Genomic DNA, 115,343 nt, shown 5'->3' on the forward strand with positions numbered 1-115,343 from the left:
GGAAAGTAATAGATTCTAAGTAAGTAATAAACTAGGCGGGATATATGCTTTTTCTGTGTTGTTTCAGGCAGTGCGCGAGGTAAACTCCCGCCTACGGCCGTGGTTAAATCATAGCAGTTTAAATTTGTGTAGGCGGGGCTTTATGCCGCGCGAATTTTTTTAAAGATATTTGGTTCCAGGAAAGTAATAGATTCTAGGTAAGTAATAAACTAGGCAGGATATATGCTTTTTCTGTGTTGTTTCAGGCAGTGCGCGAGGTAAACTCTCGCCTACGGCCATGGTTAAATCATAGCAGTTTAAATTTGTGTAGGCGGGGCTTTATGCCGCGCGAATTTTTTGGAAAAGATATTTGGTTCTAGGAAAGTAATAAATTCTAGGTAAGTAATAAACTAGGCGGGATATATGCTTTTTCTGTGTTGTTTCAGGCAGTGCGCGAGGTAAACTCTCGCCTACAGGCGTGGTTAAAATCACTGTTTAAATTTGTGTAGGTACGCTCTTAGACGAGCAGCCAGGTTGCGGTTCCTAAGAATGCGAATATGCCGACAATGTCTGTAACTGTTGTCAGTACTACGCTACCAGCAAGGGCGGGATCTATTTTCATTCTTTTCAAGATCAGTGGGATACTTGCACCTGCGATGCCCGCAGCAACTAGATTCATAAACATTGCAAATGCGAGTACGCCACCAAGTTTAAAGTCCCACTGCCAAATTGCGACTACACCTGCTATCAGAATTGACCAAACAATACCGTTAATCGCGCCAATAGCGAGTTCTTTCATAAGTAAAAAACGTTGGTTAGTTTGGTTTATATGACCAACGGCAATACCACGTATTACAAGTGTTAATGTTTGGCTACCCGCAACGCCACCCATTGAAGGCACTATGCCATTCAATACTGCAAGGATAGGTAGGATTGCTAAGGTGTTTTCAAAAAAGCTGGCAACAATAGCTGCCATAAGTGCTGTTAATAAGTTAACTCCCAGCCAAATAGAGCGTTTTTTAGAGCTTTTTAATACGGGAGCAAAGGTGTCTTCTTCATCATCAAGACCCGCCAAGCTTAACAGGCTATGCTCGGCGTCTTCGCGGATAACGTCAACGATATCATCGATTGTAATACGACCAAGTAGATGGTCGTTATCATCAACAACAGGTGCTGATATCCAGTTATGGCGCTCAAATAGTTGGGCTACTTCCGTTTCATCCATTGAAATAGGAATGGACTCACAATCTTCATCCATAAAATCACGAATGATCTTATCCGGCGAATTAGTCAATAATGTGGTTAGTGACATGGCACCTATAAAGCAGTTGTTTTTATCAACGACATAAAGGTCATCGGTGCCCTCTGGTAGTTCACCTCTTAAGCGTAAATAACGAAGTACCACGTCGATAGTGACATCTGGACGAATGGTCACGGTATCTGTATTCATCAGCGCACCAGCAGAGCGCTCTTGATATGAAAGAGCTTGCGTTGCGCGTTCTCTGTCTTGGCTATCCATTGCGCTAACAACGTCTTGATAAACTGTGTCAGGCAGGCTTCTTAGCACTTCACCTAAATCATCATGCCCCATGTCTTCAGTGGCCGCAGCAATATGCTCCGGTTCCATTTGGGCGATAATACCTAAACGAACATCTTCTGAGAGTTCTTCGAGTACGTCACCTTGAACATCAGGGTCAACTAGTTGCCATAGTTGGGTACGAGTTTTATGGGGGGATGACTCAAGCAGTAATGCGGTGTCACATGGAGCTGTTTTTGCCAACATACGCCTAACTTGAACAAACTGACCACTGTTAAGTGACTTAGTCACTTGTTTTAGTTGTTGTAGTGGGTAATCTTGTTCAAAAGCTTCAGGCATTGGCGTCCTTAAATAATTAATACACTTTTAGGGTAGGGTAGACTTCGATAATTAAGCAGGCTGATTGTTATAACCAACATGCTTATTCAGTTTATCGCAATTTGTAAAGCGATACTACGAGCTATTCTTGCTCGTTAAATTTCTGTGCAATAAGTTGCCCTATTGCCGCTAGTGCGGGTTCTGCATCGGGGCCTTCGCACACTACTTTTACTTCTTTTCCTTGGCTACTTTCAAGTAACATTAAGCCTAATACGCTATCTCCAGCGGCTTCTTTGTTATCTTGATGAAGCGTAATACTGGCATCGAACTGCACGGCTAGTTGCGCTAATACACTGGCTGCACGGGCGTGTAAACCAAGCTTATTTTCTATTAAAAATGTATCTTCTAAACGCATTGGTTTCTCTTCGTTTATTCTTGTTCGCGATGGCGAATTTTTACATTACTATGGCTCATTGCAAAGCTTTCGCCAATGGTTTGTGCTAAATACACTGAACGATGTTGTCCACCGGTACAGCCGATTGCAATTGTTAAGTAGCTACGATTATTGCGTTCAAGGTGTGGTAACCATGTTTGCATAAAAGTTTGAATTTGCCATGTGAATTTTTGCACTATGCTGTGACTCGCTAAATAATCTTTTACCGGTTGATCAAGCCCTGTTAGTGGCTTTAATTCAGGTTCCCAGTGTGGGTTTGGTAAAAAGCGCGCATCAAATACATAATCAGCTCCCTTAGGAATGCCATGCTTAAAACCAAATGACTCAAATGTAATGATCAGTTTTTTATCTTTTTTGCCTAAGATTTTTTCGCGAATTGATTCAGCCAGCTGGTGGACACTTAAATCGGTTGTATCAAGAATAAAGTCGGCGCGAGTGATAAGTACATCTAAGAGCACTTTTTCTTGTTTAATGGCTAAATCAAGTGGCAGTGAATCTAAAGAAAGTGGGTGTAAACGGCGTGTTTCAGAAAAGCGCTTAATGAGCGTTTGGTCGTCACTGTCTAGATAAAATAGAGTTGGGTTTGCAAACCCCGGAAGATACTCAAGAATATCATTAAACTCTTGCTGTTCTTTGGGTAAGTTACGCACATCAATACTGACGGCAATCTTATCGTAGTTATCAGATACACTACGTACTAACGACGGTAATAAGTTTACAGGGATATTATCAACACAATAATAGCCAAGGTCTTCTAATACACGCAAAGCGACAGATTTACCTGACCCTGAGCGCCCACTGATGATAATTAATTCCATGTAAACTCTCCTTCTTTTAACTACGACTGTTCAACAATGACTTGATATAGATCTTGGTCTGTTTTTGCGCTACGTATTTGTTTACAAAACTCTTTGTCGTTGAGTTTATCAGCAATTGTAGCCAACGTCTTTAAATGAAGTTCACTGTCACCATCAGGTACGATGAGTGCAACAAAAATATCGACGGGGCGATTATCAATGGCATCAAAATTGATTGGTTGTTCGCTTACTAAAATTAAAGCGAGTGGTTCTTGTGCGCCACTCATACGACCATGCGGGATCGCGATACCACGGCCAATACCTGTACTACCTAATTTTTCTCTATTTAATAGAGCACTCAATATGTCTTGTTGTGATAAGTGAGGAAGCCGTTCATGAGCCAATTGGCTGATAAATTCGAGGATACGTTTTTTGCTATTAAAAAGGACCGCAGCTTTACTGCAGTCCTGACAAGTAAGTGAACTTAGTTTCATAGTGTTAGTGTCGAGCGTGCTTCTCTTTGTGTTTGATAACTTGACGGTCGAGTTTATCGATGAGCCCGTCAATCGCGGCATACATGTCCTGGTGCTGCGTTGAGGCAAATAGCTCTGCGCCACTGACATGTAATGTTGCTTCTGCTTTTTGGTTGAGCTTTTCTACGTCAAGAATAACATGGACATTGTTGATGTGATCAAAATGCCTCTCAAGCTTCGCAAACTTATTGTTTACATAGTCTCTTAATGAATCAGTAATTTCTACGTGACGACCAGTTAAATTTAGTTGCATAAGCATTTTCCTTCTTGTGGTTTTACGCCTTAAATCAAGCTTTTACGTTGATTTGACGGTGGAATAGCTAGCGATTCACGGTACTTTGCTATTGTTCGTCTAGCTACTTTGATACCTTGCTCTGCCAATATATCTGCAATTTTACTATCACTCAATGGTTTAGCTGAGTTTTCTGCTGCAATCAATTTTTTTATGAGTGCACGAATTGCTGTCGATGAGCATTCTCCGCCATTTTCGGTACTGACATGGCTTGAGAAAAAATACTTTAACTCAAAAATACCACGTGGTGTATGCATGTACTTCTGGGTTGTTACCCGGGAGATTGTTGATTCATGCATTTCAACCATTTCAGCAACATCGTTTAATACCATAGGTCGCATAGCCTCGGGGCCATGCTCAAAAAAACCTTGCTGCTGTTTAACAATGCAGTTAGTTACTTTGAGTAATGTGTCATTACGACTTTCTAGGCTTTTTATAAACCATTTAGCTTCTTGTAAATGAGAGCGAATAAATTGGCTGTCAGTGCTCGATTTTACTGAGCGCGACATCGCCGCATATTGGCTGTTAACTCTAATTTTTGGCATGCTATCTGGGTTGAGCTCTACCACCCAGCGGCCTTTAATTTTTTTCACTGACACGTCGGGAATAACGTACTCTGACTCTTCTCGAACTATGGTATCCGCAGGCTTTGGATTAAGGCTGTGGATGAGTGTCATTACTTCTTTTAGTTCATCTTCCTTTAGCTTAGTCTTTTTCATCAAAGTACGATAGTCGCGACTAGCTAATAAATCGATATGATCAGTTAAAATCATTTTTGTTTCGGCAATCCAAGGCGTTGCAGGATCAAATTGATTTAGCTGAATACATAAACATTCAGGTAGGCTGCGTGCAGCAATACCGACCGGATCAAATAACTGAATACGCTTTAATACCGCTTGAACTTCATCAAGTTCAATTTCTTCTTCGTTATTACCTTTGTTTAGGCTTTCAGCAATGTCTTCACAGCTTAGTGTAAGAATACCTGAGTCATCAACCGCTTCGACAATGGCTATCGCGATAGCTTCGTCAGTCGGACTAAAATGAGTCAGCTGTAGTTGCCACATAAGGTGATCGTGGAGGGTTTCAGATGAAGCGCCTTGATAAATAGATTCATCTTCAGGCATTGGCCCTGATGAAGAGCTTGGTGCGGCGCTCATGTATTCATCCCATGTAACATCCATCGCCATTTCGTCGCTTACGGTATCTTTTGCTAGCGCTTCACTGCTTTCTTGTTCGTATTCACTTGGCGTGTCATCAGCTGAGGCACTGACAGTTTGATCATCAGTATCTTGTTTTTGTTCGTTCTTACCACCTGATTCATCACCAAAGTCATTTTCATCGACCTCAAGTAATGGATTGCTATCTAGTGCTTCTTGGATCTCTTGTTGAAGATCTAATGTGCTCAACTGTAACAAACGAATAGCTTGTTGTAGCTGTGGTGTCATTGTAAGTTGCTGGCCCATGCGCAGCTGGAGTGATTGCCTCATGTATCTCTAACAATCCTTTTATTGTTGTCATAATTAAGTCTAGCAGAACCTTAGCCGGGCGTGGCTTTATAGCCTAAATTGCTCACCCAAATAAACGTCGCGGACTGTTTGGTCGGCAAGTACATGCTCAGGAGTGCCTGATGCAATTAACTCCCCATGAGAAACTATGTAGGCTTTTTCACAAACATCAAGGGTTTCTCGTACATTGTGGTCGGTAATAAGTACGCCTATCCCACGGTTTTTAAGATGTTCAATAATCTTCTTTATATCTAACACCGAAATAGGATCAACGCCAGCAAAAGGCTCATCTAATAGGATAAATTTAGGGTTTGCGGCTAAAGCGCGAGCAATTTCAACGCGACGGCGTTCACCACCAGATAATGCCATACCTTGACTATCGCGGATGTGCTGAATGCTAAATTCATCAAGTAAGCCATCAAGCGCTTCTTCACGAGCTTGTTTATTTAGCTCTTTACGGGTTTCGAGTATCGCCATCAGGTTTTGGTAAACGGTCAGTTTGCGAAATATCGAAGATTCTTGCGGTAAATAGCCAATCCCTAAACGTGCACGGCTGTGCATTGGTAATAAGGTGATGTCGTTATCATCTATGCTTATTTTACCTTTGTCGCTTGGCACTAATCCTACAATCATGTAAAAAGTGGTGGTTTTGCCTGCGCCATTAGGGCCAAGTAAGCCAACAATGCTACCAGCGCTGACTTCTAAGCCTACATTTTTTACGACTTGGCGGCCTTTATAACTTTTTGCTAAAAACTCAGCTTTTAATGTGCTCATGGCTGACCTTTTTCGTTATCTTTTTTAGTGTTTACTGGGACTAATATTGTATGCACTCGTTCGTCTGAATTTTCATCTTTTTCAGCGCTAATTAATTGTTGGTCCATGTCGTATGTAATACTTTTGGCATTAATCTTTTGACCTGCTTGAGTGACTTGGGCGTTACCGATTAAAGTTAAATAGCGTTTATCAACATCGTAACGAACCTCATTGGCGCTGGCGCTCATAATTGTGCCATCTGTTTGTTTTTCTTCAAAGTATGCAGGGCTTCCAGTGGCAACAAGCAGCTGCTTATTATCACCTAAATCTTCACGTTTGTGCACTTCTAGGTGATCAGCTGTGATACGACGATTACCATGGATTATCTCTACGTTTTTTTCAAAAATACCGACATTTTTTTTCAGCTGTGCAAGCTGTTTATCAGCGCTTATCGATACTTGGTCTGCAAGTGGAAGAGTACCTTCAGCAAAGCTTGAAAGGGCAATGAACAAGCTAGGTATTACAAGTAAGTGAGCAAATTTATTGGTCATAATATATGGTTCGCGTATGGTTAATAAGTTCTACGACTTCGGCTTTTAAGTCGGCTCTAAGGCCGCGTCCGGTGGTCTTTAAATTTGGTCCGATTAATTCAACAGGCTGTTCTGAACTCATGGTTTGTTGTTCAATATCAACCAAGATGTTATCGGCATTAATATGCTTAATCATTGCGTTGTTTGTGAGATTTTTAGCAACAACATTGCCTTCTAAAATCAACTGGTTATTTTCATATAATGTGGCTTCTTGCGCATTGATTTGCCACGTTTGCTGTTGATTATATAAAGTAAAAATAGGCTTTTCAAAGTAAGTAAATCCTAACTGCTGATAAAGTTCCATTTTTGCTGCGGTTACTTTGTGGCTAATTTTACCTTGTTCATCAAATGCGGTTTGCTTTAATTCGACCGCGGTATAATCAGGTTTTGCTATCACATCTTCTTGATTTTTTACCGTGGTCGTTGTTTGGCTAAAGTACGGGAGCCACAACCACGCCATAAAACCTATAAATAATACGCTTAATATTAAACGCGCACTATTCATGAGCTAGTCCCTTCACTGGTCAATGATTTTCCATTAACTAGCATTAATAAGTCGGTTAGCTCGCGTACTGCACCAAAGCCACCGGGTAGCATTGTTGTGTAATGTGATAGTCGCTTAATTAGCGGGTGTGCGTCATTTACAGCAACTGCAAAGCCAACCAGTTCCATGACCGGTAAATCAGGACCGTCATCGCCGATATAGGCAATTTGTTCGTCACTTAACTGGAGTTTATCTTTTAGCTCTTGATAAGCGTGCAACTTGTTTTCTTGGCCTTGGTAGATATGCGGTACAGTTAGGCTAGTCATTCGTTGCTGAACTATCTGTGAATGACGGCCTGTGATCACGGCTACTTCAAAACCACTATTGATAAGCGCTTTGATACCAAAACCGTCTTTAGTATTGAAGGCTTTTAGCTCTTCACCTTGGTTACCAAGATAAATACGGCCATCAGAGAATACCCCGTCAATATCACAAATAAGTAATTTAACTTTTTTGGCGCGGGTTTGCGCATCGTCTGAAAGTGGTTGGTATAAGTCTGCAAATTGCATTATAAAACTCCTGCTTTTAGCAAATCTTGCATGTTAAGTGCGCCAATAGGGTGGTGATTTTCATCAATGACAATTAAGCCATTAATGCGTTTATTCTCCATGATATTAAGCGCCTCGGCTGCTAGCATATCGGCTGTAGCTGTTGTGCAAGAACGGGTCATTACGTGACTAATTAAAGTACTGTGAATATCAATTCGTTGCTCTAAAATTCGGCGCAAATCACCATCTGTGAACAAGCCAGCAAGTTGACCCGAATTATCAACTATAGCGGTCATGCCCAAGCCTTTAGCCGACATTTCAATTAACGCGTCTTTAATACATTGCGTGTCTTTGATGATAGGCGTTGTATTGCCAGAATGCATAATATCTTTTAAGCACAGCAATAAGCGTTTGCCTAAACTTCCACCAGGGTGTGATAGTGCAAAGTCGTCAGCAGTAAAGCCTCGCGTTTCAAGTAGGGCAACTGCCATTGCATCCCCCATAGCAAGCGTGGCTGTTGTGCTTGCTGTTGGGGCAAGGCCAAGCGGGCATGCTTCTTGGCTTACTTTAACGCATACGTGAACATCAGCCCATGTAGCCATTGATGAGTCAGGATTGCCGGTCATTGCGATCATTTTTGCACCAAGGCGCTTTATGACCGGGATAATGTTTAATACTTCACTGGTTTCACCTGAATTAGAGATAAGAATAACCACGTCATCACGTGTGATCATACCTAAATCGCCGTGGCTTGCCTCTCCTGGATGCACAAAAAAAGCAGGGGTACCTGTGCTGGCTAACGTTGCCGCTATTTTATTACCAATATGGCCAGATTTACCCATGCCTACGACAATAATCCGACCGCTGCATTGATACATTAGTTGGCAGGCTTGATTAAAATTATGATCAAGGTATTGAGCAATATCAGCAAGGGCTTGACGTTCTATTTCAAGGACTCGTTTACCTTGTTCAATAAAATTTAACTGCGTCATTGTGTTATCCATTTTATGAGGTGTATTAAGCAACTTGGCTGAAAATATAACCTTGGTATACTAAAAATGAGACCAGTAATATGCCACCTTCTACTCGAGTAATACGTCGTGACCCTCTAAAACTCAAGGACATGGCAATTAATGCGATGGTTGCACCAATCATTATTAATGCATCGCGGTTTGCTGCCGAAGGGTCAATGATCGATGGGTTTATAATACCAGCCAGTGGCAATACGGCTAATATGTTAAATAAGTTTGAACCAACGATATTACCTAAAGCTAAGTCATCTTCTTTTTTAAGGACACCAGCAATACATGCTGCAAGTTCTGGCAAGCTTGTACCAATGGCAATAATTGTTAGACCGATAACTAAGTCACTCAAACCAAAGTACTGTGCTATGTCAACGGCTGAACCAACTAAAAAATGCGAACTGATTGGCAGTAATATCATGCCAATGACTAACCAAAAAAGCGCCGACTTAGTTGTTACATTGTCTGGCACATCTTCACATGCTTCGCTTACAAACGGGTCATCTGCTTCGTTTTTTGCTCGAATAGATACAAGGATAAGACCGGCAATAAAAACAACAAAGCCAATAACTAGCGCAATACCTTCAAAAAATGAAAAATAGTTATCAGAAAAAATGTACCAAGCGGCAATTGATACTAACAACACAAGGGGCATTTCACGTTTTAAAGTCGTTGAAGAAACAGATAAAGGTCTGAATAATGCTGTAATACCAAGTACTAAAAGAATATTGGTGATATTTGACCCTACAGCATTACCCACTGCAGTGTCAGTTTTACCCGCGAGTGCAGCAGAGGCCGACACCATCATTTCAGGTGCGGATGAGCCCATTGCAACAACCGTTAAACCGATAATTAAAGTAGGGATCCCTAAGTTTTTAGCTAATGCAGCAGCACCGTAAACAAAGCGATCAGCACTCCAAACCAGAGCTGCAAAACCAAGAATTAAAATGACAAATGAAGTCACCATTATATTACGCCAATTATTCAAAATGAGATGGCTGCAAATAGTAACAAAAGCCAACCTGAAAGTATAAATAAAAGAATCAGGTCAACTTGTTAGATTTGCCTTTAAAAGTAACGTAGTAAGGAGGTATTTAGAGGTGAATATGTAAGCGAGGTTACTTTTACATTAAATATTACAAAATTTTACGATTTGTTTTTTCCATCTTGGTGGAAAAACCCTTAAAATAGCAAAACTAGGAAAATAGTAATGGAGAGCGACTTGTCGCAACCAATAGTAGAAATCAAGGATGTGAGCTTTTCACGGGGCAACAGAAGCATATATAAAAATATGAGTTTCAGTGTTCCAAAAGGCAAAATAACGGCGATTATGGGCCCTAGCGGCATTGGTAAAACGACGATGCTACGTTTGATTGGCGGTCAGTTGAAACCAGATAATGGCACTATTTTGTTTGAAGGCGATAATATCCCGACCATGTCGCGTAAAGAGCTTTATGCTGCGCGAACCAAAATGAGCATGTTATTTCAAAGTGGAGCATTGTTTACCGATATGTCCGTGTTTGACAATATCGCGTTTCCACTACGAGAACATACCCGCTTAAGTGAAGATTTAATTCGCCTTGTTGTATTAATGAAGTTGCAAGCTGTGGGCTTGCGTGGCGCACAAGATCTTATGCCTTCAGAATTATCAGGTGGTATGGCACGCCGAGCAGCGCTGGCACGTTCAATTGCGCTTGATCCTGAGTTGATAATGTATGACGAGCCATTTGCAGGGCAAGATCCAATCTCAATGGGAGTATTGGTGAAATTGATTAAGTCGTTAAACCAGGTGTTAGGTTTGTCATCGTTGATAGTGACTCATGACGTTACTGAAGTGATGAGCATTGCTGACCACGTGATCATTATCGCTGATCAAGGCGTAATAGGGTGTGGCACGCCTGATGAAATGCGTAATCATGAATCACCGTTAGTGCAACAGTTTTTAAAAGGCTTGTCAGATGGTCCAGTGCCATTTCATTTTCCTGCTCAACCATACGATGAAGAGTTACTCGGAGTGCATAGCTGATGTTTGATTTACTTCAAAAGCTAGGCCATAAAGCTTTAGGTCGTTTTGCGGCGTTAGGGCGTTCAACGCAAATGTTAGTTGGTGCCTTGTGGAATATACCTAACTTTAGAAAAGGTACCCCGCTATTAATTCGTCAGTTATACATGATAGGTTCGCAGTCACTGCTGATTATTATGGTGTCAGGGCTGTTTATAGGTATGGTGCTTGCGCTGCAAGGTTATACGGTTTTGGTGGGCTACGGTGCAGAAGATAGCTTGGGCCCGTTAGTGGCATTGAGCTTATTACGAGAATTAGGCCCGGTAGTGACCGCATTATTATTTGCTGGGCGCGCAGGTAGTGCATTAACCGCCGAAATAGGGTTGATGAAAGCGACAGAGCAATTATCGAGCCTTGAAATGATGGCAATTGATCCGCTTAAACGTATTATTGCGCCGCGTTTTTGGGCTGGCTTTATCAGCATGCCATTACTGGCATTAATTTTCTCTGCGGTAGCAATAATTGGTGCGCATCTTGTTGGTGTTGATTGGCTAGGCGTAGATACCGGTAGCTTTTGGTCAATTATGCAATCTCAAGTGTCGTTCCAACAAGATATTTTAAATGGCATGATAAAAAGTTTTGTATTTGCCATCGTCGTTACTTGGATAGCACTTTATAAAGGATATGACTGCACACCGACTTCAGAGGGGATCAGTAAAGCAACGACAGAAACGGTTGTGCACTCATCTTTGGCTGTTTTAGGGTTTGATTTTATTTTGACTGCGGTAATGTTTACCAACTAATAAAGGTATAAATAATGAATTCACGGAAATTAGAAATTTTAGTTGGCTTTTTTGTAGCGTTAGGAATTGCTGCATTTGCCATGTTGGCATTAAAGGTCGCAAACGCAGGGATCAGCGGTAGCGGTGAAACCTATCAGTTAAAAGCTAAATTTGAAAATATTGGCTCATTAAAAGCACGTGCGCCAATCAAGGTCGGTGGTGTTGTTATTGGCCGTGTTGAAGCTATCTCGGTTCATCCTCAGGAGTTTTTACCTGTGGTAGATATGACAATAGATGCCCTATATCAGTGTCGCTTTTCAGATACCAGTTCGGTTTCTATTTTAACGTCAGGTATTTTAGGCGAGCAGTATTTAGGTATTAACCCAGTGATAGCGCCTAAATCTGCAGAGCAGCGCTGTATGGGTCAGGAAGTAACCAGTAACGATCAAGATTTAGGATTAGATGAATTATTTGGTGTGGAAAGTAAGGCACTAAATGATGGTGATTACATCACTGATACTAAGTCTGCATTAGTGCTTGAAGAGTTAATTGGGCAGTTTTTATTCAATCAAGGTGGCGAGTAATTTATTATGTTTAAAAAGTTTTTAATGGTTTTAGCGTTGACCGTCAGCGCCGTTAGTGTAGCCAGTGATGCAGTTGATTTGAAAGACCCATATAAAATGGTCCGCCAAGTATCTGATAACACTTTTCAGCGTATTACGCGCGATCAGGCTTTAATTAAACAAGACAACGAGCACCTGCGTGTGATTGTTAGTGAAGAGCTTATGCCTTATATAGATTACAAGTATGCGGCATTACGTGTACTAGGCAGTCATGTATCAAAAGTGCGTGCAATTAAAGATCCAGCAGAGCAAAAGCAAGCAGTTGAAGACATTAAACGTTTTATTGATGTTTTTCAGCAGTATTTAGTAGCGACTTATGCGGGGGTTTTTACTCAATACACTAATCAGCAAGTTGAGTTTGGCCAAAGTAAGGCGTTTGCAGGACAAGACGTCGTATTAGTTAAAACTAAAATTGTTGAGCCGGGTAAGCCAGAAATCAAAATAGATTTCAAAGTACGTGAAGATCGAAGTGGTGAATGGCGTGCTTATGATATGGTTGCTGAAGGTATTAGCTTACTAGATGCCAAGCAAAGCGAATTTCAAGGTATCTTGCGCCAGCAAGGTATTGAGCATGTAAGTAACTTACTAGAGCAAAAAAGCACATTACCAGTGCAGTTTAGAGGTGAAGGTGGTGATGAGTAAAGTCACCGTCACTAAACTCAGTGATGCGCAGTTTCGGGTCAGTGGAGAATTGACCCGAAATTCAATTTCAGCTGAACCACTTGTTAATAAACACTCACAAAGTAACCATAAAACATGGTATTTTGACCTTTCTGAGGTATCTAGGGTTGACACGGCGGGCTTAGCTTGGTTAATTCACTCTTTCGCAGAATTAAAGCAACAAGGCATACGCCTTGAATTGCAAAATATCCCTGAACAATTGCAAAAATTAATGCAGTTGGGGCAGGTCACAAACCTATTTGAGTGAGAGTTATGGAAACTAGCCAAGTTGAAACTTTATTGCGCGACGAACTGCAATTAGCCGAAGTACATGTTAAAGCCAACGGTAGTCATTATGAAGTGATTGCTGTAGGTGAATGTTTTGACGGGTTAAGCCGTGTAAAAAAACAACAGCTAGTTTATGGCCCGTTAATGAATACGATTTCTGACGGCACGATCCATGCGGTATCGATTCGGGCTTTTACCCCGACAGAGTGGAAGCGCGAACAAAAATTCATTTTACCTCAATAAAAAGGTTTCCTCATGGATCAATTTGTAATTCAGGGTGGAACCGGGCTTGCCGGTGAAGTCACTATTTCAGGCGCTAAAAATGCAGCTTTACCTATTTTATTTGCTGCATTGTTAGCACAGGGTAAAAGCACATTTAACAATGTCCCTCGCTTACGTGATATCGGCACTACTGAAGCACTATTAAAAACGCTTGGCGCAGAAATACAATGGCATGGCGATCAGCTTATAATTGATGGTGGCAAAGTTGATAAAACACTTGCCCCTTATGAGCTTGTTAAACAAATGCGTGCATCAGTGCTTGCACTTGGACCTTTGGTTGCTCGTTTTGGTCAAGCGCAAGTATCATTGCCTGGTGGTTGCGCTATTGGTGCGCGCCCAGTTGATATTCATATTCAAGGTTTAGAGCGCATGGGCGCGACGATTAACGTTGAAAATGGTTATATCAATGCCACCGTTGATGGGCGACTCAAAGGCGCTGAAATTTATATGGAAATGGTTAGCGTCGGAGCCACTGAAAACTTATTAATGGCGGCAACGCTTGCTGATGGTAAAACAGTATTAGAGAATGCGGCTCGTGAACCTGAGATTGTTGATTTAGCTACTTGCTTAACTGCAATGGGTGCAAAAATCACCGGAGCAGGCACTAGTCGTATAGAAGTTGAAGGTGTCGAAAAGCTAAGTGGGTGTGAGCACCGCATTTTACCTGATCGCATTGAAACCGGTACGTTTTTGGTTGCCGCAGCGATGGCTGGCGGCGAAGTGTTATGTAAGTTAACAGATTTTCATAGCCTTGAGCCAGTCATTGAAAAATTACGCGCCGCTAATGCATTAGTTGAAGTTCATAGCGATAGCATTTATTTAGATATGCGTGGCCGCGAGTTAAAAGCAGTTAATATCAAAACCATGCCTCATCCGGGTTTTCCAACTGATATGCAAGCCCAGTTTACCGCGTTAAATGTGGTTGCAAATGGCAGCGCAACAATCACAGAAACGATTTTTGAAAACCGCTTTATGCATGTCCCTGAACTGCAACGTATGGGCGCTAATATTCGCTTAGAAGGTAACACTGCAATTTGTGGCGACACTAAAAGCTTGAGCGGCGCACAGGTAATGGCAACTGACTTACGTGCATCTGCAAGCTTAATTTTGACCGGTATTGTTGCGCAAGGTGAAACGGTTGTTGACCGTATTTATCATGTAGATCGTGGTTATCAGCGTATCGAAGATAAGCTGAGTGCGTTGGGTGCAAATATTAAACGTAGAAGTAGTTAAATGGTTCTAGGTCCTAGGGTCCTAGGACCCTAGGTTTTTATAACTTGGTTTCTAGCTCTGCAACTGTCAGCATTACTTTTTGAATTTTTCCGTCACGATAAAGCTCAAACTCAATTTTTTCACCGGGTTCTGAGTTTCCTATGGTACTCAATGTTTGTTGTGGGTTAGATACGCTCACCCCCGCAATTTTAATAACAATATCTTGCTCTTTGATGCCCGCTTGCCATGCTGGACCTAACGGGTCTAAATTAGTAATACGCAGCCCTGAAACCGGTGTAAAGTTATCACTTACTTCTTTGCCAGTCGTATCTACGGCAGTACCCGTAAAGCCTAAGTAACCTCTAACAACACGACCATGGCGGATCAGTTTATCCATAACTTCTTTCGCCAATGAATAAGGCACAGCAAAGAAAATACCCTGAATATCTAAATTCTCACGGGTTTTAAATTGTGCGGAAGTAATGCCTACCAAGTCGCCATTAGAATTAACCAGTGCACCACCTGAATTACCGACATTAATCGCAGCATCCATTTGTAGCAGGTTATTATAGGGACTATCGGTGATTTTTTGCTTACCTGTAGCACTTATAATCCCTTGGGTAATTGTTTGGCCAAGGTTTAATGGGTTACCTATTGCGAGCACTACATCACCAACGCGGGGCGAGAATCGCTCACTGATTGGAATAACAGGCAAATGCTCTACATTAATTTTTAATAGCGCTAAATCAGTAATGGTATCAAAGCCAATTAACTGCACATCAAAAAAGCGTCGGCCATCGGTTAAAATTACAATAATTTGATCAGCATTATTAATGACATGATAGTTCGTTAAAATGTACCCGTCACTAGACATTATTACCCCTGAACCTAACTCCCTTACGGTATTTTGGCGCTTATAACGAGGTTGGCTAGAAATGCTTTCTGAAAAGATAGTGACAACAGAAGGTGCAGCACGTTGCACTGCATCAGCAAAGCTAAGATGTTGTGCACTCATTGCGCTGGGCAAGGGGACGTTAGGTAGTAGTGACGCTCGCATGTTAGGGCTAAAAAACACCACTAAAAACGCAATCCCAAGGCCTGCAAAAAGTGGTGGAAGGACAAACTTAAAGAATTTCAGCACGGTTTTCTTATTATTAGTGGGCATTCCCTTTATGATGGCACAAAAAAAATAACAGCGGCAAGTGCCACTGTTATTTTTTATGTTATTAAATGTGTTTATTGCTTACTGAATGAGTACAAATACAGATTCGCGGCCTCGTTTTACGCCAAGCACAATATTTCCCTTGGTGTTTTCGATGATTTTGTTCATATCACGAATCGATTCGACGCGTTGACGATTCACTTGCATAATAATGTCGCCTTCCTCAAGTCCCACTCTTGCTGATGGAGAACGAGGATCGACAGATGTTAATTCAATTCCTTTAGCGCCATTTTTCTGTACGCTTTCGAGAGTTGCACCTTGGAATGCAGGATGTAGTTCATCACCAGCGGCTGTTAGACCTGCTGCACCATCAAGAGTTACTTTTATCGTTTTGATTTTACCATCGCGATAAATTCCCAATTTAACTTTTTTACCTTCGCCCAGAGTCGCAATTTTACTGCGTAGCTCATGGAAGCCACTTATATCTGTGCCATCTATACTAACAATTACATCACCTGCTTGGATCCCTGCTTTACTTGCAGCTGAATCATCAGTGACCTTCATAACATAAGCACCTTGTTTTACATCTAGCTTTTGCGCTTTGGCAAGGCCTGCATCGAGAGGGCGGCCAGATATACCTAATGAGCCTCTACGTACTTCGCCATGTTCAACAATTTGATCGACGAGGTTTTTCATCATATTGGAAGGAATTGCAAAGCCAATCCCTACATTACCACCAGATGCGCCTAAAATAGCGGTATTAATACCAATCAACTCGCCATTTAAGTTAACCAATGCGCCACCGGAATTACCTTGGTTTATAGCTGCATCAGTTTGAATGAAGTCTTCGTAACCTTCTATATTTAAGCCGCTGCGGCCAAGAGCGCTAACGATTCCTGATGTTACCGTATGACTCAAGCCAAATGGGTTACCAATCGCCACCGCAAAGTCACCAACGCGAAGTTGATCAGAGTTAGCAAGTTTCACTTCGATTAAGTCTTCAGCGTCTATTTGTAAAAGGGCGATATCGGATTCTTTATCGCTGCCAATTTTCTTCGCTTCATATTCGCGGCCATCTTCAAGCGTAACAAGCATGGTTTGCGCATCTTGTACTACATGGTTGTTTGTAACAACGTAACCTTCTTTGGCGTCAATAATTACACCGGAGCCTAAACCGCTAAATTGGCGCTTTTGGCTGCGCGGTTGTGGATTGCCAAAAAAGAAGTCGAGCGGGTCACCGCGACGGCGCACTTCTTTTGAACCAGAAACTTGGATACTGACAACACCAGGCGTTATTTGTTCTAGCATGGGCGCTAAAGTTGGTAATTGTTGACCATTTACTGCGATAGGCATTTTAGCCACTGAGATTGCAGGGGTTAATAACAAGCTGGCAGATACCATAGCTGCACTGATTAACGATAATTTCATTTTCATAGTCAGGGTTTACTCCACTTTACAGAAAAAGCACACACAAAAAAGGCTGCAAATGCAGCCTTTTATCAATGTTGTATCTAATGCACTGGAAAATATATTTCAGTGTCTTTAGGTATGCATATAAAACATAAGCTGCTCTATCTACAGACTATGGGGTCAAATAAAAGTTCATCAAGACACTTTAGAATATTTGAAATTACTAGGGCGTGTTGACCTTTGTGGATTGAAATTTGTTCAATCTAGGGGCGATTTAATCGCGGCGCGAGGTTTGTAACCTAGCGGGCTAAGTAAAAACCGAGCAACAAAGAGTCAATCGCCCCTAGGAAGAACCCTTTGGGCAGCGCATGTTTGGCATTTATACTGCGTTATCGCTTATTTATGGGGAACAACCACACTGCATAGGCGCTGCCTTGTCTAAATACCAAACATACTGCTGCAAAATCAATCACGAAAGGTCAACGCGCCCTAAGACGCTTTCGCTGATTCAGGCTCTTTATTCTCGCCTGCAAATAACCCTGACTCACCTGATACATAGTCAGCTGGTTGTGCATGAGCAGATGAGCGATCGCTCTGACGCTCTTTTAATGAGCGTTGTAATTGTTCTGTGGTTTCTTTAGAGAAAAATGGTTCAGCAGGGTGCTGCTTTTTATCATTAACGAGTAATTTGTTTGTTTCTTCAACGTGATCAAGTAGCTGATCATAATTGTCTTTCATCTTATTAACGAGCTTACCTGTACTTGCTAAATGATCGGCAACATCTTGACGATATTGCTCTAGTGCATTTTTTGCCTGTTCAGCCTGTTGTTCTAGCTCATCTTGTTTAAATTGCTTTTTAGTTACAAATGCGCCGAGGAAAAACGCCGCAACTGCCACAATAATAATAATGCCGATCCAAGTAACTGTACCCATAAATTCTACCCCTTTGGGAAAATAACTAAAATTACGCATAAAGCGTATATTCAAAAATAATTTCTGCTGCGGATAATATACCCCGAGTTACGATGCGTGTTAATATATTGCGCAAATTAAACCGTGTTTTATTGTAATAATCTATGACTCCTTGGCAAAAATACCAACAAGATCTACAGCGTGATGACTTTGTTTATGATGCCGCACAAGAAAATGCAGTGCGTCACCTACAAAGGTTATACGATGATTTAACGACTCAAAAACCTGCGACTCAAGGTTGGTTTGCGAAGCTATTTAGTAAAGATAGCACGGCTCCTATAAAAGGTTTGTACTTTTGGGGTGGTGTGGGTCGCGGTAAAACCTATTTAGTCGACACCTTTTATGAGGCGCTACCGGGAACACGGAAAATGCGCGTGCATTTCCATCGCTTTATGCACCGTGTTCACGATGAGCTTAAAAAGCTCAATAAAACGGCTGATCCACTTGAAGTGGTGGCTGATATTCTCAAAGCTGAAACTGACATTATCTGCTTTGACGAATTTTTTGTACAAGACATCACAGATGCCATGCTACTTGGCGGTTTAATGGAAGCATTATTTGCTCGTGGTATCGTTTTAGTGGCAACGTCCAATATTGTGCCTGACGAATTATATCGCAATGGCCTGCAGCGAACTCGTTTTTTACCAGCAATAGCACTCGTAAATGCAAACACTGAAATTGTGAATGTGGATTCGGGTATTGATTACCGATTACGTACTTTGGAGCAGGCTGAGATATTTCATAGCCCGTTGGATGAGCAAGCTGATAAAAACTTGTTTGAGTATTTTGATAAGCTATCGCCAGAGCCTGGCAAGCTCGATACTTCTATACAAATAGAAGGGCGAATGATCAAAACCCGCAAAGTATCCGATTGTATTGTGATGTTTGATTTTGCTGAGCTGTGTGAAAGCGCACGTAGCCAAGTTGATTACATGGAAATAAGCCGATTATATAATACGGTGATTTTATCGAACGTAAAACAACTCGGGCAAAGTAATGATGATGCAGCACGTCGCTTTATTGCATTGGTCGATGAGTTTTACGAGCGCCACGTAACATTGATCATCTCAGCAGAAAAACCAATCACTGAGTTATACACGCAAGGAAATCTTAATTTTGAGTTCAAGCGTTGTATTAGTCGATTGCAAGAAATGCAGTCGTTAGAGTATTTAGCAAGAGAGCATTTGGCGTAGTCTGAGCCGTCAGCCGTCAGCCGTCAGCCGTCAGCCGTCAGCTGTCAGTTAAGGCAAGCTTTTCTTGACACGTAAGTTAATACGAACAAAATTTATAGCTTATAGCTTATAGCTTATAGCTTATAGAACAAATTTCTTGCGGAAAAAACAACCGTTGAGTAGCAATGTGGTAAAAGTGCTGGTATACTCCCGCGTCTGCCACGTTGCGTTCTATTGCCTTCATTAGATTAGCCTCTTTTGAATGGCGCACAAGTCTTAAACTCGAAGGGGTTGGAGCAAACATTTAGAGCGGTAATTAATAATAATTACCTGTGGTTTTAATTGAAAAACATTGGATTTTTATAAATGAAAACGTTTGTTGCTAAACCGGAAACAGTAAAACGTGACTGGTATGTAGTTGACGCTGAAGGTAAAACTTTAGGTCGTATCGCTACTGAAATCGCTCATCGCCTACGCGGTAAGCATAAAGTTGAATATACACCGCACGTAGATACTGGTGATTATATCATCGTTATCAACGCTGAAAAAGTTACTGTAACTGGTAACAAATTCAAAAACAAAGTGTACTATTCACACTCTGGTTTTCCAGGTGGTCTTAAGTCTACTACTTTTGATAAACTTCAAGCTGCAAAGCCTGAAATGATCATCGAGAAGGCTGTTAAGGGCATGTTGCCACGTGGTCCTTTAGGCCGCGCAATGTACCGTAAACTTAAGGTTTACACTGGTACTGAGCACAACCATGCTGCACAACAGCCTCAGGTTCTAGACATTTAAGGAGCACTAACATGGCAAATCAATACTACGGTACAGGTCGTCGTAAAAGTTCAAGTGCTCGCGTATTCTTACGCCCAGGCACTGGTAACATCGTAATCAACAATCGCTCTTTAGAAGAGTATTTTGGTCGCGATACAGCACGCATGGTTGTTCATCAAGCTCTTGGGCTTGTTGATATGACTGAAAAGTTTGATCTTTACATCACCGTTTCTGGTGGTGGTACTACTGGTCAAGCTGGTGCTATCCGTCACGGTATCACTCGTGCACTTATGGAGTTTGACGAGTCATTACGTCCACAACTTCGTAAAGCAGGTTTCGTTACACGTGATGCACGTAAAGTTGAGCGTAAGAAAGTGGGTCTTAAGAAAGCGCGTAAGCGTCCACAGTTCTCAAAACGTTAATATTTACGTTATCAAGAATTCAAAAACCCAGCTTATGCTGGGTTTTTTGTTTTTTGAGCTATAAAAGCTAGCGAGAGTAAAGTTAGCGAGTAGTACAGTGTCAACCAATACACCGTAGCGTGGGTTGGGTATCACGAAACCCATGGGTAAAAGAACGCCACGAATACTTTAAAGCTCAGTGTACCCTTTGAAACAGAAATCTACAGTATTAGAAAACTCGCACTTTTTATAAGTAACCAGCAAACTCGTATTAAATATACGCCTAATAATTAACCTACTACTGCCTTTCCTGCGTATAACTCTAAAAAAAGTTCAATAATTATCATAATTAGTGTAAATCCGTCAGTTAATTGATGAATTTTTTTGCTACAATTGTCTGGCAAGTAATGTGAGTGAGTTCAACAGCACCATGTGCAGTTTTTCTGCTTCCTCTTAGTGAGGTTGATCTTGGTCAGTATATTGTTTTTGTAAAAGTCATATCATAGAGACGGCTCTATGCTCGAGCTAACTTAGTCAATTAGTTGATAAAGTCGGGATTATTCGAGCATGAGGCTGTTAATAACCTTGTTTTAGTCAGGGGTTTTAATTATGATCGCTTCTATTTTAAAATTTCGAAAAATTAACCTGCTGTAACTGATGTTCTCAATATGGCAAGTGTTGAGAATCATAGTGGAGATAAGTGGATGAGCAATGCGCCTGTAGACAATGGCCGACGTCGCTTTTTAACCATAGCTACCTCTGTTGTAGGTGGTGTTGGTGCGGCTGGGGCTGCTGTTCCTTTTATTGCGTCTTGGAATCCAAGTGAGCGAGCTAAATCTGCGGGTGCGCCTGTAGAAGTAGATATCAGCAAACTTGAGCCTGGACAATTAATACGTGTCGAGTGGCGTGGTAAACCTGTATGGGTTGTATCACGTACCCCAAAAATGCTTGAGCAGATGAAAGAACATGAAGGTCAACTTCGTGATCCGCAATCGCAAGAGCCACAACAATTAGAATCATCAACAAATGATTACCGTTCATTACGTCCAGAGATATTTCTCGCTGTAGGTATTTGTACGCATTTAGGATGTTCACCGCAGTTTTTAAGTGGTGGATTTGGTGAAAAGGTAGAAGGAACTGATGACGGTTTCTACTGCCCATGTCATGGTTCTAAATTTGATATGGCTGGCCGTGTATTCCAATCGGTACCTGCTCCATTGAACTTAGAAATACCACCTTATACTTTTCTAGATGAGACCACTATTTTAGTGGGTGAAGAAAGAGGGGTAGCCTAATGTTTGGTAAAATTATTGGTTGGATCGACGATCGTATCCCAATGACACGTGTTTGGAACATGCATATAGCACAGTATCCTGCACCTAAAAACTTTAATTTCTGGTATTTCTTTGGCTCGTTAGCCATGTTAATGCTAGTAAACCAAATCCTTACAGGTATTTGGTTAACCATGAACTATGTTCCGTCTGCTGAGGGCGCGTTTGCGTCAGTAGAATACATCATGCGTGATGTAGAATACGGCTGGTTATTACGCTATTTGCACTCAACGGGTGCGTCAGCGTTCTTCATCGTTATTTATCTGCATATGTTCCGTGGTATGATCTATGGTTCTTATCAAAAACCACGTGAATTACTGTGGTTGTTTGGTATGTTTATTTTCTTAGCACTTATGGCTGAAGCTTTCATGGGGTATTTATTACCTTGGGGGCAAATGTCGTTTTGGGGTGCACAGGTAATCATTTCACTATTCGGTGCTATTCCGGTTATTGGTGATGACTTAACGCTTTGGATCCGTGGTGATTATGTAATATCTGGTGCGACGCTTAACCGCTTCTTTGCACTGCATGTAATTGCATTGCCATTGGTTATCGTGATCTTAGTATTCTTACATATTGTGGCACTTCACGAAGTGGGTTCAAATAACCCTGACGGTGTTGAAATCAAGCGTAAGAAAGGCTCTGTAGCTGAAGAAGATAAGCCTAAATTTAAATTCCATGAGTATTACACTGACAAGAAAGACATTGTTGATGCGATACCGTTCCATCCTTACTACACAGTAAAAGATATTGTGGGTGTGGTTGGTTTCTTAATTTTCTTTTGTTGGGTTGTGTTCTTTATGCCAGCGATGGGTGGGTTCTTTTTAGAAGCGCCAAACTTTGAGCCAGCAAATCCACTTAAGACTCCTGAGCATATTTTCCCAGTGTGGTACTTTACGCCATTCTATGCAATCTTACGTGCAATCCCTGATAAACTTATGGGTGTTGCTGCGATGGGCGCATCGATTGTAGTACTTGCGTTATTACCTTGGCTTGACCGTGGTACAGTTAAATCTGTTCGTTATCGTTGTGGCTTCCATAAATGGAATATTGCAGGTTTTGTGGTTACTTTCGTTCTATTAGGTTGGGTGGGTGCAACTCCTCAAACTGATATGAAAACGATTATCTCGCAAGTCTGTACTGTGACTTACTTTATGTTCTTCGTGCTGTTGTTTGTATACAGTAAGAATGAAAAAACTAAGCCATTGCCAGAGAGGTTGACGAAATGATGAAAAAGCTAATTATCGGTTTATTTGCTTTATCAATAAACGTATTGCCGGCAATGGCGGCGGGTCCTTCGGTTCCATTAATGGAAGCTGGAAATGACCTAACTGATCAGCCTTCGTTGCAACGTGGTGCTAAGTTGTTCATGAACTACTGCCTTGGTTGTCACCAAATGGAGTATCAGCGTTATGAACGTACTTTTCGTGATATCGGTATTCCTACAGAAGTAGGTCTTGAACAATTAATTTTTGATGGTTCAAAAGTCGGTAGTCACATTACCAATGCAATGGAAAAAGATGATGCAGCAAAATGGTTTGGTGCGGCTCCGCCGGATCTAACTCTAATTGCACGTGTAAAATCTCCGGATTATATTTATACGTATTTAAAATCATTTTATAAAGATGAATCTCGTCCGTTTGGCGTAAACAATATTGTTTTCCCATCGGTAGGTATGCCTCACGTTCTTCAAGAATTGCAAGGCTTACCAACACCTATTACTGAACAGGTTGAAGAACATGGTCACACTGTGACTAAAGTTATTGGCACTGAAACAGATGGGTCGGGCGAAATGAGTGTGGATGAATACGACCAAGCGGCTCGTGATTTAACTAACTTCCTCGAATACGTGGGTGAACCTTCACGTCTTGATTCAGAAGCGTTAGGTCTTAAGGTAATCGGATTTTTAATTATCCTGTTTATCTTGGCATTCATGCTTAAGAAAGAATACTGGAGAGATGTTCATTAAGTTTGAACATATTTAAAGGTAATTTTGCAATAGGGGCTTAAGCCCCTATTGCTGTTTTTGTTATTTAATGGAGGTAGGCATGGCCGTAGCTGCCAATAAGCGCCCTGTAATGACCCTTTTTTCTGGTGCTAACTGTATGTATAGCCATCAAGTACGTATTGTACTTGCTGAAAAAGGCGTAAGTGTAGATATTCATCTGGCTGAAAAGGACAACCTGCCAGAAGCACTTCATGAAATTAACCCTTACGGTACAGTGCCAACACTGATTGACCGTGAGTTAGGTTTATATCAGGCAAACATCATCATGGAATACCTTGATGAACGTTTTCCTCATCCTCCACTAATGCCTGTATATCCGGTAATGCGTGGCCGTAGCCGTCTAATGATGCATCGTATCGATACGGACTGGTATAGCCTTGCTGCAAAAGTTTATGGCAATGGCGCAGATGCTGCTCAAGCACGTAAAGAGCTGACAGAAGCATTACTAGCTGTTGCAGCAATCTTTACTGAAGCTCCTTACTTTATGAGTGAAGAATTCAGTTTAGTTGATTGCTACTTAGCACCACTACTATGGCGTTTACCTGAACTTGGTATTGAGCTTAATGGTGCTGGTTCTAAAGAAATGAAAGAATACATGATCCGTTTATTTGAGCGTGAATCATTCCAAGCTTCTTTGACTGAAGCTGAGCGTGAGATCCGTTTGTAATGACGTCTAATCGTCCTTATTTACTCCGCGCTTTTTTTGATTGGATTGTTGATAATCAGTGTACGCCACATTTAGTGGTAAACGCTGATTTTCCTGCAGTGCAAATACCAACACAGTTTATCCAAGATGGTCAAATTGTGCTTAATATTAGCCCTTCAGCTGTCACGCAGTTTTCGATGGATAATCAGCAATTAAGCTTTAGCGCCCGATTTGGTGGTCAGCCAATGCAAGTATATGTGCCAATTGGTGCAGTGCTTGCTATTTATGCCCGCGAAAACGGAGAAGGCACAGTGTTTACCGCAGATGAGTTTTTAGAGGACGAAGACGATTTTGTAGGTGAGCTAGAAAGTGTTGATTTAGACGATGGGTTCACCCCTGATGATGAACCTACACCGCCTAAGCCAGATAATAAAAAAGGCTCGCATTTACGTGTTGTAAAATAATATGTAAATTGACAAAAAAACCGCTAAGTAGCGGTTTTTTTATGTCTGTATAAAAGCGCATTAAAGGTAAAAATCAAAGGTGCTAGGGAAGTAACTAGGTGCAAGGTAAACTCCCGGCTGCGGGCGCATAGGGATTTATGTTTGCGTAGGCGGGGGTTTATACCGCGCAGGTGGTGTTAAAGTTCATAGGCGACGAGCTGCTAGAAGCCGGGTTAAGGTTGATTGTTTACCCCGCGTTTTTTAGTGAAGATGCGCGAGGTAAACTCCCGCCTACAGGGATTAAAAAACCTTGCGATATTAACTGCAAGGCTTTTAAACTCCTCGAACCTGATACCTTTACAAATACTCAAACACTTTAATTACACGTTCAACACCAGATACGTTACGGGCAACGCTTACAGCCGTGTTAGCCTCGGAGTTGGAGACTAAACCCATTAAGAAAACTTCGCCATTTTCAGTAATTACTTTGATGTTATTACTACTAATATTATCGGTAGTAAGTAGCTTTGTTTTTACTTTTGATGTTAACCACGAATCGTGTGTTTTTGTGCTAATGCTAATATTAGAACCGATACGAATCTGATTATGGATCTTACGTATGCCTATTACTGTCTCAATCGCACGATGGGCTTCATTTTTCATTTCTTGATTGGCAACTTGCCCTATCAATAAAACAATGCCATTAACGCTTACAGCGCTTATATTGGCATGATCTGCTAAGCGTGGTATCTCATTTATAGATAAGTTAGCTTTGATCTCGATGTTGTTATCATCTATTTGCGAACCCAAAGTTCGGCGATCATTCGCTGCAGTTACTGCGCCAGCAGTTCCTGCAACAACGGCAACGGCGCAACCTTGTAAAAATAAAACTGTACTGATAATAATAAGTGAGTGCTTGAGCATTAACTTTCATCCTGTGGAAATAGGGTTAAATCGATTAGCTCACTTAGGCAATGAAGGTTAACTAAGTGTGACTCTATAATGCGACTAGGGCGCTTTGATGGTACGCGGATCTCAACATCATTTGCGCCAAGCAAGCCTGCTAATTCACCACCATCATCACCAACTAAAACGATCACTTTCATATCTTTAGTTAACGCAGCCTCAACCGCAGAAATAATATTCTTTTCATTACCATTAATGGCCAGTACCAGCAATAAATCACCTTGTTGTGCAAACGCACGCACTTGGCGAGCAAATGTATCTTGTTCGTCACTTTGGCTCGTTTGACCTAAGTTAATATGCTCTTGCGATAACGCAATTGCAGGTAGGCACGGGCGTTCTGTTTCATAAAAATTAATCAACACACCAGCCATGTGTTGAGCCAGCATATGACAGCTTGCTGTGCCGCAAAAAATCAATTTATTACCATTGATTAAGCTTTGCGCAATTGTGAATGCGGCGCTTTCTAACGCACTAGGCAAAACTTCACCTGCAGCAATCTGCACTTGAATACTTTCTGTAAAAATTTCTTTTATTGTATCTTGCATATTAAAATACGTTTTTTATCCAATTAAGTTGTTGCGGCACTTCGCCGGTTATTGCGACAAAGTCAATTCTGAGCGCTTGATTACTCAGTTTTTTAAATGCTAAATAATGATAAATTGTACGTTTTAAACGTTGCTGTTTTTGTTTACCAAGTGCATGCAGCGCGCCGCCTTTTATGTGGCTACTGCGAAACTTCACTTCAACAAATACTAATGTATCACCATCACGCATTATCACATCTAGTTCGCCGTAGGGGCAGTTATAGTTGCGCTCAATGGCTATTAAACCTTGTTCTTCTAAATACTTTTGCGCTTGTAACTCGTAATACTGACCTTTTTCACGGCTATTTTGCCATAGTTGTTTAAACCAAGACATCACAACATCCTTATTTTGCTGGCCTCAAATCAGGATTATAGCTACTCACTCCCCATTTGGTCACTTGCTGTTTGCATAAATAATGGGATCGGTGCATGTGTTTTAAGTTGCACGGCGCTAATTTGCTTGTTTTTGTATTGAGCCCAATTCAAATGACGGTTAATTTGGCCATCGCTAGTAATGCTTAATTGGCCTGTTAAACCACTGAACTGCTTACCAGGGATCATACTCAACTGTGTAATATCACTAAGCATTGCTACGGAGTCATAGGCCATCGCAAATAATCGTTGGCTTATATCAGCTTGATCAGGCCATAAAGTATTATATTGCTGACGTAAGGCTTGCTTTGATATCTGGTCACTTAGCATCCACGGTAACTCAGTAAAGTACAAACCATCTAAGTCACCTTTATCAGTTTTATCAATTTGTTTACTATGACTTTTTGAACTTGCGTAAAGTGGGATCCGTTCAGCAAAGGTACTTACATTTACATCTAAATAAGGTTTGAGCAAACGGGTTTCCATGGCATCACCTAGGATATAAATAACATCAATATCACGACGAGATCGAGTTTCGCTTTCAACTTCTTGTTTAAATAATGATTTTACTGTGCTGATTCGCTCCTTCGATTTATCCACTTCGAGTAAGCTGGTTATCGTTGTAGGCATGTCCTTTTTATCATCGTATAAACCGACTTCTGGTTTTGTTTCACTATAGCGTTGCCACTGAACATTAAAGTACTCAACTAACCGTTGACCAGCACCGTTATTTGGCGCAAGCAACATCGGTTTTTGGTAACCCATTGCTAAAAAGTGTTCCAGCGCTTGCTGAACTTCATGCTCAGGATTAAGTGCAAAGAAATAATGCTGAGTTGATGTGCGTTCGCCATCAAATGAATTTAAATGTAAAGTTGGATAGCTTTGCAGAGCTTGATTAGCCACAAGTTTATCAATGTTACCTTTGAGTAATGGGCCAATCACAAAGTTTGGTTTAATCTCGCTAAGCTTAGCTGTTATTTCTGAGGGACTAAGCATTTCATCAATAAAAATGGTCTCTTGAATCGGTGAGCTATCTAGCGCACCTAAAATACCTGCTTTTAATGCATCACCTAATCGTTCATTTGCACCTGACTGAGGAATTAGCACTACTAAACGTTCAATATCTAAGGGGGCAATAGCTATAAGTGCGGCCGCTTTCTTAGGCAATACATCTATCGCAGGGTGAGTTGGATAGCGTCGCTGCCAATTATTAATTGCCTGATCCAATTCAACAGGTGCGCCTAAATACACTAAATGATATAAAGCTAAATTAACCCAACCTTGTTGAACAACAGAGCCGCGGTTAAAGCGTTCAAGCGCGTAAGATGAAAGCTGTTTTAAGTTTTCCCATAACCCTTTGTTTAACTGCGGTATGGTTAAGTTATTTTTACTTGCAGTCTCTGACGCCCTAAAAAAGTAAGGCATCGCGTCTTTAGGTAAATTTTGTGATGCGTAAATACTGGCTGTTAGATACTGGTGCCATGCAAAGTGTTCGGGCTGCGTTAGTTGTGAATCTAAACTGGCGAGGATTTCAAGCGCCAAAGTGTTCTTGTTTTGCTGCTTTTGTGCAAATGCGATGTAAAGCTTGTTTTGTACCTGATCAACACTCGGAGTACGCTCAAGTTCGATACACACTTGTTCCAATAGTGGCCAGCTTTGTTCAGTTATTGCTGCGTCACGAGCACTGTACAGTAGCTGAATTTTATCAGCACCTTGGCGATTCAAAGCAATTTGGTACATAGATTGTGCATCAGTCGCTTGAATTTGTGTGGTGCTATTAGCTGAACTGAGGTTTTCAGTGGTTTTAGTCGGTTTTTCGGTTGTACTACAGGCCGATAACCCTGACAATATGATTAATAGACTAACAAGTTTAAGTCGCACAATGATTTCCCAATACGTTAACGCGATTTGCTTATATTACTGACTGACGCAGGAGACCTCAATGTTAAATGAGGAGAATTCACAGAAAATCGGCACTCTTTACATTGTAGCCACCCCAATCGGCAATTTTGACGATTTAAGTCAGCGCGCAATCGCGACATTATCGCAAGTTGACTTAATCGCTGCTGAAGACACTCGCCACACCGGCAAGTTGCTCAGTCATTTTGGGATTAAAGCAAAAACGTTTGCTTTGCATGACCATAACGAAAAGCAAAAAGCGCAACAAATTATTGATCAACTTAATCAAGGTTTAAATATTGCGTTGGTATCGGATGCCGGCACACCGCTGATTAGTGATCCAGGGTATGCCGTGGTTAACTTATGCCGAGAGCAAGGTGCGCATGTTACGCCAATTCCAGGTGCGTGTGCTGCAATTACGGCCGTATGTTGTTCAGGCTTACCAACTGATCGTTTTCAGTTTATTGGCTTTACACCCGCTAAAAGTAAAGCGCGACAAGATTTTTTCATTGATGCGGTTAATTCCAACATCACCAGCATCATGTACGAAAGCACGCATCGTATAATGGCCAGCCTTGACGATTTAGAAGCTGCGCTTGGCAGCGATCAGCAGGTTGTATTTGCTAAAGAGCTAACCAAAACATTTGAAACCTTTTTTAATGGCACAGTAAGCGAGCTTAAACAATTTTTAACTGACGATCCAACCAAGCAGCGCGGTGAAATAGTACTCATGTTGCCTGGTAAAGCAAAGCTTGTTGATGATGTACCACCTGAGGCGCGTAAAATGCTGGCGCTCCTTGAGAATGAAATGCCAATGAAAAAAGCCTGCGGTATTGTGGCTGATTACTTCGGCATGAAGAAAAATGCCTTATATAAAACAATTATCGACGAAAAAGAATAAATCTTACTGCACATACCGCTTAGCTCAGGTATAATGCGCGCCGAGTCAGCCAAGATGATCGCTGCCTGTGACGAAAATGATCAGGGGGAGGAAAGTCCGGGCTCCATAGGGCAGGGTGCCAGCTAACGGCTGGGGGGCGCGAGCCCACGACAAGTGCAGCAGAGAGGAGACCGCCAATCTTCGGATTGGTAAGGGTGAAAGGGTGCGGTAAGAGCGCACCGGGCCACTAGTAATAGTTGGTTGCAAGGTAAACTCCACCCGGAGCAAGACCAAATAGGGTTCTATCATTTTAAATAATGAACGCGTGGCCCACGTGAGAACCGGGTAGGTTGCTTGAGCCATAGAGCGATTTATGGCCTAGACGAATGATTATCACTTTCTTCGGAAAGGACAAAACCCGGCTTATAGGCTGACTCACTCATTCAATAAAAAGCCCGCAGTTAACGCTGCGGGCTTTTTTGTGCTTGAAATTTGCTATCAGATTTTAGCCATAAGCCATAAGAGTGAAAGTGAGTTTCTAGGCAGGTTACAAAAGAAGTGAGCTTTAAAAGGCAATTTGGTCACGCGGCTAACGTTAATACATATTAACGTTAATTTACTTTCTGCACATGACTTAAGTTTTTTTACTATTGATAGCTTTAAACACTGAGTAGCTGAGGGCTAATACTAGGCAGATGGTTGCGGGGATAAAGAGTGCGTTAAATTTATAAAAATGGAATGAATAGGCTCCTAACGTGCCGCCGAAAATAAACCCTGAGATGATCAGTAGGAATAATCGTGCTTTTCGGCTATCAAATGATTCGCCTCTTAATTTTGCACCAAGCATTAACCCTAGATCAGTAAAGATGCCGGTAACATGAGTGGTACGAATAACTGCGCCGCTATAAGTTGTGGCTAATGCATTTTGTAACCCACATGCTGCGGATGCTAGGTAGTGGCCGATCATTGAACTATCAGATAGAAAATACACTGAACCGGCCAGTAATAGTGCTTCAAATAATAGTAAGCCGCTGTAGTTATGGCTGAGTTTAAGTGCGCCACTTGGTAAAAATGCGCCTGATAGTGCTGCACCGATAATAAAGCTAAGCAAAATAAAAATTAAATGTAAGGTGTCAGCCACATTAGTGATAATAAAGCTGGTGCCAAGTTGAGTTGCGGTGCCAGATAGGTGCGAAATTGATTGATGTTTGAAGCCTAATAACCCAATCGAATTGACAAGCCCTGCAACCAGAGCAAGTAAAAAAGATCCAGCCTCTACCCAACGAGGTAATTTTGAAATCACAGTTAATAGTTATATTAAAATGAGTATATAAATAACCTATCAGTTAGTTATTTATTACACAACCTGAATCTAATTTTTGCGTCCATTCAATTCGTATTCAACGGCTTTTTATTCAAGGATTGCGCGCTTTTTGCAAGTGCCAAAAACGCCTGTTCCGCTATTGGTTTTGAAAGTAAATAATCTACGTCCATTTTTGTGTCTGCTGTTTTATAGTGAAGTACCGCTATTTTTTAACCCTTTAAAATTTAAATAATATTATTACCTTGTTCGGGATCACGAGATTCATCGGCTTGTTCGCGAATATCATCAGTATCACTGCTTACATCGTCAATACCGTGTTCATGCTGTGTTGTTGCACGTTTTTTAATGTGGGGTTTCGTGTTTGTGGTTTCTGTTGCCGCTGTTTTAGGTGCTATTGCTGGGGGGTAAATATCTTCACCTTGGCTATTAAGCAGTACGCGTTCTCTGGCATCGTCAGGCATGCTTATTTGATGTTGAGTAAAGTTATTGATTAATTCTCGCATGAGTTGTGAAGCTACTTTTACAACACTATGTTGTTCGCTATTGACCCAAAAGTACACGGTAAAGTTGATGGTGGCTGAGCCTAAGTTATCAACTAATACTTGAGGGGGTGGATCGCTAAGCACTGCGGTTTGCTCTGATATTGTGCTAATAGCAAGGCTTTGTGCGGTGCGAATATCATTATCGTAGCCAATTCCTATTGAGAAATGACCTCGCATTTTGGGGTTTGCTGTTAAGTTTTTAATAACATTTTTATAAACGCTCGCGTTAGGTATTTGTATATGGTTACCATCAAAATCAACAAGGGTTGTTGCACGCGCAGTTACTTTTTTTACAACACCTAGGCGACCGTCTACCTCAATAACGTCGTCTATTTTAAAAGGGCGTTGTACGCTTAGTAACATGCTTGAAATAAAGTTTTCGGCGATATCCCTAAATGCAAACCCTAAAATTAAACCGAGAAGGCCTGTTCCGCTCATTACCGCGACGGCAAATTGAGTTAAACCAGCGAGCCTTAAAAATAAATAAATGCCAAATAATATGATTAAAGTACTAATGAACCGTCTTGTGACTACATGCAACAAGCGGCTTTCACTTACGTACCCTAAAGGCTTAAGTAATAAGTAAGATAAGGGCTTTGCTAAAAAATAACAGCTTACGATCGCAAGTATACCCAATATGAGTGCGGGTAACATTTGCGCCGTAGTCTGTAAAAAGTACGTTATTTGCTCGCTGAACCCTTGGGCTGTGAACTGCCAAGGCTGCTCTACTTTCAGCTTGGTTGAGTCCTTCTCTATTAACTTAACAAACTGATTTATAAATATAAAAAAATTATTCATTGATACAAATCCCTTGCGGTGGCAGGTCTGATTGTTGATGTGTAAGTGCAAATAATAGACCATAATTTAATGGCAAGTTTGTTGCAGGTTAAACGTATTAACTTTAACCACAGTTTAAAATGTGATGAGGTATAAAATGCATACTGCGAAAAATAAAAGAGGTCATCAAGCTCGTACGCCTACCTCTATACCTATACTTGGTTGGTGGGACATTACTAAGCGAGTTTATGTTAGTTTGTCACAAGATAATTTATCGTTTGTGGCTGCGGGGGTCGCATTTTATGCGTTGTTGGCTATTTTTCCTGCGATTGCTGCGTTGGTATCTGTTTATGCTTACTTTTCATCACCAGCTGAAATATCAGCACATTTAAGCCAATTTATCACATTGTTACCGCCTAGTAGTCGTGACATTGTGCTTGAACAAGTGACTGCTGTGAGTCAAAAGTCGCATACCACTTTAAGTATAAGCGCCATAGGTACTTTGTTGCTTGCTATATGGAGTAGCAGTAAAGGCTGCCAAGCATTAATTACGGCATGTAATATTACTTACCATGAGCATAATAAACGGGCGTTTTTTCAAGCATTGATTGTACGGTTTATATTTTCGGTGGGTGCGATTATGGTTGCAGTCATCGCGCTGCTCATTATCGGTATTTTACCTATAGCACTTAATTTGGTTGGGTTAACTCAACAGGTCGATATTGTCATTCAATTAGTCTCATGGCCATTATTGGCGCTTGTTTTTAATTTTGCATTGGCATGCTTGTATCGTTATGCGCCCCATAGAAAAGCGGCTAAATGGCGCTGGGTAACACCGGGTTCTTTAATTGCGATGGTGTTGTGGATAGTGGCTTCGTTGGGATTTTCGTTTTATGTTGCTAAATTTGCTTCGTATAACGAAACTTATGGTTCATTGGGGGGCGTTGTGATCATGCTAATGTGGTTGTACATCAGTGCTTATATTATCATTTTTGGTGCAGCTATCAATGCATGCGCAGAGCAGCAAACAATGTTTGATAGCACTATTGGCCCCGCTAAAGATGTGGGTGAACGGGGCGCTTTTGTGGCTGACAGACTAACCACCTTACAAAAGAAAAATAGGGTTGATTAGGGCGTGTTGACCTTTGTGGATTGAAATTTGTTCAACCTAGGGGCGATTTAATCGCGGCGCGAGGTTTGTAACCTAGCGGGCTAAGTAAAAACCGAGTAACAAAGAGTCAATCGCCCCTAGGAAGAACCCTTTGGGCAGCGCATGTTTGGTATTTATACTGCGTTATCACCTATTTATGGGGAACAACCACACGACATAGGCTCTGCCTTGCCTAAATACCAAACATACTGCTGCAAAATCAATCACGAAAGGTCAACACGCCCTAATCATTTGTTTTTGAATTATTGAGTAGGGCGATAAATTCTTGCTCAGGTAATGGTTTTGAAAATAAGTATCCTTGGCCATAGTCGCAGCCAAGTTCCATTAATAGGTGGCGTTGTTCGGTTGTTTCAATCCCTTCGGCGATCACTTTTAAACCAAACTGGTGCGCCATCGTTATTATGGCCTTACATAGCGCGAGTTCTTGGTTATTAGCATGAATGTTATCAACAAAGCATTTGTCTATTTTTAGGTAATCGGCGTCCATTTGCTGTAAATAAGCAAGGGATGAGTAACCAGTACCAAAATCATCTAAGGCAAGCTCCATACCTGAACGCACTAGCGATTTGAGCCTTTGTTGGGTTAAATGCTCTGGCGTGATCATTAGTCCTTCGGTGATCTCTGCCACAATGGCGCTAGGTGGTAAATTGGCTGCTTCAAGTAGCGCAGGCCATTGATCAATACCACTATCAAGGCAGCTAAATTGTACGGGTGAGACGTTAATACTTAGCTGAAAATTAGGGTCTATTTTTTCGCGTAATATATTAAGTGTTTGTAATGCTCTAGTGAAAACAAATTGTCCCAGAGGATTAATATAGCGAGACTCTTCAGCAAGAGGTATAAATTGTGCGGGGCTAATAATTCCTTGTCTTGGGTGTAACCAGCGGATCAAGGCTTCAGCTTTGTGGATCGTCCCAGAATCAAGATCAACAATAGGTTGATAATAAAGATCAAATTGTTGCTTCTCAATGCCTCTGCGAATGTTTTTTAGTAAATTCATTCTAGCTTGTGCTTGCTCACGTAAATTTAAGTTAAAAAACGCAAAGCAGTTTCGGCCATTTTGCTTGGCTTGATACATAGCTTGATCGGCTGCTTTTAACAGCAGTTCAGAAGTGTCACCATCAGTTGGAGCAATTGCAATACCGATACTGGCTGCTATATACACTTCTTCATTCTCTAAATGGAATGGTTTTGACATCGCTTTGAGCACATCATTGGCGACCTTTTTAATATGAGCATCGCTTACTAATTTGGTATGCACCATAACAAACTCATCACCACCAATGCGGGCAATAAAGTCAAGATCAGCTATCGCATATTGTAGCCGAGTAGCAATGAGCTTAAGTAACTCATCACCATAGTAATGGCCTAAAGTATCATTTATATCTTTAAAGTGATCGAGATCTAGTAACATTAACACTAGCGGCTCTGTGGGATTGCAATGTGTACTGAGGCGTAAATTTAGTCGTTCTTTTAACTCAATTCTATTTGGCAGGTTGGTTAAATGATCAAAGTGAGTTTGGTGCCAAATTAAATCATCCGCAGCTTTTTTCTCGGTAAGATCAGTAAAAATAGCAACACGGCGCTGGGGTTGGTGATATTCATCGTATACGGTATCGATAGTAAGCCATTCGGTGAACAGTTCGCCATGTTTACGTCGATTAATTACTTCACCTTGCCAGCGTCCTGTTTCTTGTATTTCCTGCCACATTGCATAATAAAACGCTTTTGTGTGTTTTCCTGAGCTTAAGATTGCGGTGGTTTTGCCCAGTACTTCTTCTTTACGGTACTCGGTTACCTTACAAAAAGCGGGATTTACATCTAAAATCATGCCGTTTGGATCAGTGATCGCCATGCCTTCACTGCTGTTTGAATAAACAAGTGAGGCGAGGTGAGAGGCTTTTGCAGCTTGTTTTTGTTCACTAATATCTTGTAAAACTATAGTGTATTCATTGCTGTTTTGTTTTGCGCTAATACGCACCGCAAAAATATGCTCGGCAGTGGTGTTATTTTCGGTTAACTCAAAATAGGTGGTTTCATTTTTTGCAGGTAAATTTTTAAGTAATTGCTTACTTTTTTCTTCGTCTAAAATATCGCGTAAATGTAGTTTAGAACGAGTAAAAACTGGGGTGTTGAGCTGTGATATTTGGCCACCTAAATTAAGTACTTCACCATGAACGTTTACCCTAATATAAATGTCGGGTAAAGCGTTTAATAAGCTACTTAGTTCATCATGCTGGCGTTTTACATTAGCTTCTGCGTTTAGGCGCGTTTGTGCCATTTCTTCAAAGTGTGTGTATAACGTGTTTAGCTCAGGGCTGTTTAGGCTAAATTGCTTTGGTAATTGTCCAGATGCCAGTTCTTTAATCGCCGTAGTTAGGCGGGCAATGGGTGTTAATACTGATTGCTTTAATCGTATATGGGCAAATATGCACAATATAAAAATCATGAAAATAAAAGCAAAAATAGTATTTAAAAATAGATGATTGGCTTCTTTTATTGCATTGTTAAAGGGGATCGCAACATACACATTTAAGGTGTTTTTCACTTCATCTTGGTACATTACTTGACTATGTAAAACATGGTTTACACCTTTAAAATCAACAATGTTGTTTACTGCTGGTTGCTCAATACTAAAACCATAATGACTAACATTTGCGCCAAATAAACTAGGATCATTGGGATAATTGGCAATAATTCGGCCATGGCTATCCGTGATGACTGCAATTGCATTGGGTGGTAAGTGGAAGTTTGCGAGTTTTTGGCTCCACCAATCTAATGTTATTACTGTAACAACAGCGCCATATGGTGTTTGTTTATCATCTAAAAGTGGGTAAGCAAAGTTTACAGTTAATGTATCTAAGCTACGATCTTTTTGAAAAAAACCAATCGCAAAATTTTTAGTTTCTAGCGCATTTTGAAAGTATTCACGATCAGCAATGTTGATCTCTTCCTTAACGCCTTTTAATAAACATTGTGGATCACCTTTTAAGTTAGTAATACCAATATTCGCAATTTCAGGCTTAAGTGCTTGGACTTTTGTTAAGTAATACGGGCATTCGGATATAAGCGGTGAGCTAAAATCTTTTAAGCTGGCTAATTGTGTTGTGAATATTTCAATTTCGTTAAGTATCTCAGTCTGTTGGGTGGCAAGTTGTTCAGCAATAGCTAATGCCTGAAAGCGACTCTCCTGTAGTGCAGTTTCCTTTGCATGCCAAAGGCTAAACAGCATCACGACAATACCAGGCAAGCTTAACAATATAAACAAACGGTAAAGGCGATGTTTTAATGACGACGAAAAAATGATGATACTCTTCTAACTTTGCACTCAATTCAAAATTGTAGCCAATAATGTAAAAAATAACCACGTATTATATAAGGTTAAGTGAATATTCATTTAAAACGAATGATTGATGTTACTTTATATAATACAATGTTACTAATTTTGGTGCATCAAAGCCCTTTAAATAATGATAAGTTATTGTTGAATTTAAATAATCGTATAGTTGATGTGTTATTACCCATTTTATAATTAAGTAATATCATTGATTGAAATTCAATAAGGTATTTTGATGGCGCGTACTTTATTATAGTAAACGCAGTAGCCACGTTAGTTTACTTATTTTGCTAGCGGTACTTTTGTGCTTCTCACTAGATTTAAGGGCTTGATACCCAGCACCTGCTGTAAATGCACTTCCAATACCTACATTACTTACTAAAAATCGCTTTAGTCGGTAGTTAAATGCTTGCTGATGTTGCTTTTTTAAGCCATCGAGAGCATCCATTTTTTGACTTAAATGGGTGACTTTACGGTTCGGCTTTTGAATGAAGTAATCAATGATCATAACAAGCTCCAAGAAATTTATTACTTATTGATGTTAAGCAGCTGTTTGATACTACGTGCTGTTTTGTCAAATCCAATTTTTTCACTAATGTAGCCAATATTTTTCCACAGCCATGCTAAACACAGTAACTGTAAAACAATTAAACAAGCCGCGCTGAGCCAAATAGATTGACTGAATGCAAAAATAGCGAGCCCGATTGTTGCCAATAAACCAGCCCACAGTAATACTAAGCCTCCAGCAAAGCTAACCAATAAAATAATGGTCAACGCTAATGAGCGTGTAGATAGTCGCCATTCTGCACTTGCTAGCTCTTTGCACGTACCAGCTTGTTGGCGATAGTCCTGATAAATTTGCTCACCATACTGCGAAAGTTTAACAAGGTGATCTTGCCACTGATCAGCGCTTTTAGCGGCTGGATCAGTGGCACGATGCTGCTTATTTACCGTATCGGTATCTTGGTCCATAACGGCTACTTACGACGAATTAGCGCGGTTACTAACATACCAGCAGCAAATGCAATACCTGCTGTCGCTAACGGGTTTTCAGACGCTAACTTGCGTGTTTTACCACTGTATTCAGTGATCTTATCTTGCGCTAGTTTTTGCTTTTCAGATAAAGTTTCTGCTGAAGTAGATGCGCCTTTGCGAATGTTTAATTCTGCAGCAGCTGCTTTTGAAGACAATGTATCAACAGCTTGATGAGCTGCTGACGTTGCTTTCTCTGTTAATGGTGCTTCAGGCACTGCTGAGTTTACAGTTGCTTTACTATTGGTTGCCGTTGTTGAGTTAGTTGCTGATGTAGTCATCATTATTCCTTAATAAATTAATCGTGCTTTAGAATAAGCAAGCTTTAGACCAGCCATATTATTTTTATATTATTATTTAAAATCAGTGTATTACGGTTTTCGTTCAGACAAATACATAATATTTAAAATTATGAGTGAGTAACAGTTTCACTGTAATGGTAAATTTTACAAAGTGATTACAAATGCAGACATTCACAACTTCAGTGAGAGAATAATGTTGATTTGTTTAAACTTTAATCGAAACAATTAAAGCATGAGGGATTAAGAAGGGAAATATTTGTAATTATTCATAGATTATTCAGTCTACATCAGCGGTGAAAAGTTTACTGAATTTGATGATCAAATTTATTTTTTTATTGTTCTCCACATTTTCCCACGTAATTCAGTAGCTTTGCGCGAGCCCTTATTTTTTCTGGCTTTAACAGTCAATTATAGGATTTTGCTGACTTGACAAAACTCCTTGTCAAGCCCTAAACTGGAGCACTGTGGTAAAAAGTGGTTTTTAGTGGATCAAATTGGATCAAAGTAATCGAAATCGGTTAATTATAAATTATTAGAATAGGTTTTATATGTTTCGCGGTGCGAGTTCACTGAGTTTGGATGACAAAGGGCGATTTGCGGTACCTACTAAATACCGAGACTCGTTATTGTCTGAAGATCAGGGGACTGTGATCTGTACTGTGGCATTGAATGAGCCCTGCTTATGGTTGTATCCATTAGCACAGTGGCAACATATCGAAGATCGATTAGCTAAAATTTCCAATATGAATCCACGTGCACGACGCATGCAACGAATGTTGTTAGGTAATGCAACTGAGTACCAACTAGATAAAAATGGCCGAATACTATTGGCACCGTCGTTACGGTCTCATGCAGATTTAGGCAAAAAAATCATGTTGGTCGGTTTGATGAATAAATTTGAGATCTGGGATGAAGAGCGTTGGCATGAGCAAATGCGACAAGACACCGAAATAGAGCGACTCGGTGATTTTGAATCAACCCCTGATTTAGATAATTTCTCGCTCTGATCACACAATAAAAAAGGCAAAAAATAGCTAATGACAGCGCAATTTGAACACATTTCCGTATTAATGGACGAAACCATCGAGGGTCTAGCAATTAAGCCAGACGGTATTTATATGGATGGTACATTTGGCCGCGGCGGACATTCTGGACAAATCTTGGCGCGCCTTGGTGAGACTGGCCGACTGCAGGCAATTGATCAAGATCCACAAGCGATCAAATCAGCAGAAAAATTTGCAGATGATAAGCGCTTTGCCATTGCTCACACCCGATTCTCTAAGTTATACGAAGTAGCGGAGCAAAACGATCTCATTGGTAAAGTTGATGGTATTTTATTAGACATCGGCGTGTCATCTCCGCAACTTGATGATGCTGAGCGTGGCTTTAGCTTTATGAAAGATGGACCTTTAGATATGCGAATGGATCCTACCTCAGGTCGCAGCGCAGCACAGTGGTTAGCTGAGGCTGAATTAGACGACATTACTCATGTGATAAAAAAGCTGGGCGAAGAGAAATTTGGTAAACGCATAGCACACAAAATACTTGAAACACGTGAACACACACCGATTACGACGACTAAGCAGTTAGCTGATTTAGTTGATGAGGCAGTGCCTGTAAAAGATAAGTTTAAACATCCCGCTACGCGTACTTTCCAAGCAATTCGAATTTACATCAATAGTGAATTGGAAGAAATTCAAACAGCATTACAGTCTGCGGTTAAAGTGCTTAAACCGGGTGGACGTTTAGTGGTTATTTCATTTCATTCTTTAGAAGATCGTATTGTAAAACAATTTATTAGAAAACAGAGTAAGGGAGAAGCATTACCTAGAGGTCTGCCTTTAACAGACGCACAAATAAATAAAAACCTGACGTTAAAAGCAGTAGGTAAGGCGATAAAACCAAGTGCCGCTGAAGTTGAACGTAATACACGCTCACGCAGCTCAGTACTTAGGGTGGCACAGAGATTGGGATGAAGGCTAAAGCGAATCATCGACAACCCAACTTATTTTTAGAAATAATCAAAGGCCTAGGAGCGAATAAGCTAACCTCGGCCTTGTTGGTTTTGATATTCGCTTCAAGTTTGAGCGTCGTACAAAGCACTTATTTAGCACGCCAAGAACTGATTAAACAAGATCAGCTCTTGCAGGAACGAGATGAGCTTGATTTAGAGTGGCGTTATCTATTAGTTGAAGAAGAGTTTTATTCACAGCATGTGCGCATTGAAGAAATTGCCACAATGCAATTAGAAATGAAACGGCCAACCAGCCAAGATGAACAGGTGATTATACTGCCATGAGAAATAGAGGAAAAAAACCAGCGAATACATTGAGCACATGGCGTTTTATGCTGGTGTGCTCTGTGGTGCTGTTGGTATTTGTAACCTTAGTTTCTCGTGCTGCGTATCTACAAGTTATTGAGCCAGACAAAGCTCGCTCTGAGAGCAACAAACGAACTGTGCGTGTTGAGAAGTTACATGTACAGCGAGGCATGATTTTTGACCGCCATGGTAAAGAACTTGCTGTGAGTGTACCTGTTGTGAGTGTATACGCAGATCCTAAAGCATTACATAAATCTTTGGTTGCAAAAGTACTTAAACAAGCTAAAAAAGAGGGTGAAGATCACAAAGCCCTTGCTAAGAACAAACCGTTACTACAACAGCGAGTCGCGCTTTATTATAAAAACGATTTACGATGGCGTGAGCTTGCAGATGTTTTACGTATTGAGCCGAAAAAAATAACAAGCCGATTACGTGATGATGCAACTCGGCGTTTTGTTTATTTAAAACGCCAAGTAACGCCAGCGGTTGCAAATTACATTGGTGACTTACGCTTGCCAGGTATTCATTTATTAGATGAATCAAAACGCTATTACCCTGCAGGTGAAGTAACCGCCCATGTTTTAGGCTTTACTAACATTGATGGTAAAGGCATTGAAGGTATTGAAAAACTTTATGAAAATGCGCTGACTGGCGAAGAAGGCCGCCGGACTATTCGTAAAGATGCTCAAGGACGTGAAGTAGAAGTGCTTGATGAGCGTGAGCGCGTTGAGCCTGAAAATATCCAATTAAGTATTGATCAGCGTATTCAAGCTATTGCCTACAAAGCCCTTAAGTCAGCGGTATTGACATACAAAGCGAGCTCAGGCTCAGCGATGGTGGTAGATGTTAAAACCGGCGAAGTATTAGCGATGGTTAACAGCCCGTCTTTTAACCCAAACAACCTTAATGATGCCGCCCCTCATAAACGCCGTAATCGTGCTATTACAGATTTGTTCGAACCAGGCTCAACCGTTAAGCCTCTAGCCATTTTGGCTGGATTAGACTACGGCACAATTCAAGCTGGTGATAAAGTTGATACTTTTCCAGGTTGGATGCGATTGGGAGGTAGCTTAGTTACAGATACCCGTAATCATGGCGAAATGAGCCTGCGAGAGGTCTTAAAGTACTCCAGTAATATGGGCGTGACAAAAATTAGCCAAGAACTACCGAAAGACTACTTTGTTGGTTTATATCAAAAAGTGGGTTTTGGGACTGATTCGGGCACTGGGATGGTTGGTGAAAGCAGCGGTTTATTTTATCCAAATCGTCGCTGGTCTGATCATGAAATTGCAGCATTATCATTTGGTTATAATATTGCTGTTAGTACGGCTCAAATGGCACGCTTTTATGCAATGTTAGGTGCTGGTGGTGTGAATCGACCGCTCACCGTTTTAAAGCAAGACTCAGTTCCTGAGGGTGAGCGTGTATTTCAACAACAAGATGTTGAAGCCGTTGTGAATATGATGGAAAGCGTTTTTGAAGAGGGCGGAACCGCCAGCCGTATTAAAGTAGATGGTTATCGTGCAGCGGGTAAAACGGGTACTTCTAAAAAAGCCGCTGCAGGTGGTTATGGTGACGAATATGTTGGCTATTTTGCAGGCATAGCACCGGCGAGTAATCCGCGTTTAGCTGTGGTGGTAATGATCAATGAGCCCGGTGGAGATGTTTATTATGGTGGTGCGACAGCAGGCCCTGCATTTGCAGAAATTATCTCTAACGCGTTAAGAATTTTAAACGTGGCTCCCGATAAAGGCTCGGTTGCTTACGTCAAAGGCAAAGATGATGATGCGTGATTTACAAACAATTTTAAAGCACTTAGAGATAGCGGCCAGTAGCTTATTAGTGAACGAGTTACGCTTGGACAGCCGAGATGTAAAGCCAGGTGATGTATTTGTTGCAATTAAAGGCCATGAATTAGATGGTGGTCAGTTTATACAAAAAGCAATTGAAAATGGTGCGGCAGCAGTTATAGCGGATCGCTTGTGTGAATTTGAGAGTGACTTTGAGCCGTTGTACTTGGTCTCTGATTTAGATAAAAAATTACCAGCATTAGCGAGTCATTTTTACCAGCGGCCAAGTAAGCAGCTTGAGTTAATTGGTGTAACAGGTACAAACGGGAAGTCGACGACTACAGCAATGATTGCTCACTTAGCTAATTATTGCGATACCGCGTCGGCGATTATTGGCACTTTGGGTTATGGCCAACCTGAACAGCTAACGCCACTGATTAATACCACGCCATCGTGTGTTGATTTACAGAGAATTTTATCTGAACTTATTACACAGAAAAACACGTTAGTTGCCATGGAAGTATCATCGCATGGTTTAGTACAGCAGCGTGTTGCAAAAACAACATTTAAAGCTGCGGTATTTACTAATTTGTCACGTGATCACTTAGATTACCATGGTGATATGGCAAGCTACGCTGCTGCAAAGCTAATGCTTTTACGTGATTTTAACGCGCAGTTAGTGGTACTCAATCAAGATGATAGTCAGGTTCAACATTGGCTAAAGGAATACGATTTTACCAACCTAGTATGTTATGGGCGAAAAGGGCTTGTTCCTACAGGTGCTAAATATGTGTACTTTACTGATGTTAGTTACCATAAAGAAGGTATTTCAGCTAAATTAACAACAAGTTGGGGGGATATCTCAATTAATAGCCCGCTCTTTGGTGAATTTAACTTATATAATTTAGCGGCCGCGATTGCGACGCTGCTAGGTTTAGGGTATCCGCTGGATAGACTTGCTGCTGGGTGTGTAAGTTTACAGCCTGTTGCTGGGCGTATGCAGGCGTTTAGTGCACCTAACCAACCAACCTGTATTGTTGATTATGCACATACACCAGATGCATTAGCTCTTGCACTACAAGCATTACAACAACATGTTCCGGGTGGTGTGAGCTGTGTTTTTGGTTGTGGTGGTGACCGAGATAAAGGTAAGCGCCCTATGATGGCCCACGCGGCAGAGCAACATGCTAATAAGGTTATTGTGACCAGTGATAACCCACGCAGCGAAGATCCGTGGCAGATCATTAACGATGTAGCAGTAGGGTTTACACAGGGCAAGGCTATTCATTTAGAAGCTGATCGCGCGGCAGCTATTGCTTATGCGATTGATAATGCACAGCCAAGTGAAGTGATCTTGATTGCAGGTAAGGGGCATGAAGACTATCAAATTGTCGGTACTCAGCGCCTTGATTTTTGTGATCGTAAGTTTGTACAACAACATCTAAAAGAACAACAACGAAGAGGATCGCAGTTATGATCCCTATGGATTTTGATTGGCTAGCAAATGTGCTGGCAACCGATTACCAAGGTGGTAATCAAACGATTATAAATATTAACACGGATACCCGCACAGTATGTGATGGTGAGGTGTTTTTAGCATTAAAAGGGCCTAATTTCGATGGCCATAAATTTATTCAGCAAGCAAAAGAAAAAGGCGCTATCGCAGCTATTGTCGATCATGCTATTGAATGTGATTTGCCTCAGTTTGTAGTGGCAGATACACGAATTGCTTTGGGTGAAATTGGCTCAGCGGTAATGGCTAGCGTTGCACCAAAAACAATTGCAATTACAGGCAGTGTTGGCAAAACTACTGTAAAAGAAATGTGTGCTGCTATTTTAGCCTCTCATGGTGACGTGCTTGCAACAAAAGGTAATTTTAACAACGATATTGGCGTACCTCTGACTTTATTACGTTTGGAGCCTCATCATCAATACGCCGTTATTGAGCTTGGCGCCAATCACATCGGTGAGATTGCCTATACTGCGGCGATGACTAAACCGGATGTGGCTGTGGTGTGCAATGTGGCTGCTGCACATATTGAAGGGTTTGGTTCATTGGAGGGCGTTGCCACTGCTAAAGGTGAAATTTACGATGGTTTGAAAGAGCACGGCGTAGCCATTGTTAATTGCGACAGTGAATTTAGTGACCGTTGGCTTAATAAATTACAAGGACGCAATATTAAGTGCTTTTCAAGTAGTGAAAAGCTGGATATCTGGGCTGAGGATATCAGCTTAGATGAGCAGGCTCACGCCTCTTTCTTTATTTGCACTAAAGAAAAACGAGTACCAGTAAAGCTTGCTTTACCTGGGCGACATAACGTTGCAAACGCATTGATTGCTACAGCACTTACCAGTGAGTTTGGAGTTAGCTTTGAAAATATTGCAGCTGCGCTTGGCTCAATGGGAGAAGTTAAAGGGCGTGTCAATATCATAAAAGTTAGCGATACATTAACCGTCATTGATGACACGTACAATGCGAATGTGCAATCGGTAAAAGCAGCAATCGATTTATTGAGCGATATACAAGGTCAACGTATTTTAGCATTTGGTGATATGGGTGAGCTTGGTGAAGACGCTCGTATGTATCATCAACAAGTCGGCGAGTATGCTAAGCAAAAAGGTATTGATGAACTCTATACTCTTGGTGTACTGAGCAAATATGCGAGTGATGAATTTGAAAAACCGAATCGTCATTTTTCAAGCCGTGATCAACTCCTACTACAATTGCAAGCTGGCTTAGCTAACACATCACAAAAAACCACCATAGTCGTAAAAGGATCGCGCAGTTCTCGAATGGAATTACTTGTACAAGATTTAGTTAATAGCCAGCAAAGTGGCCACAATGGAGTATCTGAATGTTAGTTTGGCTGGCAGAGTATTTAACCCAATATTACAGTGCATTTAATGTATTTTCATACCTTACTGTACGCGCTGTATTTGGTATTTTAACGGCGTTATTAATCTCATTATATTTTGGTCCTAAACTGATCCGCGCTTTGCAAAGAATGCAAATAGGCCAAGTTGTCAGAAATGACGGCCCAGAGTCGCATTTATCTAAAAAGGGCACACCTACAATGGGTGGCCTATTAATTTTAGCGTCTATTTTTACCAGTACATTATTATGGGCAGATTTATCCAATAAGTATGTGTGGGCTACATTATTTGTGATTGGTTCGTTGGGTCTGGTGGGTTTTGTTGATGATTATCGTAAAGTGATCCGCAAAGATCCAAAAGGCTTGATTGCCAGATGGAAATACTTTTGGCAGTCAGTAATTGCATTGGTTGTTGCTTGCGCTTTGTTTTTTACAGCAAATCATGCAAATGAAACATCGTTAGTTGTGCCATTTTTTAAAGATGTATTACCGCAACTGGGTTTGTTTTACATCGTAATGACGTATTTTGTCGTTGTTGGAACATCTAATGCGGTAAACCTTACCGATGGTTTAGATGGTTTAGCGATTGTACCAACAATTTTAGTGGCTGCGGCATTGGCAATCATTGCTTATTTAACCGGTAACGTAAACTTCTCAGCTTATTTACACATTCCACACTTACCATTAGCCAGTGAGTTAGTTGTGGTATGTACTGCGATCGTCGGGGCAGGGCTTGGTTTTTTATGGTTTAACACTTATCCAGCGCAAGTATTTATGGGTGATGTAGGATCTCTTGCTTTAGGTGGAGCGCTGGGAATTATTGCGGTATTAGTCCGTCAAGAATTGGTATTAGTGATAATGGGCGGAGTATTTGTAATGGAAGCCTTGTCGGTTATTTTGCAAGTTGGTTCCTATAAGTTACGTGGCCAGCGGATTTTTAGAATGGCGCCAATCCATCATCACTATGAATTAAAAGGGTGGCCAGAGCCTCGTGTTATCGTACGTTTTTGGATTATTTCGATCGTGCTCGTGTTAGCGGGTCTAGTTACATTAAAGATTAGGTAAATGACGTATTTAAACGAGATAAAAAACAAACATATAACAGTGCTCGGACTCGGTGTTACCGGTCTGGGCATTGTGCGTTTTTTAATGTCTCATGCTTTTACTCCTTATATTGTTGATAGTCGCAGTTGTCCACCTGGCGCTGATTGGCTTAAACAGCATGCGCCTAATTTAGAAACTCACTTTGGTGACTTGGCAACTGCAAATCTAAATAGCACTGATATAATCATCATTAGCCCTGGTTTGAGTTTGACGACACCCGCAGTTGTCGCCGCAATGGCTGCGGGCGTAGAAGTGATTGGTGATGTTGAACTGTTTGCCCGCTTAAATACAAAACCCGTTGTAGCGGTGACAGGCTCTAATGGTAAATCAACCGTTGTTACCTTGGCTTATGAAGTACTTAAAGCTGCAGGGTACAAAGTTGGTTTAGGTGGAAATATTGGAACTGCCGTACTGGATTTACTCAGTGCTGACTTTGATGTGTATGTATTAGAGCTCTCGAGTTTTCAACTAGACACTACGCACAGTTTAAAATCAACGAGTGCAACAGTACTGAATATATCTGAAGATCACCTAGATCGTTATGCTGATTATCACGCTTATATTGACTCAAAACTAACAATTTACCGACATACAGAACTTGCAGTGGTAAATGCCGCTGATAGTGCAACACATACCACACAGCAACCACTGTTGAGTTTTGGTATTAGTGATGCTGATTACTCGATTACCTACAAAGACGGTTGCGCCCAGTTTAGTGCAATGCAGCAAGCGTTATTACCTGTAGATAGTTTAAAGGTAGTTGGGCGTCATAATCACTTAAATGCTTTATCAGTAATGGCATTATTAAGCCCATTTTCGATTAGTAAAACTGCCTACCATGAAGCTTTTAGCCAATTTAATGGCTTGGCTCATCGCTGCCAATTTGTAGCAGAACTTGCAGGAGTTAAATATTTTAATGACTCTAAAGCAACGAACGTCGGTGCAACTATCGCAGCAATAGATAGTTTATCAGATCAAGCTAAGCAGCTAATTGTGATTGCTGGAGGGGATGCTAAAGGCGCAGATCTCAATAGCTTAAAACCGTATTTACAAGCGCAAGTAAAAGCGCTTATTTGTTTTGGTAAAGATGCCAATGCACTAGCAGCGCTAACAAACAAAAGCCATTTAACGCAAAATATGGAACAAGCAGTTGAGCTTGCTAAGCAACTTGCTGTTGCCCAAGACATTGTGTTACTTGCCCCAGCCTGTGCCAGCATTGATATGTACAATAATTACATGCAACGCGGCGATCATTTTAGCGAATGTGTAAAGCGGGTGTCGCTATGACAACATTTGCTGATATTCGTGATGCATTAACTCCCAAGCAATCAGCACAGTTGTATGATGCTCCACTGTTGTATTGTGTGATTATGTTAATTGGTTTGGGCTTTGTCATGGTTACAAGTGCTTCAATGCCTGCCGCTGAGCGACTATTTGACAATCCGTATCATATTATTATTCGCCATAGTATGTTTTTAGCTATGGGTCTAGCGCTCTTTTGGATTACGTGTTGTGTGCCTATGACATGGTGGAAACGCTCTAACCCATACTTACTATTATTGGGTATGGTGTTATTGATTGTGGTGCTGATTGTTGGGCGAGAAGTAAATGGCGCCAAACGATGGATCCCTATTGGGCCAGTGGGTTTTCAAGTTGCTGAAGCTGCAAAGTTGTACTTTTTTAGCTATATAGCGGGTTATTTAGTGCGTAAACGCGCTGAAGTACAAGAGAACATCAAAGGTTTTGCTAAACCTATTGCAGTGTTTGCTGTGTATGCCGCATTAATTTTATTACAGCCAGATCTCGGGACTGTGGTGGTGATGTTTGTTACCACCGTTGGCTTATTATTTTTAGCTGGCGCTAAGTTATGGCAGTTTTTCGCACTGATTTTAACTGGTATTGGTTTAGTCGTGCTGTTGATCATTGTAGAGCCATATAGGATGGCGCGAGTGGTTGGCTTTTTAGAACCATGGGACGATCCGTTTGGTAAAGGCTATCAGTTGGTGCAATCGCTAATGGCATATGGTCAAGGTGGTTGGTTTGGTCAAGGGTTAGGTAATAGCGTTCAAAAGTTGCAGTATTTACCTGAGGCACATAATGACTTTATTTTTGCAGTGATTGGCGAAGAGCTCGGTTTTGTTGGTGTATTAAGTATTTTATTGGTGTTCGGCACCTTGGTATTTAGAGCATTATTAATTGGTCAACAAGCATTAAAATGTGGCAAAGAATACGAAGGCTACTTTGCGTTTGCGATTGGTATTTGGTTTGCGTTTCAAACCATGGTTAATGTCGGCGCAAGTGCGGGTATTTTACCAACCAAAGGACTCACCTTACCGTTTGTTTCTTATGGCGGCTCTAGTTTATTAATTATGACAATCGCAGCGGGAATTTTATTGCGAGTAGATTTTGAAACAAAAATGGCAACCAAACAAGCAACATCCCGAGGAGGTAAACGATGAGTAAAAAATTAGTAGTCGTTGCTGGTGGTACGGGAGGGCATATATTCCCAGGGATTGCTGTGGCTGATTACCTTAAACAGCAAGGCTGGCAAGTAAGCTGGATTGGTACCGCTGATCGTATGGAAGCGCAAGTAGTCCCTAAGCACAATATTGATATTGATTTTATAAATGTCAAAGGCGTACGTGGCAATGGCTTCGTACGGTTAATTAAAGCGCCTTTTATGGTTATTAATGCCATTTTACAAGCGCGCAAAGTGCTGAAAAAACAGCGCCCTGATGTTGTGTTAGCAATGGGGGGGTATGTAACAGGACCGACCGGCATTGCGGCAAAAAGTTTAGGTATTCCGCTGGTGATCCATGAGCAAAATGCGGTGGCCGGAATGAGTAATAAGTGGCTAGCAAAATTTGCGAATAAGGTGTTGGCTGCCTTTCCGAGCGCGTTTGCTAAAGGTGCATGTGAAGTGGTGGGTAACCCAGTACGCGAAAGCGTTGCTCATGTACCAGTTCGCAATGCTAGCAGCCCAATAAATATGCTGGTGGTAGGAGGGTCATTAGGTGCTCAGGTACTTAACATCACACTACCAACAACGTTTGCGCAGCTTACTAGTGTATGTGAAATAAATGTTTGGCATCAAACTGGGAAAGGGCATTTAGGCGCTGTAAGTGAAGCATACACAGAGCAAAAAATGAGTACCGAGCAAGTTAAAGTAGCTGAATTTATAGATGATATGGATGCTGCTTATAGTTGGGCTGATATTGTTATTTGTCGTGCTGGTGCGTTAACTGTAAGCGAGATAGCTGCCGCAGGTAAAATGGCGGTGTTTGTGCCTTATCCTCATGCGGTGGATGATCACCAAACCGCAAATGCAAAATTTTTAGTTGAAGGCAATGCGGCATTACTCATGCCGCAGGGGCAGTTTAATCAACAGGCACTTGCCTTGTTATTGAGCCCGTATTTAAATGAGCCTGAGTTAATTAATGAAATGGCAAGCCGCGCTAAAGGTCTTGCTGTGCTAAATGCGACGGCGCAGGTTGCCAAACATTGTGAGCAAGTAACAAATAAAAAGAGAACTGTGTGAACGAATTTAATAAATCGACAAACGTCGCTCAAAAAACTAATCGTCCAGCCATGAGACGAATCGATACTATTCACTTTATAGGTATTGGTGGCGCGGGCATGGGTGGTATTGCTGAAGTGCTTGCATTTGAAGGGTACCGAATTACGGGCTCTGATATTGCGCACAGTGCGATGACTGAGCGCTTAATTAAAGTTGGCGCCGAAGTATTTATAGGTCATCACGAGAATAATATAAAAGATGCCAATGTGGTTGTTGTTTCAAGTGCGATTGACGAAACAAACCCAGAAATAATAGCGGCCAAAGCGGCGCGTATACCTGTTGTACGTCGCGCTGAAATGCTTGCTGAGCTTATGCGTTTTCGCCATGGTATTGCCATCGCTGGTACGCATGGTAAAACGACAACAACGAGTTTAATCGCCAGTATATATGGCCAAGCAGGGCTTGATCCAACGTTTATTATTGGTGGCTTGCTTAACAGTGCTGGTAGCAATGCTAAAGTGGGGAAAAGTGATTTTTTAATCGCTGAAGCGGATGAAAGTGACGCATCATTTTTACATTTACAGCCAATGGTTTCAGTGATCACAAATATAGAAGAAGATCACATGGATACCTACGGTGGTAGTTTGGAAAAAATGAAAGACACCTATGTCGATTTCATTCATAACTTACCATTTTATGGTCTTGCCGTTGTCTGTATTGATTCTGAAGTGGCTGCTGAGCTGATACCGCGCTTTGGTCGCCCTGTGATCACCTATGGTGAGGCTGCTGATGCTGATTACCGTATGACTGACTTTAGCCAAACAGCAAATACAAGTCAGTTTAAAGTGCGTAATAAGCAAGGCGATGAGCTGAGCGTGAAGTTAAATATGCCAGGCAAACATAACGCACTTAATGCAACGGCCGCTATTGCAGTATCAAAAGATCAAAAGATAGCCGATCACGCAATTTTAGAAGCTTTACAACAGTTTGAAGGCATCGGACGTCGTTTTCAGCACTATGGCGAGTTTGAAAATGAGCGTGGTAATGTGATGCTGGTAGACGATTATGGTCATCATCCATCTGAAGTGGCCGCCACTATTGCCGCAGTACGAGAAGGTTGGCCTGATAAACGCCTAGTCATGATTTATCAGCCACATCGCTTTTCGCGTACGCGTGATTTGTATGAAGACTTTGTAAAAGTATTGGCTGATGTTGATCAGCTTCTACTCTTAGATGTATATAGCGCTGGCGAAGAGGCGATTATAGGTGCTGACAGTAAAAGCCTTTGTCGTAGTTTGCGCCAAAGAGGCAAAGAGCCATTGCATATTGCTAGCAGCTCGGAGTTAGCGGGTGTATTAGCAAACATATTACAAGATAATGACTTAGTATTGACGCAAGGCGCTGGTAATATTGGCCAATTAGTAAAAACACTCGCAGCAACATCGTTGTCGATAGAGCAATTGAAACAGGTAAAAGTATGACGCAATTAAATACGCAATTTGGCAAAGTTGCCGTGTTGTTAGGTGGTCACTCAGCAGAGCGCGAAGTATCACTAAAATCAGGGCAGGCTGTATTGAATGCATTACAAAATGCGGGCGTTGATGCTATTGCGTTTGACCCAAAAGAGCAGCCTTTGTGGCAATTAAAAGAATTAGGTATTGAACGTGTATTTATTGCTCTACATGGCCGCGGTGGTGAAGACGGCACTATTCAAGGCGCGCTTGAATTTATGGGGTTGCCATATACAGGCAGTAACGTATTAGGATCAGCGTTGGCAATGGATAAAATCCGCTGTAAGCACTTATTTAAATCAGCGGGCTTAAGCACAGCACCTTACGCGGTGGTTGATAGCAAACATGGCTTTGATACAACCGCGATAATGAATGAGCTAAAAAAAGTAATGGTTAAACCATCACATGAAGGTTCTAGTATTGGTATGGCGCAAGCAAACAATGCACAAGAACTGGATGCTGCTTTAGCTGAGGCATTTAAATTCGATAGCCAAGTATTAGTAGAGCAATGGATAACAGGGCGTGAATTTACCATTACAGTCTTGGGTGATGACGTACAGCCGGTAATTGAAATGACCACACCAAATGGCTTTTATGATTATCAAGCAAAGTATCAATCAAATACGACGCAATATCACTGTCCGGCAGATTTATCTGCTAGTGATACTGAGCATTTACAGGCAATGGCACTTGCTGCATTTGAATTAGTGGGCGCCAGTGGCTGGGGGCGTGTTGATGCCATGCAAGATGCGGATGGTAATTTTTACCTATTAGAAGTGAATACAGTGCCCGGAATGACTGAGAAATCATTGGTGCCAATGGCGGCTAAAGCAAACGGCGCAAGCTTTGAGCAATTAGTTGTTCGCATTTTGGAGCAAACGCTTTAATATGCATGCCTTTTTAGAAAAAGCGCAACAATTAAAACAGCAACTAAATTGGTCGCTAATTTTTGGTGTTAGCTTTTTTTTAATCGTTGTATTTGGCTTAGTGCAAATAACGAGTGGCGTAAGGCAGTGGCTGGTAGAAAATAAAGATGCGCAAATAAAGCACTTAACGGTATTAGGCGAACCCGAATATACCGATGAAAAAGCTATTATTGGCGCAATAAAAAAAGCTGACTTATCGAGTTTTTTTGATTTAGATGTTAAGCATGTACAGTATTTGGTGCAAGAGTTACCTTGGGTCGCAACCGCATCAGTACGTAAGCAATGGCCAGATACACTACAAGTATATGTAGTTGAGCATCAAGCCGTGGCTATTTGGAATAGTGATTTACTCATTAACCAAAAAGGTGAAGTATTTCAGGCTGCAAGTTCAAAGCTCAGTGTTGAGTTACCGCAACTGTATGGCCCCGAAGGTAGTGAGTTTGAAGCATGGGTTGCCTTTAAACAGTTTGATGAAATGCTCACATTAAATAATTTTAAGTTAACAAGTTTAGCTTTGTCAGAGCGTTTTTCATGGCAGTTATGGCTTGAAAACGGTATCCGTCTTAATTTAGGGCGCAAAGAAAAAGCTAAACGGGTACAACGGTTTATAGATATTTACCCACGCATGGAAAAACGTGCAGATGCACAAGTAGATGTTGTGGATTTACGGTATGATACCGGTCTTGCTGTGAGCTGGAAGCTCCTGGAAGAAGAGCAAATACAAAATAAGAGTAAGGCATGACTAAGTCAGCAGAAAGAAACCTCGTGATAGGATTAGACGTTGGCACCTCAAAAGTGGTGGCCACGGTTGGTGAAATCACCGCAGATAACAAACTCAGCATTGTTGGGGTTGGCAGCCAAGTATCTCATGGTATGGATAAAGGCGGTGTTAACGATCTCAATTTAGTGTCTGAATCAATACGTCGGGCTATCGATGAAGCAGAATTAATGGCTGATTGCCGTATTAGTTCAGTTTACTTGGGGATTTCAGGAAAGCATATTCAGTGTCAAAATGAAAATGGTGTTGTTGCAATTAATAATACCGAAGTGACAGACGAAGACATTGATAATGTTATTCATATTGCACGTTCAGTACCAATTTCAGCTGAACGCAAAATGTTGCATGCATTACCACAAGAATACAGTATTGATATGCAAGAAGGGATAAAAAATCCTTTAGGTATGAGCGGCGTACGAATGGAAGCTCGTGCTCACATCATTACCTGCTCTAATGACATGGCAAAGAATATTGAGAAATGTGTAGAGCGTTGTGGGCTTGAAGTTGATCAACTCATTTTTACTGCTTTAGCGTCATGTTACTCAGTATTAACCGATGACGAAAAAGAGCTAGGCGTTGCTGTATTGGATATTGGTGGTGGCACAATGGACATCACTATTTATATTAATGGTGCGCTGCGTCACTCTGCAGTTATCCCCGTTGCGGGAAATCAAGTAACGGGTGATATTGCAAAAATATTTCGTACACCGATTTCGCATGCTGAATCACTCAAGGTACAATATGCGTGTGCGAGCAGCCAAATGGCCAGCAGTGAAGATACGATTGAAGTACCGAGTGTAGGTGGTCGGCCAGCGCGTTTAATGTCGCGTCACACCTTATCTGAGGTTGTAGAGCCACGTTTTAGAGAATTATTTGAACTGGCGATGGAAGAAATCCGTCGTTCAGGGTTAGAAGACCAAATTGCAGCAGGACTCGTCATTACAGGCGGTAGTGCTAAAATGGCGGGCGCGATGGAAGTAGCTGAAGATATCTTCCAAATGCCAGTAAGAGTAGGAAAGCCAATCGGGATAGTTGGCTTGACTGATTATGTAGATGACCCTTCATATGCAACCGCGGTTGGTTTATTGCAGTACGGCCGCACAATGCAATCGATGAATGCACAAAAGTCGAAACCTGAAGGTGATAACAATTTGTGGAGCCGCATAACTAAGTGGTTTCAAGGCGAGTTTTAATGCTCAAGTCGGAGAGTAAACATGTTTGATATTATGGAACAACACAGCGAAGAAGCTGTCATAAAAGTAATAGGCGTGGGCGGTGGCGGCGGTAACGCGGTTGAGCACATGGTTAAACAGCAAATTGAAGGTGTGCGTTTTATCGCTGCAAATACGGATGCGCAAGCATTACGTAATTCATCAGCTGATATTACGGTGCAACTTGGTACTCAGATCACATCTGGGCTAGGTGCTGGGGCAAATCCTGATGTTGGCCGTCAATCTGCGGAGGAAGATGCAGATACAATTCGTGCCAGCCTTGAAGGTGCAGATATGGTATTTATTGCAGCTGGTATGGGTGGCGGTACAGGTACTGGCGCAGCACCCGTGGTTGCAAAAATAGCGAAAGAACTGGGTATTTTAACAGTGGCAGTTGTAACGCGTCCGTTTGATTTTGAAGGCAAGAAACGTGCAGCAGCCGCTGATCAAGGTATTAACGAATTGTCAGAAATTGTAGATTCACTTATTACAATTCCTAACAATAAATTGCTTAAAGTTTTAGGTAAAGGGACTACACTTCTAGATGCGTTCGCTAAAGCAAATGACGTATTATTTGGTGCGGTTCAAGGTATTGCGGAGTTAATTACACGCTCTGGTTTGATTAACGTGGATTTCGCCGACGTACGTACAGTTATGTCTGCTATGGGTACTGCGATGATGGGCACAGCGTCTGCATCGGGTCCTGATCGTGCACAAGAAGCAGCTGAAGCCGCTATTTCTAGCCCATTACTTGAAGATGTTGATTTAACGGGTGCTAAAGGTATCTTGGTTAATATCACCGCAGGTATGGACATTGCGATTGAAGAGTTTGAAATTGTCGGTAATCACGTTAAAGCATTAGCATCTGAAAACGCAACGGTGGTTGTGGGTGCGGTAATCGACCCTGAAATGACAGACGAACTACGTGTTACAGTTGTTGCTACGGGTTTAGGCGGCGATCGTCGTCCACAGTTTGGTATTGTTGATAATGGCTTTAAGAAAGCGTCAGGTTCTGATGTTAGTGGTTCAAGCAGTCAAACAAGTGGCATGTATGTGCCAAGCTTTGCAAGTCAAGGCAGCAGTGAAGAAACAAGCTCTGTAGCTAAAGCTGAAAAGCATGATTCGACGATGAATCCACAAACAAGCGCAAGTAAAACTGTTGAGAATGGTAGTAAAAAATCAGACAAATCGGATGGTGGTGATTATTTTGACATTCCTGCTTTTTTAAGAAAACAAGCAGACTAATCAAAATGTAAAAGTACTGATTAAAAAACAAACGAATTTGGCAGCTGGTCGTATCTGTGATATAATCCGCCGTCTAACTGTAACTATAAGTGAGCGAACCTATGATTAAACAGCGTACGATTGCAGAAATAGTCAAAGCCATAGGAATTGGACTTCATAAAGGTGAGAAGGTCACAATAACTCTCCGACCTGCGAGCGCAAATACTGGGATTGTATTTCGTCGTGTCGACCTTGATCCGGTTGTTGATTTTGAAACAACACCTGAAGCCGTTGGTGATACGCAATTGTGTACCTGTTTAACAAATAAAGATGGTGTTCGCTTATCAACGACTGAGCACTTAATTGCAGCAGTAGCGGCAATGGGTATCGATAATCTAATTGTTGAATTAGATAGCTCAGAAGTACCAATAATGGATGGTAGTGCATTACCATTCATTTACTTGTTACAAAAAGGCGGCATAGCAGAGCAAAATGCCGCTAAGCGCTTTATTCGTATTAAAGAAAAAGTACGCATTGAAGAAGGTGATAAATGGGCTGAGATAGAACCATATGATGGTTTTCATATCGACTTTGAAATCGCTTTTGATCATCCGGCAATCAATGAAAGCCGCCAACGTATCGGTTTAGATATTACTACGCAAAGCTTCACTGAAGAAATTAGCCGTGCACGTACATTTGGCTTTATGAAAGATATAGAATACATGCATGCAAATAACCTAGCACTAGGTGGTAGCATGGATAACGCCGTAGTTTTGGATGAGTTTAAAGTACTTAATCCTAACGGTCTGCGTTATAGCGATGAGTTTGTTAAGCATAAAATTTTAGACTGTGTTGGTGACATGTTTATGACAGGCCACAACATCTTAGGCAAAATTACCGCTTATAAGTCAGGTCATGACTTAAACAACAAGTTACTTCGTAAAATTATGGCGACTGAGTCAGCATGGGAATGGGCTACGTTTGAAAACCCAGTTACTATGCCAGCACCAGGCTTAGAAGTAGCTACAGCTTAATAGTAGCGCTTAAAAAACAGTTATAAAAATGACGCTATTTAGCGTCATTTTTTTGCCTAGCCTTTAATACTAAGTTTTTACAAGCCTAAAATATTTTGCAGCTGTACAAGCTTGGTAACGTGATAAGTTGGTTTTATTCCTTCAGGCAACACAACCCCTGGATGCTGCAACCAGCAGCTATCAATCCCCGCATTTTGTGCACCCAAAATATCACTGTTTGCAGTATCGCCGACCATTAAAATATGTTCTTTGTTAGGATTACCCATTAGGTTAAAGGTGTGATCAAAAATTGCAACGGCCGGCTTTGCAATGCCTACTTGTTCTGATATAACCAACCAGTCAAACATGTCTTTTAGGCCTGTGTGTTCTAAGCGACGGGCTTGTAATTGTGTAAAACCATTGGTGATAATGCCAAGTTTGGCATGAGGCTTTAATCTATTAAGTAATTCGACAGCACCTGGAAGTGGTTGGCAGATCTCGGCCATCGCGGTTAAAAAATTATCATTAAGTTGCTGCGCTGGCACGTTGAGTTTTGTTGCCCACTCACTAAAGCGTGTTACTTGTAAATGACTGGCAGTAATTTTATTGTCTTGGTAGGCAAGCCATAATGATTTATTGGTCACTTGATAATGCTGGTAGTCGGCCTCATTAAAATCCACGCCATAAGTGGCGAGCATTCTTTTTAAACCTGCAAAGGCATTAAAGCTGAATAGGGTTTCATCTGCATCAAATAAAACGTGGGTATACTTCATTAAACTTCCTTACTGTATAGATCCGGGTGTAAAAAAGGTGCCATAACGAGGGTCAGGGCTTGTGTGTATGTGCTTTCACGTGTGGCATGATGGTTAGTAAGTAGGCCAATAGCCCCACCTTGTTGTTTTATATTGGTTGTATTAAACGCATTGTCCATAACATCACCTAGCTCTTTACCTTGCAGTAATGCGTTATAAAGACTCTGCGGAAGTGGTAAATTACTGCTGCGGCCTATTGCACGTTGTTGGTTATCAGCAATAACAACATAAGCAAAGGTCGCAGGCCCGTAGCTGAATTGCTCTGCACCACCTTCCATTGCTACGTAAAAATCGGCTTGATAGTGCTGTTGGCAATGTAATACGCGATTTTGTGCGCCAATTCGGGTTTCATCTTCACCTATAGGTTGATCCGGTACGTCTGATGGAGCGTTAACACCTTGGCAATCTATAGCTATGTTAGGGTAAAAGAGATGAAAGATACTGCGTGCCGCACTTATCTTCACTGGATTTTTTGATCCCACAATAATGCGAAGTGACTCTGTCATACTGACTTCTCCTTTTATGATGAAGTCAGTAGTGTATACCCAAGCCACCTCAAGATGCGAGCGTCGTTGGAATTAAAAGCGATTTAGACAAGGCATTGATTGCAAATAATGGTTGTTCCCTTGTTAAAATCAATAACGCAGTATAAATCGCTTTTAAACCAACCCTTTGGGCGTTTCACAGGAACTTACTCTCACCGTTGTTCCTTCTTAAAGGGGATTGCCATTGCTGCAAAGTAACGCCTTGATATTAAGCCCCTGTGAAACGCTGAATTCTGTATCTTGAGGTGGTTTGGGCATACATAAGCTATTTATTTCAGCAAGCGGGTTTTTTAAATAGGTAAGTCAACAGGAGCTAATTCGGCAAGGGCGCGTTTTTTTAAGATAATATCTTTAATGAGTGGGGTTAAAACTAACTCCATCGCAAGACCCATTTTACCGCCGGGCACTACAAGTGTGTTGATACGTGACATAAAGCTGCCTTCAATCATGCGTAAGTAATAAGGAAAATCAACATCGTCAATACCTCTAAAGCGAATAACAACAAAGCTTTCATCAAGGGATGGAATATCTTTTGCACTAAAAGGATTTGAGGTATCAACCGTTGGTACGCGTTGAAAGTTGATATGGGTACGCGAGAACTGCGGTGTAATGTGATTAATATAATCATCCATACTGCGAACTATTGAGCCCATCACAGCTTCACGAGAGTGACCTCGTTCAGATGTGTCGCGAATTAATTTCTGGATCCACTCAAGGTTGATGATTGGCACCATGCCAATCAATAAATCGACGTGTTTAGCAACATCATGATCTTGATCGACTACGCCACCATGAAGCCCTTCGTAAAATAAAATATCAGTTTTATTTTCAAGCTCTTGCCATGGAGTAAACGTACCGGGTAGTTGGTTATATGGCACAGCTTCATCAAATGTGTGTAAGTAGCGACGTAACTTGCCGGCGCCAGTATCCCCATAATTACTAAATAACCCTTCCAGTGCCGCAAAGTCATTTGCCTCACGGCCAAAGTAGCTAATGTGTTTACCTTCTTGTTGCGCTTCGCGTACTTTTTTATCCATTTCTGGGCGTGTATAGCGGTGAAAGCTATCACCTTCTATAAACGCGGCCTCGATATTAAGACTGCGAAATATATGCTTAATAGCATTTGTAGTGGTGGTAGTACCCGCACCCGATGAACCCGTGATCGCAATAATAGGATGTTTAGCTGACATAGTTGTTCTCATTTTAAGTAGCACCCTAGTTATAAGGGTTAGTTAGGGGCTAGGTCAAGTGACAGGCGCACTTAATTAGCGCTATTATAGAGGAAGAATAATAATGAGAGATTCATATGAAATTGATTTCACCTTTGCTGGGCTTAATGGCCACTTTAGCAATAACGTCGTATTCGAGTTTAGCGGCTATGCCAAAAAGCGAAATCTTACTCGCTGATGTTAATACTGAGTATGGTTTACAGGTTAGTCGTATTACTGATGGCGATGTTTACAATAATCAGCCCCTACTTACCAAAAGTGGTATTTATTTCACTAAAGAAGTGCAAAATAATGAGCAAAGCCAAACAGAGCTCGTTTTTTATAATTTCGCCGATCAGCAAACAACTAATTTAACGAATACTGCTGTGAGTGAGTATTCGCCTACCTTAACACCTGACGGCAGCGCTCTTTCTGCAATTGTTGTTGAAGCTAATGGTAAGCAAAAGTTATGGCAATACCCGTTTGATAAAAATGTTGCGCCAAGGCGTATTTTTGAGTGGGTAGAACCCGTTGGTTATCATGCGTGGGGTATTAATAATGACGTGGTGATGTTTATTCTAGGTAAACCTCATACACTGCAGTACACCCATGTAGCTGCTGCGAAACCAGAAGTAGTTGCGAGTGACATTGGCCGCACGCTTACGTTCAATAAACAGCTTGGTGCTTATACTTTTAACTATACAAAGCAGCAACAGCAGTGGCTGGCAAGTTTTGATGCAAAACAAAACCAAGTAACGGATTTATTTAGGTTACCGAAATCTGTGCAAGACTATGCATTTAAAGGTGCAGACACTGTAATTTATGCTGTGGATAATCGCGTTTATCAACGCAACCTGAGTGAACCTGAGATTGTATCCCTATGGCTAGATTTAACACCTTACTGCGAGACGAAAATTACTCGTATGAGCTACTTAAATAATCAACTTGCTTTTGTCTGTACAAAGTAAAGGCTGGTTTAATTAATCATAACAGTGGTTAATTAAACCTATTTAAATGGTTTTACTGTAGTGTAAGCCATCACGTTATTGTAATGAATTAACAAGGATCATTATGCCAGTCAGCGCAGAGCAAGTAACAGAGCAGTTAATAGCACTTAAGTGTCGTAGCAATTTTAAAATAAAGAATATTACCGAGTTTATGCTACCAAGTTCAAAAGAAGCCATTTATTTACATATTGAAGGCGGCCAACCTAAAATTGTCATTCGCCCAGCTTTTGAAGTGTTTAGTGATGATTTTTCTGCACTTGATGGGGTTTCACGGATCAGCGATGTTTTTCATAATAATGAGATGACCCGCTTTCCTACTCGAATTTATAAAAGTGCGAATCCAATACATTATGGTGTTGCGTTTAAAATAGGCACTGAAAAATCGGCAAAAGAGTTTATTGAATTATTGCTAAAAATTATGAATGGTTAGGTAGTTCACTTTGTTGTCAGGTAACCGCAGGTATGATTATTTAGTAAGAATTAATGGATTGGGTTATGCAAAAATTAATATTCACTTTAATTACAACATTTAGCTTAGTGGGCTGCGGCTTGCAGGTTAAAAGTGATATACCAGAGCCTGATTATGCAATAAAGCACAACCAGTTTGTTAGTAACAATGAACCGATACCTGCAGGTTGCTTTGCACAATTAATGACAAACCTAAATGGTGATAATACAACCGCAGCGGTATTTATTGAGTCTGCAAATTTACGTGGCTGTAATGCAGCTAACTACCCTTACCCTGGTGGAGATGAAACACTGATCACATATAGTATTGAAAAAATACTCCCCGCTCATAGTTATCAATTGAAGGTATGTGAAAGAAGCACTGAAGGTAGTATGTCGGGCAGTTGTGATAACGTTTTAGTTAAATTTACTCATCTAGATTATCAGCTGCCAAATAGTACTAAGCAGGTGTTATCGGTTATTAAACTCGGTGAATGGTAGTTTTAGGTTGTTTATCTTCAGACCCATGAAAAAACGGCAAACTACTGGCTTGCCGTTTTTTAGTTTACAGCGAAGGTTAACGCTTTAAGAAGCTATTAACGGATGCTAACTCACGTTCTTTTAATGCAATACACGTGTTAATGCCTTCTGCTAGTTTGCTTAATGAGCGGGCATAACCTGGCACTTCAGATATTTTATCAGTGAAGAAAGCTTGAGTGGTTTTTAAACTGCTGGCATCACAACCGGCAGTTGTATAATACGGTAAGTTCGGCAGTGCGAATGGCGGTAAATTAGCGGCCACACTATCGTAATTGGTATAAACCCATTTGATCAATCGCGCTTCACGTTCTGGTGTATATTTTTGACCAGATAAAATAGTTCGCATATCTGACGCGGTCACATCATCCGTAAGGCTGTAATCTAGTACTGCTTTTTGTAGCTCAGGTTTTCCAAAATAACTCATAGCAGCGAGCATTTTAGTGCGAACTTGTGGGTCTTTAGTGGTTTTAAATGTATTCATGTAAGCGTCAAGTAAGTTCTTGTCGCCATGAAATGCAGCTAAATTTAAGTAGGTAGATGCTAAATATGGGTCTACTTTACTTGGATTATTTAAATAAACACGTGCTTGGGCTTTCGCTGTATTGATCACACTTTGATCTTCGCCATCAAACCCTAAACGAGAAACAACCTGTGTGCGTAATTGCGAAATTGCGGCATCTTCTCCTATTTTTGCTGTTAAACCATATTGCTTAGCTGCAGGTGTGATGCTCTTTCGGATAAATTCAGGCCAAAGGTGCTGATTGCTTGCATCTTCAAAGGTACGCTTTTGCGAAGCTAGATAAGCCAAAGCGGTATTTGCTACACGTGGGTGCTTGTCACTTATAAAGGTCTCTAGTGTTTGCATTAAATGCGCAGCTGAAATAACACCGGCATCTAGCAGTGCATCAGCGGCAGATAATAGCGCTAAACGTTCGCGTACAGTCAATGTATCGGCGGCTTTATTGATCAGTGCTGCAAACTGTTTATCGTCTAATACCCAGCGGTAGTAACCCAGAGCGCCTTGATCTGGATAAATCCATTCAGGTTCAAACTCAAGCTCAATGGTTTGATTTTCTTTGGTTAGAAGTATGCTAGCAGTTTTTACTTGGTCGCCAGCACCATATTTTATTGCAACAGGTACATTCCAAAGCTGTGCGGGGGCATCAACACCTGCGTTAGTGAAGCGGCTTTGGTTAATAGTAACCATTTTACCTTGCTGGCTTACTTTTACGAGTGGGAAAGAAGATTGCTCTATAAACGATTTTAAAACCCCTGCAACGTCTTTATTCGAGGCTTTACCAAGGGCTTGCCATAAGTCAGCCGCTTCTGCATTTTTATAGGAAAACTCTTTCAGGTAAGCACGAATGCCCTGTTGGAATGCTTCTTCACCAATCCAATTCTCGACCATAGCTAAAACAGCGCTACCTTTGCTGTAAGCTAGGCCTAAACCATCCATTATATCGGCTTCGGTTTTAATTGGTTTGCGGATTGGTTTAGTGCTTAAACGAGCGTCTAATGCCATTACATTATTTTGCGGTAGATCTAGGTGTGATTCAAATTCTGGGTTTAGCTGTGTTGTAATTTTAGCCGCCATCCAGCTTGCAAATGCTTCGTTTAGCCATAAATCATTCCACCACTTCATGGTCACTAAATTACCGTACCATTGGTGTGCAAGCTCGTGCGCTATGATAGAGATGTTACGTTGTTTTTTACTACGAGTAGCGGTTGCTAAATCAAGTAGCAAGATATCTTCACGGTATGTTACTAAGCCTGAATTTTCCATTGCGCCGAATGGAAACTCTGGAACAGCTACTGAATCAAGTTTTTTATAAACGTAAGGAATACCAAAGTAATCTTCAAGAGCCGCTAGCACTTTAGGCATCGCTTGTGCTGCATATTCACCTAAATGAATTTTACCTTGAGGAGTAATAATACGCCCAGGTATTGGCATGTCTTTGACTTCACGCTCTTCAAATGGTCCAACAGCCATTGCCACTAAATAGGAAGGGATTGGTGGTGTTTTATCAAAGAAGTGGGTCGTCATATCACCATTTACAGTGGTTTTTAACTCAGGTGTATTGGCATAGACTTTTTGTGAGCTCGGGGCTGTAATCGTTAATTGAAATGGGATCTTATAACTTGGCTCATCAAAAACAGGGAAGGCGCGGCGAGCATCGCTCATTTCAAATTGTGTAAATAGATAAGGTACCCCTTGATCTAATGTTTTATATAAGCCGACACTTTGACGATTATAAGGGGCAGTAAAGTCTATTTTTAAGGTGTATTTACCAGGTTGAATTTGCTCGTCACAGCTAAATTTAACTTTACCTGTTTTTAGCATTTCAGTGCTTAAATCACAGTTTTTTGTGCCGAGCAGCTTGACCATTTGAGTTGCATAATCAACTCCATTAAGCTCAATATATTTTGTTGGCTTAAGAACTTCAAGACTAATTTCAGTCATACCACTGAAAGTATCTTGAGCTGGATCAAGGGTTAAAGATACGTGTTGAGAGCTTGGTTTTGCCAGCTTTTCAATAACATATTCATTAGCGTGAGCTGAGCTCACTGCAATAGCGACACTGAGCGTCAGTAGGCTTTTAATAAACATAAGGGGATCCTGATTTTTCTTGTTAGAAGTTATGTACTAAAAATATAGAAAAAGAATTTTAGTAGCGTACAAATCATCCTAACAGCTTTTTCTCGGTGAGTAATGAAGTAGTTGGTAACAAGGTTTATCAAATAGTGTGACGCTGCAAGAACCGTTGCCAGTGAGCTTGGGGGTTGATTACGCGTATTTGTTGGATGATATTACTAAGGGTTGCTACATCTGCAAAATCAGTAGGCTCATATTCATTAAAGCCGAGCAGATAATTAAATGCAGCTTTGTTATCTGCTTGGATAGCGTAAATGCGAATTTGCTGCTCAAAATTGAGGCGTAGGCTACTAATTGCTGTTTTCATACCGAGTTGGTCGATACTGGGAATATCACACTTTTGTAAGTAGCCAGCGCGATCTCCTTCACCAGAGAACCAGATACGTACTTTTTCGCTATATCGGCCTGACTTTGCTGGTAAGTCAAATAGTAAGCGAGTATGCCCCTGCTGTTTAACCAAGGTGATATAGTCGTCTAAACCGGCATCAAATAGTGCTTGGTGTACGGGAACAATACGGGCTTTTATTTTTCCATGAGTGTGGAAATGAAAACATAGAATATGCTGATGAACAATAATATCACTTAGCTGCAAATGGCCAATTTCATCGCTATAGGCGCCGCTGTAATATGCAATCAAAGGTAACCAAAAGTGCCAATGCTTAGCTTGCTCTCGAGGTAAGCGAATATCCCCATAAATATAGCCATGGGAAAGGGTGTGTAACTCCATAGTGGAAAAGGGGCGGCGACCAAGATGGGATTTCAACGTAAGTACCTTGAAAGTAAAGACTTGCGCTAGTTTATACCCAAGTGTTTAGGAAATAAACCAGCACAGTAACGCAATGCTAAATAATGCTTATTCGCTTAATGCGCGGGCAAGACCTACGGGCTCTATTTCAACGCAAACTTGGTCATCATTCCAGTTTAGGCCAACTAGTGCATCATCGCTTTTTAGATCTTCAACCCATTCGTCTAAAAATTCATCAAGGTTGATTTCAACAGGGCTATAGTCTGCCCACTCTTCTTTACATTGGGCTTTTGCTGCAGCTTCACTTTCCCACAGGAGTAATACATCGGCGTTTTCAAATTGGTTTGAATCACAAACAACAAAACCACCGTCGTCAGCGCCTAGCGCCCATAATTGCTCACTTTGGCGTACTTTCTCTACAAAACTGATTAGTTCCGATTCAATCTCGATATCACTCATGTGTTTACCCTTAATGTTAAATTCGTGGATCGGTTTGCTTTGCTACTTCTTGCAGGTTATATGCCTGATGAAACTCAATTAACTTATTAAAAGGAGTTAGGTCAATCAGTTCGCGAAAGTAAATCCAATCAAGTAAGCAGTATAAACTGATGCTGAGGTATTCACAGCTATTAAATTCATTATCAGTTAAATGGTTATTTAAATAGCTTAATGTTTCAACAATGCGTTCATTTTGCAGATTAAAAAATAATTTATCAGAATGAGTATCAAAACCTGAGCGCTGGCATAGCAAAACCTCTACGAGAGAATCATTACATGCGTTGATGGTGGTGAGCAAGTTTTCATGCTGCCAGCTTAGGCTCGGCAATTTATTTTTATTAAGCAAGTACCGAATAATCGTGTTGGAGTCAGTGATTGTGTGTTGGTTATCAACCAAAATAGGAATTTTACGAGCCGGGTTATTATTAATCATAACTTGTCGGTCTGCTGGAGAAAAAATATCTAAGTTTTCAAACTGGATATCGGCATTATTTTTAAGTGCCCAAATGCGAATACGTCGAGCAAATGGAGAGGTGGTCGAACCGATTAGCTTCATGATAATCTTCCATAAAAATAAATAAAGCCGCAAAAGCGGCTTTATTTATTGTTAACTTTGCAGGTTACTTTATTCCGTACGGCTAGTAACTTCAAGAAGGTGGTAACCAAATTGAGTCTGTACAGGGCCTTGTACTTGATTAATAGGTGCAGAAAAAACCACCTTATCAAACTCTGGTACCATCATACCAGGACCAAACTCACCCAATGCACCGCCATCTTGACCTGATGGACAGTTTGAATGTGCTTTAGCTAATTCTGCAAAATCTTCACCTTGCTCAATTTTGCTTTTTAAATCTAAGCACTGAGCTTCGCTATCTACTAATATGTGTCGTGCACTTGCCACTGCCATAAAATCTCCCGTTTAAAGTTGGTGTTTTTTTAATCAATTTTGATAGTATTCTAGCCTACTACCAACGGATTATACCAGCATAAATTTAAATATCTGAAATTGCTTTTTCTACTGCTTTAATTAGCTTGTCAGAATTAGGCTTGGTTTTACTGTTAAAACGCTCTACATGCTTACGATCTGCAGAAACAAGGTATTTATAAAAGTTCCAGTTTGGTGAGCTTGTTTGTGCATTTAAATGTTTAAAAATTGGGTTCGCGTCACTTCCGCGTACTTCGCTGGTGGCAAGCATGGTAAAAGTTACGCCATAATTTATAAAACATACTTTGGCTGTTTCTTTTTCGTCATCTTCTTCTTGAAAGAAATCATCTGAAGGGAATCCAATAATAACTAAGCCTTGATCTTTATACTTTTGGTTTAGCGCTTCAAGGCCTTCAAATTGTGAAGTAAACCCGCAATTACTGGCTGTATTAACGATGAGCATAGGTTTGTTTTTAAATTGACATAAATTGATGCTGTCTTTAGAGCGAAGCTTTCGTAAGCTTACGTTTGTGAAGTCATCACAATCTTGTGTTACTAGCGCATTAACAGCTGCTGGAGCTTTAACTTGTGCATATACGTTGCTACTGAATATCATCGCACATAACATAATTTTTTTTAACATACCTAGATTTCCTCTCTGGTGATTTCCTTAGCTCATACGTTACTATGCTATTAATTGATCAACAACAGTTAAAAATATTATGACGACACGTTTAGCAAACATTGATGATTTACCAGCCATTGTCGCAATTTATAATGAAACCATAGCGAGCAGAATGGTCACCGCGGATACCGAGACCGTCAGTGTTGAACAAAAGCGTACTTGGTTTGAAAGTCATACGCAGCAGCGACCACTTTATGTATATGAGCAAGCCGGAAAAGTACTTGCTTGGCTGAGCTATAAATCGTTTTATGGCCGCCCCGCTTATGATGGAACTGTTGAAATTAGCATTTATATAACGTCGTTATCGCAAGGGCAGGGGTTGGGTAAAAAATTATTGCACTTTGCACAGCAGCAAGCAAAATTTTTAAACATTGAAGTGTTACTCGCTTTTATTTTTAGCCATAACATACCAAGCATAAAGCTATTTAATAAATTTGGTTATCAAAAATGGGGAGAATTACCAAACGTAGCGGTCATGGACAGCAAGTACTATAGCTTGACCATTTTAGGTAAGCATTTAGGTTAATGCTATTTAAGTTTGAGGAAAGTTCTTTAGCTTGTTACTAATGCTAAAAATTTGAACTACTCTTTTAAAACGCTAACGTTTTTAAGGGAGTGCTAGGCACAGTGCGCAAAATATTAATCGTAGATAGTAGTAGTGTGCTAGCAATGCGCGTAAAAGTATTGTTGGAGCTCATAGGTTGTGAAATAGAATTAATTCATTTCTCGATGTTAAGTGAAGAGGTCGCTTACAATCAATATGATTTGGTCACGATAGCCCATGGGGTACCTATAGCAACGGCTCAATCATTGGTTAAAGAGTTCCATCAAGATAAAGTTGTATTATTAGCGCCCAAAGCGGAGTATGGGGAACAACTTAATGCTTTTAGCGAGCTCAATAATTTAGTACCAAATGCGATCGTAATTTATCCTTTTTTTGCAAACAAAGAGATCAGCACTTTACTTGAAAGTGTTTTAGATCTCGGTTCCGACAACATATTGCTATTGCCCACTGTTTTATTAGTTGATCATGACCCTGAACGGTTAGCTAAAATTGAAAAAAGTCTTATTGGTGCTCATATTACAACGATCACTGCGGATAGTTTACACAGTGCCGCTTTAAAAATTAAACAGCAGGAAGTTGATATTTTATTAAGTGATTTCAGCTTGCTTGATGGAACCGGTCTAGAGGTGTTCTCTAATTTAAAATTAATTCAACCTCAATGCCGTTGTTTATTATTTACTTCAAAACCCAATCAAGTATCGATGATTGAAGCAATTCGAGGTGGGGTGGAAGATGTACTTGTAAAACCAATAAATGAAAATGTGTTACTTCAATCACTGCATAAATTATGGCAAACAGAGCTATTAAAGCGCCATAACACTGAATTAGTTGAGCGTTTGCAGGACACTGTTGATGCATTGATCGAAAAAGATAGTTTATTACGAGTGATTTATAAACACACTCCTGACGCGATTATGTTGTTTGAGCGTGATGGGAGCGTGATAGAAGCGAACGATGCATGCTCTAAGTTATTTAAAATGCAGTTAAAAGACTTTCAAGGCCGTTCGTTATTTGAAATGCTTGGCGAGTCATCAAGTAAAAGTATTAAAACTAAAATAGCTACCTTAAATCAAAATCGTCAGTTTAGTTGTGACTTGAGTTTGCCGCAAAAAGAAGGAGGAAAAATTCCTTTAGTAGGTTCGTTCAATGAAATTGATCATCATGGTGAAATCGCGCTTGCTGTGATCTTTAAAAATGTTACTCACCTTAAAGAGAAAGAAGACTTATTACTTGAAGCTAAAGATACGCTAGAGCAAGAAGTGCGAGCACGAACCTCACAATTAGAACATGCAAAAAATGTCGCAGAAGCAGCCAATCATAGTAAATCAGAGTTTCTTGCTAATATGTCGCATGAATTACGTACTCCGATGCATTCTATTTTAAGTTTTTCGCGCTTTGGACTAGATAAACTCACCTCTGGGGATTTCGCTAAAGAGAAGCTGCAAAAATATTTATCGCGTATAGAGCGCAGTGGTGAAAGGCTGTTGTCATTACTAAATAATTTACTCGATTTATCTAAATTAGATGTTGGTAAATTTCCCTTTAATCCCCGACCTCATAATTTGAGTAATATTATTAAAACCAGTATCGATGATGTCTCAGGTACAGCCTTAGAAAAAGATATTGAAATCTTATTTTACCCGCAAAAAACACCTGTAATTGCACAGTGTGACGAAGAACAAATAAATCAGCTATTGCGAAATATATTAGGCAATGCATTAAAGTTTAGTGAGCCTCTAAGTAGTATTGAAGTAACATTAATTAATCAAGATGATCAGGCTATTATTAATGTTGTGGATAGCGGTATAGGCATACCTGAAGATGAATTGGAGCATGTTTTTGCAAAATTTGTACAAAGTAGTAAGACGAATCATGGCGCTGGAGGAACAGGGCTAGGACTTGCTTTGTGCCGTGAGTTTGTGTCGTTGCATCAAGGTACTATATCTGCTCATTCAAATAAGCAGGATGGAACAACAATTCGAATCGCGCTGCCTTTAAATATTAGTATTCCTGAGATGCAGAATAAATAAATTACTTTTACTTACTGGTAAGTGTTTTTTTTGCGACTAAACTATTAATATCAGTTTTGAGAAGGATGACACACTATGCCATTAACAAGAATTTTGGCTGTTGATGATGAGCCATTTAATCTAGAGATTATTGAGGAGTTGTTGGAAAATGACTTTGATTTAAAGATGGCAAGCAGCGGCCCAGAGTGCTTGAGTGTGGTCGAAGATTATGACCCTCAAGTGATCTTACTCGATGTTAGCATGCCAAAAATGAATGGCTATGAAGTATGTACTAAGCTAAAGGAGAATCCGAATACTGCACATATAATTGTCATGTTTGTCTCGGCTAGAGGCACCGTAGAGGAGCGAATGGAAGGTTACTCTGTCGGGGCTGAAGATTATATAGTTAAGCCTTTTGGGCATGAGGAACTGCGGTTAAAGTTAAAAAATCTAAACCAAATAATTATTGATAAAGAAAACTTAGAACAACAAGTCGAAGAGGCCACTTCAACAGCTTTTAATGCCATGGCTAATAGCAGTGAAATGGGCCAGATAGTTAACTATATCGAGAATATTGCGCTGATCAATGAGGTTGATATACTCGCCCAGGCTTTGGTTAGTTGCTTAAGCTCATTTGACTTACAGAGTAATATTGAATTTAGATTTATAAATGATGACCCTCAGCACTTTGCTTTAAGAGGTGTTTGCTCCCCTATTGTTATTGAACTATTCGATATGCTTAAAAGTAAAGGGCGCTTACATGAGTTCTCCCACAGGATATTAGTTAATTACGAATTTATAAGCTTATTAATATTAAACATGCCGGATCATGATCAAGATAAGCATGGGCGTATTCGAGATCATGTTTGCTTTTTAGTAAGTGTTACTGAGCAACAACTAAAAGCGATTCTTACACGTAAGAAATTAGAGCAACAAGAAACCAAACTAAATGAAGTTGTGGATATGGTACATAGTAAATTTCATGGTTTAATGGATTTACTGAACGAAAACCGCTTAAGTAATGAAGCGGTATTTAAACGCTTGCAAGAAGAGCTTGAAGAGCGTATCCCGACAATGGGGTTGGATGAGGATCAAGAGATCTTTATTTATCAAAAAGTAGATCGCACGATTCAGAACTCAGTTGCACGAGAAGACTCAGTAAAAAATGTTAAAGCTGCATTTCAAGAAATAGAGCAGGATTTAGCACAGTTACTCGATAATACAAACAGAACTTAAATCTAATGTGGCTAATTTATGAGTGTCACGTTGCTTTTTTGATATTGGCCTAGGCATCTCTTGGTAGGCCTTTTTCTACAATACGTATAAGGCGTGCTGTTTTTCTTAATAGCTTATCTTGTTTTGATTTTTGTTGTGTAAGCGCCCAATCAATATGCTCTTTGACCAAGTCACTGGACGTTTCGCGAGTTATTAAGAGTATGTCGATTATCGCTTGGTTAAACTGTGCATTACCTAACCCTACGGCAATATTACGACGCCAACGTTCATGCCCAATACGACGAATTGGGCTGCCTTCTGTGTTTTTTAGAAAAGTTACTTCGTCCCAGCTAAATAGGCTAACTAAGTCTTGGTCTTTAAGTTGTGTGCGAGGATGAAAGTCGGCCTCATCGGTAATTTGGCCATAGCGATTCCATGGACACACCAGCTGACAGTCATCACACCCATAGATACGATTACCTAACAGTGGACGATATTGCTCAGGGATAGGCCCTTGTAGCTCAATTGTTAAATACGATATGCATTTACGTGCATCAACAACATACGGCTCTACAATGGCGCCTGTTGGGCATAATGTGATACATGCCACGCATTTTCCGCAGCCTTCGATCTCGTTCGGTTTGTCTATGGGTAAAGGAATATCAACAAATAGCTCCCCTAAAAAAAACCACGAACCAGCTTCCTTGTTGATCAACAAACTGTGCTTTCCTTGCCAACCTAACCCTGCTTTTTCAGCTAGTTGGCGCTCCAATACTGGAGCTGAATCAACAAAAGGGCGGTAACCAAATTGACCAATATGCTGCTCTATTTTCTGACCCAATTTTTTAATGCGGTTGCGCATTAACTTATGATAATCACGGCCAAGTGCATAGCGGCTAATATATGCTTTATCGGTATTTTTAAGGTTTTTTGCAAAACTGGCATCGGGAGGTAAATAATTCATTTTTACTGAAATGACTCGCTGTGTACCAGGAACAAGCTCGGCAGGACGCGCGCGCTTCATGCCATGGGCAGCCATATACTCCATATCGCCGTGATAACCCAAGTCAAGCCAGCGTTGCAGTTGTGCCTCATGCTTGCTTAGGTCTACATCGGTAATGCCGACCTCGCTAAAACCAAGTTCTTGGCCCCAAAGCTTAATCTGCTGTGCAAGTTCATTGTAATCTGGAGATTGGCTCGTCACGTGAGTATAGTCATGGTTGTAAAATGGCCGCGTAATTTAGCACATTTGTGTGAGAACATCACGACAGATTAAACAAAGCGCTTTAGCTGGTGTTGAGTTTGTTCGCTCAGTTGTTGTGATAATTTGCAATCACCTAAAGCTACATCAATTTGCGCTTTAGCTTGAGAGCCTAATTCAACAATTTGCTCAACTGACTGGTGTGTTTCGTTTTGTGTTTGCTCCAGTGAGTGCACGGCGCTGACAATTTGCTGCAATTGTTGCTGGTTGTGTTCAAATTCAACGAGTCGGTCAGTAAATCCATGAGACGTTTTACTTATTGTTGTTTCAGCATGATGAGAGTAACCAACCAATTGCTCAGATTCTTTATTTGTTTTGCCTACTAAAGCATCCATTTGATTAATAAAATCGCTGATTTGACGGGTAGCATCACTGACTTTAACAGACAAAGTTCTCACTTCATCGGCTACTACTGCAAAACCACGGCCAGCTTCGCCTGCGCGAGCGGCTTCAATAGCGGCATTTAGTGCCAGTAAATTGGTTTGATCTGAAAACTCTTCGACCATTTTTAATATACTACGAATATTATCGCTGTTTTGTTTTAATCCTGAAATGGTTTTAGAAAAGCTGCCCAATACATGGCTAATTGCTTTGACTTGGGTAACAAGCTCAGTGAGTTCTTGAGCTGAGTGGGTAACGAAATTCAAATGTTCGGCATTTACTTGATGAACACTGTCAGTGTTTGTCACTATGCTTTGTAAGCTATCTGTTATCTGATTGCTTGCCGCGGTAATTGTTTGGCTAAAGTCTATCTGTTGTTCGCTTAACTGTACGGTATGTTGCATTGATTTAGTTACTTGCGTGTTACTTTGCGCGCTCGCTTGTGAGCTTTCGTAGGTTGTTGCGAGTAATTCACTTAAGTGTGCCGTAAACATATTATATTGCTCACTGACTTCGCGAAATTCATCGTATGTAAAATGTGGCAACTGCTCAGTTAAGTTGGCATCTTGACGGTTTATTTGCTTTAACGTATCACGCATGGCCGTAACAGGGCGAACAATTAAAAAACGCATATAAAAGATAGTGAATGTAAATCCGGCAACAATAACGCAGGTAAGCAGCCAGAATGCTCCTTGATCTGCGTCTTGCGTAGTAAGACTTTTATACAGCCAAAGTAACGTAATAGCTTGGAAAGCAAAGACAAAACTAAGGTTACCAATGATCTTACGTGTTAAGGTAAAAAAGAAAGTTTGTTCTAGAAAGTTATAAATGCGCATATACCCACTCATCAATGGTCCGTTTGGCTGTTGCATGGAGTTTTACTCAGTATCGTTCAAATCGGCTATAATTCAAGAATATAGGACGAATAGCAGTCCATAATACCTCTAATTTATAGGGAATTTAAAATCATTTTAGTGTTACATGGGTAGTTAGTAAAAACGCCATCAACGCCATATTCGAGCATAAGCTCTATATCTTCTTGCTTATCAACAGTATATGCGTAAACAAGCAGCCCTCGCTGCTTGGCATCCGCGACAAAGGTATGATTAATAAAATTTTTATCAATATGAATACTTGATGCACCCAAACGCTGAGCAAATTCAGCGTAATTAATAGGGATTGAGGCTGTTAGAGCGCCTATTTTTATCCAAGGCAATTTTTGTTTAAGCCACATGAGTTGATGATGATCAAACGAAGAGACTAATATATTGTCTTGAGACAGTTTATTTGCGGCAATATTACCTTCAATAAGATCAACAAATTTATCGAGAGAAAAGGTGTGTTTTAACTCAAAATTGAGTAGCGTTTTATTGTTAACCCAATCAATTACCTGTTGTAATGTAGGTACCTGTTGACCGTTACCGGCATCAAATTTTTGTATTTGTTCGCGAGTTAATTTATTTACTTTACCATTGCCGTCAGTGGTTCGATCGAGCCAGGTATCGTGAATAATCAAATAGTCATCAAGACAACTTTGTACATCAATTTCAATGCCATCGACGTCTATTTCAACAGCTGCTTGAATAGCACTTTTGGTATTTTCAGGGTAGCTCCCGCTGGCGCCACGGTGGGCAAAAACTTTTATCATAATGTGTGTTTCCGTGTAACAGACCATGTTTCGTAAAACGCCGCGCTGATCACTAAAGCTCCGCCGAGCAAGGTCAGCAATGAAGGTTGTTCATGTAATAATAGAAAAGCTAAAAATGTGCCATATAAAGGCTGCAAGCACGAGATCAGCCCTGCTGTTGAAGCTGATAAGTATTGCAGGCTGGCTGCAAATAATGAATGTGGGGTCGCTGTAAAGATGACTCCAGCTACTAATAATAACCCTAAATCATAAGATGGTATTTCTATCACTGGCACTTCTATAAAAGCACACAATAAAATGCTCGCTACACATGTTTGGTAAAACATGGTTTGTGGCCCGCCATATTGACTAAAATAACGCTTATGTATGATATTCCTAATTGCAAAGAAAAACGCAGATACAACACCTGTTAAGACTCCTTGTGTTATATCCCCCCCCATATCAGCATCAGGAATAAGTAAATAAATACCAAAAATAACTACGCAGGCGCTGAGTAGGTCGGTTAATTTTGGTTTGCATTGATTGAAAAAAGGTTCAATAAAGACGGTAATCACTGGGTAAGTGAAAAATGCAATCATACCTATCGCGATACCTGCCATTTGCATTCCTGCAAAATAGGTAACCCAATGTAGCCCGACGGCAACACCTAAAAAAAGGGCAATAGCATAATCTTTAGTTGCATTTAGTTTGATGGCTTTTTTTTGCCACAGCAATAATAACAAAATGGCAACGCCAGCAATCGCAGCGCGGTAAACCGTAATGTCTAATGCGTTAAGGTTGATAAGTTGAGCAAAGAGTGCAGTGCCTCCAAACAATAGAACCGCAATATGTAAATAGATCAAGCTTTGTTGTTGGGGCTGCATATAACTCCTTTTTTGTTTTAGTGACAAATGTCAGGTTATTTCATGACAATTTACACTATATTCGCTGTGTATTAATAGCGATAGTTAAAGCATCAGATTTTTGTAATGTATACAAGGGGGTCTATGAATAATGCAGCATGGTTTAGTTTATTTATTGCTGGTCTTTTCGAAGTTGTTTGGGCTTTAGCCATGAAACAATCAAACGGTTTTACCAAATTATGGCCCAGTATTATTACATTTGCAGCGATGTGGGCAAGCTTTGCGTTTTTGTCCTTTGCTTTAAAGTCACTGCCCTTAGGCATAAGTTATACAATGTGGGTTGGAATAGGTGCTGTGGGTGTAAGTATTGTTAGTGTGTTGTGGCTAAAGGAGTCAATATCGTTGATTCAGTTAGGATGTATAGGGCTAATATTGATAGGTATTATTGGGTTAAAAATTCACACAGTATAAAACCTGTAAGTAACCTAAACTCGGGATAATAAATCTATCTCCAGTGGCTATTTTCAACGCTGACTACGTTGAATTTACTTGCAATAGACCAGCTATTGACGCGTAAATTCGCCTTGTTACCCCTGAAAATCTCCGACTGGAGAGTTGAGTAAGTTTTTATAATATTAAATCAATACGTTAGTAAATATCTTAACCCGAGTTCAGGTTAAGTAATATTATGTGGTGCGGTTTTAGGGATTATAAAGGACATTTATGAGTACACATACAAGCTTGGCTTTGCAAAGTAGAATCAAACAGTTTTGGAATTGGGGGCCACTATTATTTACAGGTTTTTATCTATTACCCACATTTTTTAATTTTGAGCAATTAAGTGTATTGAATATTACGGCAACATTGCTTTTTTATTGCGCATTTATAGTTTTGTATATTAAGGCAATTAATTGTGCGAACACTAACGTCACTGCCTTGTTTATCGCTATGCTTACGGTATGTGTCGGAGCCAGTTTTTTTACATCTGGCACATCTACACTTTTTGGATTTACAGCTTATATTGCCGGGTTTTGTTTTACAAAAACGTCTCGCTTAGCTGCGGGTTTATCTGTCATTGTTGGTGTTATATGCAGTGCCTATATAATTGATTTACATGGCCCTGAATATTTTCTAGGCGTTGCAATTATTTTAAGTGTCGCGTTATTTACCTTTGGTTTTGCAGGGCAAAAAGAGCGTACTTACAAGCAGCGAGAACAAGAAAGCGCGAAGCAGCTAGAGCAGCTTGCCGCTATTGCTGAGCGAGAACGAATTGCCCGAGATTTACATGATATTTTAGGTCATTCACTATCTTCTATCGCGCTAAAAGCTGAACTTGCCAGTAAGCTCAATCAAGCTCAGCGGTATCCCCAAGCAAATAGCGAAATTGAACAAGTTGCTGAGCTTGCAAGGCAATTATTAAGTGATGTAAGAAGTGCGGTGAGTGATTTAAAGCAACTAAATATAAGCAATCAGGTAGCTACATTGATGGAGCGTTTAAAAGAGCAAGGTTTTGATGTTGATTTACATATAGATATAAATAAGTTACCAGTTAAAGTTGAGGGTATTGCTAGTTTGATAATCAAAGAAGCGGTGACCAACCTTCTACGCCATAGTAAAAATAAACGTTGTGCTATATACATAAAGCAAAGCGAGGAGCAGTTAGAAATTAATATTGTAAATTATGACCTGTGTGAAAAAGTAAACAAGGGCAATGGCCTCAATGGTATTAAGGAGCGAGCATCACAGCTTGGTGGTTTAATTAATATAGAAACTGGGGAATGTTTTAGTTTGAATATTATTCTACCTTTGGTTAGAGAGTATGAGGTGACGTTATGATTAAAGTTTATTTAGTTGAAGATCAAGGGCTGGTTCTTGGTGCTGTCGCTGCATTACTTAGCTTAGATATAAGCATTGAGGTCATAGGTCAGGCCGCGAATGGGCAAATTGCAATGCAAGAAATCCCTCAGTTGAAACCAGATATTGTACTCAGTGATATTGAAATGCCAATAATGACAGGTATTGAACTTGCTGAACAGTTACGTGATAAATGCCCTGAAATAAAAGTGGTGATCATGACCACGTTTTCTCGCGCTGGGTATATTCGCCGCTCTATGGCCGCTGGTGTTAAAGGATTTGTGCTAAAAGAAGCACCCAGTGATAGCTTAATTGCCACATTAAAAAAAGTGATGGCAGGGCAAAAAGTAATTGATTCTGAGCTTGCATTAAATGCACTTGAAGACAGTGATCCGTTATCTGATAAGGAGCGAAAAGCATTAAAACTTGCTGGAGACGGGTTGAAAACAAGTGACATCGCCGCCAAGTTATATTTAAGTGAAGGCACGGTACGTAATTACCTATCGGACGCTATTGCTAAATTAAATGCCATAAACCGAGTAGATGCAGCACGTATAGCCAAGCAAAAAGGCTGGTTATAACGTTATTTACAAAGCTTTTTTGTTCCATAAAATTTACATCTAAATTCAACCGTAAGGCTGTTTTTGGATTATTCCATTAGAGGTGTTTCAGACTGTTTTTTATAGATATTGAATTCTGCATCTTGAAGTAATTTGGGTATAAATATCTTAACCAGAGTTCAGTTTAATACTAAATATACCCCTCCTTTCGATCCTTAATATAGTTAAATTCATATTTGCCAGCCTTAGACTAGTCCACTAATTAATCACAATCGACTATGTAATTTCATTTGTATCAATCTAAACAAAGTAAAACTAAGTTCGTTATTAGAAAACTACGTATAAAGTTGTATTAAACTGGATTTGAGTTCCGTTAATGTGTACAATCTTCGACCTTTCCTTTGTGGTTGTTTAGGGTACAGGTTGCTTTAGTGTTATTAAAAATAGCGTTACAAAAAATAATATACTCGGCGTTGGCATTTCTTATATTTGCTAATTCAATGTTTGCATATTCTGCGGATTTACAAATATCTACTTTTAAAGATATTGATACCACAGTCCCAAGGGGGGCTGATATACGGTATCAGGTTGACTTTGAAAATGCAGAGCAAACCGTTGCAACTAACGTTAAATTAATATTCCCTCTACCCAATAGCACCACATTTGTTAGCGTAAATGACGTTACTGCATGTTCTTATACTTTGACGACTAGAGAAGTCATCTGTAATTGGGCGACTATTGATGGCACATCGATTACAGATAAACGTAAAAGCTTGCTTTTGACGATAAAGACATCAGCGCAGACCGGTAATATCGTTGATTCTCAAGTTCGTATCGAAGCTAGTAATGAAGATGCTGGCAAACTCTTAAATAACAGCGAAACGCAAAATACATCTATTGTTGCAGGTGTAGATGTTGCCATAACAAATTTAGTTTCGTTACCTACCACTGTGTATGTGGATGAGAACTACAAATACCAAATCACGATACAGAATAATGGCCCGGATATAGCTAAAGGGGTTGAGTTTACCCATGTTTTACCTAGTACAGCACGTTGGGTTAATCAGTCTGTTAATGCCCAAAAAGGTTGGGCGTGTTCTGGCACGCAAACGATTCGCTGTTTAAAAGATGAGCTTGAACCTAATGAACGCCAAAATCTTGAAATTCATGCTCGACTTTCAGGAGTAGGTAGCGGCACGGTAACTGCTACATCAAGCGTTAAGAGTTTGACCGCAGAAATCAAGCCTGAAAATAACCAGCGAGCAGTCAATACCAGCGTCAGTGAGCATGCAGATTTGACTGGGTCAATTGTGTCATACCATAAAGACGGATACGAATCGCGATGGTTAACTGTCAGTGATAGTTTTAGTTACAGAGTAAACGTTGTTAATAATGGCCCAAATAAGGCGGTTAACCCTGCATTTACTATTAGGCTACCGGCTGGCGTGACAGATATTGCTGCTGTACAAATCCCTAATTGGAATTGTTCTGCATTTAATAACCAAAATGAAATGAGATGTAGTTCAACAAGTGAGTTGGCGAGTAATGCGAGCGTTCCATTTACTATTTCAGCAACGACTCCATCGATTGCTGCTGCTTATCAGTCTACTTTGAGTGTTGAATCATCTACGATAGATAGAAATACCAATAATAATACGATTACACATACGTTTACTGCGCAACAAGGTAATCAAACTAATCTTGTTAGTTTTTCAAAAACGCTAGAGGGAAGAGCTACACAATTTAAAATCGGTGATGAGATCACTTTTAACCTGAGCGCGATTAACAATGGTGATGAAGTACAAATTACTCGAATCTCTGATGACTTACCAACAGGCCTTGATTTTGTCAGTGCTGTATCTAGTGACTTCAACTGTACTTTTAAGTCGCCAACGGTAACGTGTTTACCAGTAAATGGATCTTTTAAGAAAGATCAAGAAGTTAAAATCACCCTAAAAACAAAGGCAAAGCAGGCTGGTCCTTATACGAATACCGCTACACTTACCCTTGATACAGGTTCACCAATATCTAATTCAGCTAGTTTTACAATTTTATCTTCTGAGGCCGATGTTCGAATTACAAAAACGTCAGACTTAGCTTGGAATAATAAAAATGAGATGGGCAAAGTCTTTAACTTTATTATTAGCGTAAGTAATGTAGGTTTAGGTGCGGCTAATAATGTAGTTATTTCTGACACATTAATAAACGGTTACACCATTGCTGGACCTGTTACTGTAAACCGAGGGAGTGCGAGCGCCTCAGATTGGTCCTGTACTGTAAGTGGGAATACCCAAGTTGTTTGTGAAAGCGCTAGCATGGCAAGTAGGGATGCGATAAGTGTAATAATCCCAGCGAAAACGCCATTCAGTGAAGCAATGCCAAGGAATACCGCATCAGTCACATATGATGGTTTGACTAACGCAAATTCATTTACATATGAAGGATGGGGGTTTCAACCTAGTAATCCTGTTAGATTAAGTTTAACGAAAGTTAAAAAGTCTCGCTTAACAGATAATACTCAGTTAGTGACACAAAATGCTGAAATATTAAATGAATTCACCGTTGCAAATAATGGCGAAAGAGCAACGGGAGGTACTATCAGGGTTGATGATGTGTTACCTCAAGGTGAGCTATTTATTGCTAATAATCAATATGGTACAGATTGGCAATGCTCACTCTCTGAAGCGTTGAGTGACGGTACTGGAGGTAAGGTAAGTTGTTTATATACCCCCAATCCAGTAGAGGGGCTATCTGGCGTTGCACCTTTGTTGGTTATAACGACTCGTGCCGTAGGTTTAGGGGGGTTAACTAATAATGCAACATTGATTGATGAGGGTGGGTTCCCTGGTATTGCACGGGCATCAGCGACAATTAATTCAGTGTTAAGTGCTGATTTAAAAGTAACAAAAGCAGCTCAACTCAGTGCCGATCAACGTTTAATTACATATACAATAAAAGCAGAACATCTATCTGGTAGCACAATTATTGGCGATGGCGCTAATACATTAGTGATCACTGATACTTTTGCGGGTACTTTTATCGCGAGAAAAGGTGTAATTGCCACCACGATAGATTTCCCTACTACAATCACTAGTAATCGCAATAGTCAATTTACTTGTTCACGAAGCGATAGTGGCTTATATGAGCAAACGGTATCCACTATTAAATGCGTATTGGCATCGGGTGAAATTTTTCAAGTAGGTGATTTTGTTGAGCTTGATATAACAGCAAGTCGTCCATTTACAACGGTTAATAATCAGCTTACAAACAGGGTAAATGTAAGCTCGTCTTCGTTTGCAGATACAGATCCTAGTAATAACCAATCAGCGGTAACAACGACCTTACAGCCTAGGTTTGATGTGGCGGTTAACGCAGTAACCTATGCTGCTAATCCAGTTTTAACAGGTGATGAATCATTATTGACTATTGAGATCCATAATCCCGCGTCGAGTGAAGCCAATGGGGTTGTCTTAGAGCATCAATTTAAACCAAATATTAGCCGTAAAATACAGTTTTTAAGCAGTAATTTTTCGCGCCTGGGTCAGCGTAATGTGTGTGTCTTTAATGACGTTACCTTACAGTTACGATGCGAAATAGGTGTACTTGCAAGTAATGAAGTACAAACAGTGACTTTACGTTTTATACCAAAAAGTGATATTAGCGGACAGGATTGGAGATTACCAAGTATTAGCACCATTTATGCAGATAATATGGCGCAAGATCTTAACTCATCTAACAATACTCAAACAGCAGAACTACTTGTTGAAGCACGAGATGCAAATTTAAAAATAGAAAATAATGATGTGCTAGATCCAATTGCATGGGTGCCATCTCCTCGTGATTTCCCCGTATCACTTGATAATGTTGTAGTTTATAAGGTTGATCTAGAGTATTTATTTGATAATAAAGGTGATTTGTCAGTAGCCAGCGGTGTGCGTTATGACTTTAACATGACTCCATCCGGTGCGAATAGACGTATCCAATTTTTATGTGATAGCGATAATGATAAATCATGTACGGCGCAAACAGCACGTTGCGACAGTATTAATGCGGTTATTACTCAAAAGTACACAATAAAATGTGATGGCCCAGAAAATGAAAATAATAATCTTGAGCCGCTTGAGTTAAAAGAAAACCCCAATGGTAGTACAGAAAACATATATACCCGTTATTTGTTTTTTAAAGTCTTATCTCGTCCAAGTACAGCAGGTGAAGTAAGTGCAACAAACGCAGTTATTTATTCAAATGAGCGCGATCCTGTCTTGGGTAATAACGAGGAGAGAGAGCAAACATCAATTCGCGTAGCCGTTGATTTAGCGTTAACAAAAACGGCATCTCAAGCGAGTGTAGCGCTTGGTAGTGAATTTGATTTTTATATTGATGTATTTAATGCGGGTCCAGGTGACAGTGCTGAAAATGTTATTTATGACTTTTTACCAACAGAGGTAGAAGTTAACGGTACACCAACAGTCGAAAATGGTCTGTGCTTGGTTGATAACGCTGTAAAAAGCGGCGAATCAGTATCTAAACAACGCGTAATATGCCTAGTTGATGAAATTGCTTTGGGTGACTCTGTGCGAGTTACAATCCCTGTGAAAGTAGTTGAAATTCCGACTTCTAAGCTAATAACTAACCATGCTTGGGTTGAGACAAAAGGTTTTGATATTGATAAAACTAATAACGAAGATACAGAGACAGTTAGAGCCGTTGATTCAGCGTTATCAGGTAAAGTGTTTTTTGACTTAAATAACGATGGTGTTCAACAAGCTGCAACTGATGCAGGGCTTAGCGGTATTACTATTGCGCTTTCAGGTGTACGTAGTGATAACTCTATTATAGGTACTCAAACAGTAAAAACGACAGCCAGCGGTGAGTTTACTTTCATTGATCTTGAACCGGGTGTTTATCAGTTGTCGCAAGTAGATCAAAGCGAACTGATCAACTTTAAAGATGGTAAAGATAGTCGTGCAGGTGTGTTGATTGTTAACAGTGAGCAGTCAGATATTATCGCAGGTATTACTATTTCAGGCCAAGGAAACTCAGATAATCACTTATTTGCTGAGATCGGTTCGAGTGAAGTTGCTGGCCTTGTTTGGTCTGATTTAAATGACAATGGCGTGCAAGAGGTTACAGAGGTAGTAGGTCTTGAAGGTGTTGAATTTGAATTAGTTGGTACAGATGAAGCCGGTTTAGACGTTTCTTTAAACACGCTAAGTAATAAGCAAGGTCTTTATTCATTTAATGGCTTACGTGCTGGTATCTACACGTTAAGGCAACCAGTTCAACCCGTTGATTTTAGTGATGGCTTAGAAAGTGAAGATGGTGCGGTACTTGAAAATAGCCGCACAACAGACATGATTACTCTAGGGCGTTTGAATAATAATCAACGTTTTTTACAAAGAAACTTTGCTGAGGTTCCGACGCTGCTTTCTGCGATTATTCAAGGAATGGTTTACCTTGATATTGAACAAAATGGTGTAATCGATACCAATGATAAATTGCTGAAAAACGTTGCTATCAACCTCACTGGTAAAGATGCAAGAGGGGCGAGTGTTTCCCTAACCACCACCACAGATGCGCAAGGTAACTATCGTTTTGAAAATGTACTTACATCAGACGTAACAGGTTACACATTAACGCAAGTACATCCTGCTTTGTATAAAGATGGTGTAGAGAGAAATAGTGACGGTGCGATCAAAGATTCTGATACAACGGATGAGATCAGCAAAATCATTATCACAGATAGCACTACAAAAACGTATGATTTTACAGAGCAAAACCCAGACACAGCAAGCGTGTCTGGGCGTGTGTATTTTGATGCAAATCAAGACGGCACCATTACAGGTAACGACACGTTATTAGCGAATGTCGATATTACCTTAACGGGTAAGGATATCTTCGGGACTGACATTAACCTGACAACGCAAACGAATGCGCAGGGTGAATACACGTTCGCTGATTTATTTGCCTCAGATACTAATGGTTACACCGTAACGCAAACACAACCCGCGCTTTATAAAGACGGTGTTGAGCGTAATAGCTCGGGTGCTATTGCAGGCTCTGATCTAACAGATACAGTGACTGTTGTGCTGACGACAAGCAACGAGCTTGTTGACTTCACAGAGCAAAACCCAGATACAGCAGCTATTTCAGGGCGTGTGTATTTTGATAAAAACCAAGATGGCGCACTTGCCGGTAACGACACGTTATTAGCCGATGTCGATATTACCTTAACGGGTAAAAATATCTTCGGGACTGACATTAACCTGACAACGCAAACGAATGCGCAAGGCGAATACACGTTTGCTGATTTATTTGCCTCAGATACCAATGGTTACACAGTAACGCAGACGCAACCTGCGCTTTATAAAGACGGTGTAGAGCGTAACAGCTCGGGTGCTATAGCAGGCTCTGATTTAACAGATACGGTTATTGTTAATTTGACTGCAAGCAACCAGCTAGTTGACTTCACAGAGCAAAATCCAGATACAGCGACTATTTCAGGGCGTGTGTATTTTGATGAAAACCAAGACGGCACACTTGCAGATAACGACACGTTATTAGCGAATGTAGACATTACCTTAACGGGTAAAAATATCTTCGGTTCAGACATTAACCAGACAACGCAAACGAATGAGCAGGGTGAATATGTTTTCGCTGATTTATTTGCCTCAGATGCCAGCGGTTATAACGTCACGCAAACTCAACCCGCGTTTTATAAAGATGGTGTTGAGCGTAATAGATCGGGTGCTATTGCAGGCTCTGAAACAACTGATTCGGTCACAGTTCAGTTAGTGGCTAACAATAATGAGTTAGTCGATTTTACTGAGCAAAACCCAGATACAGCGACTATTTCAGGGCGTGTGTATTTTGATGCAAACCAAGATGGCACCATTGCTGATAACGACAAATTATTAGCCGATGTAGGCATTACCTTAACGGGTCAAGATATCTTCGGGACAGACATTAACCTGACAACGCAAACGAATGCACAAGGTGAATACACGTTCGCTGATTTATTTGCCTCAGATGCGACGGGGTACACCGTGACGCAAACTCAACCCGCGCTTTATAAAGATGGTGTTGAGCGTAATAGCTCGGGTGCTATTGCAGGCTCTGATCTAACAGATACGGTTACCGTTGTGCTTTCTACAAGCAATCAGCTTGTTGACTTCACAGAGCAAAACCCAGATACAGCAAGCGTGTCAGGCCGTGTGTATTTCGATGCAAACCAAGATGGCACGATTGCTGATAACGATAAGTTACTTGCTGGCGTAGCGATTACCTTAATAGGTAAAGATATCTTCGGGACTGACATTAACCTGACAACGCAAACAAGCGCGCAAGGTGAATACACGTTCGCTGATTTATTTGCTTCAGATGCCAATGGATACACCGTGGCGCAAACACAACCCGCGCTTTATAAAGACGGTGTTGAGCGTAATAGCTCGGGTGCTATTGCAGGCTCTGATCTAACGGATACAGTTACCGTTGTGCTTTCTACAAGCAATCAGCTAGTTGACTTCACAGAGCAAAATCCAGATACAGCGACTATTTCAGGGCGTGTGTATTTTGATGCAAACCAAGATGGCACCATTGCTGATAACGACACGTTATTAGCCGATGTCGATATTACCTTAACGGGTCAAGATATCTTCGGGACTGACATTAACCTTACCGTACAAACGAATGCGCAAGGTGAATATGTTTTCGCTGATTTATTTGCCTCAGATGCCAATGGATACACCGTGGCGCAAACGCAACCTGCGCTTTATAAAGACGGTGTAGAGCGTAATAGCTCGGGTGCTATTGCAGGCTCTGATCTAACGGATACAGTGACTGTTGTGCTGACGATAAGCAACGAGCTTGTTGACTTCACAGAGCAAAACCCAGATACAGCGACTATTTCAGGCCGTGTGTATTTTGATGCAAACCAAGATGGCACCATTGCAGATAACGACACGTTATTAGCGAATATCGATATTACCTTAACGGGTAAAAATATCTTCGGGACAGACATTAACCTGACAACGCAAACGAATGAGCAGGGTGAATACACGTTCGCTGATTTATTTGCTTCCGATGCTAATGGTTACACCGTAACGCAAACCCAACCTGCACTTTATAAAGACGGTGTTGAGCGTAACAATGCAGGTGTAATTGCAGGCTCTGATCTAACGGATACAGTGACTGTTGTGCTGACCACCAACAACGAGTTTGTTGACTTCACAGAGCAGAACCCCGATACAGTGACTATTTCAGGCCGTGTGTACTTCGATGAAAATCAAGACGGTGTGATTGCAGATAACGATAAGTTACTTGCTGGCGTAGCGATTACCTTAATAGGTAAAGATATCTTCGGGACTGACATTAACCTGACAACGCAAACGAATGCGCAAGGTGAATACACGTTCGCTGATTTATTTGCTTCAGATGCCAGCGGTTATACCGTTACGCAAACCCAACCTGCACTTTATAAAGACGGTGTTGAGCGTAACAGCTCAGGTGTGATTGCAGGCTCTGATCTAACGGATACAGTGACTGTTGTGCTGACGACAAGCAACGAGCTAGTTGACTTCACAGAGCAAAACCCAGATACAGCAACTATTTCAGGGCGTGTGTATTTTGATGCAAACCAAGATGGCACCATTGCTGATAACGACACGTTATTAACGAATGTCGATATTACCTTAACAGGTAAAAATATCTTCGGGACTGACATTAACCTGACAACGCAAACAAGCGCGCAAGGTGAATACACGTTCGCTGATTTATTTGCCTCAGACGCCAGCGGTTATACCGTGACGCAAACGCAACCTGCGCTTTATAAAGACGGTGTAGAGCGTAATAGCTCGGGTGCTATTGCAGGCTCTGATCTAACGGATACAGTGACTGTTGTGCTGACGACAAGCAACGAGCTTGTTGACTTCACAGAGCAAAACCCAGATACAGCGACTATTTCAGGGCGTGTGTATTTTGATGCAAACCAAGATGGCACGATTGCTGATAACGATAAGTTACTTGCTGGCGTAGCGATTACCTTAATAGGTAAAGATATCTTCGGGACTGACATTAACCTGACAACGCAAACAAGCGCGCAAGGTGAATACACGTTCGCTGATTTATTTGCCTCAGATGCCAGCGGTTATACCGTTACGCAAACACAACCTGCGCTTTATAAAGACGGTGTCGAACGTAATACTTCAGGTGCGATCACCGGTTCAAATGTAACGGATACAGTTACCGTTGTGCTTTCTACAAGCAACCAGCTTGTTGACTTCACAGAGCAAAACCCAGATACAGCAAGCGTGTCAGGCCGTGTGTACTTCGATGAAAATCAAGACGGTGTGATTGCAGATAACGATCTGTTATTAGCTAATGTAGATATTGCCCTAACAGGTAAAGACATCTTCGGAACTGACATTAACCTGACAACGCAAACGAATGCACAAGGTGAATACACGTTCGCTGATTTATTTGCCTCAGATACCAATGGTTACATCGTCACGCAAACACAACCTGCGCTTTATAAAGACGGTGTTGAGCGTAATAGCTCGGGTGCTATTGCAGGCTCTGAAACAACTGATTCGGTCACAGTTCAGTTAGTGGCTAACAATAATGAGTTAGTCGATTTTACTGAGCAGAACCCTAATACCGCAAGTATGTTTGGGCGTGTGTATTTTGATGAAAATCAAGACGGCACCATTACAGATAACGACAAGTTACTAGCCAATGTAGACATTATCTTAATAGGTAAAGACATCTTCGGGACTGACATTAACCTGACAACGCAAACAAACGCGCAAGGTGAATACACGTTTGAGAATTTATTTGCCTCAGATGCCAATGGATACACCGTGGCGCAAACACAACCCGCGCTTTATAAAGACGGTGTTGAGCGTAATAGCTCGGGTGCTATTGCAGGCTCTGATCTAACAGATACAGTGACTGTTGTGCTGACCACCAACAACGAATTTGTTGACTTCACAGAGCAAAACCCAAATACAGCAAGCGTGTCTGGGCGTGTGTATTTCGATGAAAACCAAGATGGCACCATTGCTGATAACGACAAATTATTAGCCAATGTAGACATTACCTTAACGGGTAAAAATATCTTCGGTTCAAGAATCTCGTTAACGACGCAAACGAACGCGCAAGGTGAATACACGTTCGCTGATTTATTTGCTTCAGATGCCAATGGGTACACCATGGCGCAAACACAACCTGCACTTTATAAAGACGGTGTCGAACGTAATACTTCAGGTGCGATCACCGGTTCAAATGTAACGGATACAGTGACTGTTGTGCTGACCACCAACAACGAGTTTGTTGACTTCACAGAGCAGAACCCCGATACAGTGACTATTTCAGGCCGTGTGTACTTCGATGAAAATCAAGACGGTGTGATTGCAGACAACGATAAGTTATTAGCGAATGTCGATATTACCTTAACGGGTAAAAATATCTTCGGTTCAGACATTAACCTGACAACGCAAACGAATGAGCAGGGTGAATACACGTTCGCTGATTTATTTGCCTCAGATACAAATGGTTACACCGTAACGCAAACACAACCCGCGCTTTATAAAGACGGTGTTGAGCGTAATAGCTCGGGTGCTATTACAGGCTCTGATCTAACAGATACAGTGACTGTTATGCTTTCTGCAAGCAATCAGCTTGTTGACTTTACTGAGCAAAACCCAGACACCGCAAGCGTGTCAGGCCGTGTGTACTTCGATGAAAATCAAGACGGTGTGATTGCAGGTAACGATCTGTTATTAGCTAATGTAAATATTGCCCTAACAGGTAAAGACATCTTCGGCACTGACATTAACCTGACAACGCAAACAAATGTGCAAGGTGAATACACGTTTGCTGATTTATTTGCTTCCGATGCTAATGGGTACACCGTGACGCAAACACAACCTGCACTTTATAAAGACGGTGTTGAGCGTAATAGCTCAGGTGTTATTGCAGGCTCAGACACCAGCGATACTGTAACGGTGCAATTAATTGCTAACGAAAATCAGTTAATTGATTTTACCGAAATGGCAAAAGATGATGCGCGCATAGCTGGTTTTGTATTTAGCGATGAAAATATGGATGGGCTACGTCAATCGAACGAGCAAGGCATTTCAGACGTTGTTATTACTCTTGCTGGGCAAAACATTTATGGTAATGCTATTAATGCAACAGTATTAACAAATGCGCAAGGCGAGTTTGCTTTTGTTGGATTATCAGCGAGTGACGTACGAGGTTATGTGGTTAAGCAAGTTCAGCCAGAAAACTGGTTAGACGGTTTAGAATCACTTGCAGGCCGTGTTGTGAGTTCGCAAAGTATTAACGATGAATTTACTGTGACTCTAAGTGCGTCTGAGCAGTTAACTGCGCTTGGATTTGCAGAATTAGCATCAGCAAGCTTATCGGGCTATGTTTTTGTTGATACGGATAAAAATAACATCAGAACAGCCCAAGATTTAGCGATTGAGGGGGTTGAGTTAACGGTTTCGGGGCGTGATTATAATAACAACCCTGTAACCCAGTCAGCGACTACCGATAGCTTAGGTTTGTATGCATTTAAAAACTTAGCGCCAAGTAATGAGCAAGGTTATCAGATCCAACAAACACAGCCGAAGAACTATATTGATAGCTTTGAAAGTATTGGCCAAGATGTTATCGGAAGAAGTGATCAGAGCGACATAATTACTGCTATCAGCGTTAAGCCGTCACAAGAAAACAAAGAGTATAACTTTGCAGAAAACTACGGTTTATCAGTTAAAGGTCGTGTGTTTATTGACCATGATGATGACGGTTTTTACCCTGTTTTAGCCGATAATTCAACTCAACAAAGTATTGCTTTAGCAAACGTTGAGATCACGCTATCAGGTAAAGATTATCGTCAAAACGATATTCTGCAAACGGTCATGACCAATGAACTTGGGTATTATGAATTCCCTGAATTGTCTCCAAGTAATGAGCAAGGTTACACACTTGAGCAACAACAACCTAAAGACTACCTCGATGGGTTAGAGGCAGCACAAGGTGAAGTAATTGCGGACTCTAGAGGGTCAAACATAATCGTTGTAGGTCAACTACAAGGAACGGGTGAAGTCGGCTACTTTGACTTTGCCGAATTACCAGCTTCTTCGTTGGCAGGTAATGTATGGGTTGATGCGAATGAAAGTGGCACTTTAGATGAGCAAGAAACACTGCGTATTCGTGATGTAACCGTCACGCTAACAGGTGTCGCACTTGATGGTGAAAATGTCACTCGCGTGACGAAAACCAATGAGCAAGGTCAATACACCTTTGATTCATTAAAGGCAGGAACTTACGCAATTACGCAAACACAACCAAGCGCTTGGCTAGATGGTAAAGAGCAGTTAGGTTCTCTATCAGGTGTAATTGCAAATGACAACTTTAGTGAAATCCAACTTGAACTTGGACAACAAGGTAACGATTATAACTTTGCTGAGACAGGCAGCTATTTATCAGGAACTGTTTACGTTGACTTAAATGATAATGCAACGCAAGAAGACAACGAAATTGGTATTGCACAAGTGCAAATGCACATCGAAGGTATTGATTTAGATGGGCAAGCAGTAGTAAGAATGGCAACTACTGATACCTATGGTCGTTATCAATTTAAGCACCTTCCATTATCAGATGTTACAGGTTTCACTATTACGCAAACGCAACCAGAACAAACCCAAGATGGTAAAGATTCAGCGGGTTCATTAGGGGGTGTTGTTGCGCAGCAAATTGGTGCTGATGAAATTAAAAACATCAATATCAATGAGCATATCACCCTGGCGACAGAGTATAACTTTGGTGAGCAATTAACCAACCCTGCATCTATCAGTGGTTCTGTATGGCAAGATAACAACCACAACCGAGCTGATGATGATAATAACGGTAAATCAGGATGGTTAGTTGAACTCTTAGCAGATCCGCAAACAGGCGAAGCTAATCCGCTTGAGGCTGAACCATTAATTGTGGTTCGCTCGAATGAGCAAGGTGATTATACTTTCGCAGGTTTACCTGTAGGGGTATATGAAGTGCGCTTTAGACACCCTCAAGGTGGCGTGATCTACGGAATACCGGTATCAAATGATGCTGACACATCAACTGATAAAGGCACCATTTTGAATATTATTCTCAGTGCCGGAGAGCAAGTGGTTGAGCAATCTCTGCCAGTTGATCCGTCAGGTATTGTTTATGATTCACGTTCAAGAGAGCCAATCAAAAACGCCAAGGTTAGCATTACAGGGCCTGCTGGGTTTGAACCTGATTTACACCTAGTTGGTGGTCTTGATAATGTTGAGCAAACAACAGCAGATGATGGTTTTTATCAATTCTTATTATTTGCAAATGCGCCGGTTGGAGAGTATCAACTCGCGGTAACAGCACCGGTTGGTTTCTTGCAGGGCGAGTCAAAATTGATCCCCGCATGTACAGCGCGCTTAGAAGTTAGTGCTCAATCGTTACCAGTATTGGTTCATCAAACCAATAAAGCACCAGTGGCTTCTTCTGCAATTCATGATGCGGCAAGTTGTCCTACCCAATCTAGCAATGTGGCACAAAGTAATGCGTCTACACAGTACTACACGCGTTTTTATATCAATCCACAATTACCATCAGCAAACGTGGTGAATAACCACATACCAGTAGATGGTTACGGTGATGATTTAGTGCAAGTGACTAAAACAGCCCTTAAACAAGATGTGGTTGTTGGTGAAATGGTGCCGTATGAGATTGTTATTTTTAACCGCTCAGACAAAGTATTACAGCCGGTTAGCTTTATTGATCAGCTTCCAGCGGGTCTAAAGTATGTCATTGGTAGTGCACGTATTGATGGTATTAGCATTGAACCTCGCGTGTTCGGTAGACAGTTGATTTGGCCAGTTCGCGAATTACTGCCTCAACAAACAGTAAGCATTCAGTTACTCACTGTTGTAGGAGCAGGCGTTAGCGAAGGCAAATACATAAACCAAGCATGGGTTGAATACACAGGCTCTGGCGATCAGGACAATCCAGATGACGGTGGCACGCCAGGTGGCGGCGGTAAACCAGGTGATGAAATTCCTAAAGGAAAGCGCGTTTCAAATATTGCGATTGCAAGTATCCGCGTTATTCCAGACACCATCATGGATTGTAGTGACTTAACTGGCCAGGTGTTTGATGATCACAACCGCAATGGCATACAAGAGCAAGGTGAAACTGGTTTACCTGGCGTGAAGCTAGCCACAGCTCAAGGTTTGTGGATCACCACAGATCAGCATGGCCGCTATCATTTAGCGTGTGCAGATGTGCCGCATCAAGCGCGTGGTAGTAACTTTATCATCAAGGTTGATGTGCGCAGTTTACCATCAGGGTATCGAATCACATCTGAAAACCCGCGTGTAGTTCGTTTAACACGAGGAAAAAATGTAACGGCTGACTTTGCAGCGAGCATCCATCGTGTTGCACGTGTACAGCTAAGTCAAAGTGCGTTTGATGAGCAGGGATTAATTGCCACGCATAGACAGCAATTGGAGCAATTACTAACTGTTATTGTGGAACAGCCAATTACAGTCAGGGTGGCTTATCAATTGGCCGAAAATGAAAATATACGTCAAGCAAAGCAACGTATTGCTGAACTTAATCAATGGTTTATTGCTCAGTGGAACAATGCAAATACTGAGCATGAGCTTACCCTAGAGGCGGAAGTTGTCGAATATGTTTTACCGCAAGAAGTTGTTACAGAGGGGCGTAAAAATGACTAAGTCACATAAATTTACGCCAATATCATTAACACTCGTTACGTTATTTGGTTTATCACCTGTAGCAAAAGCGGCTGGGATCACAAACGGCCTGAGCAATGATCAAGTACGCGAAAATAGCTACCACAGTAATACTGAAGAAGTGATAGTACAGAGGCACTTTGTACTTCATGCTTTGCCTGAAATAAAGCCGACTACAACACAGCTTAGTGAAGTAAAGCAAACTCCTGCAAGTGCTGAATTCGTTAAGGATTCAGCAATCCGCTTTGTTTCTGGTAAGCACTTTTTAACGGGCTCAACCAAGCAAGAAATGGATCGAATTATTGATTTTTTGCAGGGTAAAAAACAGCTGAAAATCCATTTTATAGGCCATGCGGATAGCCAAAGGTTAAGTCCTAACGCAAAACGTATTTATAAAACTAACCAAGGTTTATCAGAGCATCGCGCCAATATTGTGGCCGAATATTTTCGTCAGCAGCTAGGTATATTGCCCTCAGCTACGACAATGGAAGGGCGCTCAAATCACGATCCCGTTGCTAGCAACGACACTCTTGAAGGTATGGCGCGTAACCGCCGAGTTGAAGTAATTGCAGTGTATGTAGAAGAAAAAACCTCAGTAAAAACGATTGTCAATGCAGGCCCAGATCGACGATTAATTTGTGATGGTGATTTTCGTCAACAAGCTGCAATGGCTATCACACTAGATGGTAAACCTTTTGCTAGCAGTGACAGTGCCAATAATGCCGATGCTCAGCGTTGTGCCGATGTGGCGTTAGAAAAAATGCAACTTCAGTTAAAATATAATCCATTGGATGCATTACCAAAGCTCAGTGTGGCGCACGCCATTACTGAATCTGGTGATACGTTAATGCTGCATTTAAAAGGCTACAGTAACTACATAAACTTTTTTGAATATGCCGAAGTACACATCATGTCACCGAATGGCACAGACATACTTAAAAAAGTACCATTGGGCGAAAACCTAGAAGGTAAATGGCGCTTACCAGGCAATATGTTAGGTATGAGCCTAAATTACCGCTTAAGGGTATATGATAAAAGTGGCCGCTTTGACGAAACCTCTTTCAGTAGCGCGGACTTTAGACCGAAATTTGCCGTAGCAAATGAAAAAGTCAATGGCTACTTAATGGCAAACTATGGTAAATCGCAACTCGCTAAACAAAATATTAAAGTTGATGGTGGCACTTTAACCTTATTTGGTGAAGAGGTGCCAGATCGTCACAGCGTTTATTTCTTAGGGCGTGTTGTTGCTATTACCCGAGAGCGTAAATTTGTACATCAACAAATTGTGCGCACTGGCTATCATAAAGCAGAAGTTGCGGTATTGAATGAAGAAGGCAATGGCGCATTAATTCAACGTGATTTAGCACTACCAAAGAGTGACTGGTTCTATGTTGCGATGGCCGATCTCACCGTGGGTCAAAATAGTCATAATGGCCCTGTAGAGCTATTAAGTGACGCCCATAATAAAGACAATAACTTATTTGCCGAAGGGCGTTTAGCCGCTTACATAACAGGTAAATGGGAAGATGAATACAAAGTAACAGCGCGTATTGACACCCGCGAAGCGCCGTTAAACGAGTTATTTTCTAATCTCCATGAAAAAGATCCAAAAAGCTTATTCCGTCGCTTAGAAGAGCAAAAATATGTAGCTGAGTATGGTGATGATTCAACGGTTATTGATGATGCACCGAGTAACGGTAAAGTGTATTTAAAAATAGCGAAAGATCACTCACAAGTTATGTGGGGTAACTTTAATACACAAGTCAGTGATACTGAACTCAGCCGTGTTGAGCGCGGATTATATGGTTTGCAAACCCAATACCGCAGCAATGATGTCACCTCTTTTGGTGAACATAACAGTAAAGCAGAAATCTACGTAGCAGAAGCTGAAACACTCCCAGCATATGAAACACATAGAGCAACTGGCGGGTCGCTTTATTATTTACAACATCAAGATATAGTGCTTGGCTCTGATCAAGTTGCCATAGAGATCCGCGATAAAATATCAGGGTTAGTGTTGATCCGTCGTAATTTAACACCAGGTCAAGACTACGACATGGATGCATTGCAAGGGCGCATCTTACTGACGCGACCACTCTCATCATTTGCAGCAGATGATTTACTTGTTCGTGCAGCAAGTTTTGACGATAACCCGGCGTATCTAGTTACAAGCTATGAGTACACACCAGGCTTTTCAGAGTTAGATAATTTGACTTATGGTGGGCGAGTAAGCAAGTGGTTGACTGATCAAGTTCAACTTGGGATCACAGCCAATAAGCAACAACTTGACGAGTATGACGACACACTCATCGGCTTAGATGCGACCTATCGTCACAGCGCCAGCAGCTACGTTAAAGTTGAAGTTGCTCAAACAGATGGCATTGCAAGTCAGCTTAATTCGTTTAACGGTGGGTTTAGTTTTGATGAAATACGCTCAGGACAAGGACCTGTTAAAGCAAACGGAATACGCTTAGAAGCGGCAACCAGCTTTAAAGAATTTGGTTTAGAAAGCGACGGGCAAGCGCAATTTTATTGGCAACGTTTAGAGCAAGGTTTTGCGGGGCTTGGCCAAGTTAATGCGGATGAAGCAAACACCGCTGGTATAATGATGCAATGGCAAGCGACAGAAACTACAGCAGTTAAAGTGAAAGCCGATGACAATAAAGTAAGTAATCGCTACAAGCGTCAAGCTGCAGAAATAAACGTCACTGAAACAATCGATAAACATTGGCAAGCCAGTGCGGGGATCAGACAAGATGAACGTCGAAACCTTACTCAGGTGCAAAATCAATCGCAAAATACCGCGTCAAGTAAAGCCCGAAATGATGAAGGTAAGCGAACAGATACCGTTGTTCAGTTATCATATCAATCAGATGCAAACTGGTCAGCTTACGGCTTTGTACAAGGCACACTTGCCAATGACGCTACTCGCTTACGAAATAATCGCATTGGTTTGGGTACAGAAGTTCAAATTACCGAAAGTGTTAGCCTAAATGGTGAAGTTTCAGAAGGTAATTTAGGGTTTGCAGGCACAGCCGGTATTGATTATGCCTACAGTGATAAAGGTAATGTGTATCTTAATTACCGCCTAGATCCTGATGGTAGCGATTTGTTTAATAATGCTGAGCAAAAGCAGTGGGTAAGCGGGGCAAGGCATCGTTTTAATGACTCAACCAGCGTTTATGCCGAGCAACAATGGCAGCATGACGATAGGCAGCAAGGTCTTACACATGCCTATGGTGTCGATCACAGCATAAATTCACGTTGGCAGGTACAGTTAGGCCTTGAAAACGGCAATATTGACATGTTTGAAAATGGTCGATTAGAAAGATCGGGAGTTAACCTCGGATTAGGCTATCAGTTTGAAAATATTCGTTGGGCAGGCGCATTAGAATATCGCACAGACGAAACAGAGCAGGAAAAACGCACTAATTGGTTAATGCGTAATAATTTCAGCGTTAAATTAAATGAAGACTGGCGCGGACAATTACGTGTTGACACCGCGATCAGTGATAGCGATCAAGAAGCGCAAAGTGGCGCATTTAATAGCGATTTTACCGAAGCGCAGCTTGGTTTCGCATATCGCCCTATTGATGCCAGCCCTTGGTCAGGCCTAGCAAGCTTAACCTATCTTGAAGATTTAGCCCCAGCGCAGCAGCTTAGTGGCATTGGTCGAGATAACACTCCACAGCAACGCAGCACCGTGTGGGCGGTTGATGTAAATTATCAATTTTCACCACGATGGCGGTTTGGAACTAAGCTTGCGCAGCGTACAGGCGAAATACGCTTAGTGCGAGATGAAGGCCCTTGGTTTGATTCAACAGCAACCTTAAGTGTACTGCGCGCTGATTATCATTTACAGCATAATTGGGACGCAACACTAGAATGGCGCATGGTCAAAGTCAGCGAATCGCAAGATAGACGAAGTGGGGCGCTCGGCGCTATTCATCGTCATATTGGTGAGAATATGAAGATAGGTATAGGCTATAACTTCACTAATTTTTCAGATGATTTGACCGACTTAGATTATGATTCAAAAGGTTGGTTTATCAATATGGTTGGTAAGTTTTAGCCTATACCCAAACTACCTCAAGATACAGAATTCAGCGTTTCACAGGGACTTAATATCAAGGCGTTACTTTGCAACAATGGCAAGAAGTAACAACGCAAAGAGTAAGTGCCTGTGAAGCGTCCATGGGGTTGGTTTAAAAGCGATTTATACTGCGTTACTTTTATAAGGGATTGATTTTAACAATAGACTCACTATTACTTGCAATCAATGCCTTGCCTAAATCGCTTTTAATTCCAACTGGAACTCACATCTTGAGGAGGTTTGGGTGTATCCCCCTCAAACAAGATCACTTTGTTTGGGTTTTTTTATAACGCTAAAAAACCTTCTTCGCGCCGTTATATTTAATTGTTAATATAATTCAATTAATTAGAGGGAGCGTTTAATCAATTTCTCGTAACATAAAACTTTAATGCTGCTGCACTGTCTCATTGCGCTATTTTGGGTTAAAATAACGTCATAACCAATTAACAAGATAGTGAATGTCAAACCAAGATCCTAATCTCAGTCGAGAACAAGAAAAGTACGAAAACCCTGTCCCAAGTCGTGAGTTTATACTTACTCACATAAAAGACCGTGCCAAGCCAGCTAATTTCCATCAATTATGTGAAGAGTTAGCGGTAAACGATGATGAGCGTCAAATTGCTTTCAAGCGCCGTTTACGTGCTATGGAACGTGATGGCCAACTCTTCTTTAACAAATTTAAATGCTACGCCTTAATTGACGAAGCAGGGCTTGTAAAAGGAAAAGTCATAGGTCACCGTGATGGGTTTGGCTTTTTAGAAGTCGAAGGCGAAAGTAAAGACTGGTTTATTGCCAAGCATCAAATGAATATGGTGCTCCATGGTGACATTGTGCTGGCTAAAGGCACTAAGCGAGGCTCAGGTGGTAAATGCGATGCGCGTATTATTCGCGTACTACCTAATGAACGAGCACCTATTGTCGGTCGCTATTTTGTAGAGCATGGTGTTGCTGTTGTGGTGGCCGAAGATCCACGCATCACACAAGATATCATTATTTTACCAGGCAGTGATAACGGCGCGCGTCATAATCAAATGGTGCAAGTGCAAATTACACAAAACCCTAATCGTAATATGAATGCGGTAGGCAAAATTATTGATGTATTGGGTGAGCATTTAGCGCCAGGTATGGAAATAGAAGTTGCACTGCGTAACCACGATATTCCTCATGTATGGCCAGATGAGGTTGAAAAGCAAGTTGAGCATTTAGGTGAGTTTGTTGAAGAAGCTGACAAACAAAATCGTGTCGATTTACGTGATTTACCATTAGTAACGATTGATGGTGAAGATGCCCGTGATTTTGATGATGCCGTTTATTGTGAACCAGAACAATCAGGTGGTTGGCGCTTATGGGTTGCTATTGCGGATGTATCACACTACGTAGGAATGAACACGCCTCTAAATAAAGAAGCGATAGAGCGCGGTAATTCAGTGTATTTCCCTGAACAAGTAATTCCTATGTTGCCTAAAGTGCTGTCAAACGGCTTATGTTCACTGAACCCTAAAGTTGACCGTTTATGTATGGTTGCAGAAATGATGGTATCGGCGGCTGGTAAACTATCAGGCTACCGTTTTTATGAAGCAGTGATGAACTCGCACGCTCGTTTAACGTACACAAAAGTAAATAATATTTTGCTCGGTGACGAGAAACTGCGTACAGAATATGCGTCAGTTGTGCCACATTTGACTGATTTACAGCAAATGTATATGGCGCTAAAAGCAGCACGACAAGATCGTGGTGCCATTGAGTTTGAAACGCTTGAAACACGTTTTGTATTTAACGCTCAACGCAAAATTGAATCAATCGTGCCTGTTGTACGTAACGATGCGCATAAGTTGATTGAAGAATGTATGATTTTAGCCAATGTATCAGCTGCTAAAATGCTTGAAAAACACGAAGCCAGTGCGCTTTACCGTGTTCATGCTGAACCTGATGGTGAAAAATTAAGTAATTTTAGGCAGTTTTTATCTGAGCTGGGTATTGAATCAACGCTTAGTGATGAACCTACACCAAAAGAAATTACCCATGTATTAGCAAAGCTTGGTGATCGCCCTGATGCGGAACTAATTCAGACAATGCTGTTACGCTCAATGAAGCAAGCCGTATATCAGGCTGAAAACATTGGTCACTTTGGTTTGTCATTAGATGAATATGCGCATTTCACTTCGCCAATCCGTCGTTACCCAGATTTAGTTGTACATCGTGCTATTAAAGGTATTTTAAAAGCACAAGGGATGGTTACTTCTGGCGCTTATGCCTATAGTGAGGAAGAAGTTGCGCAATTGGGTGAGCAATGCTCAACTACCGAACGCCGTGCTGACGATGCAACCCGTGAAGTAGCTGATTGGCTTAAATGTGAATACATGCAAGATCATGTTGGCGATGAATTTGAAGGGGTTATCTCCTCGGTTACTAATTTTGGCTTATTCATTCGTTTAGCTGATTTACAAATTGATGGCCTTATTCATGTCACCAACTTAGGTGATGAATACTTTCAACATGATGCTTCTAAGCACTGCTTAATAGGTGAGCACACTCATAAAGTGTTTCGTCTAGGTGATAAAGTGACGGTTCAAGTGGCATCTGTCAGCTTAGATGAGCGCCGAATTAACTTAACGCTCAGTGGCGATGTTGCACAGGATAGATACGCGCGTCGTCGTAGTGAGCCTAAAGGGCATCAACCTGCAAGTGTTCGTTCGCAATTAAAGCGCGGTAAAATACCAGCTAAAAAAGAAACCGAGCAAGTTAGCCCTGAGCAAAAAAATCGCACTGACCAAGGTAAACCAAAGCCAAAAAAAAGCAGTGCGAGTAGAGGAAGAAAGAAACCGACTACAAAGTCAGGGGCGGTAGCTGCTACAACCGCTAAAAAACCGAAGAAAAGGGCTGTGAAAAAGCCAAAAAGACCCGGCAAAAACGCCCGTAAAAGTACGAGTTCAGGAGCAAGTAATACGTGAGTAATGAATTAATTTTTGGCTTTCATTCTGTTGAAGCAATTTTTGAAAGTGAGCCTGAGCGTTTTATTGAAATATATGCTCTTAAAGGTCGTGATGATAAACGCTTATCTCCAATTATTGAAGAAGCGCGTAAATTTGGTATCTCAGTACAATTCATGCAACGTAAAGCACTTGATAACAAATCAAAGGGTGAGCAGCACCAAGGTATTATTGCAAACGTTATAGCTGCACCTACTTTTAATGAAAAAGATCTTGATGAGATCATTGCGCGTGAAGAAACTCCTTTTTTACTGGTGCTAGATGGCATCACTGATCCGCATAATTTAGGTGCATGTTTGCGCAGTGCTGACGCGGCGGGTGTTCACGCGATTATTGTACCAAAAGATAAATCAGCAAAACTAAATGGCACCGCCCGTAAAGTTGCCTGCGGCGCAGCAGAAACAGTACCGCTTATTCAAGTAACCAATCTTGCGCGTACTTTACGTGAGATTAAAGATGCGGGTGTGTGGGTCGTTGGCACGGCTGGCGAAACAGACACTCATGTATTTGATGCTAACTTAACAGGCCCAATGGCGATTGTTATGGGGGCAGAAGGTGAAGGTATGCGTCGTTTAACCCGCGAACACTGTGATGTACTCGTTAAAATCCCAATGGCCGGTACCGTTTCAAGCTTAAATGTTTCTGTAGCAACAGGCATTTGTTTGTTTGAAGTACTACGCCAGAGAAATGCAACACAAGCTTAAAAAGCTGTAAGCTTGTAGCCGTCAGCCGTCAGCCGTCAGCCGTCAGTTTAAGACAAGCTCGTCTTGACACGTAAGTTAATATGAGCAAAATTTCTAGCTGATAGCTGATAGCTGATAGCTGATAGCTGATAGCTGATAGCTGATAGCTGATAGCTGATAGCTGATAGCTGATAGCTGATAGCTGATAGCTGATAGCTGATAGCTGATAGCTGATAGCTGATTTATTAACTCCCCCACTTAAAGCTAAAAAACCTGCTTGCTTAATTTTCCAACTAAGCGTAAAATGCGCGCTCATTTCGGCTTTTAAACTATTAATTCCTTGCCTTAAACCGACCGGCCGAAACGGTAGAAGGCTCTATTAACCGTAAGGAATATCCATGCGTCATTACGAAATCGTATTCATGGTTCACCCTGATCAGAGTGAGCAAGTATCTGGTATGATCGAACGTTATACTGGTTCAATCACTGAAGCTGGTGGTGTTATCCACCGTCTTGAAGATTGGGGTCGCCGTCAATTAGCATACCCAATCAACAAGCTTCATAAAGCTCACTATGTTCTTATGAACGTTGAAGCACCTACTGAAGTAATCAGCGAGCTAGAAACTACTTTCCGCTACAACGATGCAGTGCTTCGTAACTTAGTTATGCGTACTAAAAATGCTGTAACTGAAGCGTCTCCTCTTGTAAGAGAAGAGAAGAAAGAAGCACCAGCTGCTTAATTGTTTTGAGTCCAAGCATGGCGCTTGTTCAGTTGAGTAATTAAGATGAGCCAAACGCTTAGTCCTTATATGAATCAACTAACACTATCTGGAGTCGTTTGTAAAACGCCCAAATATAGTCAAAGCCCTGCTGGTATACCGCATTGTATTTTTGTTGTAGAACATAAATCAATGCAAGTTGAAGCAGACCTTAACCGTAATAGTTATGTAAAGCTTCAAGTGGTTGCTAGTGGTAAGCAAATGCAACAACAGACTCAACATTTGCACGTTGGGCAGGCATTGCAAGTGAGCGGTTTTTTAAACCGCCATGAAGGTCGTAACGGCCTTAGCCAATTGGTTTTGCATGCTCAGCATATCGAAAGAATTATTTGAGGAATTAATCTCATGGCACGTTATTTCAGACGTCGTAAGTTCTGCCGCTTTAAAGCGGAAGGCGTACAACAAATCGATTATAAAGATCTAGCTACTCTTAGAAACTATGTTACAGAAAGTGGCAAAATCGTACCTAGCCGTATTACAGGTACTAGCGCTAAATACCAGCGCCAGCTAGCAACAGCTATTAAGCGTGCTCGCTACTTAGCCCTTCTTCCATACACTGACTTACATAAGTAAGCAGCGGATTAACACGTTTTTAAAAGGTGTAGAAACATGCAAGTTATTCTACTAGATAAGATCGCTAACCTAGGTGGCCTAGGTGACCAGGTTGTAGTTAAATCTGGCTTCGCACGTAACTTCCTTTTCCCGCAAGGTAAGGCAGTTCCTGCAACTAAAGCTAACGTTGAAACTTTTGACGCACGTCGTGCAGAGCTTGAAGCGAAAATCGCTGAACAGCTTGTTGCTGCACAAGCACGCGCTGAGAAACTTGAAGCATTAGCTGAAGTTACATTAGTATCTAAAGCTGGTGACGAAGGTAAGTTATTCGGTTCTATTGGTACTCGCGACATCGCTGACGCTATCTCAGCTGTTGGTGTTGAAGTTGCTAAGTCAGAAGTTCGTTTACCTCTAGGAACTATCCGTGAGACTGGCGAATTTGACGTATCAATCGCAGTACATTCAGACGTAACGGCTACTATTAAAGTAATCGTAATCGCTGAAGCTTAATTTTTATAATTAAGTATAAAAGCCGTGCATTGCGCACGGCTTTTTTGTTGTGTACAGCTTATGTAATAAAATAGTTTAATCCCCGCAAATAGACGTCATTTTGTATCATTTTTAGAAAAAATGGATTAGAGTACCCATTTTGGCTAAGTGTGTATTCCACTCTTGATTTAATATTTCAATAATAAAAACTAATTATTTATCACTATTAAATGATATTTTTTTGTAAATAAATCGTAGTTAATTGACATTGACAGCGTTGTCACTGTATATTGTTTGTGCACTGGGCATAGTGTAAAGGAACTAGAGAGTGAAAGATAAGATGAGAGAAAATGTACGCCAAAAGAATGGTTTTACATTAGTTGAGTTACTAATAGTTGTAGCCATTATAGGTATTTTATATACCGTGGCTATGCCTGCCTATACCGAGCAAATGGAACGTAGCCGACGCGCTGATATTCAGCAAGTAATACTCCAACATGGCGCAGTATTAGAGCGTATTTATTCTCGTAATGGAGGGTATCCAGATGCGTTTAATGGGGCTGTCAATACCGACTTTTACAGCTTTAGTTATGTAGCCTCAGATCGCGTACCAGGAGCCGCCGCTAATGTTGATTTTAAAAATCGCCAATTTACATTAACAGCAACTCCAAAATCAACATCGGCACAAAAAGGCGATCGTTGTGGTGCACTCGCTATAAAGCAAGATGGAACACAATCCGCTACTAAAGGTGGTTTTGCCGTGACGAATTGTTGGGAATAATAATGAACAAGACGGCTGGTTTTACTTTAGTTGAATTAATGGTTGTAGTTAGCATTATAGGTATTATGGCTGTCTTGGCTTTCCCTTCATTTAGCCAGCAGATTATGCAAGATCGCGTAGTCACTACTGCAAACCAACTTAATAGCGTATATAAATATGCGCGCAGTGAAGCTGTGAAACGCGATAAGGATGTAACATTAGCGGTTAGCGGTACTAAGTGGCAAGTGAGGGCTCCTGTTGATGGTGTCGAAACTGTTTTAAAAGAATTTGTTATTCAACATCAGGGGGTTACTGTATCCCTCGTTAATCGTACAGTGTTATCAACTGGTGAAATATCTGCTGCAAGTACAATTTTAGTTGAAGATACGTCAACTGATACCGTTGATTATTATTTGTGTATTTTAAAAAGCGGCCAAAATTGGCTGATTGAAAAATCGGTAGGTTGTGCATAATGATAAAGCAAAATGGATTTTCATTGTTAGAAGTTATGCTGTCAGTTGTCATTGCTGGCATAGCATTGTTGGGCTTAGCTGCCGCGCAATTAAAGTCGTTGCAGTTCGCAAATAACAGTTTCAATTATACGGTTTCTTTGGTGCAAGGCCAAAATACTCTCGAACGTATTTGGCCACGCTTATGTGAGTTGCAAACGACAAACCCAGCACTATTTACTGATGTAAACTTTCGGACCTTTCTAGGGCCTCAAACAACAGACTTTCAGCTCACATTACCTGCGGCTTATGCTGATGACATGCAAATTACAGTTTCATGGGCTGATGAGCGGATGACGGATGCAGCTGTAAATCAAATATCGCTTAATGCAAGTTATCCTACTTTACCTGCTGGGTGTATTTAGTTATGAGCTCTTCTTCAATGCGTGGCTATACATTAGTGGAATTAATGGTTGCTTTGGCCGCTGGATCATTTTTATTGGCAGGGGTGAGCCTGTCGTATTCTGCGATTAAAGGTACCATTATGGTCAGTAAGGAGCTTGAAAATGCACAAGAAGTTATACGCTATACAAGCAAAGTATTTACTCGGAGCATAAAGCAAACACCGACTCTACCGATTGTCGCCGCTGACGGGTTATCTATTAGTATTGGGCAGCCCGCAGGCGTAATTACCTGTAATGGAAGTGTCGCTGTGGCACCTACGACGGAAATATACACATTAACGGGCAATAACTTAATGTGTACGTTAGGAGCTGCTGCTCCAGAGCGGTTACTAACAGGTGTTGAAAGGTTAAATTTTTCTATTAATAACAACGTAGTAAAAATCAATGTGGCGCCTGAAAATTTACCGAGTCAGTTTGGTAACGCAATAAGTATTGATGTTGCGGTTTCTAATGTTATTTTAACGAATGCTTTTGGTGGTGTGTAGTGAACAATAAACAGCAAGGTTTTACACTCATTACGGTGCTTATATTGACCAGTATGGCAAGTATTGTAGTACTTAATTCATTACGCGAAAATATTGTACAAGAGCGCATGAGTGGTAATTTTCAAAAGAAAATGAATAGTCGTTTGCTTGCAGAAAAAGGTGTGTTCGAAGAAGCGAGACTAATGCAGCAAGCGTTGAATAATAATGGAGAATTAGACATTGATGGATTAATTGCCGCAGCGGGTAATGCCAGTGGCAGAGGTTTGATTGGAATCGACGCAACATATGATGCAAGCATAAGTAAAAACCTTGCTGGGGAATTAGAAATAGCTAGTCTTGGGCAGCGCTATAGCGGTGACGCGCAAAGCAATTTAGTTGCACGATTTGGATTTAAACCAGGTAAAGCCGAATCACTTTTTCAAAATGCAATTGTTGGCTGTGAAGGCGTATCACTCAGTGCGAGCGGTCGAATTGATAGTTTCGATTCAAGCAGGGGGGACTATGATCCCAGTAAAGCGGAAGCTGGTGCGGTGATAGGTACTGTCTATAAAGATAAGGATGTTACCTTGTCAGGAGCGTCAGCAATTTGGGGTAGTGTGCATGCAACAGGCAGTATCATTTTTTCGGGGTCATCGCCTATAACGGGTACTTTACGCGCAAACAATCATATTATTATTGATTCTAATTTCACTGTATCAACCGATCCTGTTTTACCGGACGGCTTCCCCCTTGATACTGCTGTAGGTGGTGATGTTTTATCTGCAGGTCACGTGACTTGGAAGCAAGGCAAGGTGTTAGGTGTTATTCGGGCTAATAAGGACTTTATTATCCCTAACAATAGCGCAACTACAATCTTAGTGAATCGAAATAATGATGGGTTAGATGTGATGTATGGTGGAACATTCACTGCAAAAAATTTGGCGTCCCAACTAGAACAAGATGGTATACCTTACTCAGATCTGCGCTATAACGTTAACCCAAATGTCGAGTTAGTTCCTTCACAAGATCCGACTAATTTTGAAGGCGGTAAAGTAAAGTGTGATCCAATTGATGTAACCAAACTTGTTACTGCGCTTGTTGATCCTGCGGCTGAAAAAATTATAGTTAAGCACGGTAACTCGGTACTTGTTCCTAGTAAGCCTGAAACGCGTGTTATTTATGAGTTAACACCTGAGATTGCGCAATCTAAAATTGAAAATCAGGGGAGCTATGTATGGGAAAATTGGTTAGGTGCTCGCCCAGCCACAATTACTTATGCGCTTGCCACGATAGATAAAGAGGTTGATGTTAAAGTACTCAAGATGGGTAGTCTTTCATTAAATAATGGTAATTTAAAAGTGGCCGGTGGTGACGTTACTTTAGTTGTTAATGGTGACTTTAAAATGGAAGGGTCGTCAGAAATACATATTGCAGAAGGGAGTAGTTTAACTCTTTACGTAACAGGTAAAGTTAAAATGAAAGCTTCACCAGGCTCTATAACCATGAAGCATGGTTTAACAGCCACAGGCAAGCCTGTATTTAGTGTCTATTCAAGCAATGAGCAAAATAATGGTATAGATATAGACGCTGATGCTAATTTGTATGCTGCAATCTATGCGCCTAAAACGGATGTTAAAGTGGTTGCTAATGGTGGTTTTAGTGGTTCTATTAGAGGAAAAACGGTCACCGCATCAGGTAAGGGTGGTATTCACCATGATGTTAACTTGACTAATGTTGGCGGTGGCGGGGGAGGTAAAACTGCAGGCGAGTTAATTTTCCTTGGTTGGTCCTATAAAACTCCTCAAAAAGCAGTGGTAGACCCCATAATACCGACTCCTTAATTGTGTTTATATTTATAACGGCTAACTTAGGTTAGTCGTTTTTATTTCAATAAATTAAGTTCTGAGTCTTAGCTGAAAAATCAGGCCTTGTGGCTATTTTCAATGTTAATACCAATCTGCATAAATATTTGAACAATTTAACGAATTAAATCACGCTATAACGTTGTTGAAAATTTTTATTTAGAACAACCAGATATAAAAATTTTAGCCTAGTTATAGCGCAATTTTCTTGTCATTAAATAGGCTCCATATCTACGCAGATTGGTATAACTATGTTGAATCGACTGATGATAAAAAGCCCCTAGCGAGATTAGCCCCGTAATACCTGAAAATCTCCGGCTGGACAGTTGAGATCATTTTCATATAGTTAAATATACGCGGAAATACTTTAACCAAAATTGAGATTAAATTAAAAATAATTAAACGTCCTTTAAACCTTTTTCACCTCTTTTCACGTCTAACTATGCAAGAAACTTAAAAACCTGAAATATCGTATTTCTACATGGCTTAAGTATAAACTACATTCAGAATAATAATCATAAAGGGACAACATCTGCGATGTTGATAAATGCAAAACATGCTTTTAATCAACACAGTGAAACTGTGTTGATTGAGAAAGTAAAAAGTGGCGATCAACAAGCCTATGCAGCGTTGTATACACTGCATGTAAAGCGAGTATACGCATTATGCCTACGATTACTCGCTGATAGAGAGCACGCTGAAGATGCCACGCAAGAAGTGTTTGTACAGTTATGGCATAAAATTGCTAGCTTTGAAGGGCAGTCACAATTTTCGACTTGGCTGCACAGCGTTACCAGCAATATTGCCATTAGTTACTTACGCAAACATAAAAACTGGCTGCAAAAAGTAGTGAGTTTTGAACAAAGTGGTATGGATGAGCAAAGCGCTGATGATTGCCAAGGTTTAAATGGACTCGATAAATTGGTTTTAAGGCTCCCAGAGCGAGCCCGAATGGTATTTGTATTACACGCTATTGAAGGTTATCGCCATGAGGAAATTGCAACCATGCTAGGTATGGCAGTTGGTTCTAGTAAGTCGCAGTTTCATCGCGCACGACAGTTATTAAAAGAGTGGTATGAAAATGAGCAAGCTTGATTTTGAAGAATTTTTAGTTGAGTCATTAAATCGCTCGCAAACTGAACTCCCGCCGCAAAAAGATTTGTGGCCAGGTATTGAAAAAGCACTATCACACAGACTACCGCAACAAACTAAAGTGGCTGTGTGGCCTAAACTAGCTGGTGTTGCTGCATGCACGGTCGGAGCGTTATTGACTGCTCAGTTACTTTTTAATACGCCGCAGCAAAAAACGGGTGTTGCTATGAGTGATTATTTTACAGAGCAAAAGCAAAGCTTGTTAGTGCAATATCAAAATCAACCGGCATTAACGAATAATTGGCAACAGCAATTAAATGAATTGGAAGAGGCTGAAAGCGCGATAAAGCAAGCGCTTGAGAATGAGCCTGAAAACCCAGCGCTATTGAAAATGCTTGCTCAGATATATCAACAGCAATTGGATTTAATCAATAAGGTGCACGCACCCAAATGGCAACAAATTTAGGAGTCCCTATTATGAAAGTATTATGTTTATTATTAAGTGTATTACCCTTATCAGCATTAGCAGGTCAAAAGATCAATGAAATAGTTGATGTCCCTGTAAACAAACGTGTATTTATTGAAAATCAACGAGGTGACATTCGCATCGAAGGGTGGGATAAAGCGCAACTTAAAATAGAAGGTGAGCTGGATGATAAGGCCAATGGGTACAGGTTAGAAAATAGCAATGGGCGGATTGAGTTTATTGTAAAAATGCCACGGAACGTCAACAATGGCTGGAACAGTGGTGATGGCTCTAAACTGACTATCTATATGCCGAAAACAAGTGAACTTGAGTTCGCAGGTGTTAATGTCACTATTAGCGCCAAAGATTTACACGCGGGCGCTGAGATAGATACGGTCAATGGCGATATCAATGTGCAAAGTCTCAGTGGTGACTTGAGCTTTGACACGGTTAATGGCGACGTTAGTGCGCAAGATCTTAATGGCGATATTCGCTTTGAAACTGTAAACGGTGAAATTAACGATAAAAACTCTCAAGGCACATTAAGGTTTACAGCGGTCAATGGCGATATAAAATCAACAACCCGCGCGCAAGATGTGCGTTTAGAGAATGTAAACGGTGATATAGATTTTACGTTTGATAAACTAAAAAGTTTGCGTATTAATACCGTAAATGGTGAAAGCGAAGTGCGGATTAATGAGTTAATCAAAGGTGCACAAATAACCTATGAGTCTGTTAGTGGTGATGCCGAGTTTTTCTTTCCTGCGAATGTCTCAGCACGATTTGAAATTGAAGCACATGCTAATGGTAAAATCGTCAATGAATTGAGTAATGATAAAGTTAAAAAAGCAAAATACGGCCCATCAAGTGAATTGGAGTTTTCAATTAATGGTGGTGATGGAGATATTGAAATAGATACCATCAGTGGGCGAATTGAATTACGTAAAAAATAACAATTCTACTTAATTAAAAAGTAGCAAAGCGGGAAAAGAATTCCCGCTTTGCTATTTGCACAGCGTTACCAAGTCGATAGAATAGACGCAATTGTATTTTAGTATTGCGAAGTTATGGCTAAACCAGATAAACAAGTCGACACCCTTAAAGTTCCTCCTCATTCCATTGAAGCAGAGCAATCTGTTTTAGGTGGCTTAATGCTTGATAATCAAGCCTTTGACCGTGTTGCTGAATTAGTCGTTTCGCAAGATTTCTATACACGTACTCACAAGCTTATTTTTGAAGCGATGGTTGAGCTTGCCGAGATTGGTGATCCAATCGATTTGATCACCATCTCAGAGAGCTTAGAGAAAAAGAATTTACTCAGCGGTATAGGCGGCTTTGCTTATTTAGCTGAGATTGCTAAAAACACTCCTAGTGCGGCGAATATCGATGCTTATGCGAATATCGTACGCGAACGTGCTGTAGTACGTGAAATGATAGGTGTTGCCAATGAAATCGCCGAAGCTGGTTTTAACCCTGAAGGGCGCACCAGTCATGATTTACTTGATTTTGCAGAGAGTAAAGTTTTTAAAATTGCTGAGCAACGCACAAAAAGCAACGATGGCCCGCAAAGTATCCACAGCATATTAGAAAAAACTGTCGATAAAATCGAAGAGCTATACCAGTCACCACAAGATGGTGTGACAGGGGTAAGCACCGGTTACGCTGATCTAGATAAAATGACGACTGGTTTACAGCCATCAGATTTAATTATTGTTGCAGCGCGTCCATCAATGGGTAAAACTACCTTTGCGATGAACTTAGCTGAACATGCAGCGATGACTCAAGATAAACCCGTACTTATTTACTCATTAGAAATGCCATCTGAGCAAATCATGATGAGGATGCTGGCATCGCTTGGTCGTATTAACCAAACCAAAGTACGTACTGGTCAATTAGATGATGATGATTGGGCACGGTTATCTTCAACCATGGGACTGCTCATGGAAAAAGGTAAAATGTTTGTCGATGATGCATCAGGCTTAACACCAACTGATGTACGTTCACGTGCACGTCGTATTGCGCGAGATCATGGCGGTATCAGTATGATCATGGTGGATTACTTACAACTTATGCGTGTACCAAGTTTGTCGGACAATCGTACCTTAGAGATTGCTGAAATTTCACGTTCACTCAAGTCATTAGCAAAAGAATTGAAATGCCCTGTGGTAGCACTGTCTCAGCTTAACCGTACCCTAGAGCAACGTGCTGATAAACGTCCAATTAACTCTGACTTACGTGAATCAGGCTCTATCGAGCAGGATGCCGATTTAATCATGTTTATTTACCGTGATGAAGTCTATAACGAAGACAGTACAGACAAGGGTATTGCTGAAATCATCATAGGTAAACAACGTAACGGCCCAATTGGTAAGGTGCGGCTAACCTTCCAAGGTCAGTTCTCGCGTTTTGATAATTACGCTGGGCCTGCGGTAGACGACGAATATTAATATGCGTTTAGCTATTGCTCAAATCAACTTAACAGCACTTGCAGATAACTTAGCGCAAGTACGCAAGTTTGCGCCGAAAAGTAAGGTCATGGCGGTATTAAAAGCCAATGCTTATGGACATGGTTTAGTAAAAATAGCGCAACATCTTAATGATGCTGATGCGTTTGCTGTTGCGCGCATTGATGAAGCTTTAGCACTTAGAGCGGGTGGGTTAACTAAGCCAATTGTATTGCTCGAAGGTTTTTTTCATCAAGATGACTTACCTATTTTATTGGCTAATAACTTTCAAACTATTATTCATGATGAAAATCAGCTTAAAGCACTTGAAGAGGCAAATCTTGATGAGCCAATTAATTGCTGGTTAAAAATTAATACCGGTATGCACCGTCTTGGCATTGCGCCTGCGCAACTCAATGATTTTTACCAACGCTTGCAAGCAACGAGTAATGCTAAAGATACAATCAATTTGATGACGCACTTTTCTTGCGCTGATGATCTACAAGATCCAAAAACAGCTGCGCAAATTGCCTTATTTGACTCTTTAGTACAAGGTAAACAACAAGCGCATTGTTTATCAAATTCAGCGGGTATTATTGCGTGGCCAGCTGGTCATGGTGAATGGGTACGTCCAGGTTTGATGATGTATGGCGTATCGCCAATGCTTAATGCCACAGGTAAAGAACATGGATTAAAGCCTGTGATGCGTTTAACCACTAAAGTAATAGCAATTCGTGATGTGGATGCGCAGCAATGTGTAGGATATGGCGGGCGCTGGCAAAGCACTAAGGCCACTAAGCTTGCTGTGGTTGCAATGGGATATGGTGATGGATATCCGCGCCATGCAAAGCAAGGGACGCCTGTGGTAATAGGCTCTAAACGTTACCCTATCGCAGGAAGTGTCTCAATGGATATGATCAGTGTGGACATTGGTGAAAACACCGCTGGCATTAAAGTAGGCGATGAAGTCGAGATGTGGGGCCCAGAGTTACCCGTTGAAGAAGTCGCCCAATGTGCTACGACAATTCCTTACGAGTTACTCTGTAATATTACCCCTCGTGTCAGCTATGAATACCTAGAGTAGCTAAATTTATAGCTACTCTTTAATATAGCTACTCTTTAATAAAGTACACATCGCTAAATCCCATACGTGCAAACTCTTGATCACGAAAGTTACGGACAGACGCTGAGCCTTTCGATGTCATTTCAATTTGCTGAACCATGCTGAGGTAGTTAGTTAAATCAATACCTTCAGCAGCTGCAATCGCTTGATACATATCGTGGTATTTATCTTTTGCAAAATTAATTTCGCGAGGTTGATCTTTAAATTTGTAAGTAATGCGTCGTGCCATGAGAAACTCGTAAACGGAATTAAATTACAGTGATTTTACACCTTCTTTTACATCCACTCTACCTTTGAATGACTTGTGTCTGGGGTCACGTTACAATAGTTATAATTTTCGTCGTTAATATCAAGGATTATCATGAAATTATCAGTAGAGATCAGTAAATACCCACTTCATCAAGATTATATTCCATTTATTAAAGGTTTTATTGATCGTTTAAATGAATATGATGATTTAAAAGTAATAACAAATACGCTATCAACACAGATTTTTGGTGATTACGATTTGGTAATGTCAGTGTTAAATACAGAGATAAAACGTTCATACGAAGAGTTTGGTAAGGCTATTTTTGTTTGTAAATTTCTAAATGGTGATCTCTCTCCTGAACTTTAAAGTCTAAACGGATCAATTATGGAATTTATAACACAAACGCTCGCAGGGTTTACCGCGATGTCGTATTGGGAATATATAGCCGTAGCACTCTCAATGGCGTATTTATTGTTAGCAATAAAAGAGAACCTTTGGTGTTGGCCTGCTGCATTCTTAAGCACATTTATTTATACAATAATGTATTGGAATGGTGCCTTGTTAATGGAGTCACTGCTACATTTTTATTATATGTATATGGCAGTATATGGCTGGATAGCCTGGCGTAGAGGGGGGGACAATTTACGTGAGTTAGTGATTACTTCATGGACGCTAAATCAGCACTTAGTGATTATTGTAGCGACTTCAATCGTTGCAGTAATACTGGGCTATGTTATGACTAATTACACCCATGCAGATTTTGCTTATTTAGATAGCTTTACTACCTGTTTTGCTGTGGTAACAACTTACTTAGTTGCTAAAAAAGTACTCGAAAATTGGTTGTATTGGATAGTTATTGATACAGCTTCGATGTATTTATATTACGAGAAAGGCTACTACCCAACATTAGCATTATTTGTATTTTATACCATTATGGCTGTGTGGGGGTTTAAAACCTGGTACGAAGAATATGAACAAAATCAAGCCAAACCCTTAGCGCAATTATAAGGAGCTGTATGACTGATAATGAAATTAGCGGTATTTTTGCCGCTTTTAATTCTCGATTAAAAATATTCAGTATTGAGCGTCTTCATAACGGCTTAAGTAACGACAACTTTCTAGTACGTACCAAGCAACATGCTTATTTGCTAAAGTTTTACCGTGAACATTGGCCTACCGTCGGCTTGTCGGCGCAAGCTTTATTTGCCAAAAAGCAGGTGTGCCCTGAGCTTTTATGGGTAGATGAAATTAACCAATTTGCTATTTTTGAGTATATTGAAGGCGCTATCACCAATAATAATTATAGCCCTGAGTTAATAAATAAATTGGTCGCTTTACATCACCATCAAGTCGTTACGTTACCTATGGACATCAAACAAGAGCTTGATCACTATCGTGATACCTCACTTTATCAACATTATAAAATTATCATTGAGCAAACGTTGTCACAGGTTGAACTATTTCCACGTGATAGTGGTTTTTGTCATAATGATTTAGTTAAAGAAAACATTATAGAAAACCCCTATGGGATGTTTTTAATTGATTTTGAATACGCGAAGACCAATGACGTATACTTTGATTTAGCCGCGATTGTAGTCAGTTGTGAGCTTGATCCAGTTGAGAAGGTAGGTTTACTCGAGACGTATCAGCGATCGTTGCCTATACAACACCGATTTACAGTATCGGTTAGAAAGCTTGAGTGCTACCAATTAATATTTTTGCTGTTATGTATTCTTTGGTATAGCGCACGTTCGGTGGGTGATAAGGTAACCGTTTTACGTACGCAATTAGACCGTTTAATTAATTTACGCTTTAGTAAGCCCTAAAGGCCACCAAAGCGTGCTGCAAGTTCTTTATATTTAGTGACTTCATCAGAATCAAATAAAGGCTCACCGTTCTCATCGACTGATTTTGAAATTAACAAACTTTCTCGCGCAAGGCGCTTAACACGTTCTGTTTTTACACCTAAAAATTCAGCGACTTGCTCGGTTGACATTAAACTCATAAATACTTCCTCTTGTTAAACCTTTTACACGTGCTTGATAAGTACGTCTCTAGTATAGATATGTTGCAAAATGGTTATTAATTTTTACTAAGTATAATTTAATAGCTGTTTTTTGCTTGCTTGTGAAGCAATTTATTATAATTTGCTGAATTAATAGGCATATAGGCGATAGAAGCTAGCATTTAGTTGCAGATGCCTTTATTATTGCTGATGCCTAAGCACTGATATCGCGAGTTGGTGTGGCGGCACAAATGTGCTCTCGTGGTGAAATGGATATCACGTGGCCCTCCGGAGGCTGAGTTGTAGGTTCGATCCCTACCGAGAGCGCCATTTGCTATTATTTTTCTTCTCTTTTTCTTCCTGCTACACTTTAGTTTTATCAATGATTAACGCCAATGACTTATCAACCAATAAAATGCAGTGATTACGATCAATATGAATTGTTTTGTATGCACTTTTCAATGGTTAAAATAATTACCACGGATAATACACTGGTAGTAGGTAATGCTAAAAATTTACTAAACCTTAAAGGGGAAGGTGAATTTTTACTTATTGAACATCAAGAAAAAGGCGAACAAAGAGTTCGCCTAGATCATATTAAAGCCATTTCTTATTTTTAAAGTAAATACCAATACTGCTCGTAAGTACAACTAAAAAAAGCACAAATAAGCTAAAGGCATAAGGGCTATCAGTGCCTGGAATACCACCAACATTAACGCCGAGCAAACCAGTTAAAAACCCCAGAGGTAAAAATAAAGCCGCGACAACCGACATCACATACATACGTTGATTTAATTGCTCAGATATTTGGTTGGTAATCGTTTGTTGAATTATCTGCGCGCGCTCGATAGAGCTGTCTAACTCTTCAATAAAACGAATAAGCATGTTCGTTGTTTCGTTTAGTTTCGCTTTATCGTTTTCATTGAGCCAGCTATATTTATTTGCCATCAATGTACTCAGTGCTTCTTTTTGCGGTCTAATATAGCGTTTTAGGCCAATTGATTGGCGGCGTAATTGTGACAAACCTTGATTATCAAAACGCTTGGTAGGTTCATCAATTTCATCTTCAAATACATCTAACGTATCGTCTAAACCATCAATAACGCCTTGCATACGAGACGTAAGGTTTTGCGCTAATTGACACACTAATTCGGAAATACTGCTTGGCCCAGTATTTTCATGTAATGAAGCAAGAATATCCTGCACCGATAGCAATCTACGTTTGCGTGTTGTTATTACTACATTTTCATTAATAAACAAACGAATAGACACCATGTCCTCAGGGCTTTGTGCCGGATTTAAATTTACACCACGTAAAAACAGCATACAGCCATTTGTCGCTCTCGCTATACGAGGACGAGTTTCTTCTGCAGTCAATGATTCTAGCTCGTAATCAGTTAAAAAATCACAGCTTTTTAGCCATTCAACAGCGTCGCTTTGGCTATAATCCATATGCACCCATAATTTCCCATGAGATGGCTGCCAATTGTGAAGTTCGGCACTGCTTTCGATTGCACGTGAACCGCCTTGCTCATCAAGTATGAGTGCATGTAATAAACCGTCGAACATAGTAAATTCTCATTATTAGTGTATTGTTTATATGGTTGACTATTGAGCTGATTAGGTCAATCAAATCGATTGATTGATTAGATAAAATTATTTCATTGGTCTTTTTGTGTGTGTGGTGTATAAGACACTTTTTTATTAAAGGGCACATTTATGACGGCAAAGATAATTGTTGGTTGGCGTGAGTGGTTAAGTTTACCTGAACTTGGCATAAATAAAATTAAAGCTAAGATTGATACGGGCGCCCGTACTTCATGTATTCATGCTCTTAATATTGAAGAATATGAACGCGATGGGGAAAAATGGGTAAAGTTTATTGCTCAGCCATTGCAAGACGACGAACATACTAAAATACAGTGTGACGTTAAAGTTAAAAAAATGAAGTATGTAACAAGCTCAAGTGGGCAGCGAGAGTTACGCTATTTTATTGAAACAATGCTTCATGCCGGAGATAAAAGTTGGCCAATTGAGGTGACTTTAACAAGTCGTGCAAGTATGAAGTTTAGAATGTTATTAGGGCGTACAGCCATGGAAAATCGTATAGTCGTAGACCCGGCTTTATCTCACTTATTATAAAAATGTGCCAAAGTTTTAACTACATAATAACTTAAAACAGAATATGCACTAGTAAAGGATTTGATTATGAAAATCGGTATTTTATCTCGCAACAAAAACTTGTACTCAACGCGTCGCTTAATTGAGGCCGCTCAAGCACGTGGGCACGAAGTTAAAGTGATTGACGCACTACGTTGTTATATGAACATTAACTCTGAACAACCAGAGATCCACTATCGTGGTGAGAACTTAAAAGATTTCGATGCGATCGTGCCACGTATTGGTGCGTCAGTAACATTTTATGGCTGCTCTGTATTACGTCAGTTTGAAATGATGAATGTATTTCCTGTTAATGAGTCAGTTGCTATTTCACGCTCTCGCGATAAATTGCGTTCATTACAGTTATTATCACGCAAAGGTGTAGGCATGCCAGTAACAGGGTTTGCAAGCAAGCCTGATGACGTGAAAGACTTATTGGAAATGGTAGGCGGTGCACCAGTTGTTATTAAGTTACTAGAAGGCACGCAAGGCATTGGTGTTGTATTAGCTGAAACACGTAAAGCGGCTGAGAGTGTTATTGAGGCATTCATGGGCTTAAAAGCTAATATCATGGTACAAGAATACATTAAAGAAGCTGGTGG

General features: G+C 40.8%; 108 protein-coding genes, 1 tRNA gene and 1 other RNA gene (1 of these 110 running past the window's edge). 68 read left to right on the forward strand and 42 right to left on the reverse strand.

Annotated features, from left to right (window positions below):
- Positions 1-496 precede the first annotated feature (496 nt).
- The 12 genes from mgtE to HJP15_RS14670 form a co-directional block, all read right to left on the reverse strand.
- Positions 497-1,855 carry a magnesium transporter gene (mgtE, locus tag HJP15_RS14615; protein ID WP_054204417.1) on the reverse strand — a complete coding sequence of 453 codons (1,359 nt, stop codon included), beginning with the start codon at positions 1,853-1,855 and terminating at the stop codon, positions 497-499.
- Between the two features lie 121 nt (positions 1,856-1,976).
- Entirely contained in the window at positions 1,977-2,249 is a 273-nt protein-coding gene (locus HJP15_RS14620; RefSeq protein WP_054204416.1) for an HPr family phosphocarrier protein, read from the reverse strand.
- Between the two features lie 14 nt (positions 2,250-2,263).
- Positions 2,264-3,106: an RNase adapter RapZ gene (gene rapZ, locus HJP15_RS14625; RefSeq protein ID WP_054204415.1), complete on the reverse strand. Its 843-nt coding sequence runs from the start codon at positions 3,104-3,106 to the stop codon at positions 2,264-2,266.
- Between the two features lie 20 nt (positions 3,107-3,126).
- Entirely contained in the window at positions 3,127-3,579 is a 453-nt protein-coding gene (locus HJP15_RS14630; RefSeq protein ID WP_054204414.1) for a PTS sugar transporter subunit IIA, read from the reverse strand.
- Between the two features lie 4 nt (positions 3,580-3,583).
- Positions 3,584-3,871, reverse strand: coding sequence for a ribosome hibernation promoting factor (hpf, locus tag HJP15_RS14635; protein ID WP_054204413.1), 288 nt, complete (start codon positions 3,869-3,871; stop codon positions 3,584-3,586).
- 29 nt (positions 3,872-3,900) lie between these two features.
- On the reverse strand, positions 3,901-5,397 hold the full coding sequence (locus HJP15_RS14640) for an RNA polymerase factor sigma-54 (RefSeq protein ID WP_054204412.1): 1,497 nt from the start codon (positions 5,395-5,397) through the stop codon (positions 3,901-3,903).
- A gap of 66 nt (positions 5,398-5,463) precedes the next feature.
- On the reverse strand, positions 5,464-6,189 hold the full coding sequence (lptB, locus tag HJP15_RS14645) for an LPS export ABC transporter ATP-binding protein (RefSeq protein WP_054204411.1): 726 nt from the start codon (positions 6,187-6,189) through the stop codon (positions 5,464-5,466).
- Positions 6,186-6,719, reverse strand: a complete 534-nt coding sequence (gene lptA / locus HJP15_RS14650; RefSeq protein ID WP_054452733.1) for a lipopolysaccharide transport periplasmic protein LptA — start codon at positions 6,717-6,719, stop codon at positions 6,186-6,188. The genes lptB and lptA overlap by 4 nt, the downstream gene beginning before the upstream one ends.
- A complete protein-coding gene (gene lptC / locus HJP15_RS14655; protein ID WP_054204409.1) occupies positions 6,709-7,263 on the reverse strand; it encodes an LPS export ABC transporter periplasmic protein LptC in 555 nt (184 codons plus the stop codon). The genes lptA and lptC overlap by 11 nt, the downstream gene beginning before the upstream one ends.
- Entirely contained in the window at positions 7,260-7,811 is a 552-nt protein-coding gene (gene kdsC, locus HJP15_RS14660) for a 3-deoxy-manno-octulosonate-8-phosphatase KdsC (protein WP_054452732.1), read from the reverse strand. The genes lptC and kdsC overlap by 4 nt, the downstream gene beginning before the upstream one ends.
- Positions 7,811-8,782 carry a KpsF/GutQ family sugar-phosphate isomerase gene (locus HJP15_RS14665; RefSeq protein WP_170174061.1) on the reverse strand — a complete coding sequence of 324 codons (972 nt, stop codon included), beginning with the start codon at positions 8,780-8,782 and terminating at the stop codon, positions 7,811-7,813. The genes kdsC and HJP15_RS14665 overlap by 1 nt, the downstream gene beginning before the upstream one ends.
- Before the next feature lie 25 nt (positions 8,783-8,807).
- The gene (locus HJP15_RS14670) at positions 8,808-9,779 is read right to left on the reverse strand and encodes a calcium/sodium antiporter (protein ID WP_170174062.1); all 972 of its coding nucleotides are present in this window, start codon (positions 9,777-9,779) and stop codon (positions 8,808-8,810) included.
- 243 nt (positions 9,780-10,022) lie between these two features.
- On the opposite strand from HJP15_RS14670, the gene mlaF reads away from it, so the two are divergent.
- Genes mlaF through murA form a run of 7 tightly spaced genes read left to right on the forward strand, consistent with a single transcriptional unit; the run spans position 10,023 to position 14,682 of the window.
- Positions 10,023-10,838, forward strand: coding sequence for a phospholipid ABC transporter ATP-binding protein MlaF (gene mlaF, locus HJP15_RS14675; RefSeq protein WP_054204405.1), 816 nt, complete (start codon positions 10,023-10,025; stop codon positions 10,836-10,838).
- Positions 10,838-11,617: a lipid asymmetry maintenance ABC transporter permease subunit MlaE gene (gene mlaE / locus HJP15_RS14680; RefSeq protein WP_169328072.1), complete on the forward strand. Its 780-nt coding sequence runs from the start codon at positions 10,838-10,840 to the stop codon at positions 11,615-11,617. Before mlaF ends, mlaE begins: the two co-directional genes overlap by 1 nt.
- A gap of 14 nt (positions 11,618-11,631) precedes the next feature.
- Positions 11,632-12,180 carry an outer membrane lipid asymmetry maintenance protein MlaD gene (mlaD, locus tag HJP15_RS14685; RefSeq protein ID WP_054204403.1) on the forward strand — a complete coding sequence of 183 codons (549 nt, stop codon included), beginning with the start codon at positions 11,632-11,634 and terminating at the stop codon, positions 12,178-12,180.
- A gap of 6 nt (positions 12,181-12,186) precedes the next feature.
- A complete protein-coding gene (locus HJP15_RS14690; protein WP_054204402.1) occupies positions 12,187-12,861 on the forward strand; it encodes an MlaC/ttg2D family ABC transporter substrate-binding protein in 675 nt (224 codons plus the stop codon).
- The gene (locus HJP15_RS14695; protein WP_054204401.1) at positions 12,854-13,147 is read left to right on the forward strand and encodes an STAS domain-containing protein; all 294 of its coding nucleotides are present in this window, start codon (positions 12,854-12,856) and stop codon (positions 13,145-13,147) included. Before HJP15_RS14690 ends, HJP15_RS14695 begins: the two co-directional genes overlap by 8 nt.
- Before the next feature lie 5 nt (positions 13,148-13,152).
- A complete protein-coding gene (locus HJP15_RS14700; protein ID WP_007378312.1) occupies positions 13,153-13,410 on the forward strand; it encodes a BolA family protein in 258 nt (85 codons plus the stop codon).
- A gap of 12 nt (positions 13,411-13,422) precedes the next feature.
- A complete protein-coding gene (gene murA, locus HJP15_RS14705) occupies positions 13,423-14,682 on the forward strand; it encodes a UDP-N-acetylglucosamine 1-carboxyvinyltransferase (RefSeq protein WP_054204400.1) in 1,260 nt (419 codons plus the stop codon).
- Between the two features lie 37 nt (positions 14,683-14,719).
- On the opposite strand, the gene HJP15_RS14710 is transcribed toward murA, so the two are convergent.
- The 3 genes from HJP15_RS14710 to HJP15_RS14720 form a co-directional block, all read right to left on the reverse strand.
- The gene (locus HJP15_RS14710) at positions 14,720-15,802 is read right to left on the reverse strand and encodes a trypsin-like peptidase domain-containing protein (RefSeq protein WP_054204553.1); all 1,083 of its coding nucleotides are present in this window, start codon (positions 15,800-15,802) and stop codon (positions 14,720-14,722) included.
- Positions 15,803-15,904: 102 nt separating this feature from the next.
- The gene (locus HJP15_RS14715) at positions 15,905-17,257 is read right to left on the reverse strand and encodes a DegQ family serine endoprotease (RefSeq protein WP_054204399.1); all 1,353 of its coding nucleotides are present in this window, start codon (positions 17,255-17,257) and stop codon (positions 15,905-15,907) included.
- A 465-nt stretch (positions 17,258-17,722) separates the two neighbouring features.
- Positions 17,723-18,166 carry a Z-ring associated ZapG family protein gene (locus HJP15_RS14720; RefSeq protein WP_054204398.1) on the reverse strand — a complete coding sequence of 148 codons (444 nt, stop codon included), beginning with the start codon at positions 18,164-18,166 and terminating at the stop codon, positions 17,723-17,725.
- Between the two features lie 143 nt (positions 18,167-18,309).
- Here HJP15_RS14720 and zapE point away from each other — a divergent pair, with 143 nt between their 5' ends.
- The 8 genes from zapE (at position 18,310) to HJP15_RS14760 (ending at position 25,001) form a co-directional block, all read left to right on the forward strand.
- Entirely contained in the window at positions 18,310-19,398 is a 1,089-nt protein-coding gene (gene zapE, locus HJP15_RS14725) for a cell division protein ZapE (RefSeq protein WP_170174063.1), read from the forward strand.
- 345 nt (positions 19,399-19,743) lie between these two features.
- Positions 19,744-20,172 (forward strand): 50S ribosomal protein L13, encoded by a 429-nt coding sequence (rplM, locus tag HJP15_RS14730; RefSeq protein ID WP_007378318.1) that lies wholly within the window; start codon positions 19,744-19,746, stop codon positions 20,170-20,172.
- A gap of 11 nt (positions 20,173-20,183) precedes the next feature.
- Positions 20,184-20,573: a 30S ribosomal protein S9 gene (rpsI, locus tag HJP15_RS14735; RefSeq protein WP_054204396.1), complete on the forward strand. Its 390-nt coding sequence runs from the start codon at positions 20,184-20,186 to the stop codon at positions 20,571-20,573.
- A 683-nt stretch (positions 20,574-21,256) separates the two neighbouring features.
- Positions 21,257-21,847: a ubiquinol-cytochrome c reductase iron-sulfur subunit gene (petA, locus tag HJP15_RS14740; RefSeq protein ID WP_054204395.1), complete on the forward strand. Its 591-nt coding sequence runs from the start codon at positions 21,257-21,259 to the stop codon at positions 21,845-21,847.
- On the forward strand, positions 21,847-23,112 hold the full coding sequence (locus HJP15_RS14745; RefSeq protein ID WP_054204394.1) for a cytochrome b: 1,266 nt from the start codon (positions 21,847-21,849) through the stop codon (positions 23,110-23,112). The genes petA and HJP15_RS14745 overlap by 1 nt, the downstream gene beginning before the upstream one ends.
- Positions 23,109-23,852, forward strand: a complete 744-nt coding sequence (locus tag HJP15_RS14750; RefSeq protein WP_054204393.1) for a cytochrome c1 — start codon at positions 23,109-23,111, stop codon at positions 23,850-23,852. Before HJP15_RS14745 ends, HJP15_RS14750 begins: the two co-directional genes overlap by 4 nt.
- Before the next feature lie 79 nt (positions 23,853-23,931).
- Positions 23,932-24,558, forward strand: a complete 627-nt coding sequence (gene sspA / locus HJP15_RS14755; RefSeq protein ID WP_054204392.1) for a stringent starvation protein SspA — start codon at positions 23,932-23,934, stop codon at positions 24,556-24,558.
- A complete protein-coding gene (locus tag HJP15_RS14760; protein WP_054204391.1) occupies positions 24,558-25,001 on the forward strand; it encodes a ClpXP protease specificity-enhancing factor in 444 nt (147 codons plus the stop codon). The genes sspA and HJP15_RS14760 overlap by 1 nt, the downstream gene beginning before the upstream one ends.
- A gap of 336 nt (positions 25,002-25,337) precedes the next feature.
- On the opposite strand, the gene dolP is transcribed toward HJP15_RS14760, so the two are convergent.
- The 4 genes from dolP to HJP15_RS14780 are packed head-to-tail and all read right to left on the reverse strand — an operon-like array spanning position 25,338 to position 28,783.
- The gene (gene dolP, locus HJP15_RS14765; protein ID WP_054204390.1) at positions 25,338-25,904 is read right to left on the reverse strand and encodes a division/outer membrane stress-associated lipid-binding lipoprotein; all 567 of its coding nucleotides are present in this window, start codon (positions 25,902-25,904) and stop codon (positions 25,338-25,340) included.
- On the reverse strand, positions 25,904-26,491 hold the full coding sequence (locus HJP15_RS14770) for an SIS domain-containing protein (protein ID WP_054204389.1): 588 nt from the start codon (positions 26,489-26,491) through the stop codon (positions 25,904-25,906). Before HJP15_RS14770 ends, dolP begins: the two co-directional genes overlap by 1 nt.
- 1 nt (position 26,492) lies before the next feature.
- Positions 26,493-26,864 carry a YraN family protein gene (locus tag HJP15_RS14775; protein ID WP_054204388.1) on the reverse strand — a complete coding sequence of 124 codons (372 nt, stop codon included), beginning with the start codon at positions 26,862-26,864 and terminating at the stop codon, positions 26,493-26,495.
- A gap of 41 nt (positions 26,865-26,905) precedes the next feature.
- Positions 26,906-28,783 carry a penicillin-binding protein activator gene (locus tag HJP15_RS14780; protein WP_064435743.1) on the reverse strand — a complete coding sequence of 626 codons (1,878 nt, stop codon included), beginning with the start codon at positions 28,781-28,783 and terminating at the stop codon, positions 26,906-26,908.
- A gap of 61 nt (positions 28,784-28,844) precedes the next feature.
- Between HJP15_RS14780 and rsmI the strand changes: the two genes are divergently transcribed.
- Complete coding sequence (gene rsmI, locus HJP15_RS14785) at positions 28,845-29,702, forward strand: 16S rRNA (cytidine(1402)-2'-O)-methyltransferase (RefSeq protein WP_054204386.1); 858 nt, start codon at positions 28,845-28,847, stop codon at positions 29,700-29,702.
- A 41-nt stretch (positions 29,703-29,743) separates the two neighbouring features.
- Positions 29,744-30,123, forward strand: an RNA gene (gene rnpB, locus HJP15_RS14790) — RNase P RNA component class A.
- Positions 30,124-30,315: 192 nt separating this feature from the next.
- On the opposite strand, the gene HJP15_RS14795 is transcribed toward rnpB, so the two are convergent.
- Both HJP15_RS14795 and HJP15_RS14800 read right to left on the reverse strand, forming a co-directional pair.
- Positions 30,316-30,984 (reverse strand): DUF1275 family protein, encoded by a 669-nt coding sequence (locus HJP15_RS14795; protein WP_170174064.1) that lies wholly within the window; start codon positions 30,982-30,984, stop codon positions 30,316-30,318.
- A gap of 245 nt (positions 30,985-31,229) precedes the next feature.
- Complete coding sequence (locus HJP15_RS14800; protein WP_170174065.1) at positions 31,230-32,345, reverse strand: mechanosensitive ion channel family protein; 1,116 nt, start codon at positions 32,343-32,345, stop codon at positions 31,230-31,232.
- A 136-nt stretch (positions 32,346-32,481) separates the two neighbouring features.
- Between HJP15_RS14800 and HJP15_RS14805 the strand changes: the two genes are divergently transcribed.
- Positions 32,482-33,456: a YihY/virulence factor BrkB family protein gene (locus HJP15_RS14805; RefSeq protein WP_054206650.1), complete on the forward strand. Its 975-nt coding sequence runs from the start codon at positions 32,482-32,484 to the stop codon at positions 33,454-33,456.
- A 262-nt stretch (positions 33,457-33,718) separates the two neighbouring features.
- Here the strand turns inward: HJP15_RS14805 and HJP15_RS14810 are convergent, their stop codons facing one another.
- From HJP15_RS14810 to HJP15_RS14825, 4 genes are all read right to left on the reverse strand, one after another.
- Positions 33,719-36,727: a bifunctional diguanylate cyclase/phosphodiesterase gene (locus HJP15_RS14810; RefSeq protein WP_170174087.1), complete on the reverse strand. Its 3,009-nt coding sequence runs from the start codon at positions 36,725-36,727 to the stop codon at positions 33,719-33,721.
- 355 nt (positions 36,728-37,082) lie between these two features.
- Positions 37,083-37,340, reverse strand: a complete 258-nt coding sequence (locus HJP15_RS14815) for a hypothetical protein (protein ID WP_054206648.1) — start codon at positions 37,338-37,340, stop codon at positions 37,083-37,085.
- A 20-nt stretch (positions 37,341-37,360) separates the two neighbouring features.
- On the reverse strand, positions 37,361-37,804 hold the full coding sequence (locus HJP15_RS14820; RefSeq protein ID WP_054206647.1) for a phage holin family protein: 444 nt from the start codon (positions 37,802-37,804) through the stop codon (positions 37,361-37,363).
- A gap of 5 nt (positions 37,805-37,809) precedes the next feature.
- On the reverse strand, positions 37,810-38,148 hold the full coding sequence (locus HJP15_RS14825) for a hypothetical protein (RefSeq protein ID WP_054206646.1): 339 nt from the start codon (positions 38,146-38,148) through the stop codon (positions 37,810-37,812).
- A gap of 566 nt (positions 38,149-38,714) precedes the next feature.
- Between HJP15_RS14825 and mraZ the strand changes: the two genes are divergently transcribed.
- The 16 genes from mraZ (at position 38,715) to lpxC (ending at position 56,454) form a co-directional block, all read left to right on the forward strand.
- Complete coding sequence (gene mraZ / locus HJP15_RS14830; RefSeq protein WP_170174066.1) at positions 38,715-39,173, forward strand: division/cell wall cluster transcriptional repressor MraZ; 459 nt, start codon at positions 38,715-38,717, stop codon at positions 39,171-39,173.
- 30 nt (positions 39,174-39,203) lie between these two features.
- Positions 39,204-40,142, forward strand: coding sequence for a 16S rRNA (cytosine(1402)-N(4))-methyltransferase RsmH (rsmH, locus tag HJP15_RS14835; protein ID WP_054206644.1), 939 nt, complete (start codon positions 39,204-39,206; stop codon positions 40,140-40,142).
- On the forward strand, positions 40,139-40,465 hold the full coding sequence (gene ftsL, locus HJP15_RS14840; RefSeq protein WP_054206643.1) for a cell division protein FtsL: 327 nt from the start codon (positions 40,139-40,141) through the stop codon (positions 40,463-40,465). The genes rsmH and ftsL overlap by 4 nt, the downstream gene beginning before the upstream one ends.
- On the forward strand, positions 40,462-42,279 hold the full coding sequence (locus tag HJP15_RS14845) for a penicillin-binding transpeptidase domain-containing protein (RefSeq protein ID WP_054206642.1): 1,818 nt from the start codon (positions 40,462-40,464) through the stop codon (positions 42,277-42,279). Before ftsL ends, HJP15_RS14845 begins: the two co-directional genes overlap by 4 nt.
- The gene (gene murE / locus HJP15_RS14850) at positions 42,272-43,753 is read left to right on the forward strand and encodes a UDP-N-acetylmuramoyl-L-alanyl-D-glutamate--2,6-diaminopimelate ligase (RefSeq protein ID WP_169328087.1); all 1,482 of its coding nucleotides are present in this window, start codon (positions 42,272-42,274) and stop codon (positions 43,751-43,753) included. Before HJP15_RS14845 ends, murE begins: the two co-directional genes overlap by 8 nt.
- Positions 43,750-45,138, forward strand: coding sequence for a UDP-N-acetylmuramoyl-tripeptide--D-alanyl-D-alanine ligase (locus HJP15_RS14855; RefSeq protein WP_169328081.1), 1,389 nt, complete (start codon positions 43,750-43,752; stop codon positions 45,136-45,138). Before murE ends, HJP15_RS14855 begins: the two co-directional genes overlap by 4 nt.
- Positions 45,132-46,214 carry a phospho-N-acetylmuramoyl-pentapeptide-transferase gene (gene mraY / locus HJP15_RS14860; RefSeq protein ID WP_170174067.1) on the forward strand — a complete coding sequence of 361 codons (1,083 nt, stop codon included), beginning with the start codon at positions 45,132-45,134 and terminating at the stop codon, positions 46,212-46,214. The genes HJP15_RS14855 and mraY overlap by 7 nt, the downstream gene beginning before the upstream one ends.
- On the forward strand, positions 46,215-47,540 hold the full coding sequence (murD, locus tag HJP15_RS14865; protein ID WP_170174068.1) for a UDP-N-acetylmuramoyl-L-alanine--D-glutamate ligase: 1,326 nt from the start codon (positions 46,215-46,217) through the stop codon (positions 47,538-47,540).
- Positions 47,537-48,712 carry a cell division protein FtsW gene (gene ftsW / locus HJP15_RS14870; protein ID WP_054206638.1) on the forward strand — a complete coding sequence of 392 codons (1,176 nt, stop codon included), beginning with the start codon at positions 47,537-47,539 and terminating at the stop codon, positions 48,710-48,712. The genes murD and ftsW overlap by 4 nt, the downstream gene beginning before the upstream one ends.
- Positions 48,709-49,791, forward strand: a complete 1,083-nt coding sequence (murG, locus tag HJP15_RS14875; protein ID WP_170174069.1) for an undecaprenyldiphospho-muramoylpentapeptide beta-N-acetylglucosaminyltransferase — start codon at positions 48,709-48,711, stop codon at positions 49,789-49,791. The genes ftsW and murG overlap by 4 nt, the downstream gene beginning before the upstream one ends.
- Positions 49,792-49,841: 50 nt before the next feature.
- Positions 49,842-51,251: a UDP-N-acetylmuramate--L-alanine ligase gene (gene murC, locus HJP15_RS14880; protein WP_054452929.1), complete on the forward strand. Its 1,410-nt coding sequence runs from the start codon at positions 49,842-49,844 to the stop codon at positions 51,249-51,251.
- Positions 51,248-52,168 carry a D-alanine--D-alanine ligase gene (locus tag HJP15_RS14885; protein WP_054206636.1) on the forward strand — a complete coding sequence of 307 codons (921 nt, stop codon included), beginning with the start codon at positions 51,248-51,250 and terminating at the stop codon, positions 52,166-52,168. Before murC ends, HJP15_RS14885 begins: the two co-directional genes overlap by 4 nt.
- 1 nt (position 52,169) lies before the next feature.
- On the forward strand, positions 52,170-52,949 hold the full coding sequence (locus HJP15_RS14890) for a cell division protein FtsQ/DivIB (RefSeq protein ID WP_170174070.1): 780 nt from the start codon (positions 52,170-52,172) through the stop codon (positions 52,947-52,949).
- Positions 52,946-54,178, forward strand: coding sequence for a cell division protein FtsA (gene ftsA, locus HJP15_RS14895; protein ID WP_054206634.1), 1,233 nt, complete (start codon positions 52,946-52,948; stop codon positions 54,176-54,178). The genes HJP15_RS14890 and ftsA overlap by 4 nt, the downstream gene beginning before the upstream one ends.
- 21 nt (positions 54,179-54,199) lie before the next feature.
- Positions 54,200-55,441, forward strand: a complete 1,242-nt coding sequence (gene ftsZ / locus HJP15_RS14900) for a cell division protein FtsZ (RefSeq protein WP_170174071.1) — start codon at positions 54,200-54,202, stop codon at positions 55,439-55,441.
- Between the two features lie 101 nt (positions 55,442-55,542).
- Entirely contained in the window at positions 55,543-56,454 is a 912-nt protein-coding gene (lpxC, locus tag HJP15_RS14905; protein ID WP_054206632.1) for a UDP-3-O-acyl-N-acetylglucosamine deacetylase, read from the forward strand.
- 77 nt (positions 56,455-56,531) lie between these two features.
- On the opposite strand, the gene yjjG is transcribed toward lpxC, so the two are convergent.
- The 3 genes from yjjG to HJP15_RS14920 all read right to left on the reverse strand — a co-directional run bounded on the left by yjjG (position 56,532) and on the right by HJP15_RS14920 (position 58,980).
- Entirely contained in the window at positions 56,532-57,206 is a 675-nt protein-coding gene (yjjG, locus tag HJP15_RS14910; RefSeq protein WP_170174072.1) for a pyrimidine 5'-nucleotidase, read from the reverse strand.
- Positions 57,206-57,751: an inosine/xanthosine triphosphatase gene (gene yjjX / locus HJP15_RS14915; RefSeq protein WP_170174073.1), complete on the reverse strand. Its 546-nt coding sequence runs from the start codon at positions 57,749-57,751 to the stop codon at positions 57,206-57,208. The genes yjjG and yjjX overlap by 1 nt, the downstream gene beginning before the upstream one ends.
- Before the next feature lie 329 nt (positions 57,752-58,080).
- Complete coding sequence (locus HJP15_RS14920; RefSeq protein ID WP_170174074.1) at positions 58,081-58,980, reverse strand: phosphoribulokinase; 900 nt, start codon at positions 58,978-58,980, stop codon at positions 58,081-58,083.
- 116 nt (positions 58,981-59,096) lie between these two features.
- Between HJP15_RS14920 and HJP15_RS14925 the strand changes: the two genes are divergently transcribed.
- From HJP15_RS14925 to HJP15_RS14935, 3 genes are all read left to right on the forward strand, one after another.
- On the forward strand, positions 59,097-59,966 hold the full coding sequence (locus HJP15_RS14925; RefSeq protein ID WP_064436025.1) for a TolB-like translocation protein: 870 nt from the start codon (positions 59,097-59,099) through the stop codon (positions 59,964-59,966).
- Between the two features lie 103 nt (positions 59,967-60,069).
- Positions 60,070-60,435 carry a hypothetical protein gene (locus tag HJP15_RS14930; protein WP_054206627.1) on the forward strand — a complete coding sequence of 122 codons (366 nt, stop codon included), beginning with the start codon at positions 60,070-60,072 and terminating at the stop codon, positions 60,433-60,435.
- A gap of 65 nt (positions 60,436-60,500) precedes the next feature.
- Entirely contained in the window at positions 60,501-60,953 is a 453-nt protein-coding gene (locus tag HJP15_RS14935) for a hypothetical protein (protein ID WP_152960580.1), read from the forward strand.
- A 76-nt stretch (positions 60,954-61,029) separates the two neighbouring features.
- Here HJP15_RS14935 and HJP15_RS14940 read toward each other — a convergent pair whose 3' ends face one another.
- From HJP15_RS14940 to HJP15_RS14965, 6 genes are all read right to left on the reverse strand, one after another.
- Entirely contained in the window at positions 61,030-63,600 is a 2,571-nt protein-coding gene (locus tag HJP15_RS14940) for a M1 family metallopeptidase (protein ID WP_064436027.1), read from the reverse strand.
- A 127-nt stretch (positions 63,601-63,727) separates the two neighbouring features.
- Positions 63,728-64,408, reverse strand: a complete 681-nt coding sequence (locus tag HJP15_RS14945) for a site-specific integrase (protein WP_054206624.1) — start codon at positions 64,406-64,408, stop codon at positions 63,728-63,730.
- Between the two features lie 90 nt (positions 64,409-64,498).
- Positions 64,499-64,849 carry a DUF2750 domain-containing protein gene (locus HJP15_RS14950; protein ID WP_054206623.1) on the reverse strand — a complete coding sequence of 117 codons (351 nt, stop codon included), beginning with the start codon at positions 64,847-64,849 and terminating at the stop codon, positions 64,499-64,501.
- 16 nt (positions 64,850-64,865) lie between these two features.
- Positions 64,866-65,444 (reverse strand): glutathione S-transferase family protein, encoded by a 579-nt coding sequence (locus tag HJP15_RS14955; RefSeq protein WP_054452705.1) that lies wholly within the window; start codon positions 65,442-65,444, stop codon positions 64,866-64,868.
- 69 nt (positions 65,445-65,513) lie between these two features.
- Positions 65,514-65,795 (reverse strand): peptidylprolyl isomerase, encoded by a 282-nt coding sequence (locus HJP15_RS14960; RefSeq protein ID WP_054206621.1) that lies wholly within the window; start codon positions 65,793-65,795, stop codon positions 65,514-65,516.
- 85 nt (positions 65,796-65,880) lie between these two features.
- Complete coding sequence (locus HJP15_RS14965; protein WP_054206620.1) at positions 65,881-66,456, reverse strand: glutathione peroxidase; 576 nt, start codon at positions 66,454-66,456, stop codon at positions 65,881-65,883.
- Positions 66,457-66,535: 79 nt separating this feature from the next.
- Here HJP15_RS14965 and HJP15_RS14970 point away from each other — a divergent pair, with 79 nt between their 5' ends.
- The 3 genes from HJP15_RS14970 (at position 66,536) to HJP15_RS14980 (ending at position 70,308) form a co-directional block, all read left to right on the forward strand.
- Positions 66,536-67,024 carry a GNAT family N-acetyltransferase gene (locus HJP15_RS14970; protein WP_054206619.1) on the forward strand — a complete coding sequence of 163 codons (489 nt, stop codon included), beginning with the start codon at positions 66,536-66,538 and terminating at the stop codon, positions 67,022-67,024.
- 143 nt (positions 67,025-67,167) lie between these two features.
- Complete coding sequence (locus tag HJP15_RS14975; protein ID WP_064436033.1) at positions 67,168-69,093, forward strand: hybrid sensor histidine kinase/response regulator; 1,926 nt, start codon at positions 67,168-67,170, stop codon at positions 69,091-69,093.
- A gap of 75 nt (positions 69,094-69,168) precedes the next feature.
- Positions 69,169-70,308, forward strand: coding sequence for a response regulator (locus HJP15_RS14980; protein WP_054206618.1), 1,140 nt, complete (start codon positions 69,169-69,171; stop codon positions 70,306-70,308).
- A gap of 49 nt (positions 70,309-70,357) precedes the next feature.
- On the opposite strand, the gene queG is transcribed toward HJP15_RS14980, so the two are convergent.
- From queG to HJP15_RS15000, 4 genes are all read right to left on the reverse strand, one after another.
- The gene (queG, locus tag HJP15_RS14985) at positions 70,358-71,491 is read right to left on the reverse strand and encodes a tRNA epoxyqueuosine(34) reductase QueG (protein ID WP_054206617.1); all 1,134 of its coding nucleotides are present in this window, start codon (positions 71,489-71,491) and stop codon (positions 70,358-70,360) included.
- Positions 71,492-71,559: 68 nt separating this feature from the next.
- Positions 71,560-72,777, reverse strand: a complete 1,218-nt coding sequence (locus HJP15_RS14990) for a methyl-accepting chemotaxis protein (protein WP_054206616.1) — start codon at positions 72,775-72,777, stop codon at positions 71,560-71,562.
- Positions 72,778-72,878: 101 nt separating this feature from the next.
- Complete coding sequence (locus HJP15_RS14995) at positions 72,879-73,574, reverse strand: glycerophosphodiester phosphodiesterase (protein WP_054206656.1); 696 nt, start codon at positions 73,572-73,574, stop codon at positions 72,879-72,881.
- Complete coding sequence (locus HJP15_RS15000; protein WP_054206615.1) at positions 73,574-74,440, reverse strand: DMT family transporter; 867 nt, start codon at positions 74,438-74,440, stop codon at positions 73,574-73,576. The genes HJP15_RS14995 and HJP15_RS15000 overlap by 1 nt, the downstream gene beginning before the upstream one ends.
- 123 nt (positions 74,441-74,563) lie before the next feature.
- Between HJP15_RS15000 and HJP15_RS15005 the strand changes: the two genes are divergently transcribed.
- The 7 genes from HJP15_RS15005 to rlmB all read left to right on the forward strand — a co-directional run bounded on the left by HJP15_RS15005 (position 74,564) and on the right by rlmB (position 99,403).
- Complete coding sequence (locus HJP15_RS15005; protein ID WP_054206614.1) at positions 74,564-74,890, forward strand: DMT family transporter; 327 nt, start codon at positions 74,564-74,566, stop codon at positions 74,888-74,890.
- 252 nt (positions 74,891-75,142) lie between these two features.
- Complete coding sequence (locus HJP15_RS15010; RefSeq protein WP_170174075.1) at positions 75,143-76,255, forward strand: sensor histidine kinase; 1,113 nt, start codon at positions 75,143-75,145, stop codon at positions 76,253-76,255.
- Positions 76,252-76,854: a response regulator transcription factor gene (locus HJP15_RS15015; RefSeq protein WP_054206612.1), complete on the forward strand. Its 603-nt coding sequence runs from the start codon at positions 76,252-76,254 to the stop codon at positions 76,852-76,854. Before HJP15_RS15010 ends, HJP15_RS15015 begins: the two co-directional genes overlap by 4 nt.
- 479 nt (positions 76,855-77,333) lie before the next feature.
- On the forward strand, positions 77,334-91,598 hold the full coding sequence (locus HJP15_RS15020; protein ID WP_170174076.1) for an SdrD B-like domain-containing protein: 14,265 nt from the start codon (positions 77,334-77,336) through the stop codon (positions 91,596-91,598).
- Positions 91,591-95,688, forward strand: coding sequence for an OmpA family protein (locus HJP15_RS15025; RefSeq protein WP_170174077.1), 4,098 nt, complete (start codon positions 91,591-91,593; stop codon positions 95,686-95,688). Before HJP15_RS15020 ends, HJP15_RS15025 begins: the two co-directional genes overlap by 8 nt.
- 479 nt (positions 95,689-96,167) lie before the next feature.
- Positions 96,168-98,660 carry a ribonuclease R gene (rnr, locus tag HJP15_RS15030; RefSeq protein ID WP_170174078.1) on the forward strand — a complete coding sequence of 831 codons (2,493 nt, stop codon included), beginning with the start codon at positions 96,168-96,170 and terminating at the stop codon, positions 98,658-98,660.
- Entirely contained in the window at positions 98,657-99,403 is a 747-nt protein-coding gene (rlmB, locus tag HJP15_RS15035) for a 23S rRNA (guanosine(2251)-2'-O)-methyltransferase RlmB (protein WP_054206661.1), read from the forward strand. Before rnr ends, rlmB begins: the two co-directional genes overlap by 4 nt.
- A 28-nt stretch (positions 99,404-99,431) precedes the next feature.
- Here the strand turns inward: rlmB and HJP15_RS15040 are convergent, their stop codons facing one another.
- Positions 99,432-99,698 (reverse strand): hypothetical protein, encoded by a 267-nt coding sequence (locus HJP15_RS15040; RefSeq protein WP_209438570.1) that lies wholly within the window; start codon positions 99,696-99,698, stop codon positions 99,432-99,434.
- 82 nt (positions 99,699-99,780) lie between these two features.
- On the opposite strand from HJP15_RS15040, the gene rpsF reads away from it, so the two are divergent.
- From rpsF to alr, 14 genes are all read left to right on the forward strand, one after another.
- A complete protein-coding gene (gene rpsF / locus HJP15_RS15045) occupies positions 99,781-100,122 on the forward strand; it encodes a 30S ribosomal protein S6 (RefSeq protein ID WP_054206662.1) in 342 nt (113 codons plus the stop codon).
- A 69-nt stretch (positions 100,123-100,191) separates the two neighbouring features.
- Positions 100,192-100,494 (forward strand): primosomal replication protein N, encoded by a 303-nt coding sequence (priB, locus tag HJP15_RS15050; protein WP_054206702.1) that lies wholly within the window; start codon positions 100,192-100,194, stop codon positions 100,492-100,494.
- Positions 100,495-100,506: 12 nt separating this feature from the next.
- Positions 100,507-100,734, forward strand: coding sequence for a 30S ribosomal protein S18 (rpsR, locus tag HJP15_RS15055; protein ID WP_002962753.1), 228 nt, complete (start codon positions 100,507-100,509; stop codon positions 100,732-100,734).
- Between the two features lie 36 nt (positions 100,735-100,770).
- Positions 100,771-101,223, forward strand: a complete 453-nt coding sequence (rplI, locus tag HJP15_RS15060) for a 50S ribosomal protein L9 (protein ID WP_054206663.1) — start codon at positions 100,771-100,773, stop codon at positions 101,221-101,223.
- 307 nt (positions 101,224-101,530) lie between these two features.
- The gene (locus HJP15_RS15065; protein ID WP_316244668.1) at positions 101,531-101,983 is read left to right on the forward strand and encodes a type IV pilin protein; all 453 of its coding nucleotides are present in this window, start codon (positions 101,531-101,533) and stop codon (positions 101,981-101,983) included.
- A gap of 2 nt (positions 101,984-101,985) precedes the next feature.
- A complete protein-coding gene (locus HJP15_RS15070; protein ID WP_054206664.1) occupies positions 101,986-102,435 on the forward strand; it encodes a GspH/FimT family pseudopilin in 450 nt (149 codons plus the stop codon).
- Positions 102,435-102,836 (forward strand): type IV pilus modification PilV family protein, encoded by a 402-nt coding sequence (locus HJP15_RS15075; RefSeq protein ID WP_054206665.1) that lies wholly within the window; start codon positions 102,435-102,437, stop codon positions 102,834-102,836. Before HJP15_RS15070 ends, HJP15_RS15075 begins: the two co-directional genes overlap by 1 nt.
- Positions 102,837-102,838: 2 nt before the next feature.
- The gene (locus tag HJP15_RS15080; protein WP_054206666.1) at positions 102,839-103,360 is read left to right on the forward strand and encodes a PilW family protein; all 522 of its coding nucleotides are present in this window, start codon (positions 102,839-102,841) and stop codon (positions 103,358-103,360) included.
- Positions 103,360-105,180 (forward strand): pilus assembly PilX family protein, encoded by a 1,821-nt coding sequence (locus tag HJP15_RS15085; RefSeq protein WP_170174079.1) that lies wholly within the window; start codon positions 103,360-103,362, stop codon positions 105,178-105,180. Before HJP15_RS15080 ends, HJP15_RS15085 begins: the two co-directional genes overlap by 1 nt.
- A 558-nt stretch (positions 105,181-105,738) precedes the next feature.
- Positions 105,739-106,296: an RNA polymerase sigma factor gene (locus HJP15_RS15090; protein WP_054206668.1), complete on the forward strand. Its 558-nt coding sequence runs from the start codon at positions 105,739-105,741 to the stop codon at positions 106,294-106,296.
- Positions 106,277-106,759 carry a hypothetical protein gene (locus tag HJP15_RS15095; RefSeq protein WP_170174080.1) on the forward strand — a complete coding sequence of 161 codons (483 nt, stop codon included), beginning with the start codon at positions 106,277-106,279 and terminating at the stop codon, positions 106,757-106,759. Before HJP15_RS15090 ends, HJP15_RS15095 begins: the two co-directional genes overlap by 20 nt.
- 11 nt (positions 106,760-106,770) lie before the next feature.
- Complete coding sequence (locus HJP15_RS15100; protein ID WP_054206705.1) at positions 106,771-107,712, forward strand: DUF4097 family beta strand repeat-containing protein; 942 nt, start codon at positions 106,771-106,773, stop codon at positions 107,710-107,712.
- 114 nt (positions 107,713-107,826) lie between these two features.
- Positions 107,827-109,206 (forward strand): replicative DNA helicase, encoded by a 1,380-nt coding sequence (gene dnaB, locus HJP15_RS15105; RefSeq protein WP_054206669.1) that lies wholly within the window; start codon positions 107,827-107,829, stop codon positions 109,204-109,206.
- 1 nt (position 109,207) lies between these two features.
- On the forward strand, positions 109,208-110,287 hold the full coding sequence (alr, locus tag HJP15_RS15110) for an alanine racemase (RefSeq protein WP_054206670.1): 1,080 nt from the start codon (positions 109,208-109,210) through the stop codon (positions 110,285-110,287).
- 28 nt (positions 110,288-110,315) lie between these two features.
- On the opposite strand, the gene HJP15_RS15115 is transcribed toward alr, so the two are convergent.
- A complete protein-coding gene (locus HJP15_RS15115; protein WP_054206671.1) occupies positions 110,316-110,555 on the reverse strand; it encodes a DUF2960 domain-containing protein in 240 nt (79 codons plus the stop codon).
- 132 nt (positions 110,556-110,687) lie between these two features.
- Between HJP15_RS15115 and HJP15_RS15120 the strand changes: the two genes are divergently transcribed.
- The 3 genes from HJP15_RS15120 to HJP15_RS15130 are packed head-to-tail and all read left to right on the forward strand — an operon-like array spanning position 110,688 to position 112,402.
- A complete protein-coding gene (locus HJP15_RS15120) occupies positions 110,688-110,942 on the forward strand; it encodes a YkoF family thiamine/hydroxymethylpyrimidine-binding protein (RefSeq protein WP_054206672.1) in 255 nt (84 codons plus the stop codon).
- Positions 110,943-110,960: 18 nt separating this feature from the next.
- Positions 110,961-111,584 carry a nicotinamide riboside transporter PnuC gene (gene pnuC / locus HJP15_RS15125; protein ID WP_054206673.1) on the forward strand — a complete coding sequence of 208 codons (624 nt, stop codon included), beginning with the start codon at positions 110,961-110,963 and terminating at the stop codon, positions 111,582-111,584.
- Positions 111,585-111,592: 8 nt separating this feature from the next.
- A complete protein-coding gene (locus HJP15_RS15130) occupies positions 111,593-112,402 on the forward strand; it encodes a phosphotransferase (RefSeq protein WP_170174081.1) in 810 nt (269 codons plus the stop codon).
- On the opposite strand, the gene HJP15_RS15135 is transcribed toward HJP15_RS15130, so the two are convergent.
- On the reverse strand, positions 112,399-112,581 hold the full coding sequence (locus HJP15_RS15135) for a hypothetical protein (protein ID WP_054206675.1): 183 nt from the start codon (positions 112,579-112,581) through the stop codon (positions 112,399-112,401). The genes HJP15_RS15130 and HJP15_RS15135 overlap by 4 nt on opposite strands.
- A 255-nt stretch (positions 112,582-112,836) precedes the next feature.
- Here HJP15_RS15135 and HJP15_RS15140 point away from each other — a divergent pair.
- A tRNA-Arg gene (locus HJP15_RS15140) sits at positions 112,837-112,911 on the forward strand.
- Positions 112,912-112,976: 65 nt separating this feature from the next.
- Positions 112,977-113,201: a Rho-binding antiterminator gene (locus tag HJP15_RS15145; protein WP_054206676.1), complete on the forward strand. Its 225-nt coding sequence runs from the start codon at positions 112,977-112,979 to the stop codon at positions 113,199-113,201.
- Here HJP15_RS15145 and HJP15_RS15150 read toward each other — a convergent pair.
- Positions 113,179-114,150: a zinc transporter ZntB gene (locus HJP15_RS15150; RefSeq protein ID WP_054206677.1), complete on the reverse strand. Its 972-nt coding sequence runs from the start codon at positions 114,148-114,150 to the stop codon at positions 113,179-113,181. The genes HJP15_RS15145 and HJP15_RS15150 overlap by 23 nt on opposite strands.
- A 150-nt stretch (positions 114,151-114,300) precedes the next feature.
- Between HJP15_RS15150 and HJP15_RS15155 the strand changes: the two genes are divergently transcribed.
- Positions 114,301-114,723: an ATP-dependent zinc protease family protein gene (locus tag HJP15_RS15155; RefSeq protein WP_054206678.1), complete on the forward strand. Its 423-nt coding sequence runs from the start codon at positions 114,301-114,303 to the stop codon at positions 114,721-114,723.
- 66 nt (positions 114,724-114,789) lie between these two features.
- Positions 114,790-115,343, forward strand: partial view of a 30S ribosomal protein S6--L-glutamate ligase gene (gene rimK, locus HJP15_RS15160; protein ID WP_054455946.1) — the 5' portion only. The gene runs 352 nt beyond the window's last position; the window shows 554 of its 906 coding nt (coding positions 1-554); it begins with the start codon at positions 114,790-114,792; its stop codon lies off the right edge, out of view.

The sequence above is a fragment of the Pseudoalteromonas sp. NEC-BIFX-2020_002 genome (assembly GCF_013002825.1).
Classification (GTDB): Bacteria; Pseudomonadota; Gammaproteobacteria; order Enterobacterales; family Alteromonadaceae; genus Pseudoalteromonas; species Pseudoalteromonas neustonica.

Excerpts from the sequence above, each read along its gene's own strand:
- mgtE (WP_054204417.1), bottom strand. The coding sequence starts at position 1,855 with ATGCCTGAAGCTTTTGAACAAGATTACCCACTACAACAACTAAAACAA.
- HJP15_RS14620 (WP_054204416.1), bottom strand. The coding sequence starts at position 2,249 with ATGCGTTTAGAAGATACATTTTTAATAGAAAATAAGCTTGGTTTACAC.
- rapZ (WP_054204415.1), bottom strand. The coding sequence starts at position 3,106 with ATGGAATTAATTATCATCAGTGGGCGCTCAGGGTCAGGTAAATCTGTC.
- HJP15_RS14630 (WP_054204414.1), bottom strand. The coding sequence starts at position 3,579 with ATGAAACTAAGTTCACTTACTTGTCAGGACTGCAGTAAAGCTGCGGTC.
- hpf (WP_054204413.1), bottom strand. The coding sequence starts at position 3,871 with ATGCAACTAAATTTAACTGGTCGTCACGTAGAAATTACTGATTCATTA.
- HJP15_RS14640 (WP_054204412.1), bottom strand. The coding sequence starts at position 5,397 with ATGAGGCAATCACTCCAGCTGCGCATGGGCCAGCAACTTACAATGACA.
- lptB (WP_054204411.1), bottom strand. The coding sequence starts at position 6,189 with ATGAGCACATTAAAAGCTGAGTTTTTAGCAAAAAGTTATAAAGGCCGC.
- lptA (WP_054452733.1), bottom strand. The coding sequence starts at position 6,719 with ATGACCAATAAATTTGCTCACTTACTTGTAATACCTAGCTTGTTCATT.
- lptC (WP_054204409.1), bottom strand. The coding sequence starts at position 7,263 with ATGAATAGTGCGCGTTTAATATTAAGCGTATTATTTATAGGTTTTATG.
- kdsC (WP_054452732.1), bottom strand. The coding sequence starts at position 7,811 with ATGCAATTTGCAGACTTATACCAACCACTTTCAGACGATGCGCAAACC.
- HJP15_RS14665 (WP_170174061.1), bottom strand. The coding sequence starts at position 8,782 with ATGACGCAGTTAAATTTTATTGAACAAGGTAAACGAGTCCTTGAAATA.
- HJP15_RS14670 (WP_170174062.1), bottom strand. The coding sequence starts at position 9,779 with ATGGTGACTTCATTTGTCATTTTAATTCTTGGTTTTGCAGCTCTGGTT.
- mlaF (WP_054204405.1), top strand. The coding sequence starts at position 10,023 with ATGGAGAGCGACTTGTCGCAACCAATAGTAGAAATCAAGGATGTGAGC.
- mlaE (WP_169328072.1), top strand. The coding sequence starts at position 10,838 with ATGTTTGATTTACTTCAAAAGCTAGGCCATAAAGCTTTAGGTCGTTTT.
- mlaD (WP_054204403.1), top strand. The coding sequence starts at position 11,632 with ATGAATTCACGGAAATTAGAAATTTTAGTTGGCTTTTTTGTAGCGTTA.
- HJP15_RS14690 (WP_054204402.1), top strand. The coding sequence starts at position 12,187 with ATGTTTAAAAAGTTTTTAATGGTTTTAGCGTTGACCGTCAGCGCCGTT.
- HJP15_RS14695 (WP_054204401.1), top strand. The coding sequence starts at position 12,854 with ATGAGTAAAGTCACCGTCACTAAACTCAGTGATGCGCAGTTTCGGGTC.
- HJP15_RS14700 (WP_007378312.1), top strand. The coding sequence starts at position 13,153 with ATGGAAACTAGCCAAGTTGAAACTTTATTGCGCGACGAACTGCAATTA.
- murA (WP_054204400.1), top strand. The coding sequence starts at position 13,423 with ATGGATCAATTTGTAATTCAGGGTGGAACCGGGCTTGCCGGTGAAGTC.
- HJP15_RS14715 (WP_054204399.1), bottom strand. The coding sequence starts at position 17,257 with ATGAAAATGAAATTATCGTTAATCAGTGCAGCTATGGTATCTGCCAGC.
- HJP15_RS14720 (WP_054204398.1), bottom strand. The coding sequence starts at position 18,166 with ATGGGTACAGTTACTTGGATCGGCATTATTATTATTGTGGCAGTTGCG.
- zapE (WP_170174063.1), top strand. The coding sequence starts at position 18,310 with ATGACTCCTTGGCAAAAATACCAACAAGATCTACAGCGTGATGACTTT.
- rplM (WP_007378318.1), top strand. The coding sequence starts at position 19,744 with ATGAAAACGTTTGTTGCTAAACCGGAAACAGTAAAACGTGACTGGTAT.
- rpsI (WP_054204396.1), top strand. The coding sequence starts at position 20,184 with ATGGCAAATCAATACTACGGTACAGGTCGTCGTAAAAGTTCAAGTGCT.
- petA (WP_054204395.1), top strand. The coding sequence starts at position 21,257 with ATGAGCAATGCGCCTGTAGACAATGGCCGACGTCGCTTTTTAACCATA.
- HJP15_RS14745 (WP_054204394.1), top strand. The coding sequence starts at position 21,847 with ATGTTTGGTAAAATTATTGGTTGGATCGACGATCGTATCCCAATGACA.
- HJP15_RS14750 (WP_054204393.1), top strand. The coding sequence starts at position 23,109 with ATGATGAAAAAGCTAATTATCGGTTTATTTGCTTTATCAATAAACGTA.
- sspA (WP_054204392.1), top strand. The coding sequence starts at position 23,932 with ATGGCCGTAGCTGCCAATAAGCGCCCTGTAATGACCCTTTTTTCTGGT.
- HJP15_RS14760 (WP_054204391.1), top strand. The coding sequence starts at position 24,558 with ATGACGTCTAATCGTCCTTATTTACTCCGCGCTTTTTTTGATTGGATT.
- dolP (WP_054204390.1), bottom strand. The coding sequence starts at position 25,904 with ATGCTCAAGCACTCACTTATTATTATCAGTACAGTTTTATTTTTACAA.
- HJP15_RS14770 (WP_054204389.1), bottom strand. The coding sequence starts at position 26,491 with ATGCAAGATACAATAAAAGAAATTTTTACAGAAAGTATTCAAGTGCAG.
- HJP15_RS14775 (WP_054204388.1), bottom strand. The coding sequence starts at position 26,864 with ATGTCTTGGTTTAAACAACTATGGCAAAATAGCCGTGAAAAAGGTCAG.
- rsmI (WP_054204386.1), top strand. The coding sequence starts at position 28,845 with ATGTTAAATGAGGAGAATTCACAGAAAATCGGCACTCTTTACATTGTA.
- HJP15_RS14800 (WP_170174065.1), bottom strand. The coding sequence starts at position 32,345 with ATGAATAATTTTTTTATATTTATAAATCAGTTTGTTAAGTTAATAGAG.
- HJP15_RS14805 (WP_054206650.1), top strand. The coding sequence starts at position 32,482 with ATGCATACTGCGAAAAATAAAAGAGGTCATCAAGCTCGTACGCCTACC.
- HJP15_RS14810 (WP_170174087.1), bottom strand. The coding sequence starts at position 36,727 with ATGCTGTTTAGCCTTTGGCATGCAAAGGAAACTGCACTACAGGAGAGT.
- HJP15_RS14815 (WP_054206648.1), bottom strand. The coding sequence starts at position 37,340 with ATGATCATTGATTACTTCATTCAAAAGCCGAACCGTAAAGTCACCCAT.
- HJP15_RS14820 (WP_054206647.1), bottom strand. The coding sequence starts at position 37,804 with ATGGACCAAGATACCGATACGGTAAATAAGCAGCATCGTGCCACTGAT.
- HJP15_RS14825 (WP_054206646.1), bottom strand. The coding sequence starts at position 38,148 with ATGATGACTACATCAGCAACTAACTCAACAACGGCAACCAATAGTAAA.
- mraZ (WP_170174066.1), top strand. The coding sequence starts at position 38,715 with ATGTTTCGCGGTGCGAGTTCACTGAGTTTGGATGACAAAGGGCGATTT.
- rsmH (WP_054206644.1), top strand. The coding sequence starts at position 39,204 with ATGACAGCGCAATTTGAACACATTTCCGTATTAATGGACGAAACCATC.
- ftsL (WP_054206643.1), top strand. The coding sequence starts at position 40,139 with ATGAAGGCTAAAGCGAATCATCGACAACCCAACTTATTTTTAGAAATA.
- HJP15_RS14845 (WP_054206642.1), top strand. The coding sequence starts at position 40,462 with ATGAGAAATAGAGGAAAAAAACCAGCGAATACATTGAGCACATGGCGT.
- murE (WP_169328087.1), top strand. The coding sequence starts at position 42,272 with ATGCGTGATTTACAAACAATTTTAAAGCACTTAGAGATAGCGGCCAGT.
- HJP15_RS14855 (WP_169328081.1), top strand. The coding sequence starts at position 43,750 with ATGATCCCTATGGATTTTGATTGGCTAGCAAATGTGCTGGCAACCGAT.
- mraY (WP_170174067.1), top strand. The coding sequence starts at position 45,132 with ATGTTAGTTTGGCTGGCAGAGTATTTAACCCAATATTACAGTGCATTT.
- murD (WP_170174068.1), top strand. The coding sequence starts at position 46,215 with ATGACGTATTTAAACGAGATAAAAAACAAACATATAACAGTGCTCGGA.
- ftsW (WP_054206638.1), top strand. The coding sequence starts at position 47,537 with ATGACAACATTTGCTGATATTCGTGATGCATTAACTCCCAAGCAATCA.
- murG (WP_170174069.1), top strand. The coding sequence starts at position 48,709 with ATGAGTAAAAAATTAGTAGTCGTTGCTGGTGGTACGGGAGGGCATATA.
- murC (WP_054452929.1), top strand. The coding sequence starts at position 49,842 with ATGAGACGAATCGATACTATTCACTTTATAGGTATTGGTGGCGCGGGC.
- HJP15_RS14885 (WP_054206636.1), top strand. The coding sequence starts at position 51,248 with ATGACGCAATTAAATACGCAATTTGGCAAAGTTGCCGTGTTGTTAGGT.
- HJP15_RS14890 (WP_170174070.1), top strand. The coding sequence starts at position 52,170 with ATGCATGCCTTTTTAGAAAAAGCGCAACAATTAAAACAGCAACTAAAT.
- ftsA (WP_054206634.1), top strand. The coding sequence starts at position 52,946 with ATGACTAAGTCAGCAGAAAGAAACCTCGTGATAGGATTAGACGTTGGC.
- ftsZ (WP_170174071.1), top strand. The coding sequence starts at position 54,200 with ATGTTTGATATTATGGAACAACACAGCGAAGAAGCTGTCATAAAAGTA.
- lpxC (WP_054206632.1), top strand. The coding sequence starts at position 55,543 with ATGATTAAACAGCGTACGATTGCAGAAATAGTCAAAGCCATAGGAATT.
- yjjG (WP_170174072.1), bottom strand. The coding sequence starts at position 57,206 with ATGAAGTATACCCACGTTTTATTTGATGCAGATGAAACCCTATTCAGC.
- yjjX (WP_170174073.1), bottom strand. The coding sequence starts at position 57,751 with ATGACAGAGTCACTTCGCATTATTGTGGGATCAAAAAATCCAGTGAAG.
- HJP15_RS14920 (WP_170174074.1), bottom strand. The coding sequence starts at position 58,980 with ATGTCAGCTAAACATCCTATTATTGCGATCACGGGTTCATCGGGTGCG.
- HJP15_RS14925 (WP_064436025.1), top strand. The coding sequence starts at position 59,097 with ATGAAATTGATTTCACCTTTGCTGGGCTTAATGGCCACTTTAGCAATA.
- HJP15_RS14930 (WP_054206627.1), top strand. The coding sequence starts at position 60,070 with ATGCCAGTCAGCGCAGAGCAAGTAACAGAGCAGTTAATAGCACTTAAG.
- HJP15_RS14935 (WP_152960580.1), top strand. The coding sequence starts at position 60,501 with ATGCAAAAATTAATATTCACTTTAATTACAACATTTAGCTTAGTGGGC.
- HJP15_RS14940 (WP_064436027.1), bottom strand. The coding sequence starts at position 63,600 with ATGTTTATTAAAAGCCTACTGACGCTCAGTGTCGCTATTGCAGTGAGC.
- HJP15_RS14950 (WP_054206623.1), bottom strand. The coding sequence starts at position 64,849 with ATGAGTGATATCGAGATTGAATCGGAACTAATCAGTTTTGTAGAGAAA.
- HJP15_RS14955 (WP_054452705.1), bottom strand. The coding sequence starts at position 65,444 with ATGAAGCTAATCGGTTCGACCACCTCTCCATTTGCTCGACGTATTCGC.
- HJP15_RS14960 (WP_054206621.1), bottom strand. The coding sequence starts at position 65,795 with ATGGCAGTGGCAAGTGCACGACACATATTAGTAGATAGCGAAGCTCAG.
- HJP15_RS14965 (WP_054206620.1), bottom strand. The coding sequence starts at position 66,456 with ATGTTAAAAAAAATTATGTTATGTGCGATGATATTCAGTAGCAACGTA.
- HJP15_RS14970 (WP_054206619.1), top strand. The coding sequence starts at position 66,536 with ATGACGACACGTTTAGCAAACATTGATGATTTACCAGCCATTGTCGCA.
- HJP15_RS14975 (WP_064436033.1), top strand. The coding sequence starts at position 67,168 with ATGCGCGTAAAAGTATTGTTGGAGCTCATAGGTTGTGAAATAGAATTA.
- HJP15_RS14980 (WP_054206618.1), top strand. The coding sequence starts at position 69,169 with ATGCCATTAACAAGAATTTTGGCTGTTGATGATGAGCCATTTAATCTA.
- HJP15_RS14990 (WP_054206616.1), bottom strand. The coding sequence starts at position 72,777 with ATGAGTGGGTATATGCGCATTTATAACTTTCTAGAACAAACTTTCTTT.
- HJP15_RS15000 (WP_054206615.1), bottom strand. The coding sequence starts at position 74,440 with ATGCAGCCCCAACAACAAAGCTTGATCTATTTACATATTGCGGTTCTA.
- HJP15_RS15005 (WP_054206614.1), top strand. The coding sequence starts at position 74,564 with ATGAATAATGCAGCATGGTTTAGTTTATTTATTGCTGGTCTTTTCGAA.
- HJP15_RS15010 (WP_170174075.1), top strand. The coding sequence starts at position 75,143 with ATGAGTACACATACAAGCTTGGCTTTGCAAAGTAGAATCAAACAGTTT.
- HJP15_RS15015 (WP_054206612.1), top strand. The coding sequence starts at position 76,252 with ATGATTAAAGTTTATTTAGTTGAAGATCAAGGGCTGGTTCTTGGTGCT.
- HJP15_RS15020 (WP_170174076.1), top strand. The coding sequence starts at position 77,334 with ATGTTTGCATATTCTGCGGATTTACAAATATCTACTTTTAAAGATATT.
- HJP15_RS15025 (WP_170174077.1), top strand. The coding sequence starts at position 91,591 with ATGACTAAGTCACATAAATTTACGCCAATATCATTAACACTCGTTACG.
- rnr (WP_170174078.1), top strand. The coding sequence starts at position 96,168 with ATGTCAAACCAAGATCCTAATCTCAGTCGAGAACAAGAAAAGTACGAA.
- HJP15_RS15040 (WP_209438570.1), bottom strand. The coding sequence starts at position 99,698 with ATGAGCGCGCATTTTACGCTTAGTTGGAAAATTAAGCAAGCAGGTTTT.
- rpsF (WP_054206662.1), top strand. The coding sequence starts at position 99,781 with ATGCGTCATTACGAAATCGTATTCATGGTTCACCCTGATCAGAGTGAG.
- priB (WP_054206702.1), top strand. The coding sequence starts at position 100,192 with ATGAATCAACTAACACTATCTGGAGTCGTTTGTAAAACGCCCAAATAT.
- rpsR (WP_002962753.1), top strand. The coding sequence starts at position 100,507 with ATGGCACGTTATTTCAGACGTCGTAAGTTCTGCCGCTTTAAAGCGGAA.
- rplI (WP_054206663.1), top strand. The coding sequence starts at position 100,771 with ATGCAAGTTATTCTACTAGATAAGATCGCTAACCTAGGTGGCCTAGGT.
- HJP15_RS15070 (WP_054206664.1), top strand. The coding sequence starts at position 101,986 with ATGAACAAGACGGCTGGTTTTACTTTAGTTGAATTAATGGTTGTAGTT.
- HJP15_RS15075 (WP_054206665.1), top strand. The coding sequence starts at position 102,435 with ATGATAAAGCAAAATGGATTTTCATTGTTAGAAGTTATGCTGTCAGTT.
- HJP15_RS15080 (WP_054206666.1), top strand. The coding sequence starts at position 102,839 with ATGAGCTCTTCTTCAATGCGTGGCTATACATTAGTGGAATTAATGGTT.
- HJP15_RS15090 (WP_054206668.1), top strand. The coding sequence starts at position 105,739 with ATGTTGATAAATGCAAAACATGCTTTTAATCAACACAGTGAAACTGTG.
- HJP15_RS15095 (WP_170174080.1), top strand. The coding sequence starts at position 106,277 with ATGAAAATGAGCAAGCTTGATTTTGAAGAATTTTTAGTTGAGTCATTA.
- HJP15_RS15100 (WP_054206705.1), top strand. The coding sequence starts at position 106,771 with ATGAAAGTATTATGTTTATTATTAAGTGTATTACCCTTATCAGCATTA.
- dnaB (WP_054206669.1), top strand. The coding sequence starts at position 107,827 with ATGGCTAAACCAGATAAACAAGTCGACACCCTTAAAGTTCCTCCTCAT.
- alr (WP_054206670.1), top strand. The coding sequence starts at position 109,208 with ATGCGTTTAGCTATTGCTCAAATCAACTTAACAGCACTTGCAGATAAC.
- HJP15_RS15115 (WP_054206671.1), bottom strand. The coding sequence starts at position 110,555 with ATGGCACGACGCATTACTTACAAATTTAAAGATCAACCTCGCGAAATT.
- HJP15_RS15120 (WP_054206672.1), top strand. The coding sequence starts at position 110,688 with ATGAAATTATCAGTAGAGATCAGTAAATACCCACTTCATCAAGATTAT.
- pnuC (WP_054206673.1), top strand. The coding sequence starts at position 110,961 with ATGGAATTTATAACACAAACGCTCGCAGGGTTTACCGCGATGTCGTAT.
- HJP15_RS15130 (WP_170174081.1), top strand. The coding sequence starts at position 111,593 with ATGACTGATAATGAAATTAGCGGTATTTTTGCCGCTTTTAATTCTCGA.
- HJP15_RS15135 (WP_054206675.1), bottom strand. The coding sequence starts at position 112,581 with ATGAGTTTAATGTCAACCGAGCAAGTCGCTGAATTTTTAGGTGTAAAA.
- HJP15_RS15145 (WP_054206676.1), top strand. The coding sequence starts at position 112,977 with ATGACTTATCAACCAATAAAATGCAGTGATTACGATCAATATGAATTG.
- HJP15_RS15150 (WP_054206677.1), bottom strand. The coding sequence starts at position 114,150 with ATGTTCGACGGTTTATTACATGCACTCATACTTGATGAGCAAGGCGGT.
- HJP15_RS15155 (WP_054206678.1), top strand. The coding sequence starts at position 114,301 with ATGACGGCAAAGATAATTGTTGGTTGGCGTGAGTGGTTAAGTTTACCT.